The organism is Rhizobium sp. NLR8a (assembly GCF_019685235.1).
Lineage (GTDB): Bacteria > Pseudomonadota > Alphaproteobacteria > Rhizobiales > Rhizobiaceae > Rhizobium.
Genome location: NZ_JABDWI010000001.1, coordinates 230,016 through 345,358, shown reverse-complemented (window position 1 = coordinate 345,358; position 115,343 = coordinate 230,016). Strand labels below are relative to the sequence as shown.

Sequence of the window (115,343 nt, the reverse complement as noted above, 5' to 3'; positions counted from 1 at the left end):
AGGGACCCGTCGCGAGTCGCGGATGAGCTTGTCATAGATTCCTCCAATTTAGCGAGTTCTGCCGATGACAAATGTGACCGCCGAGGGCGCGCCGATTGCGGGACAAAATGCGAGCGGGCAGCTGTCTAACGCCGCTATCTTTGCCCGGTGCAGTCCTCCTTCGATACGGTGTCTTCCGATCTCGTCGGAGATATCTCGAACCTAGCGGCTTCCACGAAGGTCCACGGCGTCGCGCGTCGCGTCATAGATGGCCAATCATTTGGCCGATCGATTCGCAAAGCGCCCAACTGCCATTTCGTCCGCGTTGATGAAGTCCGCCATTGAAGAGCGAGAGGCGACGAACTGATCTCATTTTTGCGATTCCCGCCTGTCGGTTGAGTCAAGTGGGCCAGGGGTTCGGAGGGTGGTTAGCCTGAATGATGTTCGCGAAGTCGAAGATCACGTCGCGGGTTCCCCGGTATAATATTGTAAGCTTGTGCTGGCTGCCGAAGCGGTCGAACATGGGGAAACCCACCCGCATCAGCGGAACGCCGAGACGTCTGGCAGCTTCACGGCCGTGCGAGTGAGTGACGATAAGATCGGCCGTTGCGGCGAGACTTTCCAGATCACTGAGATCGCCGACTTTGACGGTCTTCGCCGGTACCATCTCGAGCGCCTTCGAAGTGCCGGTCGTGGTGACCGCGGCCGCAATTTCCGCACCCATGGCAGTAAAAAAATCGGAGAACTGGAAGAGTTGATCCGGCTCGGAGGCAATTGCGATCTTCTTGCCTGCCATATGGAAATGTCCGTCGAGCATGGCATCCTGCAACTGCATTCGGTTACGGCGGACATTGAGCGGTGTCTGTTTGCATGACACAGCGGCAAGCAGGCGAATAAAGCGATCGACGTTCTCTAGGCCCGTCAGCGATCTAAACAGCACGTACGGCACGCCGGTCAGTCTCTGCAGCGCTTCAGCCGGTCGCCGCATGTGCTCACCGATTGCGATACACTGCATCGTCGCACCGAGATCGCGGATCTCCTCCAATTTCGTGCCGCCATACGTTGTCGGCATCCAATCTTCGGGGATGGAGCCGTCGAGCGCTCCGGATACGTCGGGCAGAATAACCGGGTCGAGCCCGAAGCTTACGGCCGTCTCGCGCAGATGTTCTATGTCGGCAACTGTCAAGTTCCAGCCAGGCAAGATCGCGATCTTCCTCGGATTGCGATACTGCTTGTCAGGTCGCGCTAGTGCCTCGATCACGGCGGTAACAGCTTTGGACCAACCTTCCTCTATCGCGCCGTCAAAGTCCGGCGTGTTGGCGAGTACCACTTCGGTGCCCACAAGTTCTATCGCCCGCTTGCGTTTGATGTTTTCGACGTCACCGGCGACATCCTCGTCGCGGGCCTCTACCGATGCGGTCGTGCATATCCCGATCAGTCGTGGCCTTGTGCGGGCTTTGAGGCTGAGAATTGCCTCTTCGAGACGATCCGCGCCGCCGACGATTATCGCGGCTTCGTTCATCGCCGTCGTTTGAAGCGGGATCGCTTCATTGAAATGCCTCACGAGCAGTGCGAGCGCGAAGCTCGTACATCCCTGGCTGCCATGGAGCAGAGGTATTGCGCCGTCGACGCCCAGAAAGGCGAAGGCAGCACCGAGCGGCTGAGACGACTTCAGGGGGTTGACCGCCGCCGACTTCGTTTGAGATACGACGCGTGCCATAGTACGACCTCAACATTTTTTGCGAGTGATCTCGCGGTTTTGGTTCGACGCGCTTACGCTTCTCTTTTCGCTCGTTTTTAAACGACCAAGGCCTGCTCCCATGGCGCCGGCTCGCGCACCTGCGGCCACATCGGATTGTGGATTGCCAGGTCAATTTGTCGAGCAAGTTGCACCATTCCCTCATAGCCAGCGTAAGCATGATGACGCTCCTGGTTAATGTCGAGCCAGGGCAGTTTTGCCTTTAGCGCTATATACTGGGTGCGTCCGCCCGACAGCATGATGTCAGCCTTTCTCTCGAGCAGAAGCGAGAAAAGCTCGCGCGGCGACATCGACTCGAACACGAGGTTCTCCTCCTTCAGGGTCTGTTTCACTCGCTCCCTATCTTCGAGCGTCGATTTCTTGACTGATGTGCCGACGATCTCCATGCCGATCTCCATCAAGGCATGGACGACCGACCAGGATTTCACGCCGCCTGTATTTAGAAGCACGCGCTTGCCCTCAAGGCGAGGTCGGTAGGCTTCCAGCCTCTTCCACACCTTTTCCTCTTCTTCCGCTACAAGGATTTCTGTGCGATGCAAAAGCGAGGGGTCAGCACCCTTCTTTACAAGCAGATCGGCGATCCGCCGGAGTGCCTCCGAGGTGCCGGAGATGCCATAGAAGGAGCCCTCGAAAAATGGAATGTCCCAGCGTTCCTGCATCTTACGTGCCAACGCAACGAACGCTGTCGAACACACCGTCATCGCTGCGCGCGAGCGGTGGGCGGAGGCGACTTGCAGATATCGCGCGTCTCCGGGAATACAGGCGCGGACGCGGACGCCGAGCTTATCCAAGAGCGGCTTCACCTGCCAGAACTCACCCGAGAGGTTAAATTCGCCGAGTATGTTGATGTCGCAAAGGCCTGGTTCATCGGGCTCCACGGTACCTATGACATGCTTGAGCAGTGCCTCGCCCGCTAGCTTGTTGCCGAGGTTTTTAGACCCGACAAAGCCTGGCGCATTGACCGGCACCACCGGTAAGGCAAATTCGTCCGTCGCTCGCTTGCAAACAACGTCGATGTCGTCACCGATCATCGCCGTAACGCAGGTTGAATAGACGAAGATTGCTGCGGGCGCATACCCATCCTTGATTTCCCGGATCGCTTTAAAGAGCTTCCGTTCACTGTGTCCCATTACGATGTCGATTTCCGTAAGATCAGTCGTGAAGCTCGTGCGCCAAAGTGTTGGGCCTGACGAGGCAGCGCCACGGTTGTCCCAGGAATTTCCCTCGCAGGCGAGCGGCGCGTGAATAAGATGTGCGACATCCGTGATCGGCTGCAGTGCGACCTTGGCGCCGTCGAAAGCGCAACCGCCGACGGCCGTTCCCGGGGCCATTGGCCTCGCGCAATTCCTTAGGCGCGCCTTAGGACCCTTGCTGCCGCTCTTTTCACTCGCTAGCTCGTGGAAGGCATCTTTGTTTTTGGCGTTGAGCGAGGACATTCGTCTGCCTTCATATCTGGTTGAGAGATAGGCCGCCTGGCCGGCCGCCGCTTTTAGCGAGTGAGGTCATACGAATAATCTGTCACACCGGCGTGCATTGTTTCGCGATCGAGGTTGTCGAAGATCTTGTCGAGGATCGCCGTTAAAAGACGCAGTCCGCCTTGGTAGCCCATGAGGGGGAATCGATGATGATGGTGCCGGTCGAAAATTGGAAACATCAGCCGAACCAGTGGGGTACCGGTGTCCCGTTCGAGATACTTCCCATAAGAATTTCCGATCAGGAGATCCACCGGCTCGGTGAACAGTAGCGAGCGCAGTGCCCAGAGATCTTTGCCTGGCCAAACCTGTGCATTCTTCCCGAAGGGCGAGGATGCGAGGAGTTCCTTCATCTCGTCCTCCCAAGCTGAGGTGCCATTTGTGGCGAGGCAGTGGGTTGGCTCGCCGCCGGTCTCCATGATGAAGCGCGCCATCGCATAAACGAAATCTGGATCGCCGTAGATCGCGTATTTTTTTCCATACAGCCAAGCTTGGCTGTCCGCCATCGCATCGATGAGTCGGCCGCGCTCCAGACGGATCGCCTCGGGAATTTCTCTGCCGGAAATCTCCGATATCACCATCAGCAGTTCGTCGGTAGCTTCGACGCCGAGAGGGTAGTGGAAGGAGGTCGCCGCTTGTCCAACGTCTCTGCAGTAATCTAACGTCTTGCGAGTGTTGTAATATTGCAGGGACAATGTCCACTCCGCGTTCAACGCCGCCTTCACGTCATTGATGCTGGTCCCGCCGTCATACATCCGAAAATTGCCGTCGGAAGGCGTATCGAACTGATCTGATGCGTCCTGGATGAACATGTAATTCACTTGCATCAAGTCGAGCAGGCGTTTTAATTCGCGATTGTTCCCAACGCAGAAGCCATCAAATCCAGGAATGATGTTGATGGTAGCGGTGGCTTCAGTTCGCGCGGTGCCCTTCCAGAAATTCTCCAGCACACCTTTTACCATGCTGTCATAGCCATCGACATGGCTGCCGACAAAGGCAGGCGTGTGGGCGAAGGGGACATCGAAATCGCGCGGGACCGAACCTTCACTTTTGGCGTTTTCGATAAAGCCATGTAGGTCATCTCCGATGACCTCGGCCATACATGTGGTCGACACCGCGATCATCTTCGGGTTATAGAGCTTGTACGTGTTGGCGAGACCGTCGACCATATTCTTCAGGCCACCAAATACAGCGGCGTCTTCTGTCATCGATGACGAGACCACCGATGACGGTTCCTTGAAATGGCGTGATAGGTGCGATCTGTAGTAGGCAACGCAACCTTGGCTGCCATGAACGAACGACATCGTTCGCTCGAATCCCGCCGCTGCGAAGACCGCGCCGAGTGGCTGGCAGGCTTTGGCTGGATTAACGACAAGGGCTTGGCGGGCCAGGTTTTTCTCGCGATATTTCCAGCTCTTCGTGAATTCGCGTTGGTCTGACACGACCTGATCCGGGTGTGGGCATTCGAAGTTCAGCTTTTTCTCGGCCAACATTTGCCTATATTCCGGCTCGCAGAACAAAGGCGCATGGTCGAGAGCTTTCTCAGCTGATTGCGGCATAGGGTCACCTCTTTCGGTTGGCTGCGACATGGAGGCGGGACAGAGACTTTCGGCGCGAGGCCTCCCGCGTTTTTCTTCGAGAAATGCTAGGTGCTCATGCTACTGCCACCGCCGAAGCGCGGTCGTTCCAGGGCGCATCGTAAAGACCCCAAACCGGATTGTTGATGGCCATATCCATGTCTCGGGCGAAGATCGAGAAGCCGTCATAACCGTGATACGGACCAGAATAATCCCAGGAGTGCATCTGACGGAACGGAATGCCCATTTTCTGCACCGGGTATTTTTCCTTGATGCCGGACCCGACCAGATCAGGCCGAATTCGCTCGATGAATTTCTCTAGTTCGTAGCTAGTCACGTCGTCGTAGATCAACGTGCCTTCTTTTACGTAGTGGCCGGTGCGCTGATAGTCGTCGCCATGACCGAATTCGTAGCCGGTTCCTACGATTTCCATTCCGAGGTCCTCATAGGCGGTGATGACGTGACGAGGACGCAATCCGCCGATGTAGAGCATCACCCGTTTGCCAGAAAGACGCGGCCAATATTTGTCGACCACAGCCGAAACGAAGGGTCGGTATTTGGCGATGACTTTTTCCGTTCTATCTTCGATCTCCGGCCCGAAATGCTTGGCTATGTTGCGCAGCGAGGCTTCGATCTGGAATGGGCCAAAGAAATTATACTCCATCCATGGAATGCCATATTTTTCCTCCATGTGTCTGGAGATGTAATTCATCGACCGATAGCAGTGAATGAGGTTGAGCGTAGCTCTCGGGGCGCGCTCCACTTCGGCGAGTGTTGCATCTCCCGACCAGTTGCCGACCACGCGCAATCCGATCTCTTCGAGCAGGATGCGCGACGCCCATGCATCGCCGCCAATGTTATAGTCGCCTATGACATTTACGTCGTAAGGACCCGGCTCGAATTTTAAGTCTTTCTTGTCGAAGACCCAATCTCGAATTGCGTCGTTGGCGATGTGGTGGCCAAGTGATTGTGAGACACCACGGAAGCCTTCGCAGCGCACCGGCACGACGGTCGTCGTGTGTTCTTTGGCCTTTTTTCGCGCTACGGCCTCAATGTCATCGCCAATCAGACCGATCGGACATTCGGACTGCAGGCTGATGCCATTGCTTAGCGGGAAAAGTTCAGCAATCTCGTCAATGACCTTTTCCAGTTTCTTGTCACCGCCGAAAACGATGTCCTTCTCCTGGAAATCGGAGGTAAATTGCATCGTCACGAAAGTGTCGATGCCTGTCAGACCGACGTAATAGTTGCGACGTTGCGACCAGGAGTATTGACCGCAGCCGACCGGCCCGTGTGAAATGTGAACCATATCCTTGATCGGTCCCCAGACGACGCCCTTTGAACCGGCATACGCGCATCCGCGGATCGTCATCACGCCAGGAACAGACTTGATGTTCGACTTTACCTCGCATTCGCTAATCGTGTTTGGGTCCTCGCCGGCGTCCTTTTCGCTCGTTGCCACGCTAAGGTGTTTACTGCGGCGCTTCGCTGCTTTGCCCGGATATTGCGACAGCACGTCTGCTATAAGCTTCGCGTGGAAGTCACTGTCATTGTCGTATTTGAGGCTCATTGACCCTACCCCTTAGAAAATCCGGATGAAGCCTCATTGGCGAAACCTCCTTCACGGGATGGCGGGCGCTTTGCGTGTCGCTGCGCGCCCGTGTCAGTGTGATCACTGGGCAGCTATCACTTCGCATCCCTGGCTTGAAGTTCGGCAAGCATCTGCTCATCGGTTTTCATGATGCCGAAATCGAGAAGCATGTCCTCAAGTTCTTCCATGGTGATGGGGGTCGGGATGGTGCCTTTGCCAGAATTGTCATGTATTCTTTGGGCAAGTGTCCGGTACTCGGCCGCTTGCTGAGAGTCCGGCGCATATTGGATTACCGTCATCTTTCTAAGCTCGGCATGTTGGACAATGTTGTCGCGTGGCACGAAATGGATGAGCTTAGAATTGAGTTTGGCAGCCAGCGCTTCGGCGAGGTCGATTTCGCGGTCGGTCTGACGCTCGTTGCAAATGAGCCCACCCAGGCGGACGCTGCCGCCTGCAGCATATTTTAGAATGCCCCTCGCGATATTGTTGGCGGCATAGAGGGCCATCATTTCGCCGGACATGACGATGTAGATTTCCTGAGCTTTGTTTTCACGGATCGGCATCGCGAAGCCGCCGCACACAACGTCACCGAGCACGTCATAAGACACGTAGTCGACATCGTTGTAGGCGCCGTTCTCTTCGAGGAAGTTGATCGACGTGATAACGCCGCGTCCCGCGCAGCCGACGCCCGGCTCCGGGCCGCCAGACTCCACGCATTTGATACCTTTATAGCCGACCTTGAGCACGTCTTCGAGTTCAAGATCTTCAACCGAACCTCTCGTTGCTGCGAGATCAAGAACCGTATCCTGAGCCTTCGAGTTCAAGATCAGGCGCGTAGAATCAGCCTTAGGATCACAGCCGACGATGAGGATCTTCTGCCCATGGTCCACAAGGGCGGCTAACGTGTTTTGGGACGTAGTGGACTTGCCAATTCCGCCCTTTCCATAGAATGCGATCTGACGCAGAGCTGCCATGCTTGGCGTTCCTTCATGTGTTCGAAGCAATGCGGTTATCCCGCAACGCGGATGCGGAGGCCGTTCCGCTGCCTCGCAATAGCTCTCAAGATTCGTGCCAGGCAGGCCGATTGAGCTGACCAACAATAATTCGCTGCTATTTCAGCTACCTGGACGGAAAATACGCGATTGGGCGAGGAAGAATGCTTGTCGCGAAGCCGACAAAAGTGACGACGATGTCGTGAATTGGATGTCGAGAATTTCGGTTAATCGGGCCATCTGGAACTGCGACTTACGACCCATGCAGGAAGAAATTAAGCGGAGATCGCATTGTCCTCAATTTTGGTAGAGGGGGAGTCCGATCGCCGATGTCTGTCGGCGGCAACATGCCGGCATACTTCTTCCTCCAATTGAAGTAGGTCGCCTGACTGATGCCGCTTTGCGGCAGATCGCAGCAACAGACACCTTCATCACCTTGCTTCAGAATGAACGCCTTCTGCGCGTCCGAAAATTGCGATGCCTTCATCGTTGTTCCTTTCCACCGGAAAACTCTAGCTAAAACTGGTCCAGGTTGAGGGGCCAGATCAGGCGGACGAAAGGCCTGCTCCGATGGAGCCGGTAAGTTTGTTGGCGCGGCAAGTGCTTGTTGGCTGTTGAGAGTTGACTAGCCCAGGCAACTGGTTTAGTGCGTGACGGAATAACAACGCTATAAAGACAGTAAACCGTCACGAGGCAATTTATGCAGCATACGACCAGGTTCCAATTTCCAGACGACAGGACCTCGCGCTCGTTCTCCTTGGGCGAGGTTGCCGAGATTCTCGGCGTGTCGGGCAGTTATCTGCGGCTATTGTCAAACGATGGGCTGGGGCCAACACCGGATCTAGGGATCCCAGCAAGACGCTCCTATACGGTTCGACAGATCAACGAACTCCGTGCTTATCACGCTTCGGCCCGTCTGAAAGAGGCTTTGAAGTTTTGCCCGCAGAGGCGCGAGGGTGAATCGAACGCGATACGGGAAGCGTGGCTCAAAAACCGATCGTTGTATGAGCTGTCAGGGGGAGCGGTAGGCCGATCGGCGTACGAGCAAGCGATCGAATCGCTGACTTCCACCAATGCGGAGGTAATGGACATCGTATCCAAGGTTTGGGGCCGTCCCCCGATCTATATGTCACAGGCTTCGTGCTCCAGGACTGCAGGTAAGGCGAACTCCCAATCCAGGGGACTTAGCAAATGAGCCCACGCACGCAGCGCATACGCTTCATGTTGTACGGACCGGCCGAGCTCTTCAAGGCGGCCAACGCCATGGCGGCGGCTAGAAGCAGACACTTTACGAGCTTGCACTCTGGGGCTGTTGCCCTATGGCGAGCTCCGAAGACCCATATCTGCCGAATAGCGTTTGGAGAGAAACCTGATGCGAATGCTGCTTTTAGAGACCCAGGCCTTCCACCCCACTCCACTTTCAAAGGAACATCGTCTTGAGTGAATCCGATAGCTTTGTGTGGCAGCAACTTCGTCGCCATTTCAAGACCAATGATTTGGCAGTTCTCGTGAGCTCACGTCGGCAGTTTACCGCACATCTCCTGCCAGATCTTCAAACCATTATCGAGGACCTAGTCGCACCTTGGTCCCCTGAGCTCTTGGGGTTCCAACAAAAGTTCGAGATTTTCCCGATGAAGCTGTCAGACTTGACCATTTGTGAGGGAGAACACGTCGTGCGGCTGACGCCCGTGCAGAGTCAGGACATCGACATTGGCGAAGATGAGCCATATGCTTCGCTTAACAACGGTCTCTGGCTAATAACGATCGACGACGACATGCCTGCAGCAGTCATGCTGTCGAAGTTCCTTACTCAGTATGGTACAAAGGTCCAGGTCGAAATAGCTCATCTGCCCAATGAGGTGGGTCATGTCTTCGCCAAGGGCTTTCTGCGCACAATCCAGGCGCAGGGCAAGAGCTCCCGATATTATCGCAACAAGGCTGTCTCTTTCGAGTTCAATGACTTCGGGGGCACTCACGAAACAATGAGGGTGCACAAGCTTCCTGCGGTGAGCCGGAACGACGTCGTGCTTTCCAAGGCGACTATGACCCAGCTCGATACGCACATCTTCGATTTTGTTAAATACCGGGACGAGTTGAAGCGCCTCGGCCAATCGGGACGCAAGGGTATTCTGCTCCACGGACATCCTGGCACCGGCAAGACCCATGTCGTCCACTATATCGCTGCCAACCTGCCCGAGCACAGCACAATTCTGGTCACGGCTGAGCAGATGCTGAATATGGAGGAATACTTCGCGTTGGCTCGTGTCCTGCAGCCATGCATCATGGTGTTTGAGGATGCGGATCTAGTCGCCCGTTCGCGCGAAGATATTTCGAGCCAAAAGGCAGAAACCCGCCTGAACCGCTTGTTGAACGAGATGGACGGTCTCGGCACAGACGCGGACATCCTCATCCTCCTGACCACGAATCGGCTGAACTCCCTCGAGGGGGCACTCGCCTCGCGTTCGGGCCGTGTAGATGCGGCGCTTGAGATTCCTCACCCTGATGACGATTGCCGCGAGCGGCTGTTCAAGCAATATGGTCATGCCCTGAACTTTCAGGCGGGAGCTTTGGCCGAGGCCGTCGTCCGTTCAAAGGGCGGCAGCGCGGCTTATGTCAAGGAGATGGTGCGCCGTCTCGTTCAGCGAAGCGTTGCGCGAGGCGGCAGCCTCGTTATCTCACGCGAGGATGTGGAGGTGGTCTTCGCCGACGCTGAAGCAGTGCTCAACCTCCTCAAGAGGGATGAGGAAATCGTAAGAAGACACATCGTAGAGCAAGGCGATGAAGACGATTGCGGTTCCTGCTGACACTTGCAATACGTCCAGCGCGTCATGCCGGTACTTCCCCGCTATTCGTGCGGTGGAATATCTGGCGCCGACAATCGCCGCGTAGGACGTCTGCTACATGCCGCCTTAAGTCATTGGCTGCCGGCAGCGCTTGCCGGTCACCTTCCGCCCTTTCATCGCATAGAGAGTGAAGTGCCATCATGTCCGGACAATCCTTGCCGACGCTGCCGATGTGGCGCGTCAATCACATCGAGCCCTCGCCCGAGATGTTGGCGTTACGCGCCAACGGTCCGATCCACCGCGTGCGCTTCCCGTCCGGGCACGAAGGTTGGTGGGTAACAGGCTACGAGGAAGCTAAGGCGGTATTGTCCGACGCGGCGTTCCGGCCCTCGGGAATGCCGGCGGCGGCATTCACCCCGGCTACGGTGATTCTCGGTTCGCCGGGGTGGCTGGGCTCGCACGAGGGCAGCGAGCATGCCCGGTTACGCACGATCGTGGCGCCGGCCTTCAGCAACCGCAGGGTGAAGCTGCTCGCGCAGCAAATCGAGGCGATCGCCGCGCAGTTGTTCGAGACGCTGGCGGCCCAGCCCCAGCCCGCCGACCTGCGACACTACCTCTCCTTTCCGCTTCCGGCCATGGTCATCAGCGCGCTGATGGGCGTGCCCTACGAGGATCACGCCTTTTTCGCCGAGCTGTCCGACGAAGTGATGACGCACCAGCATGAAAGCGGCCCGCGTAGCGCGGCGCTCCTGGCCTGGGAAGAATTGCGCACCTACATTCGCGGCAAGATGCGAGGCAAGCGCCAGGATCCGGGCGACAACCTGCTGACGGATCTGCTCGCGGCGGTCGACCAGGGCAAGGCGACCGAGGAAGAGGCGATCGGCTTGGCCGCGGGCATACTAGTGGCGGGGCACGAGAGCACCGTCGCACAGATCGAATTCGGCCTGCTGGCCATGTTCCGCCATCCGCAACAGCGCGAACGCCTGGTCGGCGATCCATCCCTCGTGGACAAGGCGGTGGAGGAAATCCTGCGCATGTACCCGCCGGGCGCGGGCTGGGACGGCATCATGCGCTATCCGAGGACCGACGTGACCATCGCGGGCGTGCATATTCCCGCGGAGAGCAAGGTCCTGGTCGGCCTGCCGGCGACGTCGTTCGATCCACGCCATTTCGACGACCCGGAAATCTTCGACATCGGACGCGCCGAAAAACCGCACTTGGCGTTCTCCTACGGGCCGCACTACTGCCTCGGCGAGGCGCTTGCCAGGCTGGAACTCAAGGTGGTGTTCGGTTCGATCTTCCAGCGCTTCCCGAGGCTGCGCCTGGCCGTGGCGCCCGAAGAACTGAAGTTGCGCAAGGAGATCATCACTGGCGGGTTCGAGGAGTTTCCGGTGCTCTGGTGATGCGCGGACACCACCGGGAATCGCGATCTTTCCGCAATTTGCCGGCGCACCTACATGGAGGCGAGCGGCCAAGCTGCTTTCGCGTTCTGACCATGCGGTTTCGTTGCTCCCGTTGCGGGGAGGGGTGGCCCGACCATCCCGACACCCGCGTCCCTTGCCCCACATGCCATGTGAAGGCGGGAACATGGTGCAAGCGTCCGTCCGGTCATCGCGCCGCCGAGCTTCATATCGACCGCGAGCACGCCGCCTTGCGGCCGGCGCGGCGCAGCTATCCCTCGATCTGCAGGACATTCATCATGGGTGATAAGAGCGTAGAGGACTCCCATCGGCGGCACGGAACCGAAAACGAACCTGACCGCCCCGCCTTGAGCGCGGACGGTCAATGGCGTGCCGACTATCGGAAGGCGCAACATCAGCGACGGCTTGCCGGGATACAGCCCGACCTATTCGGCGGTCCCGCGATCGAGCATCGCTATCGGAACGCGCCGCACCCTTTGCAAGACGGCTGGATGCCCGACTACGAGATCGAGCGGTTTCAAGACCACCCGCGACCGCCTCACGCGCAAGCGCATCATGCGGCTCTTTTCGAAGGGCTCATAGGAGGATCGCCCATGCCGACATTGCGAAACGTTCGCATCGATCTTGACCCCGTGGACCGGGCCACCATTACCGCCGCGTTGATCTTCTGGCGCGATGCGGAAACCCGCCCGAACGACTTGGAATATCTGTCATGCGGGTTGGCGAATTCGCCGCCCTCGATGCGCAGGGTATCGACAAGCTAGCCGCCGCGATCAACCAACGGCGACCTTCCCGGTGATGACGCGGGGAATTGACGGGGATGATCGAGGATCAGGAGAGGAAGGCCGGAACCGGCCCTTCTCGAGAGGAACGGTTTGGCCGAAACACGCGCTCCTGGAGCCTGCATCGGGGCGTCGAACCCCGGCGCCGGCTTTGCTGCGCAAGACAGCCCATCGCTGTTGTTCTTGACAACAACGATGGGTGATGTTATTAAAAACAACAAGGAAGCCGTGCTGATCGAAAAATCCAGAACCGTCGTCAGCGATACGGCATTTTTCGAAACGGTTCTGTGGCATGTGCCGATACCCGTGCCCGGCAGCAACCACCATTTCAAATATCGTCTGGCGCTGATCGTCAACGGCGAGTGCGTCATGCGTTATGACAATGAGCGCGGCAAGGGCGATCATCGCCATCTCGGTTATATCGAGGAACCGATAGTCACAACGCTGGAAGCATTGTTCGATGCGTTTCAGGCGGACATGGAAAGGATACTCGCATGAGGACGCTCGTCATCAGACTAAGCTCGATTGCCGATGCCAAGGCCCGCTTCGTGAATGCGGGGCAGAAGGCATTGGAAGGCGTCGTCGTTCCCGCTACGCCGTCGGTGAATTTTCCAAGCTACGACGACATGCACAGGGTTCTTGCGCCGCCGCGGCTTGCGATCGTGAAGGCGATGGCAGGGCAGGGGCCGCTGGCGATACGGGAAGTCGCCCGACGTGTCGGCCGGGACGTGCAGGCCGTCCATAAGGACGTGACGACGCTTGTCAACGCGGGTGTCCTGGACCGGACTGACGCCGGCGTCGAATACCCCTATGACCAGCTTCATTTCGAGTTCGATGTGAAGTCGGCCGCCTGATCCGGTCGCCAATCAGGCCATCGTTTTCTGGGCGCACTGGGGTTTCGGTTTGTATCCGTGCGACCGCCTCTTCCTCCCGAGGGAAATGGTGGACTTCCCTCTTGCCACCGGAGCCGATGCGCCCCCAGCGCCGCGTCAAGCAGGCCTCCCCAAACAACGTCGGCTCGATTGACATGGCGTAAAATCGGGCCATGTTTTTCGAAGCTTTCGAAGCTTTCGAAGCTTTCGAAGCTTTCGAAGCGTCGAAGGTATGCATCCGGTGAAGCTTGCAATTACCCACATCTGAGTGTGGCCGCCATTTCGGTTCCGAGGCGAACGTCTGTCAGCCGGCTGAGGCCGCGCCAGACGACCGTATTTCCCGGTGGCGGATCTGATGTTCTTGCAAGGTAACCACCTAAACGAGCGAGTTTGGTGAGATAGAAGTTTAGCGATCCCGGCGTCGCTTGCCGGTTGCCTGCGTTGCTGACCATTTGATCGAGGATTTCAATTTCCCGTTCGGTGAGGGCCGCGGTTGGCGGTGTTTCGGGCGCTGTGCGCGCGAGCATTGTCAACCAGAGCACTCTCCAGCTCATGATGCAAAACACGGCGACGAGGTTTGCCAGTCGATCGGCCGTTCGTAGTCTTGCATCTTCAGCCCGGCAACCGGACTTGAGGATCTTATGGAAGACCTCAATCTTCCAGCGCATCGCGTACCATTTGATTTTTTCGACTGCCTCCTCGCAGCTATGCACCTCAAGATCCGTCAATATCTTCCACTCGATGCGCTTGCGGCCGGCCGGAGGGTTGGGCTCTACCGCGTGGATGACGGTAAGGTCCAAAGCAGGGTATCGCTTCTTCTTGCCGATGGGCGGCAGCACCCGGATCCGTTTGAATCGGATGTCCAGGTGGACTTTGGTGACCTCATCGGTGTCGGCGCGAACTTCGATGAGATGCCGGCCGACAGTTTCAACATCGCGCATTTCAGCCGATATCGTGTGATCCCCGTTGCCAGCCAGCCGGTCGACGACGGTGCGCACGACGAAGTGCGTGCCAAGCTCCTTGGTCAGGCAGTAGAGTTCGTAGATATCACTTTCGCGATCGCCTACATGAATGCATCGGTCTGGCTGACCGAGAAGCGCGACGGATTGGCACAGATTTTCAAGCCAACGGATGCTTTCCTTGGTTTCGATCGGAACACGTGTCGGATTGATCTTGCGTTTGAGCTGAGCCGTACCCTTGAACTTGTCGCGGCTCCAGAACTTGACGGCTGCCAACCCTAAGGGTAGCCCATCCAAGGTCACCGCAAGGCTCGAATGCATCAATATCCCGCAGACCGTATGGTGGCGCAGCCGCTCCTGTTTGTCACGGCCACTGTTGAGCGTAAAGCCAACGGCATGCGGATTACGGCGCTGATAGGTAAACTCGGTCGTGTCCTGCAGCACCAAGATCGGACCATTGGAAGCATCGTAGCGTTGAGCGGTCGCGGCGAAATGGCCGTGAAGGATATCGCCTTCCTCAACATTCGGGTTGGAGAAAAACCGATACGCGGCTTTTGTGTTGGCCCAGTCCTGGCAGGCGAAAGGAATGGAGCCGCCCATATGCTCTCCAAGCTGTCGTAAAAGTTCTGTGCAGCGTCGGCCAAGGCGAGCATCCTTGAAAGACCCCGCGTCTATTTCCTGCTTGCTCCAATGGCCGTCATTATCAGCCATCACATCGTCTCGAACCGACATAAAGCACCACCTTAAGAGAATCAGGTGCTCGACACAGAATCACAAGTGATTCTTTCGATTCAAGATTTCAGCGAAAGCTTTTCGTAGACGAGTCAGCTACTTATGGGTAATTGCAAGCCGGTCAGGGCCGTCTTGCGAGGTTGAGACGAACATCGGAAGTCCTAGTGCAAACACTAGGAGCCGCAGCGGAACGCCTGGAGCGCCGTCGCAAGCACAGTCTGCCGCTTGTCGGCGAACTGCACCGCTGGCTTCAAACCGAGCGGGCAAAACTGTCGCGCAGTTCTCCGGTCGCAGAGCCGATCGATGACATGCTGAAGCGCTGGAACGGCTTCGTGTCTTTCCTCGACGACGGCCGGATTTGTCTCACGAACAATGCCGCCGAGCGCGCGCTCAGGGGTTTTGCACTTGGAAGGAAGTCATGGCTCTTCGCCGGATCGGATCGCGGCGCTGATCGTGCTGCCTTGATAGTGACGCTGATAAGGAAGGAGACGCCAAGGATTTCGGCTGGCGCAAGGCTTTCGACAAGTGGAGGGACATTGCGAACAAGGAACTGATCAGCAACCTGCGCTCTAAGGATTTCCTCGCCGCGCAGCGCGATTTGCTGCGCGCCGCGCTGGACCTGCGCACCCGCCAGCAGCAAATGACCGACAGCGCCAAGCTGTTCGGCGTTCCGAGCCAGCGGGATTTCGACGAGCTGACGCGCCAGATCACGGAACTGAGGCGGGAGCTGCGCGCCTCAGGGCACAGCGCGATGCGGCCGAAGGTGCAGGCGGCGTCGCCACACAACCAGGAAAGGGATGAGCCATGACCGAACCCAGCGACACCGCACATGCAAGCAACGATAGCCTTACCGCACAAGCGTCTCGCAGATCGCACGAATACGACGTTCCGGACCGGCCTGATCGGCGTGGAGAGAGGTGTAGTGGTAGGTGGTTCGATCGAAGTTCAACGGCCCACACACGCCGGATCGAGACCATCTAATCCCGGCACATGTCCTTCACCCCTCCCGCTTCCGAGCAGGCCTTGGACGTGTCGGCGAATGGACCTCCCGCAACATATTGAGCTCCAGCGTCTGCTCTGCGACAATCCGTTTCAACCGGGCGTTTTCGTCTTCGAGCTGCTTCCGCTTCTTCATTTCCGGAATGGCATCACTCGCGTCCCGAGGCGTGCCCGTTTCTGGCGAAGACTTCCTGAGATCTTCGCGGATCCCCGCGATGGTGAGTCGTCTGTCTTTTCTGAGCGATGCGATACGCTTTAACCGCGTAACGTGGTCAGCGTCGTACCGCCGGTGGCCCTTTTCCGAGCGATCCGGTACGATGAGACCCTCCTTCTCCCAAAGCCGAAGTGTCGATGCAGAAACCCCCGCTAGACGTGCAGCCTCCGCAACGCGATAGATTTTCTTTTTGTGGTTCATCTCGGCACTTTCGTTCAGCCGCAATTTTGCCGGTTATAAGCACGCTCGATCCCAGGAAGCGTCTTGAACGCTGCATTGTTTGCAAAACGCGTTCGCAAAGGGAAAGACACGGGCACATTTGGAGAAAAATACCCGTGGCAGATCGAAATCAGTGTGGGATTTCATAGCCATGTGTTCGATTACTCGCAACAGCGACGCTGGCGAATTTATCAGTCAGGTCAGCGAGAAACGCCTTTCAAGGGCTGATCCTGCTCACCTGCGGCGTTGGGCCACATCATCCGCTTCCTCGCACCGATCACTACCGAGGAAACCGCTTTCGGCACATCGCTCGCACTGCTTGCAGAGCGCGCAGGCCTGTCGACTGGTGTCTTCATGTTCGTGCTTTCCGAGGATTCCCATTTATCGGCACGAAATTCACGGAGAACGAGAAGGTGCGCAAGCTCACCTTCACCGGCGCGACCAATGTCGGCAAGATCCTGATGCTCCAGGGCGCCAACGAGATCATGAAAGGCGGCGCCGAGCTTGGCGGCAACGCGCAGTTCATCGTTTTCGATGGCGCCTCGCGACGAGTGAGAGCGTAGCGGACCACCTCGGCTGTCTTGGACTTGCCGGAGACCACTAATTTTCCGATTTATGGACCCCGAGCACGGCGGGTGTGGCCGACTACAGCCACGACGACGGCAGCATCTGCTGGCTCGGCTTAAGGAAAAGGGAGGGCCCGCCCGCTCCTACTTGACCTCAAGAAATGCTCGAATTCGCTCTCCTGCCTGAGCAATGCTCAACACGCCATCCATGTGCCCTCGCGTGCCTTCCAATTCGACGAATTCGACTGGCGTACCGTCGGATTTGATAATCGTTCCTGTCTCTCGCACTGCATTTCCAGGAAAAATCAGGTCTTCATCGGTATAGATCAGCATCACGGGCACCTCGATATCCAGGAGCCCTTTGTACAGGCTGTCTTTGGGATGTCCAGCGACGAACAATTGATTGGCGCGCACCAGATAAAGGAAATGGTTCGCATCTAACTGGGCTACCCTTGCTGCGCCCGCCTCGTTCAGCTTCGTGACAACCTCATAGTCATTCGCCCAACTCTGCCCGGGATCCGCACCTTCTCTGGCCCAGTCACGCCCAAATGTGCCGTCGGTCCATTCTGCCGAATTTGCCTGCAGTGTTAAAGTCTTCATGGCTTGAGCCAGCCCCGCTTTTGGCGCCTGGCCGGTGTAATAATCTCCACCGTTCCAGTTTGGATCCAGTTTGATCGGCGACGCCCATACGTCCAGCCACGCGATAAGATTCGCGTCTGCCCAACCAGAGGAAATGACTGGAATCACCCGCTCCAACTTGTCGGGATAGCGTGCTGCCCATTCATAGCTTTGCAGCCCTCCCATGGAGGCGCCCATGACAGCATGCCATTTCCCAATCCCCAGTTGCTCCATCAGCCCTTTCTGCGTATCAACGAAATCGCCGATCGTCATGATCGGGAAATCCATACCCCAAGGCTTTCCTGTTTTGGGATTGGTCGTCGCCGGGCCGGTGGTGATGACGTTCGGATCGTTGGCACCGAGATTGACCGGTGTGTCGACCGACACGACAAAGTATTTGTCTGTATCGATGGGCTTGCCCGATCCGATGATTGCATCCCAATAGCCGGCGCTTACATCCTCCTCCTTATATTTCCCCGCCGCGTGACTGCTTCCGCTGAAAAAATGCGGAATCAGGATGGCATTATCTCTGGCTTTGTTCAGCGTGCCATAGGTTTCATATCCCAACCGCATTTCGGGAACCGTCTTGCCTCCACGTGTCACGAAGTTTTTCAGGGTAAATTCCCGCTTCTCAACCAATGGCTCGTACGCCAATGCATGGCCGGCCATCATGGCAATAGTGATGAGTATTTTCAGACGCATTTATTTCTCCCTCGTTGGGTTACCAATGAAGCAAAGTGGTCGCCTCAGCCTCGGTTTGCTTGTCACTGGAGCTCAAATAGATCCGGGTCCAAAACCCCATTCTTCCGCAAAAGACATCGCGAACACGCTGGGCTTTCGTAATTGCGCTGATATTCTCAGGTTCCAAAGAGGCGTATTCGCCCTCTATAGGATTATGACGCGGCTGTGGCCCGGCGGTTTCTCAAGAGTAATACTCTGGTGCCTTCTTGAAGCTCGACCACGCATCCGGGTCGTGACCGGTGACGACATTGGCCCCCGTCCTTTCCGCGATTGTGCGCAGCTTTTGTACAGAGCGAACGGTATCCACCGTTGATGCGAGGAAGCCAGGCAGGGCCTTTTCTTCCCAATGGTCGAGAGTGTAGGCCGCATCGATCGTCAGAAGCAGCGGCTCACTGTTGGGAAGGCGGACGAGAAAGGATTGATGGCCCATCGCATGGCCAGGACTGAAGATCGTCGTCAGCGTGCCGTCACCATAAACATCATAGAAATCGTCTTGAGTGCCGTTCAAAAACTGCCATTTCAGACCCGGGCGATCGAAATCCTTGCGGATATAGCCGCCACCGGCAAACCAGTCGGGGGTGAAAGCATATTCATACTCGGCCCGCTGCACGATATGCGTGGCATTCGGGAAACGGCCGATCGCGCCGGTATGGTCGAGATGCAGGTGGGACTGAACGACATATCTAACCTCGGCCGGATCGAAGCCGAGAGCTTTGACCTGATCGACGCAGCCTTTGTCCTTGTCAAGAACGGGCCAGTACACGTCGCAAATACCGCCCCAATGGCCGCGCGGGTCCGTTGCCACTTCAATGGCGTTACCACCGTCGATGATCGTGTGACCGTCGGGATGGGTGATGAGGTAAAAGGGAACCGGGATTTCGTAATCAGCGCCATTTCCCTGATTCATTTTGATGTTGTGCACCTTGCATTTCAGGGTGCCGGACTGAAGCATGTAAAGTCTGATATCCGTCATATTGGATCCTCCCGCGGTGATTTGAACGGTGAATTTCTGCGGAAAGCTTCAGAAGGCTTCCCGATAAAGGGCAAGCGCGTCTTCTTCCCGGACTTCGACCGGATTGTTGACGAGAAGGCGGGTTTGTTTCATTGCGTCAGCGGCGAGCATGGCGAGACTGTTGTCGGTTACACCGACATCGCGAAGCCGTCGCGGCGCGCCGCTTTCATCCATCAGCACCTGCATATGGGCAACAAAATATTCCGAACGGGCCGTGGCGTCGCCGCTTCCCGTGACGCCAAGCACATCGGCAAGCTCGGCGTAAAGCGGGGCAGCCTCCTGTGCATTGTAGCGAAGGACTGGGCCGAGCATCAGAGCGTTCGAAAGACCATGCGGAATGTGATAATGTCCACCCAGCGGATAGGCCAATGCGTGGACGGCAGCCACTGGGGAGTTAGAGAAGGCTTGGCCCGCAAGAGTTGCACCGAGAAGCATGCCTTCACGAGCATCCCGATTGGAAGGCTCCTTGCAGGCAGCGATAAGATTGCGGCCGAGCAGCCGCAGGGCTTCGCGTGCCAACGCATCCGAAAGCGGGTTTTTATTGTGCTTGCTGGTATAGGCTTCGATGGCGTGCACCATCGCATCGATACCAGTTGCGGCGGTGTGAACCTGCGGTAAACCGACGGTAAGTTCTGCATCCAGCAGCACGAAATCCGCGTATAGCTGCGGCGACACGATCCCCATCTTGGTCGTCTCGCCGGTGGTGATGATGGAAATATTGGTGACTTCGGAACCTGTGCCTGCCGTCGTCGGAACGAGAACGAGCGGGAAGCGCGCGCCCTGAACTTTGCCGACACCATACATATCGGCGAGTGATTGTTCTGTTGATAGCAGCACCGCCGCTAGCTTGGCTATGTCCAAGGACGAGCCACCACCGAGACCAATGACAATATCGGCTGCGACTTGCCGCGCCTCCTCGACACAACCATACAAAACGCTTTCCGGTGGATCGGCCACAACCTTGTCGAAAATCGCCACACTGAAACCAGCCGCCTCCAGACTGGCGGCAATGGGTGCAATCATCCCAGCCTTCACAAGGCCCGCGTCGGTGACCAAAAGCACCTTACGCGCAGCGAATCGCGCAGCGATGATTTCACCTATTCGCTTCGCTCCGCCCCAAGCCATCTCCATGGATGGGACAGTTCGAAATTCGAATGGATTGATCGTCATTAACTCCTCCCTCGTTGTCAGCCGTTTAAGCGATGGCCGAGCACAGATATTTGATTTCCAGATAGTCATCGATTCCGTAACGGGAGCCTTCCCGTCCGAGGCCGGACTGCTTGACGCCGCCAAATGGCGCCACTTCGTTCGAGATCTGACCGGTATTGTGACCCACCATGCCGTATTCCAGTGCTTCGGCCACTCGCCATGTCCGGCGGATGTTCTCAGTATAAAAATAGGCGGCCAATCCGAATTCCGTGTCGTTGGCCATAGCGAGCGCCTCTTCCTCTGTCTCAAAGCGGAAGAGAGGCGCGACTGGCCCGAAGGTTTCCTCGCGGGCGATCTTCATCGCCTGTGTCGCTCCTGTCAGGACAGTCGGTTCGAAGAATGTCCCGCCAAGGCTGTGTCGCTTGCCACCTGCGACCACTTTCGCGCCCTTCGCGATCGCATCGCTAATATGGTTCTCGATCCTGGCGATGGCCCCAGCATCAATCAGCGGTCCAATCGTTACATCCACCTGCGTGCCTTCACCGACTTTCAGTGCAGAAACCTTCGCCGCGAGCTTTTCAGCGAAGACATCGTAAACACCCGACTGCACGTAGATACGGTTTGTGCAGACACAGGTCTGACCAGCGTTGCGGTATTTTGAAGTGACGGCCCCATCGACGGCGGCATCGAGGTCCGCGTCGTCGAAAACAATGAAGGGTGCGTTGCCGCCGAGCTCCATGGACAGTTTCTTTATCGTCGGCGCCGACTGCGCCATGAGAATTCGCCCCACCTCGGTCGATCCGGTGAAAGACAGTTTTTTGACTATGTCGCTTTCCGTCAGCACCTTGCCGATCTCGCGTGCTTTTCCTGTCACGATCTGCAAAACGCCAGCAGGAATACCCGCCTGCTCGGCTAGAACGCCGAGAGCCAGCGCCGTGAGGGGTGTCTGCTCGGCCGGCTTCACAACCATGGTGCAACCGGCAGCCAGCGCAGGCGCCGCCTTACGTGTGATCATTGCTGCCGGGAAGTTCCACGGCGTGATTGCTGCGCAGACACCGATGGGCTGCTTGAAAACCAGGATGCGCTTGTCGGTGGTTGGTGGAGGTATGATGTCCCCATAGACCCTCTTTGCCTCCTCGGCAAACCATTCGATAAAGGAGGCGGCGTAGAGCATTTCCCCTTTGGCTTCGGACAGCGGCTTGCCCTGTTCAGCCGTTATCAGCGCGGCCAGATCGTCCGCGTTTTCTATTATCAGATAGAACCAGCGGAGCAGGACGGCCGCTCTTTCCTTCGCTGAAAGCGCGCTCCACGAACGGAACGCCATTTCGGCCGCTACGACCGCCTGCTCAATATCTGCCGCCTCCAGTGAAGGAACGGTGCCGACAATCTCCCCCGTCGCGGGGTTCTTAACGGCGATGTTGTTTTGAGAGCCGGCGACCCACTTGCCATCTATCAGGCATCGATCGCGCAGGAGTTCCGTTTTTTTTAGATTGACCATGACCTCTTCCGAACATATAGTTCAATTTGCTGAACTAATATCTTTATATTGAACTATCAGGGGGTGTTCGAAGTGTCAAGTACACGACGCGCCGCAGGGGAAGACACTGCGGTCGGAAAATCCGTCGATTCTGTTCCGGCGCTCAGGCGCGCGGTTTCGATCCTCGATCTTGTCACCAATTCTGGCGACGCAATGTCGGCCGCCGACATCACACGGGCGATGTCGCTGCCAAAGAGTACGGCGCACGGGCTACTTGGTGTCATGATTGAGCTTGGCCTGCTCGTTCGCAAACAGGACGGCACGTACCGCCTCGGCCCCCATCCTATGCGCTGGGCGCACGGCTTTCTGTCCGAGATGGACATTGTCTCGATTTTCCGAAATTACTTCGCTTCCGATACCACATTGTCGCCTTACACAGTCACATTGACAACTCTTGACCGTGACGAGGTCGTCTATATTGATTGCCGAAATTCCGACCAGCCCCTGGGCCATACTTTCCGGATTGGAATGCGTCTTCCTGCCACCTTTACCGCGACCGGCAAAATGCTGCTTTCCGAAATGCCGGAAGATAAACTCGAGGCGCTGTTCAGCGCAAACTTTCCTCCGCCCATCACCTCGAGAAGCGTCAAAAATCTTGGCTTGCTAAGGCAGGAGCTAGCTGACATCCGTACGCGCGGTTTTTCGATCGATAACGGTCAGGTTCGCGAAGGGATGATTTGCATCGGCACCGCTGTGCGGGATCACACGCGATGCGCGGTTGCCGGCATTGCCATCAGCCTTCTGGAAAGCGAAACAACTCCGGCGCTCATCGAGTCACTCGGAGAGACGATGCGCAGATCAGCCGCCATTCTTTCTGAGCAATTGGGGCATAACAGCTCATCACACTTCCGTGACGAATGATAGCGTAGCATTTGGCGAGGGCGGAAATTCATTGCCGACCGAGGGAGGCCAGGTGGGGTTGGCTCCGTTTGGCAGCGCGTCTGTTCCTTGACCCCAACGCAGTCCCAGCCTCGAACCGAAGGGCTGCAAAAATCGTTCATCTGGGCTCACTATCACTCCGATGCAATATTGACGTGTGAACCGTCGGGTGATCGATGTCGCGGTTTCCCCTTCAGTCGAGAATAGCTGCATAAGCAGGCTAACGAAAATCTTCTCCGTGTCGACTTGTTGATGAAAGCTTTGCCGAGCATCGAGCTCTCGGGGAGTTCACGAGAAGCCGTCCTCATATTCAGTGGTTCTTCGTGCGCCTTACGGTTCTTTTTCCCTTTCGGAACAGTTTGCGCCGCGGCTTGTACTCGCTTGTTGGCTGGACAGTTGTTCCAGCATCTTGACGCTGGTTGCAATTTTTAATATACACAGTAATGAACTGAGTTCATTATAATGAACTCAGTTGCACGACCGCAGCGTGAGAGGACGCTTCGGCCTGCAACGCAAGGGCATGTGTCATTGCATCAGATCCGGCAATTTGCCGTAGAGGAGGAAACCTATGAAAAAGTCGTGGTCTCTGACCATTGCAGCCATCTTTCTGTCCGCCACCGCCCCCGCTAGTCTCATGGCTCAGGAGTCGAAGCCCTTCACGATTGGTGTCGTGACGTTCCTTTCCGGCGCACCGGCCGGTCCCTTCGGCATCCCCGCAAAGATTGCCGCCGAAGTCTTCGCCGAGCAGGTCAATGCTGGTGGCAAGCTCCCGGCGCCGTATGACAAGGCCGGCTTCGGCGGCAGTCCAATCGAACTCGTCGTCATCGACGAGGCCGGTGGCACCACCAAGCAGGTTTCCGAACTACGCAACCTCGTAGAACAGCAGGGCGTAGACATGATCGTCGGCTACACATCCTCAGGCGATTGTCTTGCGGTCGCGCCTGTTGCCGAAGAACTGAAGACCATGACACTTCTCTTCGATTGCGGCACGCCGCGTATCTTCGAGGAAGCTGACTACGAATATGTATTCCGCCCCGTTGCAACCGCGACGATGGACAACGTCGGTGCCGCGCTCTACGTCAACGAGACAGTCAAGAAATTCAACACCTACGCCGGCATCAACCAGAACTACGCCTGGGGTCAGGACGCGTGGAACGACTTCGAGGGCACACTGAAGAGCCTTCGCCCCGAAGTGACGCTGACGACGTCGCAGATGCCGAAGCTCGGGGCCGGTCAATACAATACCGAAATCTCCGCAATCCTTGGCAGCAAACCCGATATCATTCATTCGAGCTTCTGGGGTGGCGACCTTGAAGGTCTCGTGCTTCAGGGAGCGCCGCGCGACCTGTTCAAGAACGCCAGTGTCGTTCTGACGGCAGGCGAAACGGCGATCCATCGACAGGCCAAACAAATCCCAGATGGCACCATCATCGGCGCCCGCGGTCCAAATGGTATCTTTGCACCGGAGAACGCCTATAACGGCTGGTTCAAGAACGCTTACAACGCAAAGTCCGCCACGCCCCCCAGCTATCCGTCCTACCACATGGTGCAGACGCTTTTTGCGGCGAAGTTCGCTTATGAGAAGGCACAGGGCGGCGATGCCGCCAAGACGCCGACTACGGAGGAGATCGCCGCTGCTCTCAAGGGCGCCACCTTCCAGGGTCCCTCGGGCGAAGTGAAGATGTCGCTGGGCAAGGGCAACCAGGCTGTGCAGGAAATGGTCTATGGCCGCACCAAAACCGTCGATGGCAAGCTGATCTTCGTCGATGTGATCCGCTACGCTCCAGAAAGGGTGAACCCACCGGAAGGCATGACCAGCCATGAGTGGATCAAGAATAAGCTGAAGTGATTCAGAAATGTTCATCGCGGCATCGCTTGCGCGGGTTTTCCCGGCGCGTTTGGCGCCGCAATCCCTTTGAAGCGGTTTTCACCCGTCGCGCGCCACTGTGCACCGAAAGATGAATCCCGCCCCTCGTTTCGAAATGGTGTGGCATGAACGCGTTTCTAGGCGCTATTATTGACGGCATTCTGTATTCCGCATGGCTCTTCATCATCGCAGTCGGCCTGACGCTGATCTACGGCGTTATGAAGATCCTCAACATGGCCCATGGCACGTTCTATGCCATCGGCGCCTACATGTCGGTGACTCTGCTGGGTTGGTGGTTCGCCCAGGGCCTGCCGCCCGCTGGAAGCATTCCGGTCATGATTGTCGCGGCGCTGATCGCCGGTACGGTTGTCGGCCTCGTCGTCGAACGGGGCGTCCTGCGCTTCTTCGCGGGGCGCGATCCCGTCGTGCTGCTGCTGGTAACCTACGCGCTCTTCCTCATTTTGGAAGACGTGGTGAAGCTCATCTGGGGTGTCGATCCATGGATAGCCTCCGACCCGGTGTGGGCTTTCGGCAACGTCTATCTCGGCCCCCTTGTCTACCCGACCTACAACCTCATTATCGTCGTCGTGGCGATCGTCAGTGGTGGTCTCCTCACGTGGTTTCTGCAATTCACTGCCAAGGGGAAGATGCTGCGCGCCGTCATTCATGATCCGGAAGTATCACAGGCGATGGGCATCAATGTCAGCCGCTGGAAAGTGTCGGCCTTTGTGGTCGGCTCGATCCTCGCCGCGCTCGGCGGCGCCTTCACAGCGCCGACCATCTCCGTGGCGCCAGGCATGGGCGTCGAAGTAGTCGTCATGATGTTCGCCGCGGTGGTGATCGGGGGGCTCGGATCGATTCCTGGCACTATCGTCGGTGCCCTGATCGTCGGCTTCGTCCGCTCGCTTGCGATCCACTACTGGCCCGAAGTCGAAGTGTTCAGCATCTATGCAGTGATGGCTATCGTTCTCGCCTTGCGTCCGCAGGGGCTGTTTTCCGGTGTGGAGTTGCGCAAGATATGATGAACAAAGCCCAAACCTTTGTGCCGGTCGCCGTCGGCGCGGCACTTTTCCTTATCGTCGCAGCCTGGGCGCTACCCACCTGGAACTTCGTCATCTCGATCGGCCTTGCCAAGGGGCTCGGTGTTCTTGGCCTTGTACTGATGATGCGCGGTGGGCTGGTCTCGTTCGGCCAGGGACTTTACTATGCTATCGGCGGCTATTCCGTCGGCCTGATGGTCAATCTCTGGAAAATCAACGAAGCGGTTCTCCTGCTCATCGCCCCGGTCGTCATCGCCGCGGCGACTGCAGCTGTCGCCGGTCTCCTTCTGTCGCGTTACCGCGACATCTTCTTCGCGATGCTGACGCTCGCCCTGTCGATGCTTCTCTACGGTCTTCTGGTGAAGTCGGTGGAACTTGGCGGCACGGACGGCTTCAACATCCGAGGCGTGACCTTGATCGGCCTGCCGCTGAGCGGTACTGCGCGTTTCAACGGCCTCGTTGTCCTCGTCCTGATCTGTTTCACAGCGCTGATAACCGTATGGTACTTCGGCAAGACGGCTCTCGGTCGCCTGCTGCCTGGCATCAAGGACAACGAGATCCGCGTCGAGTATCTCGGCGCGTCTGCAAACAAGACCATCTATCTTTTCTACATCCTTGCCGCAGTTTTGGCCGCCCTTGGTGGTGCCCTGAGCGGCATCCTCGTCGCGCATGTGGATCCGGAAATGGCCTTCTGGGCAACCTCGGGCGAATTCGTGGTGATTGCGGTCCTTGCCGGTACCGGGAACATCTTCACGCCCTTCATCGCCGCGCTCGCACTCGAATTTGTCAGGACGTTCGCCTATCAGCATGCGCCCAACACTTGGCAGCTGGTACTTGGAGTCATAATCCTCTCGATGATCCTGTTTCTGCCGACAGGCCTTGGCGGCGTCCGTTTTGGTAAGCGCAAGGCAACCGTCGAGGCAGGAGAAAAAGCATGAAACCGATTATTGAAGCAAAGAGCCTCGTCAAGCGGTTCGGCGCGGTAACTGCCGCAAACGACGTGAATGTCGACATCATGTCTGGAACGATTTCGGGGCTGATCGGCACAAACGGCGCCGGCAAGACGACGTTTATCAATATGATTACGGGGTATCTGGGCCCGGACTCCGGTTCGATCCTGCTCGAGGGACAGGAAATCGTCGGGCTTTCACCTCGTCAGATCACTCGGCGCGGCGTTGCCCGGTCCTTTCAGATTCCGCAATTGTTCAACTCGCTGACAGCGATTGAGAACCTGATGTTTGCCTACAGCGCAACGGGTAGCGTTGGCGCCAAGGGCTTTTCGATTCTTTCCGATGACGAGCTCGCGACCCATGCTGACGAGACGCTCGCGGTGTTCGGACTTGGAGCGTTCCGCAACTCGATTGCCGGCACGATGCCTGAAGGCATCCGCAAGCTTCTCGACATTGCGATTGCCATGGTTGGCAAGCCGAAGGTTCTTTTCCTGGACGAGCCGACGAGCGGCGTCGCCAGCGAAGAAAAGTTCTCGGTCATGGACCGCATTATTGACGCGACCCGTGTCGCAGGCGTCAGCGTGCTCTTCGTCGAGCACGACATGGAGATCGTTCGCCGCTACTCCGACCGCGTGCTCGCTTTCTTCGAAGGCCGGGTGCTGATTGATGGACCTCCGGAAACGGTCCTCAGTGACCGACAAGTGCGCGAACTCATCATTGGTGAAGAACATCGCGTTCCCAAGGAGGACAACTATGCTTGAGGTGAAGTCAATCAACGTCTCGATCGGCGGGGTTCCTATTCTGCGTGACGTTTCCATGAAGGTCGAAGCCCGCTCGATGGTCGGAATCATCGGTCGCAATGGTGCCGGCAAGACCACGTTGATGCGTGCGATAATGGGGCTCTTGCCACTCCGGGCAGGTTCGATCCATTATGAGAAGAAGGACATCTCCCATGAGGCGCCGCATCTGCGCGTGCACCACCAGATGGGCTTCGCGCCGGAAGACCGGCGCCTTATTCCCGAACTGACTGTTGAGGAAAACCTGCTTATTCCGGCGTGGGCAGCTGGCGTCACAGATGCGCAGAAGCGGCTCGACGATGTCTATGCGCTCATTCCCGAGGCAGCGGACTTCCGCCATCGCCGCGCCCTGCAGCTTTCAGGCGGCCAGCAGAAACTCGTGGCCATCGGTCGTGCACGCATGACGGGCACCCAGCTGTTGATGCTGGACGAGCCCTTCGAAGGCGTCGCCCCGGCGCTTTCCAAGCGCATTTCCGAGGTCGTCGCATCCCTGCGGCCGCTTGGTCTTTCCATCCTTCTTTCCGGCGCCGATCTTCGGCACGCCGGTAAGGGTCTCGATGTGGTTTATCGCATGGACCGTGGCCAGATCACTTCTATTTGACCGACATTGGCAGCGCCTGTGCATCTCTGCTGCGCATGCGCCGCCGACGCCACCGTCATCCGGCCGGCGATCACTTTCGAAAGAATCTCGATCCGTTGCAGGTCGCGCTCGCTCATCGCTATCAGTCCCATCCGCAATCTCCACCGTCCTCAAACCCGGGGAGAGTGACATTCCAACTTTGCAGAAACAGGACACTTCAACTTTGAACCCACCCCCCTACAGCCAATGTCAAAGCTGATTAGATGCGCGACGCTGTCAGCCTAGTTAGAAACGCGACACTGGCACCGACAATCAGCCCCCGGTCCGACCGGCTGCCGGGTTGAGAGGGAGGAGCGGGGGCGGGTGAGACGCCCCCTTTCGGCTTTAGATCCCATGAGGAGTGAACAGCGGCCGACGCTCTGGCAGAGTGAGGCTGCATCAAAACACTCGCTCAGGAGGAGCAGTTTATGGAACCTACATCCATTCATCCAACCGCTGTCCGCACTGATCTTGGCGCAATTTTTGTGTCATTGGAACTGAGCCGATCGACCTGGTTGGTCACTTCGTTGTCGCCGGGCAGCGGCGAGAAGATGTCGAAGCATGTAGTGGACGGTGGCAATGTGGCCGAGCTGCTGGATCGGTTTGAGCAGCTACAACAGAAGGCGCGGTTGCGAACAGGGAAGTCATTTCCCATTGTGACGATCCAAGAGGCAGGATTGGACGGCTTCTGGATACATCGCGTGCTGGAGGCTAACGGCGTCGAGAGTTACGTTGTTGACGCAGCTTCGATCGCTACCTCCCGTCGACGTCGGCGACCGAAGACCGACAAGATCGATGGAGCGGCACTAACGCGCACACTGCTCGCGTTTAAGCGCGGCGAGCCACGTGTATGTGCGATGGTCAGAGCGCCAGATCCGGAGGACGAAGATCGGCGTCGGATTTGCCGGGAACGCAAAGTGTTGATTGCTGAACGGGTCAGGCATGTCAATCGAGTCAAGGGTCTACTCTTCGCGCAAGGCATCAGCGGCTATCAACCGCTCCGTAAGGATCGCCGTAAGCGGCTGGAGGAGCTCCAGACCGGAGACGGGCGCGAGATACCGAGACACCTCAAAGCTCAAGTCAATCGGCTACAGCCATGTCAAAGCTGATTAGAGATGCGCCTGCGCCAGCCAGTTAGAGATGCGACACTTAGGTCGTCCTGGCTCTGACGGTCAGCCGCCGATCCGACCGGCTGGGCCGGGTTGAGAGGGAGGAGCGGGGGCGGGTGAGGGAGACCCCTTCGGCTTTAGCTTTGAGACTATGTCCGCACCATTCATTCCGCTGCCTCCATGCGCGCCAGCGCCTTTTGCCTTTTGGCAATGACTTCCGGGTCGTTCATGAAATCCGTCCGCCGGCCGGGTTTGCGACCGCGCTTCTGATAACCATTGCCCTGGCTGCCATCGGGAATACCGAACATATGATCCGTCTGGCCGGTGCGGCGAGGACCGCTCTTGCTGCGCTGCTGTTCCCGCCCAGCCTGCAGCTCAGCGACGACGGAAAGCATGTCGTTGAGACGCTTGTTCTCGACAACCTCTGCCCGATGCACCGACCGTAATGTATCGAATGTTCTGTAGGGGAGGGTGAAGCTCTCGTGCATGATCTCGAGGCGGCCGTCCGGGTAGTCGCAGACAACGACCTTCTTTCCCGCCAGCCCTTTGGCCCGCTCCCTCGGATCGAGAATGAACAAGACCTTGTCGTAGCGCAGCGTCAGGGCCTGTGACAGCGTGCGGACTTCCTTCCGGCACATGGCGCCGTCAAGGTTCTCATGATCGGCCAGTGGCCGATGCATATCCTTCGGATTGCGTGGCGATTTGCCAAAACGGGAATTGAAATCCGCAATGAATTCTGATGCATAAGCGTTGGCCGCCTCGATCGTATCGATGCCACGAAGCCGCAATTCCTTGACCAGCCGGTCCTGCAGCGTCTGGTTGGCGCGTTCTACGCGGCCTTTTGCTTGCGGGGTATTGGCGCAGATGATGTCGATGTTCAGCTCATAAAGCGCACGGCCAAACTGCGTCAGGCCGCTCGTGCGGTCTTTCTCCGACGCATGGGTCGAACGAAAGACACCATGCTTGTCGCTGTAGAAGGCCAGAGGTTTGCCCCATTGCTGCAGATAAGCCTTTGTCGCATGCAGATAGTCGAACGTGTTCTCTGACCCAGCGAACCGCAGATGCAGCAACTTGCCGGTGGCGTCATCGATATAGACAAGCAGAGCGCATTTGGGGCCGCGACTCTCGAACCACCAGTGATGCGAACCATCGATCTGCACGAGTTCCCCGAAACAGTCGCGCCGGCCGCGCGGCTGGAAAACCCGCTTCTTACGCTCGCGTCGCGAGACCCAGATGCCGGCCTCGGTCATCCATTGACGCAGCGTCTCCTTGGCGACCGAAATATGATGCAGTTCGATCAGCTTCTCGCGCGCCAGCGTCGGACCGAAATCCAGATACCGTTCGCGGATCAGATCCAGCGCCGCATTGCGAAACTCCTCGCTGTGGCGCCGATTGCTTGGTCTCGATCGCTTCTTCGAAACCAGGCCGGCCGCACCGGAATGGTCATAGGCCTGCAGCAGCCTGTGCATCTGACTTCGGCTGAGCCCAAGCAGCTCGGCGGGCTGGACGACGCTCAGGCGCTGATCACGGATCTTCTGAATAACTTCGAGGCGATGCAATTCTTTCTGCGACATGGTGATCATAAAGGACATGACGACTCCGACCGCTCATGGTCTCGACCAGGCTGAAGGTCGTCATCCTTGCTCCCAACGTTGGCATTGACCAGAACGTCGAGAGGCGAGACTGTCGCATCTCTAACTGGCCCAACTGTCGCATTACTAAATAGCCCTTGGAGAAGCTAACCCAAGTGCATCATGGCCGTTTTGCAGGGTAGGGGATCACGCCTCATCCTGCAAATGCGCCATGAACACCTCGGCTGGCGTCTTGTAGCCGAGGCACTTACGGGGTTGGTCGTTGAGATGACGTGCGAGTTGGATCAGGTCGTGTTGTGACACGGCTGCCAGATCCGTAGCGCCTGGCATGAAACGGCGAATGCGCTTGTTGGTGTTCTCGACTGTCCCTTTTTGCCACGGTGCACTCGGGTCGCAGAACCAGCTACGCGCGCCGATCCCTTCTTCCAAAGCCCTGAATCCGGCAAACTCGGTACCGCGATCAAATGTGAAGCTTTGACGCACGAACGCCGGTAAAGGAGAAAATGCTCTGATGATCTTGTCCATGATCGGGCGTGAGTGCCGGCTCGGATTCTTGATGAGAACGGTATAGCGGCTTCGGCGCTCCACGAGGGACGTGACATTGGCATGTCCGAGTGTACGTTCAAAGATGAGGAGGTCGCCCTCCCAATGCCCAAACTGCGATCTATCTCCAATAAAATCAGGACGTTGGGATATGCGGTGCGTGGCTGGAAACGCACCGTCGCGCGGCTTCCTGGAGCGCAGTGGGCGACGTTTGCGGCGCGATTCCGGTAGATACTGATAGAGGCCTAGCCCATAATCTTCCTTGCTGTAGATGAAGCGATAGATTGTCTCTTTGCAGACGCGAACAAGACTGAGCCCCTCCGACAACAGACGCCCGGCGATCTGCTCTGGAGACCAGCGTGCCTCCAACTGGTTGATGATCTCCGTGCGTAAATTCGGGTGGCGCCGCAGCTTTCTCAGCCGGCGTCGCCGCTCCTTGGAGATATCGTGAGCAACCGTGCTGTAGTAGCCGTCGTAGTCCGGCAGTTCGCGATCACGAAACGTATTGCGCTTGATCTCGCGGTAAATCGTCGAGCGGTGACGGCCAAGCTGACGGGCCATCTCGTTGACCGGAACTTTTGCCGCCACCAGTTGATGTAGGCGTCGCCGGTCGGCGAGGGTGATCTGCGTATAGCATCGAGACATGCCAAAATCTCCAAAGTGAAGCCATTGAAATTACTGGCATGTCGCACTTGGAAATAGAATGTACCCGGCCACACCCGAATCTGGCGTAATCGATCTTATGGAACACCTGAACGGTTTTGATCTTGTCGACTAATGCTCCCAACCGCCGCATACGAAATTGTGAACCACTTCGGTAAGCCGCGGTTTCGACGGCTGCTCTATCAAGGCTGCGTTGAGACATTCGCGCGGGCTTAGGAGCGCGGGACTAAATACTGGTCATTCTTTGTTCTTCATCATTGCCGCCTGAAGCTGATCATATCAACGAGGTCATTGCCCTGGCCCCAACTACGCTGGAACGGGACCAGCGATTTCCTTTCCGTAGTTAGTTCCTGCTATGGCGCGGCAACCTTTGCTGTAGTTTACATCACACTATAGCCGCCTTGCTCAAGTGTCGCATCGTGCGCGACGGCATATTTCGCGATCTTACCCGCATGATCCGTTCCATATAACTTGGCGAGCGCCGATGAAGTTGGTTGTGCCAAGGTTAATGTAATCAGAGAGTTTCTTGCCGGTAAACCAGCCTTCCTTCAAGCCCATGACAAGCACCTTCGCCGCAATTTCCGGTATCAGTGCTTTTGCTGGAAAGGACACGAGATCGATGCCGAGCTTGATGCTGACCGTGCGGTAGTTGTTCTCGTGCGTCAGTTGGGAATATCCTCTTCCAAACCAGCCTTGACGCCAATATGGGGAGGAGACCCAAGGCAGTTTGCCCTTTGCCCATGCGCTGTCAAGAACGGCAATCGCCTGATTGTCAGATGTCGCGAAAGTCTCCCGCACCGGCATCATAAGGCCTCCAGTCTCATGAAATGCTGTAGCCAACACGTAGGCGCATTGGGGGCGTAGTAATGCGTGCAACTTGCATTCCGAAATTAGAAGTCTGGTGTCCCCACGATCGAGGTTGCCGACGCCGCTTTTGGCGGCAAACGCCACGGCGACGCAAAGAGAAACAATCCGGCATGCTGCAACGAGTCTTCTGAGCATCGGCTCCGCTTCCCGTTCAGGTGTCGCATGAGTGCGCCCACCGATGCAGTCGGAGGCGTCTCGTCCGTGTTCTACGTCTGATGAGGGGCGGTACTCGCCATGGTAGTTAGACTATCTGCATCGCTTACTCCCGACATTGCTAAGGATGAAATCGAAAGACGGCCGCATAGGTGCACACCTCGAATTTAACCTCCTAAACAACAGGTTAGCTGTACATTGCGGACTGAGGAAAGCGGGCGGCTCTTGGCGGGTGCCGCTCTGTCAATTTACTCCTGAGGCGTTGTGGCCAAAGGGAAAGAGAACCAATTCGACACTCCACATAGAGAAAGAGAACGTTGGGAGCGATGAGCGCGCAGATCAACTCCCTGCCGGATCGCCTCATCCTGGACCATCCAAGCAACTTCCTGCTGGGTCGGCGTGCGCTTAGATGGCGCCGCGGGCGCGACAACGCCTCTCATGCCGTCGGCCGGGCAATCCCAGGTGCGCCGGAGCCCTGGCCTGGCGCTACGCTGTCCTTCGTGCCGCCCGAGGTGCCTTTCAGTTTCTGGGTATTGGACAGCTAGCCCGGGTACCAGTTCAATGTCGCCTGCTGGATTTTCTGGCGGTGTTATTCTGGCGGGTGTTATCAATAACAGACAACTTTGCTTGGCCCAGGCTTCTGACAAGAAATGCAGGGAGGCTAAAACGCCAGCCGTAGGTTTCTCAAGACGAATTGCGTCGCTCATCGAAAGTCACCCAAGAGAACCCAGGTCGGCCGTTCTCGGTTGGAGCCGCAATTCCGCAAAAAGGCTGGACGTAACCTCATCGACGGGCCTCAGCCCATTGACGGTGCGTAGGAGCCCGGCGGTGCGGTAGTAGTCCGCGAGCGGCTGCGTCTGCGTCCGGTAGGCCTCGAGCCTGACTTTCAGCGCTTCCGGATTGTCGTCTGCGCGCACCGGCAGGCCTGCGGCCTTGGCCTCGCGCGCCCGATAGATGATGCGGTCGAGCAGCACGGATTCCACAACCTTCAGTTCGAGCACCGCATCCAGACCGAGGTGTGCCTTTTCGAGCGCTTGGTCGAAGGCCCGCGCCTGTCCCAGCGTGCGGGGAAAGCCGTCGAGGATGAAGCCGGATGCAGCGCCCCGCTCGGCGATGCGTCCGAGGACGCAATTGACGACGATGTCGTCGCCAACCAATTCGCCCCGCGCTATGAGGTCGCGCGCAGCAAGGCCAACCGGCGAGCCCTTGGTGACCGCGGCGCGCAGCATATCTCCCGTCGACAGTTGTGGCACGCCCAGCCGCTCGGCGAGGCGCGCTGCCTGTGTTCCCTTGCCCGCCCCCGGCGGTCCAAGGATGATCAATCTCATCGTTCCCTCCCTCGTACGTCTGGCCACAAATTGTCCTTCCCTTGATCGTCCCGTCGGCTCCGGTGCGGTAACGCGCCGGAACCCACGTCTTCATCTTGTCGTGTCGTCAGGCAGCCTTCCGGTTCAGCCGGTTGTCTATCAGGTGATCGACCACGGTGGGGTTAGAGAGCGTCGAGGAGTCACCGAACTCGGTGCATTTGTCCTCCGCGATCTTGCGCAGGATGCGGCGGATGATTTTCCCCGAGGTTGTTTTCGGCAGGCCCAGCGCGAACTGGACCTTGTCGATCGTGAAGATCGGGCCTATCTCCTTGCGCACCCAGGAAACGAGTTCCTTGCGCAGCTCGTCAGCGGCAGCCTCGCCGTCGATAAGGGTTACGTAAGCGTAGATGCCCTGCCCCTTGATCTCGTGCGGATAGCCGACCACCGCGGCTTCCGAAACGCTAGCGTGGGCGACCAGGGCGGATTCGACTTCCGCCGTGCCGATGCGGTGGCCAGAGACGTTGATGACGTCGTCGACGCGACCCGTGATCGAGTAATAGCCGTCTGCATCCCGCCGGGCGCCGTCGCCGGTAAAATATTTGCCTGGATAGAGGGAGAAATATTCCTGCTCGAAGCGCTCGTGGTCGCGGTAAAGCGTGCGCATCTGGCCCGGCCAGCTGTCAGCGATAACCAGGTTTCCGTTTTCAACGCCATCGAGCACGTCGCCCGCCTCATCGACCAGCTCAGGCCTGACGCCGAAGAAAGGGGTGCCGACGGAGCCTGGCTTCAGCTTGGTGGCGCCGGGAAGCGGCGTAATCAGGATGCCGCCAGTCTCGGTCTGAAACCAGGTGTCGACGATCGGGCAGCGACCGCCGCCGACGACGCGGTGATACCATTCCCAGGTTTTCGGGTCGATCGGCTCGCCGACTGAACCGAGGAGGCGGAGCGAGGCGAGCGAATTCGATTTCACCGCGTCCTCGCCCGATCCCATCAAGGAGCGGATCGCGGTGGGGGCGGTATAGAACAGGCTGACCTTGTGCTTGTCGATGACGTCCCAGTAGCGCGACATGCTCGGATAGGTTGGGGTGCCCTCGAAGATGAGGGTCGTCGCACCGTTGGCGAGCGGCCCGTAGACAATGTAGCTGTGGCCGGTGATCCAGCCGAGTTCGGCAGTGCACCAGTGGATGTCGCCGACGTGATAGTCGAAGACATATTGATGCGTCATGGCGGCATAGACGAGATAGCCGCCGGTGGTGTGCACCACGCCCTTGGGCTTGCCGGTGGAACCCGACGTGTAGAGGAGGAACAACGGGTCCTCAGCGTTCATTTCCACGGGTGGGCATTCGTCGGGAACGGTCATGGCCAGCTCGTCGTAATAGTGGTCGCGGCCTTGCAGCATCTCGACCGGTGCGCCGGTCCGCTTGACAACGATGACGCTTGTCACCACCCCGGGAAGCTTATCCAGCGCCGCGTCGACATTGGCCTTCATCGGATTATTGCGCCCGCCGCGTGGGCCTTGGTCTGCGGTCACCACGACGGTGCTCGCGGCGTCGGCGATGCGGCTTCCCAGTTTGTCCGGCGAGAGGCCGGTGGAGACCGCCGAATGGACGGCGCCGATGCGCGCGCAGGCGAGCATGGCATAGGCCGCCTCAGGGATCGTCGGAAGGTAGAGGGTGACGTTGTCGCCCTTGCGGACGCCTTGCGACTGCAGGACGTTCGCCCATTTCATAACATGGGCGTGTAGTTCGCGATAGGTGATCCGGACGGCGTCATCTTTCGGGTCGTCCCGCACCCCGATGATGGCGATCTGATCGCCCCGCTCGGGCAGATGCCGGTCGACGCAATTATGGGAGACATTGGTGGTGCCGTCTTCGAACCATTTAATCGAAACCTTGCCCGGCTCGAACGAGGTGTTCTTGACGGTGCCGTAAGGCTTGAACCAGTGGATGCGCTTGCCATGCTCGCCCCAGAACCCCTTGGGGTCGGCGATCGAAGCCGCATACATCGCCGCGTAGCGCTCCGAGTCGATGTAAGCGCGCTCGGCCCATTCCTTCGGAACTGAATAGACGCCCGCCGCCTGCTTGTTTTCGTTCATTGTCGTTGTCCCTCCTAGGACGCTCTTCGCAGCTCCCCATCACGTCGACGGGTGGAGGATTGTCATGCACGAATTATGCTTTCCGTTCGGCAGGTCCGGCCTCACGTATCCTTTCCGATTGTCGCGGCCTTGCGGAACTGCTCGAAAATCTCGGTCATCCGCTTGCGGGTGATGGCGAAAGCGTTCTCGCTGGCCTTGACCGCCATGCTGGTGATCTCGCGCGAGCCGTTCAGCGCCACCTCGTAAGCCTGTTTCGCCAGTTCGCCGCGCTCCTTGGGGGCAAGGGCCGCATCCTCAAACATCATCAGGAGCTGTGAGGAAGCCGTGCGGAACAATTCCAGCTGCTTTTCGACGACGCCGTAGGCGCCTTTGTTGGCAACCTGCGTGGCCTGCGCGACGGCCTCGATATTCCTGGCCTGCTCCCTAACAAGTGCTGCCGGATCGACGCCCGGCATGTTGAACTTGGCGAGCATCTCGTTGATCTGGTTGGTCAACGTTTGGATATCCGGGGTCTGCGATGTAGGCATGGTGGGCTTCTCCTCAAACGATGGGGTTACAAGGTTGCGGGCGTCTAGCCCATAGCTGGCGGCCTCGTGCTGCGCTCTGCATCGAATTCTAAGCGCTCTGAAAGCAGGCGTTCGAGCAGCAGCTGGTCGAGATTCATCGGACCGTCGGTGAAGATCTCCGCCGCCATCTCGCGCGGTTCGCGGATGATCGGCGAGAAGTTCATATGGGCGACGATGTCGCGCTCGATATCGATACCCGGCGCGACTTCGATCAGTTCCAGCCCGTCGGGGGTTAGCGAGAAGACGCAGCGCTCGGTGACGATGAGCACGGTCTGGTGGGTCTCGCGGGCATATTCGCCCGAGAAGGTGATCTGCTCGACCTTTTCGATAAACTTCGCCTGCCCTTCCTGCAGGATGACGAGCTTGCCGTCCCGGATCTCGGTGCGCAGGTCCTTGGTAAAGGTGCCGCAGAAGACGAGCCGGCGGGTGTTCTGCGAAATGTTGATGAAGCCGCCGGCCCCGGCGAGGACATCACCGAACCGACTGACATTGACATTGGCTTGCGCATCGACCTGCGCGAAGCCGAGAACGGCGATGTCCAGCCCGCCGCCATCGATGAGATCGAACATCTGGTTCTGGTCGATGATCGATTCGGAGTTTTTGGCCGCGCCGAAGTCCAGCCCGCTCTGTGGGGTGCCGCCGATGGTGCCGGATTCGGTAGTGAGCGTGATCTTGTCGATGATCCCCTCTTCCGTCGCGACCGCCGCAACCCCTTCCGGCACGCCGATGCCGAGATTGACGACATCGCCCATCCGCAGTTCTAAGGCGCCGCGCCGCGCGATGATCTTGCGTTCGTTCAGTTCCATGGAGGCGGCGCTGTCCGGTGGCGCACGGAGTTCGCCGGAGAAGGCGCCGTTGTATGGGGTCGCATAGGTCTGCATGTGATGTTCCGGCTCGGCGACGACGACCCAGTCGACCAGGTGGCCGGGGATTTTAATGTCGCGAGGGTTCAGCGAGCCGGCGGCGGCGATCCGCTCGACCTGCGCGATGACAATACCCCCGCTGTTCTTGGCGGCGGTGGCGATGTTCAGGTTGTCGAGCGTCAGCGCCTCCTTCTCCATCGTGACATTGCCGGATGGATCGGCCGTCGTGCCGCGCAGGATGGCGACGTGGATGGGGAAGGTCTTGTAGAAGAGCCACTCCTTGCCGTTGATTTCCGTGAGCTTGACGAGGTTTTCTATCGTTTTGGAATTGATCTTGCCGCCGTCGATGCGCGGGTCGATGAAGGTCCGAAGTCCGACTTTCGAGATCAGCCCGGGCTTTCCCCCGGCGATCTCGCGGAAGAGATGGGAAATGATCCCGAGCGGCAGATTGTAGGCCTCGCACTTGCCGCTAACCGCCAGTTGCGCCAGCTTCGGCACCAGCTTGAAATGCCCGCCGATGAGGCGTTTCACGAGCCCGTCATGCGCCAGTCGGTTGAGGCCCTTGTCTTTGCCGTTGCCCGGGGCGGCGGCAAAGACGAGAGCGAGATTGCTCGGCTCGCCCGTTTCCAGGAAACGCTTCTCAAGGGCGCAGATCACCGCCTCCGGCGTGCCGATGCCGACGAAGCCGGAAAAAGCAACTGTATCGCCCGGACAGATGGTCGCGACGGCTTCGGCGGCGGAGACAATCTTGGTGGATTTGTCAATTCGACCCTTTCCATAGGATGCGATCTGATGCGGTGCTACCATGCTTGGCGTTCCTTCATGTGTTCGAAGCAATGGGGTTAACCCGCAATGTGGATGCGGCGGCCGTTCCGCTGCCTCCCAATAGCTCTCAAGATTCGTGCCAGGCCGGCGGATTGAGCTGACGAACAATTATTTGCTGCTATTTCAGCTACGTGGGCGGAGATACGGGATTAGGCGAAGAGGAATGGGTGTCGCGAAGCCGACAAAGGTCACGACGATGTCGTAAGTTGAATGTGGAGATTCCAGTTGGTCGTCCGAGCTTGGGGTCATGGCCGGCTCACTCCCGCAAGCGCTTTGGCATAGATCTCCCGAACCTGGTCGTAGTCGAGCTCGCGCGGATTGTTGACCAGTAGGCGCTCCTCGTGCTTCATCGCACCCTCCGCCAGCTTGGAAAGATCGCCTTTGCCGATTCCAACCGCCGAAAGCGAGCCGGGCACCCCGCAGTCTCGGCAGATCGCCTCGATCTCGGCGACGAAGGCCGCAGCGTCCACCGCATCGGACTGCTGGCGATAGCCGGGCTGGATAACGTTGGAGAGCTCGGCATAGAGCGCTTCGGCTGCCGGGCGGTTGAATTCCAACACGTAGGGCAGGACCAGCGCAACGGAGTGGCCGTGCCCGACATCGAAGGTCTCGCCGATCGGATAGGCGAGCGCATGCACCGCGGCAACCGGCGAGTTGGCAAACGCCATGCCGGCCAGCATGGAGCCGAACAGCATGTCCGAGCGCGCTTCGAGGTCCGAGCCGTCCGTGTACACTTTCCTGAGATTGGCCGACAGCAGCGCCAGCGCCTTCAGCGCGAACTGGTCGGAGATCGGGTTCTTCTTGATCTTACCGGTATAGGCCTCGATCGCGTGCGCCATGGCGTCAATGCCCGTCTGGGCGGTGAGGTGCGGCGGCAGGCCGAGCGTCAGTTGGGGATCGAGGATCGCCCAGTCCGGGAGGAGGCGCGGCGAGATCACCGCCTTCTTCTCGTTGTTCGGCGTCTTAACGATGGAGGTCAACGTCACTTCCGATCCGGTGCCCGCCGTGGTCGGCACCAGCAGCAGCGGCAGGCGGTCGCCGGTGGCACGGCCAACGCCATAGATAACATCAAGCTTGTCTGGGGTTTTGGCGAGATAGGCGACGAGCTTTGCCGTATCCAGTACGCTGCCGCCGCCGATCGCCGCGACAGCGTCGACGCCGCACTCGCGGCAGATTTCTGCCGCCGCTTCGATGACATGCGACGGTGCGTCGACGACCACGCCGTCGAACACGGTGAGCGCGATGCCGGCTTCGGCAATCGCCGCTTCCGCATTGCGCGTCAGCCCGGCCGCCCGCACCTTCTCGTCGGTGACGAGCAGCACATGGGCGGCCTTGTAGCCCTTGAGGAGCTCGCCGATCTTGCTGGACGCGCCTGCCCCGAAAAAGATGTTTGACGGGGTCTGGAAAGTAAAGGCTTTCATGTGTTTGGTCCCTTTGTTTGGCTCTCTCGGGAGGCAGGGCGGCCTGCCGCCTGCCCGCCCCTCTGAAAAGCCGATCCTTGCTGTCGACCGCCCCGGCACTCCCCGAGGCGGTTCATTCCGGGCCTGCTCAGGCGCTCGGCGGTTTCGCCTTGGGCGAGCGAAGTCCGCCGAGCAGTCGCTTGTACTTTGAATCATCGACCGGCACTGCGACCACACGCACCCCGCCGGCTTTGAGAGCGGCTTCAAGCGCAGGCATCAGATCGTCCAGCGTTTCAACCCGCGTGCCCTTGGCGCCACAGGCTTCGGCCAGTTTCACGAAATCCGGATTGCGGAAGTCGACGCCGAATTTCGGGAAACCTTTGGCGGATTGCTTCGCTTCGATCATGCCCCAGCCGCCGTTGTCCAAGATCAGGACGACGAGGTTGAGCTTTTGTTCGACGGCCGTCATCAGTTCCTGGCCGGTCATCTGAAAGCCGCCGTCGCCGCAGACCGCCATCACACAGAGCCCGGGATTCAGCATCGCCGCCACGATCGCTGAGGGCACGCCGGCGCCCATGGTCGCGAGCGTGTTGTCGAGCAGCAGCGTATTGGGGTGATTGGTCCGATAATTCCGGGCGAACGGGATCTTGTAAAGGCCATTGTCGAGCGTAACAATGCTGCCTTCAGGCATGACCTTGCGAACAACGTGCACTATGCGATCCAGCGTGACCGGCCAACTTTTATCATCGGCACCCTCGCCAATCAGGGCGAGGCTCCTCTCGCGCAGCGGCAGCAATCCGCCGGCATTGGGCAGCTTGCCGTCGAGGCGATCCGCCAGCGCCGCGACTGAAGCGCCGATCTCGCCGATGACCTCGAGCTGCGGCCAATAGGCCTGCGTGAAGGTCGCAGTCTGATGTGCGATGTGAATGACCTTCGGGCCGCCCTCAGACATGATGAACGGAGGCTTTTCGCACGTGTCGTGGCCGATCGGAATGATCAGGTCGGCCTCCTCGATGACCGCGTGGACATGGTCGCCTTTAGAAAGCGCCGCCGTGCCCATATAGAGGTCGGAGTCCTCCGCCACCACGCCCTTGCCCATTTGCGTGGCGAAGAAGGGAATGCGGGTGCGTTGCACGAAGTCACGGATTTGGGCGATCGAGTGCTGGTCGAGGCGGCTTGCCGCCCCGCCCACCATGATCAGCGGACACTGGGCCGCAAGGATCATTTCAACCGCGCGATCGAGGGTCTTCGTAGTCATAGTGCATCCTCCTCACCATCTTCGGCCGCAATGTCTTCCGGTATTACAACAGACACTGGGCCTTGCTTTTCCTCTTGAGCGATGCGGAACGCCTCAGTGAGGACTGGCCGGATCATTTGCACCGACCCGATCTGCACTGCGGACTTGGTGAGCCCCTCCATCACGGAGACGAGGGGGCTGACCTGAAAGTGCCCATGGAGGCTGCTGTTGATCGGCTTCTGGCCGGCGATCATCACCAGCGGAAATCCGCCGAGATGCGCATACTCAGCGCCGTTGGGGAAGTTAAGTGCGCCCGGGCCGCAGGTGGCGAGGCTGACGCCTGGGCGGCCGGTGAGCCGGCCCTCGGTGGCGGCCATGAGGGCCGCACCCCACTCGGTACGGGTCGGCACGAACTTGATCTTCTTCGACTTGCGCAGCGACTCCATGATGTCGAGGATTTCCTCGCCGGGGACGCCGTAAATGCGCTCGACGCCCACTTTCTCAAGGACCGCGACAACTCGGTCGGAACCCTTGACCTTGCGCTGTTCGCTCTTCGCGTAAGATGAATTACTAATGGACAAGATGGGGCCTCTCTGACGGAAATAATACCACATGACGTTATAAAAGCGTCTATAGCCAAGGCGGTTTTGTTGGTCAATGGCCAAACGCCGTTTTTCGCGCCGACAGACCCACCGGTCCATCGAGCAGGCCTTTCGCCAGCCGCATCGAGTTTTTTGTTGCTCATCTCAGTGGGGCGCATCGAAGCAAACTTCCTCGGCTCTGCGGGCAGGCGTGGACTAGCCTCCGACCGGGACGCCTTTCGGACTGCAAAAGGTTAGCAATGAAACGACTCAAACTGCGGCTGACGGAATCTGTGACAGCCCCATCAACTTGCTTGCCGCAAGTTAACCTGCTCCCGGCCTTGACCGGAGAGATCGACGACATAGCCGTCGCCTACACCATGAATAGCTGACGCGCCGCAGCCGATCACCGTTGCGCAGGAGTGTGCCGAATACCCGCAAAGAGTTACGCCGCAGCCGGCCGGCCTCCTGCGCCAACGCAAGCTCATCGTCCCGTAAAGCGAAATGATCGAGGCCGATCGGGAGTTAGCCTTTCCGCAATCAGCGCGTTGGCCACGGCCGCGAGCTGACAGGTCCGGCTGCGAAGCGCCTCCTCCTCGATCAGACGTTGGTTTATTCTAAGGCTGGAACATGTGCGTAGCCGAACACGGCAAATCGACTGGGGTGCATGGCGGCGGCAGCTCCCGCGGCGTTGACGCAGGACTGCACCGTCTGATTTGGAAGGCCGTTGATCAAGTCAAAATTGATGCGGTTTACCTCGTGGCGGCGCAGTGGATTGGCCACACTCGCCGTCAACTCCTCACCTTGGATTCGACTGGTTGCTTCTTGAACATCCGGTTCGAAGCTCTGTACGCCGATGCTCGGTTCACCCGGCCGCTAGTAGCGAGTTGAATTGTTGCCGCGGCATTATACGCAGACTGTTGACTGACCCAGGCGACCGGTTTGAGTTTCCGCGACGGATTTAAAGCGTCATTTGGCCAAAACTACGTCATGGAGATTTTATGCCGAAAATGAAAAAGCGCGCCCTGAAAGGAAGTCGGCGTCGGAGTGCATTCGTCGCCATGTTGCCGATCCAGGGAACGGCTTGTACGGCGGATCGGATTGGGCTGCCCGCCCAGTTGGAAGTGGCGCATCCCGACGATCCGTTTCGGACCCGCCCACACGCCGCAGCCGAAACGGCTGCGGGACGACCAATCACAGTTACGCATCGCTTGAGGGATCGCAGATCCCGTGGAGCCACGTTGATCAGTCACATTTCTTTTGACGTCTGGAATACTCTCGTAACAGCGAACCCAAGTCATGCGACGAGGAGGACCAAGTTTCTCGCCACCTGTTTTGATAAGGAAGAAGCAGCTGTGAGGAATGCATACGCGGAGGTCAAGAAGTGGGTTAACCAACACGCGATCGAAACGGGGTACGCCCCATCCCTGTCCGAAAATATTCGTCTGCTTATGATGCGTTGTAATGTTCAAAAAGATCCAGGTTTGATCGCAAAGGCGTTTGAGCACGTTTTTGAGAATTGCAAACCAGTTGTTTTGGACACCACGGTGAGGTTAATCCATTCGTTGGCAGACGACGGGTTTACGCTATCAATTGGTAGCAACTCGAGTTTTATTAGCGGCACTACGATGCACAACTTTCTTGAGAGCACCTTTGGATGCGTATTTCGGTTCGGAATCTATTCCGACCTGCTTGGATATGCAAAGCCAAACGAGGCATTTTTCAACAAAATCATCAAGTCGTGCGGCGTTGCGGCCGACAACATCCTGCATGTGGGCGATGACGCCACCTGCGATCTGCAAGGTGCGCGCAGCGCTGGAATGCGCGGTGCCCTGGTGGGAAGATCTGAGGACATTCAAGAGGCTGTTTATGACGCAGTTTGATGAGTTTGCGCTTTATGAATTTCAGTCAATCGAAGATGCACCCTTTCGACCGGAACAATATTCGCGTCTGAAGTTCGGTTGCGACGAGGCCGCTCGCGAGATGGGCCACCAGATGGCAGACGCGTTCTTCGAAAAAAACTGACCTGATGTGGTGGACGGCCTCCGCTCCCGGCATCGCAAATGTGCCAAAGTGTGGCTGTCGAAAGTCACATAAGGGAGAGCCGTCCATGGAGAAGATTACCACAATTGGCCTGGATATCGCCAAGCATGTATTTCAAAGAACCCGAGCCCAGTGGTGTCCAGTCGCGCATGCCTCGATTCCGATCAGGCATGGCGGCAATGCCTTGAAGAATTCAACGACATCGTCGCGGCGCAGCTTGCGGCGGCTCACCGTCGCGCCGGCACCATTGATCCCGTGAACCTTATGGCGCTGGGTCACGAGGTTCGGCTGATGCCGGCGTCTTACGTCAAGCCATACGTGAAGCGGCAGAAGAATGACGCGATGGATGCCGAGGCGATTTGCGAGGCGGTGACGCGGCCGACGATGCGCTTCGTTCCAGTGAAGAGCGAGGAGCAACAGAGTGTGCTGATGCTACATCGGGTCCGCGAGCTTTTGATCCGGCAACGGACAATGCTGGTGAACGCCTTGCGCGGCCACTTGGCGGAGTTCGGCATCGTAACGCGACAGGGGGTTGCCGGGGTCGGAACGCTGATCGCGTTGATCGAAGACGATGATCACGATCTCATCCCGCCGCTTGCGCGGTCCGCACTTCTTCCGCTGATCGAGCAGCTGCAGGAGGTGCACGAGAAGGTCAACGCGATGGATCGCCAGATTCATGCGTGGCATCGCTCGAACGAGCTGAGCCGGCGCCTTGAGACGATCCCTGGAATTGGCCCGATCACTGCCAGCGCAATTGCCGCGACGGTGACCGACGCGTCGCTCTTCAAATCCGGCCGACAATTGGCGGCATGGATAGGCCTAGTGCCGCGGCAGAACTCATCGGGTGGCAAGGACCGCCTCGGAAGGATCAGCAAACAAGGCGATCCCTATCTCCGCCGGCTTCTCGTTGTCGGGGCGCATGCGGTGCTTCGTTTCAGCCGCAAGGCCAAAGTGGCGCCGACGCGTTGGGCCGCCGGGCTTCTGGTGAAGAAGCCGTACAATGTCGTCGCTGTTGCCTTGGCGAACAAGATGGCGCGTATCGTCTGGGCGTTGATGACGACGGGCAGGCGCTTTGAGGCTACCGCCTCCCTTTGAAACTTTGAGAGCTCACAGAGGATGCAGAAATTGGTGAAGTGCTAATGGTGTGATGGCGAACGGTCGAGCCGGGATCGGACAAACCCGATCAGTGGGTGCCGCTTGAAAGCGCGTTGACCTGTCTGGGATCTGATCAGCGGACTACATCAGGGCCAGCGGCATGAACAGGCCGCGATCAAAGGCCGTATACATGCCTGCACCCGACCAATCGTCAGAAATGCCAAAAAGCCCTTGCCACGCGGAGGCCGTCCATACATGCCACTGAGAGTTTCCTCCAGAATGGATTAGAGTCCGGCCTATTAAGGGACGGACGAATGAAGAAGCAGAGATTTACGGAAGAGCAGATTATCGGTGTGCTGAAGGAGCAGGAGGCTGGCGCGAAGGCGGCCGACCTCTGCCGCAAGCACGGGATTTCAGAAGTGACGTTTTATAACTGGAAAGCCAAATATGGCGGCATGGAAGTCTCCGAGGCGAAGCGGCTGAAGGCGCTTGAGGACGAGAATACCAGGCTGAAGAAGCTGTTGGCCGAACAGATGCTTGATGCAGCCGCGCTCCGCGAGCTTCTTGCAAAAAAATGGTAGGGCCTGCCGCCAAGCGTGAAGCCGTCACGCATCTGAAGGCCGTCATGGTCTTTCGGAACGGCGGGCCTGCCAGATCGTATCCGCCGACCGCAAGACGATCCGTTATCGGTCCAGTCGACCGCCGGAGGTCGATCTGCGAGCGAAGCTGCGTGACCTCGCTAATGAGCGACGGCGTTTCGGCTACCGGCGGCTATTCATCCTGCTTCGGCGAGACGGAGAGCCCTCCGGGGTCAATCGCATATACCGTCTTTATCGCGAGGAAGGGCTTTCCGTTCGCAAGCGAAAGGCCCGTCGGCGTGCTGTCGGCACGCGTGCGCCGATCCTGGTCGAAGCGAAGGCCAATGCCCGCTGGTCGCTGGATTTCGTCCACGACCAGTTTGCCTGCGGTAGACGCTTCCGGGTGCTAAACGTTGTCGATGATGTGACGCGCGAATGCCTGGCGGCAATCCCCGACACGTCGATCTCCGGTCGCCGTGTTGCTCGGGAACTGACGACGCTGATCGAACGACGCGGCAGGCCTGACATGATTGTCTCCGACAACGGCACCGAATTCACCTCGAATGCCATTCTTGCCTGGTCGAAGGATCACAAGGTCGAGTGGCACTACATCGCGCCGGGAAAGCCAATGCAGAACGGCTATGTCGAGAGTTTCATGTATAGACGGCCCCGCGGGCGCAAGAGGCTTTCTGCAAGTTTAGTCATCACTCGGGTGCGTTCATGTATTCGGCCTTTGTCTGCGACCGAGACCATGGTCGCTGGCCCTGATGGAGTACGCGGATCGAGGCCTCATCAACGGGTCGCGCTTGAATGCGGCGCCTAAAACTCTTCGGGTTTGCTCGATCCCCAGCTCCGCTGGATGACCATCTGTTGCTTCTGCACCTTACGCCAGTTCGTTGGGCTTCCTGTCTACGCTGTCTTGACGCGCGCCTCCCTGAACATCTCTCCACTTGTCATCATCGCCCAGATAATTCGGGCAAGTTTGTTAGCCACAGCGACGGCCACGATCATAGGACGTCGTCGTTGTAATAAAGCGTCGATCCAAGCTCCCCCGACCTTTGCCCGAGCTTTGGGATACCGAACTATGTTCCTGGCACCGATGACGAGCAGATGACGCAGGTATGCATCTCCCTGTTTCGTAATCCCTCCCAATCGAGTGGCGCCGCCGCTGGAATTTTGACGCGGGGTCAGGCCCAGCCAGGCGGCAAACTCTCGGCCGGAGCGGAACATCCTCGCGTCCGGAATGGTTGCGGCGATGGCTGTAGATGTGATTGGGCCGACACCTGGAATCGACGACAGCAGATTTGAGACCGGATCTGAGCTCCCGATTTCCGCTAGCTTCGTCTCAATTCCGTCAATCTGCTTGTTGAGCTCTCCAACAGAGCTGATCAAACTGGTCAAAGCATACCGAGCATGTTCTGGCAACGAGGCCGCAACTTCCTCTATCATCGGCATCATGGTCTCTATGCGTTGTCGACCTTGGCCAAAAATAATTCCGAATTCGGCAAGATGAGCGCGGATTGCACATATCGTCATGGTCCGTTGCCGTACCAGCAGACCTCTCGCTCGATGTAGCATCAGAAAGCTCTGGTTAGCCTCGGATTTTATCGAAACGAAGCGCATGTCGGGTCGCCTGACAGCCTCACAAATAGCTGCAGCGTCCGCAGCATCATTCTTCGCGCCGCGCCGCACAAACGGCTTCACATACGAAGGCGGTATCAACCTAACCTCGTGACCGAGCTTCATCAGTTCCCGAGCCCAATAGTGCGCGGTGGCGCAAGCTTCCACGCCGACAAGGCAGGGCCTTGCACCCCGGAAGAATTTGATCATCTCGCTTCGGCGGAGCGCCGCGGTTTTGATCACTGAACCGTCGGCATCCACCGCATGGACGTGAAAATTATGTTTGGCCAGATCAAGGCCTATCGTGCTGGCGATCATATCAGTGGCTCCTGTTTGAGTTGGCGCATCATCATACGACCAACCGGTTCGGAGCGGGGCCGTCTTCCCCATCAACGGTCGCATGCGCGACGAGTTGCTCAACGAGAGCCTCTTCTTCGGCCTCGATCATGCCCGCAGCGCCATCGCTGAATGGGCTGAGGATTATAACCATTTCCGGCCGCACTCATCGCTCGGATATCAGACCCCGGCAGACTATGCCGGGAGCATCGCCGCAACCGGCTCCAACGCTACGCAAGATGAAAGCTTCGCGTTTCCGCCGGTTGCTCACACCGCGCCATTTGGCGTATTCAAAGCCGCCGAGGCTCTCTTATGTTCATTTGCAAGCTCCTTAATCATGACTCTTTCCTTTCCGGCCTTGCGGACGAAAGCGCGCATGCTTGAAGCTGTTGAACAAAGGAGGAGGCAGGGCATCTTGACGACGGCTGGCATACTCTTATGCGCGGGTTGGGTACCGCATTTCCGTGTGTTCGTCTGGGGCTGCCTCTGTCTAATCTCGGGCTTGGAATTATCCGCCACATAGAGCCTGCGAGGGTTCCCCACCGGAGCCCTGCCTCCATCTTTGTCCAACAGGAGATGATTTCAATGTTTGGGTTAAGCTTTTTGGTTCGAGCTGGGCATTCGCCTTTAGCCTTTTGCTGTGGGAGCGACCTCCTGCCCGATCGCCCATAGGAACGCTGCCATTTCTCGTGCAATGGCGGTGACCGCGACGACCTTCGGCTTGCCTGCCGCGATTAGTTTTCGATAACGCGTGCAAAGCCTTACCTGGGCTTTCCAAGCAATCTCGCGAACCGTTCTTGGCAGGTCATCCAGTCGCGCCTGGATCTTCGGGCTTACGCGAGCCGGAAAGCGATATGTCCAAGCGCCTTCAATGAGTACCCTTCGCGCTCTTGTGTTGCCCGCCTTGGTGATCCCGCCACGCTTGACCCGTTCCCCGGTTGAGCTTTCCGACGGCACGAGACCGAGATACGCCATCAGCTGACGAGGATTATCAAAGCGCCTAACATCGCCGATTTCGACGACAAAGGTGACCGCCGTCATGAACGCGACGCCCCGCATCGCCTGGTATGCGGCCACAACCGGGGCCATTGACCAGGATGCCGCGGTCTCGACGACCAGCTTGGTCAGCCGATCCAGGCGCACGCTGGCATCCGCGACAGCCTGGCTATATTCCGCCAGCAGGATTTGGTGAGCGGGATGATCGAAGGCCTGGCACGTTAGCCATCTTCGATGGGCACGCGTCCATGGTTCGCGGCCGGCATAGATCCGGCCATGACGCAACAAGAAGGACTGAAGTTGCTGACGGGCCTGCTTCAGCGCGTCGCTGGCCGCCTCGCGCGCCCGCACCAAATCGCGGATCGCCTCGTGGCCTTCATCTGGGACCCAGACCGCGGTCAGTTCTCCCGCCCGGTGCAGGCGCGCCAGACTCATGGCATCCCGGCGGTTTGTCTTCACCCGATCGCCCGCACGCTTGGGTACCAGTGACGGCGCCACGACCACGCAATCATGCCCCAGTTCGACAATCTGGCGGTAAAGACCGTAACCCGTGGGGCCGGCTTCATAGCAAAAGTGAAGCTTAGCTCCGCGCTTGGAAAGCTTGCTGACCATCGATGCTACTGATGTCGGCTCCGAGGAAATGTCGCCGAAAAACCGCACCTCGCCGTTGCGGCTTCCATCGGCTATCGCCACAGAAATCTTCAGCTTCGACGTATCCAGGCCGATGAAAATTACGCTATCTTCTTTCATGGTTCGCCCTCGCTAAGCATGGGGCAAGGCTCCGGCCTATCCAGAGCAACCCCCGATTTAGCTTACCGCGGGGGCGGGCCACCTTCACCCCGCGAACATACGGTCTAACCGCCGCTGGATGAAAGTTCAGTGGCAGGTCACAGAACCAGTAGCGTGGCGTGCCCCGCGAATTTCCAGCCGGACGAAGTGTGCACCGCCGAATTTTGAGCCACCTGTGGCGGACCATCGGCGGTGCCCGACCTTACAGCTGCAGAACAAATATCAGGCCGGCGGAGTTGAGATTGTCACGGGAGCGGTCGGGTTAGGCACAGTCGACCCGATCCACGCGATCGGGTATGTCGGAAACAACATTGGTTCGGCGGTAGGGGTGTTTGGGGCGGCCTTCCTATAAATGCTCAGGGCCATGCAAGTAGGCGTCGAGCTTTCTTGAGCATGTGAACGGGCGCGGTCATGTGTCAGGCCCCATCGTTGCGGCATCATATGCACTGCGGGCCTGTATGACGTTACGCGGATTAGGTCTAGATCGAATTTACGAGCTTTGAGCTCGTTGCACGCCCCTGATTATCCTAATCCCAATCATATCGATCATAGCCGGGCCGAGCGGCTCACGAAGGCTGTTTTCGACGATGGGACGCCTGGCGCCATTCTGGTCGGTGGATTCTGCGACCAGGGATCTCGATTTCCTTCGAGACAGGCGGCAATCACCAGACGCACGCGGCGTGGCCGGCATTGATGATACAACCATTAAGTCCTCTCGATTAGGAACTCGCCTTACCTGCAGTGCGCGAAGCCCTCATCACATACATCGGGGGACGGCCCCAAACCTCGGATATGATGTCCATTACCTCCGCATTCGTGGAATTCAGTGTTTCCATCGCTTGCTCGTACGCCGATCGGCCTACCGCCCCGGCTACCAACTCATACAACGATCGCTTTTTGACCCCCGCGTCTCGGATCGCGTCCGATTCCCAGACGGTCACAGTCAACAGATCATGCCCCAGGGAGTCCCGCAGTAGTGCGACTGCCTCCTGCTGCGAGACGTCACGCGGGCTGTGTCTTGTCACCAAGAATTTGGTGAAATCATGATTTACCGACCTTCCAGCCTCTTCGATCAAGGAGACGAAATGCGATAAAACGCTGAGGGACATGGTCATTGACGTGATCTCAGGCCATTCAGGGCGGACCGTCAACAGCACGCCGGTCGCTGCTTCATACGCACCTGCGGTCAGAAAGCTTCCACCTCCACAGCGGATAACGACGACGTCGTAATTCGCCTCGACTTCTTTGAGCGCAGACACCATTTTGATGCTAACGTCTGCGATTCTCAAGTCCTCACTATGGAAGCGCTTCGTACTTTCCCGTTCGAATATTTCGAGCTCGCAAGTACCCGGCACAAGATCAAGACCATCAAAATGGGTGGGTCGGATTACAGAGCTCATACTGGACCGATCGTCATCATAGCTTAAAGCGCCATACATGCTCACGTAGTGGTCGGGAAAACCGATATCTGGAAAATAATAACCGAACATTTTCGACAATGAGCCATTCGGATCGAGGTCTATGGCGAGAACGCGGTATCCTTGAAGTGCAAGGCCCTGAGCCAGATAGAGCGATGTGGTGGTGCTTGCGGAGCCGGCTACTGAGATGATCTGGAGTTTCTCACCCTCGCGCCTGCGCGGGCAAAACTTCAAAGCCTCTTTCTGACGGGCCGAAGCGAGATAGGCACGGAGTTCGTTGATCTGTCGAAGCGTATAGGAGCGCCGTCCTGCGGTCCCTAGTTCCGGTGTTGGCCCCAGCCCATCAATTGACAACTGGCGCAAATAACTGCCCGACACGCCGAGAATCTCGGCAACCTCGCCCAAGGAGAACGAGCGAAGGGTCCTGTCGTCGGGTTCTCCGAAATTAGGAACTGCCCCCCGCTTGGTTAGGCGAGCCGCAATTTCATTGGCATGGCGCGAAATGCGCTCCGACGCTTTCTCCGTCTGAAAGCTTGGATTCTCAGAATGCGGCATAAGTTTCCCGGTGGAGGTTTCTCTCGTATACGATGTGTTTAGACTGTCACGATTTAGCATATGTCCTGTGCCGTCAACAAGCACTTTGCCGCGCCAGGAAACTTACGGCTGCATACTTTCGTCAGGGAATTCTTGTTCTCAATTCCTCTTAGGGCGGAACAAGATTTTTTTGGGCGATCTGCTCCGGGGTCCGGCTTGGGCTCGTGTTCGGCGGGACGAACAATCCTCCATGCCGGCGGGGCCTCCGCACAGGGACCACTCGACCCAGCGTGCCACGACCTTCGATGTACCCCGTATGGCCCTTCTGGCCACGGATCGTGCGGCCCCGCTTGTCCCTAATTAGCCTAAGACGTGGACTCGCGAATTGAAACGATCCAGATTCTTGTCACAACATGACGATCGTTGCAGTGCGGCGGACGATCTCGAAGCGCACAACCCGTGCCTTCGACATCCGCGCCAGCCGGCTGAATTCAGAAAGAGGTCTGGCGCAGGACATTGCGCCGCTCGCGCGCAAGATCCAGGTCTCGTGCTCCGCGAAACCGGCGCGGCTAGGTCCGTGCCGCTGCCGGGACGATGCCGGACCGGGCGCCGATGGCGAACATAGCGGTCATGCCCAGATCTTCATCGCCGGCCAGCTTTCGTCGGTCGCTTTCTTGGGCAGCGTCATGACGGGGCCGGTGTTAGTCCCCGATTGCAAAGCGGGCAATTGACCAGATGAAATCCGTCTGCATGGCAACGGCTGCCTGGTCGAGCTTGCCGGGATTGGTCCAGAACCAATTCGGATCCGGGACCGGATGGACTGGGACAGAGCGCCGGGATCGGCGGGTCGACGAATCCTGCTGGCGTCGTCTTTATTCCCTTCGCGTTGACGGCGGCACGCGCATGGCAGGTGATGCAGGACGAAGTGTCCGCGAATCCGGCCTCCGTTACCGAATTGCCAAGTTGCGTAGGCACGCCGGTCGCCGAGACGAAGTCGGTCTGGCTGCCCTTCAGGCAGTAATGTTCCCACACGGGTGAAAGGCCTGCAGAGCCCAGCACCGCTTTCAGTGCGTCGTTCTTTGCACAGGCGCTGTAGGGCCGATCAAGGACCTCATTCGCGTCCACGTCGGCGACAACCGCACCATAGGCATCATGGCATCCGGTATAATCGCAACGGCCTGGATTGTTCTGGTGCTCGAACGTTGCCCAGGTCCAGTTGGGCAGCACCTCCAAGCAGTTTCATCAGTCTCCGAGCTTATTCGGAGGAGATTTTGTGTTCTATTGGAGACATCCCGCCTCCAAGCGGAAAAGGCGACTGTATCGCCCGAACGGATGATCGTGACCGCTTCGGCGGGGAGCAAATCTTGTTTGCTATCGCTATCCCCTACCCGTCCCGTGGCTGGAGCCATTCAACTATGCTTTTGGCGAGCTTGCCCTGCGACTTGCTCGAAACGAGCACGCCGACATGCCCCACGCCCTGGAACGGAACCTCCGTATAGTCTGTGCCGCCGATCTGACCGCCGAGCGCCTTGGAACAGGTCGCCGGAATGATATGGTCGTCCAGGCCGAAGATGTTGAGCACGGGCACGTCGATCGCGCGGAGGTCGACGATGCGGCCCAACAGCTCGAACCTGCCCTCGACCAGGCGGTTCTCGTGATAGAGCTCCTTCAGCCATTGCCGGCCGGCTGCGCCTGGGTGGTCCTGTCGATCGGCCAGCCATTTCTCCATGCGCAGGAAGTTCATCAGCCGGTCCTTGTCACCGGCGATGTCGAAGAGTTCGACATTGTACTTAGTCAGCGCTTGCATTGGCGTCATGAGCGAGAAGATCAAGCTCATAAGTTCGCCGGGGATGACGCCCAGCGCATCGACCATGCGGTCGATATCCTCGGGCGCAAGCGCGCGCGTCCAGATGTTGAGGAGGCCGTGACTGGGCTCCGGGTCGTCGATATCGGCGTGGAAGTCGATCGGCGTCATGGTCAGGACCAGGTTCTTGACCTTCTCCGGGTGGAGCGCCGCATAGCAGGTGGTGAAGACGCCACCCTGGCAGATGCCGAGCAGCGTTACCTTGTCATGGCCCGTCTCGCGGCAGATCCGGTGCACCGCCTCGTGGATATAGTCGTCGACATAGTCGTCCATAGTCAGCCAGCGCTCGGCGCGGCCGAGCTTGCCCCATTCGATCAGCCAAAGGTTGACGCCCTCGGCGAGCAGGCTACGCACCAGCGAGCGGTCGGGCTGGAGGTCCGCGATAGTGTAGCGGCCGACCAGGCTATAGACGATGAGGACCGGCGTCTCAACGGTGCGCTTGACCGTCGGCTCGTAGCGAAACAGCTTCACCTTGTCGCGGCGCATGACGAGCGTCTTCGGGGTTGTTCCGACATCGACATCCTCGTCGCGGATGCCGGCGAGCACGTCCGCGCCCTTGTAAAACTTGCCGACATTCTCGGCGAAATCCTTCAGGATGCTGTTGAAGGCGGTTTTGCGGGGTTCGGTCATCGCTTATCCTTTTCCTGGTTGTGTGGCGACGCCGCCTGCACCTTCGACTTCATCGCGCTGTGCCCTTATGCTGGCGCGCACCTCCCGCCTGAGTTCCGTGAACTGCCGCGTCAGCTCGTCGAAGTCGTGTTGGCTCGGAACGCCTAACAGCTTCGCGACGCTGTCGGTCATTTGCTGCTGGCAGGTGCGCAGGTCCAGCGCGGCGAGCAGCAATTCGCGCTGCGCGGCGAGGAAATCCTTAGAGCGCAGGTTGCTGATCAGTTCCTTGTTCGCAATGTCCCTCCACTTGTCGAAAGCCTTGCGCCAGCCGAAATCCTTGGCGTCTCCTTCCTTCGTGCCGGCGAGCGTTGCGCTGTAGCGTTCATAGGCCTTGCTCCACGGCACGGAGGCTATGGCGTGATAGGCCGCCATGCGCTGGCCCACGTCCATCCAGGCAGCCATCAGCGCGTAGACCTGCCGGTCCAGGTTGCACATGTCGGCAAGGTGCGGGCCTTCCACCATGCGCTTGATAGTTTTCAAGATCTCGCCGCCCTGTGCGGCGGCAAACAGGCTGCTGTCAGCCGCGCGCATGGTGAAAAAGGGCATCATCGAGTTGAACCACAATTTTCCAACCTCCTCTGACTGCTCCATGTTGCTGCGCCACATTTCCGACATGCGCAGCAGCATCTGCGAGAATTCCGGTTGGTCGTCCGAGCTCGGGGTCATGGCCGGCTCACTCCCGCAAGCGCGCTGGCATAGATCGCCCGGGCGTGATCGTAGTCGAGCTCGCGCGGATTGTTGATCAGGAGGCGCTCCTTTTGCTTCATCGCATCCTTCGCTAGCTTGGAAAGATCGCCTTCGCCGATTCCAACCGCCGATAGGGAGCCGGGCATATTCCGCGCCGTTCGGGAAGTTGAGCACGCCCGGACCGCAGGTGGCCATGCAGACGCCAGTGCGGCCGGTGAGCCGACTCCAGTTGGCGGCCATGAGGGCCGCGGCCCACTCGGTGTGGGTCGGCACGAGCTTGATCGTCGAGTTGCGCAGCGACTCGACGAGGTCGATGGTTTCCTCGCCGGGGATGTAGAAGATGACCGTGACCCCTCGTTTTCAAGCGCCCGGACAACGAGATCGGACGCCTTGACCTCGCGCTGTTCGCTCTCAGGGCTGGGGGTGATCTTTTTTCGCATTCCTGCCATGTCAGTCTCCCTTCGTGCCAATCAGGTCGGGGACCACGATCGGGCTTTAGCGACCCGACTTACTCTGAGCACTACTCGTGCCAATCAGGTTGCGCCGGTAAGCCTTCGAGATTGCACATGTTTCGTTGTCGCTATGCGAGGGGTTTTGTAGGGTTCCCGACATGTCGTGTCGCAATCCGCCTCGATCACCACCGCGAATGAAGGGGCGGTTCGATAGGCTTCAGGTGGGATAAGTCCATGATAGCTGCGCCACGAGTTGGAAGATTTCAACGCCGAATAATCCCCCGGGAGATGGCACGGGGACTGAAGTTCTGGTGCGGTGGACGTGTATCGAGCTCGGTCTGCCGTCGATAATCTGACTAGCGACACCAAAATCGAAATATCCCCCGGCGCCGTTGTCGATAAGGTAATTCTGATAGGTGCATGTCACCGCCCTGTAGTGTGGCGTCTTGCGGTTGGCGCTCCGTCAGCAAAGATGCCCCGTCGGAGAAGATGGCCTTTGCGATTGGCGAGAGGAAAGTGCCGGAGACGAATGTGCCGGCGGCAAAGTCATGGGAGAACCAAGAAGATGCACGCCGTTACCAGCTTATGCTTAGGGCTTCCGCTTGGATTTGCCGGCCCTTGCCGTGGCCCATCGCCGATACCCTTCTTGCCCGTTTGTCGAAGAGCGCCCTGCGCCGACTGCTGCGCTAGCGTTAAAAGGTCAGTTTTTTGGGTTAGCGAAAATGCCATCACGCATGTCCGTTACCTCCCTGATTCGCATGAAAGCCTGTCCGCGGTTGAAGCGGAGCGCTCTGGAATTCGGAAATGCACTAAGTGACGCGGCCCTTGGCGACTGCAGGTTTCCAACCAAAATTGCCAGATCTGAAGCGGAGAATGATCTCCCGGTAGCGCAGATTTTGTCCTCATCCAGAGCCGTCATGCTTTCCGCCCTTCACTTGGTTGAAGGGGAGCCGTTGTCTGGCGACGTCGGATGCAGCCGTCCTCCCACTGCGGTCGGCCACCGCCCGGCGAGCGGGCATTCGCCACACCTAGTGGGTAAAGATCTGCCGCGTGCCGCGCGCCTCCATAGCCTCCGAATGCCGCGACAGCGCATGAACTTGGGCTGCGCTGCGCAAGGTGCTGTCCTTGTCTTGGACATATGCGCAAATGGCGTCGGCTTCCTATTCCATCTTCTCAAGGTCCTTCACTGCGAGATCAATTACCCAGGATCGACCTTCTCGAACTTGCGGCCACAGGGAGCCCGCGCGAAAGCGCGACCATTTTCTCCAACCGCCTGATCCGTTCGTCCTTACGAACGACACCAGCCTGCCCCGCGCTCAGCCGCCGCCCACAAAGTAATCTTCTCCCATAGGTCGCCATGTCTCGAGCGCCGGTTGACGCGGAAAAGCCGCGCAATCGAGGAGGTAGCCTTTGTCGCTGATCTGACAAAGGTGAAGACAACGTCGCAAATTGTTGTCATGCGTCTGAAGGACCACAAACTGGCGCTGGCTCAATGCAGCAAGTCGCGTCAGATCATGTGGCTTCCGCTTGTTCATTTGGGGATACGGTAGCCCAACCGATCAGAACGGCGTTGATATGACGATTGAGGCGGTGAGGACTCAAGAGTTCGGCAGGCTGCAGCAGCGTTTATGGACGGCTTTCGATTGATATTTCCAGCAAGGGTTTCTCCACGCTTCTGGCAATGATCCTGCTCACGCCGCAACATCAGCTAAACCGCTTGTCCAACCTCACTAGGCGCCCGCAGCGTTATTTTCTCGATCGCTGTGCTTCTGATCGCGCATACGGTGTCGCTAGTCAGATTATCAACGGTAAACCGAAGCTCGATACACGCCCACGGCACCAGAACTTCAGTCCCCGTGCTATCTTCCGGCGCATTGTTTGGCGTTTAAATCTTCCGGCTAGTGGCGCAGCTATCATGGAGTTGCCGACCTGAAGCCCATCGAACCGCCCTCCGTTCGCGGTTGTGATCGGAGCGGATTGCGACACGACATGTCGGCAACCCTACAAAACCCCTCCGCATAGCGACAACGAAACATGTGCAATCTCGGAGGTTTACCGGCGCAACCTGATTGGCACGAGTAGTGCTCAGAGTAAGCCGGGTCCCTAAAGCCCAAATCCGATTGGGAGCTTAACGCCTATGCACATCGTGGTCTGTATCAAACAAGTGCCGGGCTTCAGACGCCTAGTATCGTCGTCGTCGGGAAGCAGACAATTGACTGCGACACGGCCCCGGTCTGACCGGCATCGGAAGGAGGCCGAACCTCCAGCAATCGACTTACATAGCGAGGAGCTCTGGAATGGCCTCCTGCTCCATCTGCTTTAGACCTCGGCACCTTCCCGTCACGACGGTGACTATCGTCACGCTCTCATAAGAAGGAATTTGCAATGGCGCGCACCCGCATAAGCCATTTCACAAGACGAGATCACAAACGTCTTTTGTCCAACCGATGGAACGTTCGCCGCGATGGCCTTTCAATATCAAAACAAATCGACCTGACACTTGGCAGGACAAGCTCATTCCTGGCGCGCGAAACGCCGGCTAAAACACTGTGGGGAACAAGACGTGACTTCTAGTTTAAATCTCGACTCTCCAGCCCCGTCTATCAAAGTGCAGAACTGGCTGCGCGGCGATCCGCTTTCCAACTTCCAGCTCGGCAAGATATACATTGTTGAGTTCTTTTCGACTACCTGCGGTTATTGCGAGCCGGAGCTATCCGACCTGGCGAAGTTGCACAAGAAATTCATCGACACGGGAGTTGAGTTCATCGGGATCGCAGCACGTGAGGAAGCTGCGACGGCTGACGACGCCCGAGCCCAGGTGGACGCGTCCATAACCAAATCGCTCCCGAATACGAACATGCGGATCGGACTCGACCACTCAGGCGAAATGGATGAGGATTGGCTCATAGACAGCCTGTCGTTCCACGTTCCAAAGACGTTCGTTGTCGACCGAGACGGTCGCATCGCCTTTATCGGTGATCTGGTTATGCTCGAGGACGTTCTGCCAAAAGTGATTGACGGCAGCTGGCGCGCCAGCGCGGAAGCAAAGAATGCCGAAGAGGAGCGGATTGCTGAAGGCGAGACTTATGCTGCGCAGATAGTTTCATGATCGAGTCTCGGCGGCGATAGAGATTAAGAATTGGAAGACGGCGCTCTCGGCCATTGAGGAGGGCATCAACCTGAGCCCGGACAGCATCTTCTTGCGGCGCAACTTTATTGGCACGAGCAGTGCTAAGAGTTAGCCGGGTCCCTAAAGGCCAAATCCGATTGGGAGCTTAAACGACTATGCACATCGTGGTCTGTATCAAACAAGTGCCGGACTCTGCGCAGATACGCGTCCACCCGGTGACAAATACGATCATGCGCCAAGGCGTACCGACCATCATTAACCCTTACGACCTGTTTGCTCTCGAAGAGGCACTCCAAGTTCGTAACCGCTATGGGGGCGAGGTGACTGTTCTCACGATGGGGCCGCCCATGGCTGAGCAAGCGCTACGCAAAGCCCTCACCCACGGCGCAGATCGCGCAGTGCTTCTCACCGACCGCCACTTTGCTGGATCTGACACGCTGGCGACCTCGTATGCTCTTTCTCAAGCAGTAGCGAAGATTGGCGAGAGCTATGGGGCGCCAGATATCGTCTTTACCGGAAAGCAGACAATTGACGGCGACACGGCCCAGGTCGGGCCCGGAATTGCAAAGAGGCTGAACCTCCAGCAACTCACTTACGTAACGAAGATTGTCTCCATTGATCCCACTTCGCGCGAGCTCATGGTTGAACGACACGCGGAGAGCGGCACGCAGATGCTGAAGAGCACGTTGCCATGTCTCATCACTGTGCTGGAAGGTGTCAATGCAATCCGCCGGGGCTCTCTCGATGACGCCTTCCGTGCCGCGCGAAGCCCGGTTCTTAAATGGGGGGCCGCTGACGCCGGCATTGGGGAGTTGACCAAATGCGGCCTAAGGGGATCGCCGACGGTCGTGAAGCGAGTATTCGCTCCTGGTCCTCGCGCCGAAAAAGCTATGCAAATGGACATTAACGACAAAACGTTGGCCGAGGTCGCCGCGGACACGGTCGCTGCAATTTTTGCCCGCGAGCCTGTTTTGGAACGCAAGCTCACGTCCCATGGCAATCGGTGAGCAGCGAGGAGTAGATTTTGGTCGCTAGAAAAAATGAAACGCCGGCAAACGCGGTCGGCCGCGCCAGCTCAGGGAAAAAGCTGCTTAAGTGTTTCGAAGATCACCGGCACGTCTGGGTCTTCATGGAACTTGAGCGCGGCAAGGTTCATCCCGTATCGATTGAACTCCTCGGCGAAGGCCGCAGGCTAGCTGACAAACTGGGTGTCCAACTTGCCGGGGTAATCCTCGGTTCGTCTGAAGGCGTGGGGACCAAGCCGGCCATTGAAGAGGCCTTCGCTTACGGAGCTGATATCGCCTATCTGGTAGAGTCGCCGCTCCTCGCCAACTATCGAAACGAACCCTTCACCAAGGCTTTGACGGATCTGGTCACTACTCACAAACCAGAAATTCTCCTTCTTGGCGCGACCACGCTCGGCCGCGACCTCGCCGGTGCTGTAGCAACGACCTTACAAACGGGGCTTACGGCTGATTGCACCGAGCTGGATGTTGATGGAGACGGTTCACTCGCAGCGACGCGGCCAACTTTCGGCGGGTCCTTGTTGTGCACGATCTACACGCTGAACAGCCGGCCGCAAATGGCAACGGTGCGGTCCAGGGTCATGGCGACGCCGCAACGTACGGATAAGCCAATTGGGCGCGTTATCCAGCACGAACTCACAATGGTCGAGGAAGCGATCGTCACCAAAGTCCTCGCATTCCTCTGCAACGATGGTTCTGAGCAATCCAATCTGGCCAACTCCGACATCGTGGTTGGGGGCGGACTCGGCCTCGGCGCTGCAGGAAACCTGCAGCACTTGAGAAACCTTGCAACGACGATCGGCGGGGGAGTCGGGTGCTCGCGCCCACTGGTCCAAAAAGGCTGGATGCCTGCTGATCGACAAATTGGTCAGTCCGGCCATACCATTAGACCTAAGCTCTACATCGCGGCGGGAATATCTGGCGCGGTCCAGCATCGCGTTGGCGTCGAAGGAGCCGATCTGATTGTCGCTATCAACCTCGACCAGAACGCTCCGATCTTTGACTTCGCCCACATCGGCGTTGTCGCTTGCGCGCTGGAGTTCTTGCCGGCGTTGACAGAAGCTTTCGCCAGGCGAATGCCACCGCACAACTCTATCAAGGGTATGGATCGAGGAAGGCTAGATGACCAAGAGTAAGTTCGACGCGATCGTCATTGGTGCCGGTATGTCCGGCAACGCCGCAGCGTATTCGATGGCTCGTCGCGGTCTAAAAGTGCTGCAACTGGAGCGCGGAGAACATTCGGGCTCTAAGAATGTTCAGGGGGCTATATTATATGCGAACATGTTGGAGGCGATTATCCCAAACTTCCGAGATGACGCTCCCCTGGAACGGCATCTGGTCGAGCAACGATTCTGGCTAATGGATGACTCGTCGCACACGGGCGTGCACTATCGCTCTGATGACTTTAATGAACTGAAGCCAAACCGGTATACGATCATCCGTGCCCAGTTTGACAAATGGTTCTCATCCAAGGTGCGCGAGGCGGGCGGCACAGTCCTTTGTGAAACGACAGCGACGAAACTTGCTCGAGATCGGAGCGGTAGTGTAATAGGCGTTTACACGGACCGAGAGGGCGGTGTGATCCTCGCGGACGTAGTCGTCCTCGCTGAGGGCGTGAACGGACTGCTTGGAACACGAGCCGGCTTGCGCGATATGCCGAAGCCAGAAAATGTGGCACTCGCTGTCAAGGAAATGCATTTTATGCCGGAAGAGGTCATCGCAGAGCGCTTCGGCCTCACCGGTGGCGAAGGCTGTGTGATCGAAGCCGGCGGCACGATTTCACGCGGAATGGCCGGACTGGGCTTCCTTTATACCAACAAGGAGTCGATCTCTGTGGGGATCGGCTGTCTCGTCTCCGGTTTAGCGGAAAGCATGGAAAATCCGTACCGCCTTCTTGACGCCTTCAAGCAACATCCATCCATCCGACCATTACTGGCGGGATCCGAGATCAAAGAATACGCCGCACATCTTATCCCTGAGGGAGGCTTCAAGGCAATCCCACAGCTCTTTGGCAACGGGTGGGTCGTCGTGGGCGACGCGGCGCAATTAAACAATGCCGTGCATAGGGAGGGATCAAACCTTGCGATGACATCAGGCCTCATGGCGGGTGAAGCGATCTTCCAGATAAAGAGCCGCGGCGGTCTCATGACGAAGCACAATCTCTCTCTCTATAAGGGTATGCTGGATAAGTCGTTCGTCATGAAAGACTTGATGAAACACAAAGATCTTCCAAGCCTCCTCCACACCGACAGTCACAATTTTTTCATGACGTATCCAACGCTTATATCTCAGGCGGCGCAAAATTTTGTGCGCGTCGACGGTGCACCTAAAATCAACAGGGAGAAGGCCACAGCTGCCTCCTTTATCAACGCACGATCCCGTTGGGGGTTGATTAGCGACGCGGTCCGCTCCGCCGTATCTTGGCGTTAAAAGGAAAATTCGATGAAGGCGACCACCATTGAGCGCATTGAGGATAAGCTGTACCAAAACCGATATCTCGTCGATACTGGACGCCCACACATTACGGTGCGGCCGCATCGGTCGCCAAGCCCAAGCCTGCTCGCCTTGACGCAAATCTGTCCGGCCAAATGCTACGAGGTGAACGATGTTGGTCAGGTGGCAATTGTTTCGGATGGCTGCTTGGAATGCGGCACATGCAGAGTGTTATGCGAAGCGAGTGGCGACATAAAGTGGAATTATCCCCGGGGAGGGTTCGGGGTCCTCTTCAAATTCGGATGAGGAGTCCCTACCTCCGCCGGGATAGCAGCGATCGATGCAGCTGCTGCAATAGCGGCGGCGATTGAATGTGCATCCACTCAACCTTTCGAAAGGCTAATTTTTGCGCCGTCGATAACACGTATTTTTAACTTAGGAATATGCGTTAGCATATTTCGCGTACCAGGGTAAAAAGCAGTGCACCCTCCCCTGTTTGTAGGCATGATTAAACCAGAGGCGCGGCTCCATATTCTCTACGACATCTCCAAAGAGCTTATCTCTTCTTTTCCTCTAGACAACTTGCTGAAGGCTGCCATGAACGCCCTCGTCGAGCATCTGCGATTGCGCGATGGCGGAATCGTGATTCACGGCTCGGGAGGAGAGCCTTGGATAAACGTACGGGCTCCCATTGGGGACGACGTTCGCTCACGTTCTCTGACGATTGAACAGGCGGACGCAATAGATCGTGTCATCGCTAGCGGTGAGAAGCACTTTGGGAAAAATTCTGTCGTTCTCCCCGTTAAAGTAAACCGGAAAGCAATCGGCGCATTGTGGATTGATTTCGCGCAGAAAAGCGGAGATCAGGACGAAACCCTTCTGGCAATGATTGCCGTCCTGATCGGCTTAACCTGCCAGCGCGATCGCGAATTGTGCAGCGATGGCGGCGCAGTCGCCGAGGAACAACAAGCAGGACAGATTCCGAAAATCAAACCGAAGCCTCATCCCACCCAACTCGATAAAATCGACTGGATCGTTGGGGAGAGCCCCGCGATCAAGAGGGTATTAGCTACCACCAATATCGTGGCCGCGACGAACTCCGCGGTGCTCTTGAGAGGAGAGAGCGGCACTGGCAAGGAATGCTTTGCTAGAGCAATACACGCATTATCGATACGGAAAAGCAAGGCGTTTATTAAGTTGAATTGCGCTGCGCTGTCGGAAACCGTTCTGGAATCCGAATTGTTTGGCCATGAGAAGGGCGCTTTCACTGGCGCTCTCCTTCAACGAGCTGGACGTTTCGAACTGGCCAATGGCGGAACGCTGTTGCTTGATGAAATTGGCGATGTATCACCACAATTCCAGGCGAAGTTATTGCGCGTGTTACAGGAAGGCGAATTCGAACGTCTCGGCGGAACGAAGACATTGAAAGTAGACGTTCGAGTTATATGCGCCACCAACAAAAACCTTGAAGTGGCCGTCCTTCGAGGGGAGTTCAGAGCCGACCTCTATTACCGGATCAATGTGGTGCCGATCATTTTGCCGCCACTTCGGCAGCGCGACGGAGACATTTCGCTTCTAGCGCAAGTGTTCCTCGAGCAATTCAACAAGGCAAATGATCGAAATTGCGACTTCGCCCCGTCGGCCATAGACATTTTGTCGAAATGCGCCTTCCCCGGCAATGTTCGCGAGCTGGACAACTGCGTTCAAAGGACCGCCACTCTCGCCAGTTCAAATACCATCACTTCATCGGATTTTGCCTGTCAGCAAGACCAGTGTTCTTCGGCGCTCCTCTGGAAAGACGCCCGCGACGGCACTGGCAACGGCCCGGTGCATAGTCTCAACCCGCGAGATACAATGTTAGGCGGACTGGGGGCCAACGTAGGTACTCCCAGCGGTGCCGCAGCCACAATCGAGGCAGCGGGTCTCACTGAGCGTGATCGGCTGATCAATGCAATGGTGAAGGCTGGCTGGGTACAGGCCAAAGCGGCTCGTATCCTGGGTAAGACGCCGCGGCAGGTCGGCTATGCGCTACGCCGGCATCGTATCGATGTGAAGAAAGACTAAGCGGAGAACGATATGAAGAATGTCGTAAGCTTTGGTTGAGTCGGCCTAACGACTTCGGGCGCGATCCTGTCTTGATTTCTACAAAACATCTCCGGCAGCAAGCGGGAAAAGAGGGCGGTAAAGGCGACATAAGCGCTGAAACAACAATGTCGCGTCGACCGGAATCTCTCTTGCTTTTGGAGCTGTAACCATTCCTCACCAGTGGAACAGTGCAATGTCGGAACCGGAGATAAAGGTCGGGACGACCACCAGTGCCCCCTTCGACCGGGCGCCGATGGCTCCCGCTATGCACGGCGGCCGCGCATCTTCGTCCTATGACCTTTCGGTGACGGATGACATAGATGCGCGGATCTGGGAGAGAATCAAAGATCATCCCTGCTTTTCAGAGCAAGCCCATCACTATTTCGCTCGCATGCATGTCGCGGTCGCACCTGCGTGCAACATCCAGTGCAACTACTGCAATCGCAAATATGATTGCACCAACGAAAGCCGTCCCGGGGTCGCATCAGTAAAGCTAACTCCCGACCAGGCACTACGCAAGGTGCTTGCCGTCGCCAGCAAAGTGCCGGAGCTTTCCGTAATCGGCGTTGCCGGACCGGGCGACGCTTGTTACGACTGGAGGAAGACCGTAGCGACGTTTGAAGGAGTTGCGAGAGAAATACCTGACATCAAACTATGCATCTCCACCAATGGATTGGCGCTTCCGGATCATGTCGATGAGCTAGCTGACATGAATATCGATCACGTGACGATCACCATCAACATGGTGGATCCGGTAGTCGGGGCGAAGATCTATCCGTGGATACTCCACGGGCATCGTCGATACACTGGCATAGAAGCTGCCAGGATCCTTCACGAGCGCCAAATGTTGGGTTTGGAATTGCTGACCAAGCGCGGCATCCTCACCAAAATCAATTCGGTTATGATTCCAGGCGTCAATGACACGCACCTCGTCGAAGTTAACCGATGGATCAGAGACCGCGGCGCATTCATGCACAATGTGGTGCCCCTGATTTCCAAGCCTTCGCATGGTACTTATTACGGTCTTACGGGTCAGCGTTGCCCGGAGCCGTTCGAACTGAAGGCACTTCAAGATTGTCTCGATGGCAACGTCAAGCTTATGCGTCACTGCCAACAATGCCGGGCCGACGCCATCGGTTTGTTGGGCGATGATCGCGAGCGAGAGTTTGCCCTCGACCAGATCTCCACCAAAGTTGAATTCGACACCAGCAAGCGCGAGGCCTATCGCAAGCTGGTCCAGCACGAGCGAGGGGATCAACTGGCAGCAAAATTGGACGCGAACAAAGCAGTCAAGTCACTGAGTTCTTCGGGAACCCTTGCTGTTGCCGTGGCGACTAAAGGTGGCGGCCGGATCAACGAACATTTCGGTCAGGCAAGAGAATTCCAAGTGTATGCAGTCTCACGAAAGGGGATCAACTTGGTGGGACACCGCAAGGTCGAGCAGTATTGCCTCGGTGGTTTAGGCGAGAAGGCCACTCTCGATCACACTATCGTTGCACTCGACGGCATCGACATTCTGCTTTCTTCCAAAATCGGCGATTGCCCAAAGAAGCGGCTGGCAGAAACTGGCGTGCGAGCCAGTGACGCATTTTCCTATGATTACATCGAGACTGCGATTGGCGCGCTATACGCCGCCGAGTTTGGCGGCAAACCGGCGATGCCGACGGCTTTAGGCCCCTCTAATTGAATCAGGAGCTAAAACATGGCCTTCAAGATCATTATATCCCAATGCACCCAGTGCGGCGCTTGCGAATTTGAATGTCCCTCAGATGCGATCAGTTTCAAAGGTGAGGGATATGTTGTGGATTCAAAAAAATGTACCGAGTGCAGGGGTGAGTTCGACACGCAACAATGCGCTTCGGTGTGTCCGATGCCGAAGACCTGCGTCCCTGCCTGATCGTCACCAGACTAAAGCGCAAAGAATGGGACGAGTGGCCAGTGGTCTCCTAGGCGAATATGAGGTTAAAAATTCACGTACCACCAATATCCCATCCAGTGAGCGATGCGCGCAACCTGAGTAGCCGACGTGGGCCCCGGAACGGATGCCGTCCAAGACAGAGCCATAACGGAGGTGTCGGCCTGGTCATATGTCGTACCAAAATAATAGGCTTTGATAACGCTCGACTTTCGATCTTCAAAGCCGCCGTAGCGAGAAGGGACATGCATGAGAGTGACAATCAGCAGAACTGACGTCGGCTTATCGGTCTATATTCACAAGAAAGACCTTGAGGAACCGATCATCTCGGTTGAGCACAAAAACCTATGGGGCGGCTTCATTTTGCTGAAAAATGGATGGCGGATAGCCCTCCCCGACCTATCGCAGAACAGGCGCCTGCCCGTTACTGTCGACGCGAGGAGGCTATCCAGTTAGCGTGTGCGCGGGTCGATAGATGAGCGTCGATTCCAAGTGCAAGCGGGCATACACCCCAAATAGAGGGCATCGAGTTCCCGATCCCTTGAAGGCGGCCATCGGCAAGAGGCCGCCCGTAAATAAGGAGGAGTCCGACATGACCCAACTCAACGACACAACGCTTGAGAAGCTCGTGGACCGCATCTTTGGCGACCTTGGCGGTGCATTCAGCGTGCCGCTGGTGCGGATCGGCGATGACCTCGGCCTCTACAAGACGCTGAAGGAGATCGGACCCGCGACGGCCGAGGAGGTTGCCGTGGCCGCTAGATGCGCGCCTCGCTATGTGCGCGAGTGGCTGGCAGCGCAGGCGGCTTCGGGCTATGTGCATTACGAGAATGGCCAGTTCTCGCTCACGCCGGAGCAGGCCTATGTGTTTGCTGAACCCGACAGCCCGTTCAACCTGATTGGCGCGTTCGATACCGCTGCCGCGATGGTCGGAAATCAGCCGAAGGTGCAGTCTGCCTTAAAGACCGGTGAAGGCGTTGCCTGGGGCGACCAGGCTGGCTGCATGTTCTGCGCTGTAGCGCGGCTGTTCCGCCCTGGTTACGTCAATGCGCTGGTCCAGGAGTGGCTGCCGGCGCTCGATGGCGTGATCGCCAAGTTAAAATCGGGTGCAACGGTGGCCGACGTCGGTTGCGGGCACGGGGTATCGACGGTGCTGATGGCGCAGGCCTTTCCCAATTCCTGGTTTGTGGGCTACGACTTCCATATGGGCTCGATCGCGGCTGCGAAAGCGCACGCTGAGGCGCACGGGTTGACGAACGTGCAGTTCGAGGTGGGCCGAGCGGAAGATTTCGACGGCCGGGATTTCGACTTGATCACCTGCTTCGACTGCCTGCACGACATGGGCGACCCGAAAGCCGCGGCGTCTCATATCAGAAAGGCGCTGAAGGACGGCGGCACGTGGATGGTCGTCGAGCCGATCGCGGGAGATACGTTGGAGGAGAACATCAATCCGGTCGGGCGCCTCTACTACTCGGCGTCGACGATGATCTGCGTTCCCACCTCGCTTGCGCAGGAGACAGGGCTGGCGCTAGGCGCGCAGGCAGGCGAACGGCGGCTGACCGAGGTGATCCGGTCCGGCGGCTTCACCCATATCAGGCGCGCGGCCCAGAGCTCGCTCAACATGGTGCTCGAAGCAACCTGATGGCAAGGAGTGGCGCGTCCGTGTCCGGCCAGCTGGGGCGGGCGCTCCGCGCAGACGTGACGTCGAAAGCGGGTAGCCTTTGAGATTCGGACTATCCTGGGGCTCGAGGGCAGATCCGGTCATCGCGCTCTAACTCCCTGCCGGACGAGAGAGAGCTGCGATACCCGCCTCATCGGCCACATGCAGAAGCGCTTACCGGAGTTGTTCCGGGGCAGTCTTACCGCTCAATGCGTCGACGCAAGCTTTGACGGCAGCCACATATTCCTCGCCGTCATAGCGTCGTTGATCAAGAGACGCGCCGCGTTGCCCAGCGTTCACACGATCTTGCGAGATGCCGGGCCTTGCAACGCAAACCCGCATTCTTTGTCCAGCGTGCCTTGGACCCAGCGTGCTTCGTCGTTGACTGTATCGCCTCTATCCTGCGCCATTTTAGCCGAGTGGCTTTCTGACGGGACCGTAACGGTATTCGAGAGGCAATTGAAAGTGAGGCGAGACACCGTCCGAAGATGGCTCGCTCAGTTGTTGGTAATGATTTACGAACGCCCGCTTACGATGGTTTTCATGTCTGGCTGCCAATGCCTCGATTTAATGCCGAAACATTGTGCAAGGGGGCTTTGGCCTCAGGCGTGATCGTTATTCCTCCCGCGCAACGGTTGTTGATCCTATGATCATAAACGCCGGTGATCGCTTATGTCTGGGAAGCGTCGTGGTCCGATTTATCGTCAGCTATAGCAACGATATCGAAAATCCCTGAACAATCTCAATGAAAGCCGTTCTGAAGTGTCGATAACCTACTGAGATTCTGTTCAGGGTCATCGCTTATCGGCTAGACTGGTAACACGACGACTGAAAAGATCATGGATTTCGACATTGCCAATCTGCTCGATTCAGACGAGGCAATGGAAGCCGGCGATTCAAAATTTATCGCCTCAGCCCTCGGCGTTCTTGCCGCGCGAGGCGCACCTGACAGCCGTTGTCGTATCCTTAGAAAGAACCCGTATGACGCGGAATTAGTTGTCGCCAAGGATTATGTCGAAATCGATGTCATCGATTAGATGAGCCACGCCAATTGTATCGTAACGCTGGCCGGGTAAGTTTCGAGAAGGCCATTTCGATCGACTTCCTATCGCGCTGCCATTTTCGAAACATGTGCTCGCGGACAGTCGGCAACGTCCCTGCTCTCCTGTCCCTTCCCGCACAGCCTGCCAGTCAATTGATAGCGTGGATGGATGCCATGCATAGAAATGATTTTACCAACCGTATAAAAATCCAATAAAAAAGTCGCGAGCCGATATGGAATGGACGAACAGGAGTATTTGTACCGGCACAATGTGATCGCCCCAGCGAATGAAACGGAGAAAAACATGTCGGATGCAAAATTGCAGAGCGTGCTTTCGGCTCTTGCGGAAGTGCCCAGACAGCTGAACGCTCTGCCTTCCAGTAAGGCGCCGGATGCTGGTTGCATCAAGCTAAACACGAATGAAAATCCATTTGCGTTGCCGGCAGTTGTCATGCAGAGCGCTATTGCTGCCCTCGAACGGCAGTATCTGTATCCGGAAAATGACAACATCAGTCTGAGGGAAGCAGCCGCCCTTACCTATGACCTCTCCAGAGATCAGGTGATCGCCGGGAACGGATCATCTGAACTTCTCGGGCTTATCTACAGGGCATTCCTTGCTCCGGGTGACACTGTCGCGATGGTGTCGCCGGGGTTTTCATTCAACCGCAAACTGGCCTTTTTGCAAGGAGCTGATTTTCTGGAAATTGGGTGGGGGGAAATTCACTCATTGCTGTCAAAGCAATTACTCCTCGGACCAGCAAAAGATGCCAAGTTCATTCTGTTGGCTAATCCGAACAACCCAACCGGAACATTTATTCCGATTGCTGACATCGAACTCCTTGTGGCACAATCGGATCGGTTGATTGTTTTGGATGAAGCCTATGTCGACTTTGCACCTGACGATGCTCTACGTCTGGTTAAGCGTCATGCGAACCTCCTGCTCTTAAGAACATTTTCGAAGAGCTATGCTGCTGCGGGCATTCGAGTTGGGCTCGGATTCGGTCATCCTGAGGTCATCGGCAGACTGCGAAACATACAGAACGTCTTCAACATGAACGTGATTGGCCATGCTGTTGGCGTCAGCATCCTTTCGAATCGGTCCGCCTACGACGAGAACCACAAGCAAATTAAGTATGAGAGACAGCGAGTGAGCGCAGCGCTCTCGCAATTTGGTTTCACCGTAACTCCCTCGCATGCAAACTTCCTGCTGGCCCGTGTGCCAGCAGGAAGAGATAGCGTCTGGTGGCAAGCCTCCCTCGAGCGGAAAAAGATACTCATTGCTGTCTTCCCCGATAGAGGACTGGAATATTCCATCCGCGTTAGCATCGGTACAAAAGCGCAGATGGATGCATTTCTTGCGGCGGTCAGCGATATTATGGGAGCTGAGGATCTCGAAGGCCGGCCTTAAAGCAACGCTGCCTCTGCTCTATGCGTTGCATAAACATGATATGGCGGGCAACGGGAGGCCGCTGCTCGATACTATCCGCCCGGTTTGGACCGGCCATCAAAGTCAAATCAGGAACCATCTTCACAAAAGGCGCGCGTCGGCACGACCTGCAAAGCGTCGACGAAGCCACCGGGTCGGCATTCTCTAGGTCTTGGTGATGTAGAGCGGGCCGACGCCTGACGGTGGACTTTCGGCAACAGCAAAATCACAGATGGCTGCGGGCAATTTCGAGATCTCAATGATCTGCCCTCGCAGACGCAAAGCTCAGAGGTAAGTTCGCCCTGAGCATGAGATCATGTCCGCTCAGCAATCCAAGTCTTAAATTTGGATCGGTGCCTGAAGGATGTGCATGAACGTTGGAGATACGGAATGAGAAACGCCTTTCCTGCAAAGCTAAGCTTCGGCATCTTTGATCATTTGGACGAGGATGGTCGCGACCTCGCACAACAATATGCAAATCGCCTTACGCTAGCAGAGACCTGCGATCGGCTCGGTTTTTATGCGTATCATCTCGCAGAGCACCATTGTACTCCGCATGGCAGAGGCCCATCGCCGAATTTGTTCTTATCGAGCGTGGCACAGCGCACTCGTCATCTTCGCGTCGGCCCCATGGTCATGCTGCTAAGCCTGTGTCATCCGCTACGCGCGTTTGAAGAGATCTGTATGCTTGACCAGTTGAGCGGTGGTAGGCTCGAGTTGGGCATAGGCCGCGGATCACTCCCAATCGAATTGGGTTACTTTGGAATTGATGCGGACGCGGTGCCGGAGCGTTACGTCGAAGCCAGTGAAATCCTTGTCAAGGCAATGAAGGGCGGTACGCTATCCTACCAAGGCGATCACTTTGAGCTAAACAACGTACCATTGACGCTGAAGCCTTATCAGCGTCCGCATCCGCCCATTTGGATCGCCACCAACCGGCCCGAGTCTGCAGCTTGGGCCGCCGCAAATGGCGCGAATATCGCGTGCCTAGGACCCGCGTCTGTTGTTCGCAAAATTACTGATGCCTTCCATTCCCATCGAGAGGACTACGATGGCACGGACGACCAAGCCTCATTTCTCGGATTGCTCCGAATGGTGGTGGTCGGACGTTCTGCCGCGCATGCCTATTCACTCGCGGCACCTGCTTACGAACGATGGGTTAAGAGCTTCAAATTTCTATACGATATCAATGCGATCCCAGTTCCGTCAAACCTGCCGCTGACCTTGGATGCCGCAATTGAGAGTGAATTGTGCGTAGTAGGAACGGCAGCCTCTGTGCGACGGTCTCTTCTTGATCAGTTGGAAGAGGCAGGCGCCAACTATCTTCTGTGTCAACTCGCGTTTGGAGATCTGCCATTGGACGCTTCAATATACACTGCTATGACCATTCAGTCCGACATTATGGATCGGGTTGGTTGACTTCGGCAACCACTTGGCGCGCCGCCTGACCTTTCCCCGTGGACTCCGCAACTAACACCAGTTATCCCATGCCGCCTCCACGACACCAATTGAATCAAGGAGTCGGCCCGAAGGAGCCCCGGCCGACCTTGCTCCAAAGTTTTTTTGGAGTTCCCTCCAACAGTTTTGTGACGATCAGATTAAGGCTGGCTTAGGGGAATTGCCAGGCTGTCTGTTGCTTTCTCTAGCCGAAAACGTGGCGGTTCCGGCCTAGTTTCTGTGGGTCATGCCATCGAGGATTGTGTCGTCCCTAGAAACCGCAAGATCGCGTACAGACCAACGGCTATCGCCGACCCTGATTGATCAGCTGACGGGGCTCGACAGCACGGTCGTCATCGGCGGCATCGCTGGGCTCACGCAGACCATGCTGGCCGAGGCCGGAAAAATGGACGTTTGACCTTGGCATTAGGCCGCGCAATCGTAGTGAGGTGCTGACGGTGGCAGCCGTAGCAAATTGGTGAGGCGGCATCACGCCGCTGGTGCCGGGGGTCGTCGCTGCCCCAATATGGTTAGCGATGATGGCCGCGGAGACGCGATGTGCCCTTTTACTTGTCAATCAGCACCGAACATTGGGTCTGACTCATATTTGATGATTTCGCGGTCGAAACTGGCGCGGTTATCAGAAAGGAATCAGCACCATGGCGACCAAGTTTCGTCTGTCGTCCCTGATCCCGGCCGGATTGATTGTTGAGCGTTCCGACGAGAGCGACGGGGTTATCATTGTTTCCGCGCGGGCTGCCGTCGATCGACGTTCCTGCCCTTTATGCAGCCGACTGGTGGATCGTGTTCATAGCCGCTACGTTCGGATAATTGCCGACCTGCCTTGTGCTGGCGTCAGGGTCCAACTGCGGTTGTCGGCACGGCGCTTTGTCTGTGAGGTGACATTCTGCCGTCGTCGGATTTTCGTCGAGAGGTTTGGCGAGCTTGTCGTTCCAGAACGCGGTCGTCGAACTGCTCGGCTTGATACCGTCGTGCATCATCTCGGGTTGGCTCTGGGAGGGCGGCCTGCAGCAGCCTTTGCCAAACGCTTGATGATCCCAGTCAGCAATGACACGCTGATCCGCGCGGTGAGAAGAAAATCGTCGGCGCCGGATGACGCGCTAAGCGTCGTCGGCGTCGACGATTGGGCTTTCCGCCGCAATCACCGCTATGGCACCGTTGTGTGTGACCTTGAGAAGCGAAGGATTATAAAGCTTCTGCCTGATCGGGAGATCGCAACAGTTTCGACCTTCCTTGCTCAACACCCCGAAATAGCGATTGTTTCCCGCGATCGAGGCGGCGGCTATCGAGAAGCTGCCGCAAAGGCTTTACCCCATGCCATTCAGGTCGCAGATCGTTGGCATTTGATGGAGAACGCCAGCGCGGCGTTCCTCGACGTCGTGCGAAAATCCATGCGATCAATCCGTGCCGCAATTGGTGCTACGACGATCAATCCTACGCTACTCACCTGCGCTGAACGACTGCAATATGACAGCTATCTGCGGCGGGAGGATGCGAATTCGACGATCAGTAAGCTGTCCTCCGATGGCGTTCCAATAAAGGAAATCGTTCGACGAACCGGCTATAGCCGCGGAACGGTTCGCCAGATCGTCCGCGGTCACAGAACCGATGTGTTTCGTGTCAGACAAAGTTCCCTTGAGGCCTATCTTCCCTTGCTGGATCAACTCTGGAGATCTGGGCAGCACAACGGCGCTGAACTCTGGCGGCAGCTAAAACGCAAAGGCTTCCGTGGATGTTCTCGTGTTGTCGGGGAGTGGGCGGCAAGACGACGGCGGTCTGAGCGGGTCTGCGATCAACAACTTCAAAAAGTGCCCTCCGCCAGAACGATTGCCCGATTGATGACAACTGCTCGCGATCAACTGAGTAAAGCTGAGACAATCACCATTGCTGCCATAGAAGCCGGCGTTCCCGCCCTGATCGAAGCCCGCAATCTAATTGATCGTTTCCAGACAATGATCCGAAGGAAAGCCAAGACAGAACTCGACCCGTGGATCGCTGATGCACGCGACAGTCTGTTCGCCCCCTTCGTCAACGGGATACTGAAAGACAAGGCAGCGGTGTCCGCCGCCATCACAGAACCTTGGTCGAACGGCCAGGTCGAAGGACAGATCAACAAGCTGAAGCTCGTTAAAAGGCAAATGTACGGGCGTGCCAAGCTGGATCTTCTTCAGGCACGGTTGATCGGCGCAATGTGAAAGAAGTCGTCATCAAAAATGCGTCAGACCCAACATTCCATGCTTAAACACATTTTACTTGCTAAGCAGCATTCTTCACCGCATCAGTCGCCGCCGAAGCAATGCGGTAGACAAGAAGAATGGTACGACTATGTAGATGCAGAGAACGCCGATGTGCAGGCAGACATTGGTGATTGATTGGCCCAGCATCGTCGGGCGGATAACATCTACCGCATGTGCCAAGGGCAAGAACGCCGCAAGCTGCTGGAATGCTACAGGCAATTGGTCGATGGGAAAGACTGCGCCTGATAAGAACAACATCGGTGTGATGACAAGCGTTTGATAAAATATGAAATAATCGTAGCTGGGCGCGAGGGCCGTGACCACCATACCAAGGCTCGCAAAGGCAAAGCCAGTAAGGGCAATGACCGGAAGAGCATAGAGAAGAGACAGCCAGTGAGTGTATCCCAACATGGCGGCGACGATACCAATGCCGGTGCCTGCGAGCGACGCCTTAGTTGCCGCCCACGCCATTTCCCCAACGACGATATCCCCTAGCCTGAGCTGTGTGTACAACATTGCTTCCCAGGTGCGCTGGCCCTGCATTCGGCCAAAGGCCGCATAGATAGTCTCGAAAGTTGCAGCAGTCATCGCGCTTGTCGCGATCATTCCAGCCGCCAAAAATGCGGTGTACGATACGCCGTCAACGTGCCCTACCATCACTCCCAATCCAGCGCCGAGCCCGAATAGGTATATTATGGGATCGGCTAGATTTCCGAGAATGGATGCCAGCGCCGCTTTTTTCCAAGCCAGATAGTTTCTGCGCCAAACTGCGAGCCAGTTCAAACCGCCAGCGGGTAATGTTGCTACGCTCATCGTCTACTTCTCCATCTCGCGTCCGGTTAACCGCAAGAAGACATCCTCTAGATTTGGTGGACGCTCCAGCAAGCGCAGGCCCGAATATCCACGCAGTTGCGCGCGCACCTGCTCTGGATCAGGCGTGTAGCAGAACAGGGTCTCTCCGCTGATTTCCAGTCGCCTAGCGTTTGGCCTGATCAAAAGACTAAGCTCCTGCGGATCGCCACCATAAATTTCGATCACGGGACAGCCAATCTGCTCCTCGATCAGGGCATGCGGTCGGCCTTCGGCGATCTTTCGCCCAGCTTCAAGCACGCACAGCCGGTCGCACAAGCGCTCCGCCTCTTCCATGATATGGGTGGTCAGAAGAATTGTCTTGCCTCGTGCCAACAGCGATCGAAGCCGCTCCCAGATCAAGTGTCGTGCGTGTGGGTCGAGACCAGTGGTCGGCTCGTCCAAAATGAGTAGCTGTGGGTCATTAATGAGCGCACGCGCCAAAGTGAGGCGCCGCTTCATTCCTCCAGATAGGTCTGCCACACGCGTATTCGTCTTGCTCTCAAGTCTCGCAAAATCAAGCAGAGACGGGATGACCGCTTCGATTTCTCGGGTGCTCATGCGGAAGTAGCGGCCGTATACCAAAAGGTTTTCGCGAACCGTGAATTCCAAGTCGAGATTATCGAACTGTGACACGATCCCGATTTTCGCGCGTGCCAAGCGAACCTGGCGCGGTTCCCGTGCTCCGAGTACAGTGATTGTGCCTGCACTTGGCGACGTCATCCCTAGGATCATACGGGTGATCGTACTTTTACCTGCGCCGTTCGGCCCTAAAAGACCAAAACATTCTCCGGCGGCGATAGTAAACGACAAGTCATTGACGACGACTTTACCACCATATGATTTCGAAACACCGGCCAGGTCGATTGCAACTGGGGACAATGCGCCAGAAGGCGAATCCACTGCCTTGCATTTCGAACCGCCCTGCCGCTCCGACGAGATGATATGATCCAGGTGCGGATCAGCGATCGTCGTCTTCAAATTCGCTAATTGCCCGTTCATTTCTTGTCCCAAATTTTGAGCTGCGGTGGCGCGATCATCACTCGCCACTATAGGCAATTTCAGATGTCGCCCGTCCTGGAATTTTGGCAGGGCCCTGCTGACCAACATTCGGCGCAACAGCTACTGATCCGCGCGACAGCCAGTCGCTATTGGATAGGGTACAAAGGGCATAGGCTTTCAAGGGAATTAAGAGAAAGATGTTCACGAGCGTGTGGAGAGCAAAACTCAGAAACCTAAGTTCGCGGGCGCGATAGGCAGCCACGCTACACCGTACAAGAGTCATGGATCCAATGACCAGGATCGTCCACCAGGGTACTGTGGCGGTCAGCGCAAACTGGCCAATTCCTGTCAATACCGACAGCGCAAGAAGTAACAGGCCGACATTTTGCCCGATTGCGTCCAGCGTGAGATACCGATCGAGGCCAGGCAGTACGGGAAGCGCAAGCAGAGTATCCCGAAAGGTGCTCCGTGCCCACCGTAGTTGTTGACGCAGATAAACACCCATCGTGTCTGGAACGACTGTCGCCGCGATGGCGCTCGGAACATATTCAGTTCGAAAGCCTGCGCTCAGCATGAGAATCGTCAAATGGCGATCTTCGCCGAAGTCACTCGGCTTGCCGCGATAAAGCTGCGTCTCGTACTGATCGAGCAGCGAAAGCATAGCAGACCGACGGTACATCGCACATGGGCCGCAGCAACACATAACTGCACCGAAGCGAGCTTGTGCCGCGCGCTCCTCGTTGCAGGCAATCCAGTACTCCATGTCAATCAAACGAGTTAGCCAGCTGTCCGCCTGGTTACTGGCTTTCATTTGGCCCATCGCCGCACCGACTGCTGGATCCCGCATTTTGTGGGCAAGCTTCGAGACTACGTCGGGGGCGATCGTGGTGTCTGAGTCCACATTCAAGATAAGATCCCCAGAGGACTGGGTTATAGCGGCGATTTGCGCTTTGCGCTTTCCAACATTTTTAGGGAGAATTGTGAAGTTGAATCTCTCATCGTCTGCATAGACAGCGCGCTGAGCCACCACCGCGTCGCGATTTTTGGAACCGTCGTCGACTACATAAATACGCAATTTTCCGGCATAATCTTGTTCCGCAAGCGACGCGAGGCATTCCGAAAGAACGATTGGGTCCTCGTTGAAGCACGGCACAATCACATCGACGCTTGGCACGGGGCTGGTTTCGATGTCTTGTGCAGGTGTTGTTGAGATCGTTGTCCGCCTAGCATGAAAAACCTGCGCGCTCTTGTAAACGGTGGAGAGCATTGCATAAAGCGAGACGGCGGCGATGCTGGTTGTTGCGAGCAGGGTCATGGTTTCTCGTTTGTCCAGTGTTTCAGGGAAGTGAACGAATTTCGAATCCGCGGCTATGCAGTGCCGGAATAATTCGAGAGAGTGCTAAAAGCGTTTGGTCACGCAATCCGGCAAGCGAGCTTTGCTCAACCTCATCGGGAGGACACCCGTCGTGCAAAAGCACGATTGCACCAGGCTGAGCAGCAGCAAGCACCTCATCAACGATCACGTCGACGCCCGGGCAAGACCAATCTCTAGGGTCGGCCGACCAGTGAACCGCTCCAAGTCCAGCCCTCATCGATGCTGAAAGCACGTCTTCAGTCCAAACCCCGTAAGGCGCTCGTAAGTGCCGGACCAAGGCTTGGGGACAGGCCGAGACAATAGCTTGATGCGCCTCGTCTATTTCACGTTTGACATTCTTGGGATCGCAGGTGGCGAGGTCGGGATGCGTCATGGTATGATTGGCGACATCATGACCTTCCGCCACAAGACGCCGAATGAGGTCGGGGTGATCCCTCACGTATGAACCGATAGCAAAAAATGTCGCCGGGACACGGTGCTCAGCTAGAACATCAAGGATTTGGGGCGTGCAGTATGGATTGGGACCATCATCGAACGTCAAATAAACGCATCGATCTTCCTGGCCGCTTGTACGATTGACCGGTACTTCGCTCATATAGGCAGGCCGCTTCATAGTTCTGACCCATTTCGTTCAATCAACGAGCCTGCGGGCCACTCCGTCATCGGACGGTCGACGGGAACTACCAATACGAGGACATCTTCAGTGCGCGTGGCTGGCAGGTCGGAATGCGCGTCTGGAAGCGTGGAGCGCACACGCAGCCCGGTCATAATATTGGCGGTACCATCTCGGCAGTATCTTTCCATGTGATTTCGCATGGCGTGGCGAACTGTTCCAAAAGCAAATGGAACGCTCAACTCGCGCAGAACCGGAAACATAGCGCGGACCGAGTGAGCGATGCCTAATCCTTCTAGATCCGGTCGCACTCCGTACAGCCCTAGCTCGGCCACAAGCAAATCAGTCGTACCGACCTTTATGAAACGGCGTAACAAGCCCATGTGGCTAGCGACGCCGCGCGAGTCATATGCGATTGCGCGGCGTTCGGGCCTCGCACCACCCCAGCTTCGGCCAGTCTCGAACGGCTTGGCATTGAAAGCTCCCGTCGGTCCATAGGTCTTGCAAAAGAAATCAGCGAGTTCCGCGTGGTCTGAAGCTTCCAGCTCATTTTCCCAGCATATTTTCCACCGCACTTCAGAAGACATCCAAAAGCTCCACGTTGTTTCTTCACCCAGCCACGATCAAAGCCGCGCAGATTGTTGCGCACGACTATGGGATTGCCGGTTAGACAATCGCGCGGTTAGGAGAAGTAAAGAATTGAAATCGGGCCCTTGCCCGGCATTTCGATTTTTCGTTCCCGGCCTTGATATTGATCAAGTTCCGGCTTTTCTATAAGCGGTCCGAAAGATTGGTAAAATTGATTGTTTGGATGGCAATCATCTATGGAATGGATATACACTCATGCGTTTTAAAGGCCTTGATCTCAACCTTCTTGTAGCGCTCGACGCTCTAATGACCGAGCGCAAGCTCACAGCAGCGGCACGCAGCATCAACCTTAGCCAACCGGCCATGAGCGCTGCCATCTCTAGGTTGCGCGCCTATTTCAACGACGAGCTTTTTATCATGCAGAGACGGGAGCTAATTCCGACCCCGCGTGCGGAGGCACTCGCCCCCGCTGTTCGCGATGCCCTCTTGCATATTCAGCTCTCCGTCATCGCATGGGATCCAATAAATCCTGCGGAGTCCGATCGCCGATTCAGAATTATCCTTTCAGACTTCATGGCGCTGGTCTTCTTCGACAAGATCATCTTGCGCTTAGCTCGAGAGGCGCCACGGGTCAGCTTCGAGTTGCTGCCACTTGACGACGATCCGGAGGAGCTTCTCCGCCGTGGGGATGTTGATTTTCTGATCCTTCCGGATTTATTCATGTCTGGCGCCCATCCGAAGGCAAGGCTTTTCGAAGAGGAACTGGTGTGTGTCGGCTGCTCTACGAACGAGCAACTGCCAGTGAAGCTCTCGCTGGAGCAATATATGTCCATGGGGCATGTTGCGGCTAAGTTCGGACGTGGTCTGAAGCCCTCTGTTGAGCAATGGTTATTGCTGGAGCACGGCTTCAAGAGGCGTATTGAACTCGTCGTGCCGGGGTTTAATTTGATCCCGCCGTTGCTGTCAGGCACTAACCGAATAGCAACCATCCCACTCCGGTTGGTCAAACATTACGAACAAACTATCCCCTTACGGATCATCGAGCATCCTTTGCCACTTCTTTCGTTCACTGAGGCTGTCCAATGGCCGGCTCTTCACAACACTGATCCTGGAAACATATGGATGCGCGAGATTATGATCAAAGAGGCTTCGCGCATGGAATCTGAGATGCAAAGTTGTACGTCCTAAGCGGCACAGCCGGGTTCATTCCACAGCCCCAGTAGTCAGATGAGCGCTGATTATTGGAACCTACGCATTCGGTGTGTTCCCAAACGAGGCATCACGTTACAGGCGGGACCCCGCTGCCGCAGCTTATCATTGTGCCGAGAGCGATCATTTCTACCTGAGAAGGTGGCCATTTGTATGCTTCCCTCGGCCTCGTGCAAAAGAGATTCAAAACTTTATTTCTGTCACTTATGTTCGGCTCAATGCTGAACACCAGCATCATGCCGCGGCGACTTCACCGACCTCCCGCACATGCTTCCTGCGCCGCACTGACAACGCGCCGGCCCGGGAAAGCGGCCAAAGTGGAGGATTTGCAACTGCGCCGGCGCATGAATTCAGCTGCGGCAATGCCCGAGCCACAATCCATAGCGTGGATGCTTTTGATCCACACAATCAATTTTACCAATCATTCCATATGATCCATAGCAGGGCGACCGCGCGGTGACGTTCCGGTAAGTTTATCGGTTTCTGTCGTCACTTCGCAGACGAGCCGGAACATCTTCCGATGTTAGCAGCAATTAAATCGAGTCTTCTCGCAAGGCCGTCGGCTTGTCAAAATTAGACATGATGGAAAGGAATACAAATGGCTGACCAACTCACACTGGAAATTATCAGTGCGATCAATAAGCTCGTCAAAGCTGAAAACGGCGAGAGAACGATCGTAGCGCTCGGCGAAATAACGACTGACACTGAGTTGACTTCACTTGGCATCGATTCGTTGGGTTTGGCCGATGTCCTTTGGGATCTGGAGCAACTCTACGGCATTAAGATCGAGATGAATACGGCCGATGCCTGGTCGAACCTCAACAACATCGGCGACGTGGTGGAAGCCGTCCGTGGCCTGCTCACCAAGGAGGTCTGAATGGATAGGCGCGTCGTTATCACCGGATTGGGCGGACTGTGCGGACTGGGCACCGATGCTTCCTCTATCTGGACGGAGATGCGCGAAGGCCGCTCCGCCATCGGCCCGATCTCAAACTCAGAGATTCATGAGCTGAAGGGGATGATCGGGACCGAGATCAAAGTGCTGCCTCAACACGACATTGATCGCAAGCAGCTCATCTCCATGGACCGCTTCAGCCTGCTTGCCGTGCTTGCAGCTAAAGAAGCCATGCTACAGGCCGGCCTTTCGTGCGATGAAGGAAATGCCCACCGTTTCGGCGCGACAGTGGGCGTTGGCTTTGGCGGCTGGGACGCTACCGAGAAGGCCTACCGCACCCTCCTATTGGGCGGCGCGACCCGCACTGAGCTATTCACTGGGGTAAAGGCAATGCCTAGCGCGGCTGCCTGTCAGGTAAGCATGAACCTCGGGCTGCGGGGGCCAGTCTTCGGTGCCACCTCTGCCTGCGCCTCGGCCAACCATGCGATCGCTTCAGCGGTAGATCAGATCAAGCTCGGTAGGGCGGACGTTATGCTAGCTGGAGGAAGCGACGCGCCACTCGTGTGGATCGTGCTTAAGGCATGGGAAGCAATGCGCGTACTCGCTCCAGATACTTGCCGGCCATTCTCCGCCGACAGGAAAGGACTAGTTTTGGGCGAGGGTGCGGGCATGGCCGTGTTGGAAAGCTATGAGCATGCCGCCGCCCGCGGTGCAACGATGCTTGCCGAGGTCGCCGGCATCGGCCTTTCCGCCGATGCCTATCACATCGCTGCACCAGCTGTGCATGGGCCGGAGGCGGCGATGCGCGCCTGCCTTGTTGATGCGGGTTTAAATGCCGAGGATGTAGACTACCTCAACGCCCATGGCACCGGCACCAAGGCCAACGATCAGATCGAAACGACGGCGATTAAGCGCGTCTTCGGTGACCATGCTCGATCGTTGTCCATCTCTTCTACCAAATCCACTCACGCGCACTGCCTCGGGGCAGCAAGTGCGCTCGAAATGATAGCCTGCGTGATGGCGATCCAAGAAGGTGTCGTGCCGCCCACCGCCAACTATCGCGAACCAGACCCCGATTGTGATCTGGACATCACGCCAAATGTGCCCCGGGAGCGCAGGGTGCGCGTGGCCATGAGCAACGCTTTCGCCATGGGCGGCATGAATGCTGTCCTTGCGTTCAAGCAGGTGCAATGAAGTGAAGCCCGTCACGACTAACCGTTGTAAGGCCAGCGGCACATGCTTGAAGCATGCACCGCCGATTCCCGTCAGCAAGGTCTCGTTCCAATACCTCGGATACTCTCGCATCTGAAATTTTTCTCTGCGCACATCATGCCACTCCGCCGTCTCGGGGCAAAGGCTGTGGGATGAGAGGGACGCAGCCCTTCGCCCGCTCTTTCCGGCATCAGCGAGCACACTCTTCTGACGAAGTTAGCTCGGCACCGATGCTTGTTGGCATTGATGAACCTTTACGGTGACTTTGCGGCCTTCGTGGTCATCGGAGAAAGCGATCACCACGCTGATATCAATTCGAGCGCCGTGGCTTTGGCGACAGCTTCACTGGTCGTGGCGACGGTCAGCTTTCGGCGTGCCGAGGCGAGATAGAGCTGCACCGCACTTACCGAAATGGACAAGCGGGCGCAGATCTGCTTTGCCAGAAGGCCGCTGGCCGTCATCTCAAGACATTGCAGTTCGCGGCGGGACAGTTGCGGAAAATCCGCAATTTTTCTCATCCCCGACAGAACCATCGCCCTGTCGTGGAGATGGTGGGCGAGAAACTGCAGGTCGCGCATGTTATCCATGCGGAACCGACGCCAGTAGGAGTCGGGCTGATTGGAGGTGATCGTAAACAGCGATCGCTCCCCGTGAGGCCCACGCACCGGCAGGGTCACGCCTTGCTGCCCGATACCGAAGGTCATCGCCTCCTTAAAGAAGCCCTGAGCCCGGCCTGAATCCCACTTTGACGCGGACCATTCCACGGGCAGAAAGCCGCGCTGTCCGAGCCGCACGACGGGATCGATGCTGAAATAATCCCGGGCAAGATATTGCTTCACCCACTCGGGCGGGTAGGTCAGCATGAGCAATGGATTGTTGGCTGCCCCGCCGGAGAAGCGGGTCACATGCAGAACCATGTGCGATATCGCATAGATGTGGCGGACTTCGTCCAGCGTCGTTTCCAGATCTCCCAATGTCGGCGACGCGGAGATCCGATCCAAACTGTAGAAAAAACGAGAACTGCTCAGCATGAGATGGACTCGCGGTTGTATGTTTTCCTGACTACCGGCAGTGGTACCATTTCGCGGTCTGCGAGAACAGCATATTTTATAGCAACCCTGGCGCGATGTGAAAAACAGGTTAAGGAACTGGCGAGACTGTTGGGCGGTGGTACGGCGACACTGGCCTTACTGCCTGCCACCATCGACAAGGGCTCCGCCAGGACAGGAAGAGGTATGATTGAGGTGTCGGGCTAGGTTGGTCCGAAGTGTCCGACAGTTGTCCGCGGTCACATCCCATAGGCCGACATATAGTTTGCCGATCTCGGGCAGTGATCGGGCAAGAGGCGTCGGCCTCCAGCCGATCCGGCGATACACCCCGGCCATCGCCCCATCATAGACGCCGACGATGTTTTCGATACCGGCGTCTAGAGCGAGATCGCAAAGCCCTGAGAGCAGTTCGGTGGCGACTGCGCGCGATTGCGCAATGTGTCCGGCAGATGGGTGAACGCAAAAGCGAGTACATTCCCACGTCGTCGGGCTGTCGACGTCGATAGGCTGATCGAAGAAATGCCGAAACTCGCTTTTGAGCATTGTTGCCCCCGTCGTCGGCAGCAGGCGCAGCGAACCCGTCAGCGTGCCGCAAGGTCGTTGCGTGACGAGATATACGGGATCTTCGGCTTCGTCATATCGGTCCCTTTCCGACTGGTCCCGGACGTCGACCTGCCATCCCAGCCGATCGCGAAAAACGGCGGCGCGCGCCCGAAACATTTCATCGAAAGCATGCCGATCGGTCTCAAGCATGTCTCTGGTGAGTATCCGCAACATATCTGGCCCTCCTGGTGCCTTGACGTTTCACAACGGGAGGTCGATGCGAAGCAATCTGGATATTTCCCCAGATTGACCGGTGTTTCGCTTTGCCATTCATTTTCAGACGAAATTTCTGATCTTTGACCGATCAAAGCTCGCTGTGGCTGCCAATTTAACGCAACCAAAGGAAGAACGCTCATGACCCACGATCAGGCGCGCGGCAAACGTATTCGGGAAGCGATATCTCGAGGCAAGATCCGGAAAGTGCACGCTCTTGCGGCCGAACTGAATGTCTCCGTCGCTGCTGTCTCACGCTGGCAGAATGGCGGCCATACGTCCCTGGAAAGCGCCTGCGCTCTCGCGCGCTTGTTGGATGTCTCCCTCGACTGGCTGCTCTTGGGGCGAGGGACCATGGACGGGCATAGGAACAGCGCGATCTCCACCACGGAATTGTTATGGGTAATGGCGCTGCGCGGCCGATCTGCGGCGGCTCAGTCCAATCTTATTGGGCTGCTCGAATCCATCCCTCCGGAACGCGCGTTACGCTAAGCACAATTTCGCACGCTTTTTTACCTTGCGATTGACAGCGTTAGGTTGCTAAAATGAGCTACGCCAACGATCTTTCTAGTTAGGGTTTCAATGACGGCGCCGGCAGGAAGCTTAGCCACCCTGCCCTCGCCGCAGCGAAGACCCTTGTTTCAATATCAACGCAGAAGGGTTGCCGACATGTCTACAATGCTGACCATCAACGTGAAAAACTACGAATCCCAGACGCAAAACTTCTACTTCTTTCAGCAGCCGGCAATTTATACCGGCGGCGGGCAAGTCTATTCGAACAGCCTTTTCTCGCAATCGCTCGGCAACTACGACAACACCGGCGCGATCCTGACCTTCCAAGTCAACCTGCAATATTATGCCGGCATCCAGCAGGCGAACACGCCGCCGCAAATCGGGGCCTCTTCCGGCTACTCGTCAGCCAGCCGCGCCATCGATCTTGCTCCGAGTTCGGGGGGCGGCGGTAAATCGAACGACTGGACGACTGCGACGGTCAATCCACTCGGACTTTCCTCGCCGATCTACGGGGAAGGTGTGCAGCCTGGCGCCTTCCGCATCACCACGCCGGTCTTCAACTCGCCGCCCTATTTCAATGTCGGCTCGGCGGTTGCCGTCAATGGCGGCATCGTTCTCTCCAACTTCGTGCAGGCAAACCCGGCCAGCAATACCGATTGCCAGCCGATCCTGAAATATTATGTCCAGACCGGCGCCTACACGCCAGGTGTCGTCATGAACTTCACGCAATCCAGCGTGAACGCGGCGCTTTCCGATTTCACCGGCGGCTATTCCGTCTGCAACGTCAGCCTGAAATCTGACGGCACCTGGACCACGCAGCTCCAGTAGGCCTCGACAGGCATGCAGGTGAAGACCCGTCCCCTCTTCACCTGCATGCGCACCATCCGCGCGGTTGCCGCCGCGTGCACGGGCGACGGACAGGCTTGATCTCAGAGGGGATTGTCACACGCCATGACCAGTTCGTCTTACCAGATTATCGTTCGGAACTTTTCGCAGACGACGCAATATTTCTATGTCTTCCAAAAGCAGGCCGCATTTCCGTTGCTGCCGAGCCATGGTCCCGTCCTCAGCGGCAGTCTCGGCTGCCAAAGCGTCGGCAATTACGCACGTTCGGGAGCGCAGATAAATTTCGGTTTGGACAGTCAGGTCTATGCAGGTGCCCTCAGCACCAAACAGGCGGCGTCGCCCTCGCAGCTTATCGCGCTTCTCTCGCTCAATGCCGCCACGCTATCCGTGGTCGGCAGCACGTCAGCATTCCGACCGGTTGCGCTCACGACGGTCGACGGTTCGCCGGACAATTGCACGACCTTGACGCTCGATCCGCTCGGACTTTCCGCGCCCGCCAATCAATCCGGAATTGCGATCGGAGGGTTTGGCATGAACGTGCCTTCCTATACGCCGTTGCCGCATCCGGAACTCTATTGTGGCGTCGTCGCACTGAACGGCAATCAAGCGATCATACTCTCGAGCTTCGTCGCTCCTGTTCCCAACGCCGTCATGAACTGCATACCGAAGCAGATCTTTTTCGTGAAGATGGGCTACCAGCCGGTTGGAAGCACCGTCGCTTATGACGAAAGCAACTCGGCATGCTGCGATTTCACCATCGGCTACGCGACCTACACGGTGACTTACCAAGCTGACGGAACCTTTTCGGCGACAGGAGGACCATAGACCCAGAGATCCGGATCATCACTGACGCTTGAGCAAGCCAACCAACCCCTGAAACAAAGGAATATAGTAATGTTAGGGATCACGTCGAAATTCTCTGGCCAAAGAGCACGTCGCGCTAAAATCGCTGCCGGGCTTGCCATTGCCACCGTCTCTATCCTCGCAACAGCGCTGCCCGCCGCCGCACAACTCGTTTTTTCGTCCGATTGCCGGAACTACCAGCCCATTGCGGTCGCACCGCCGAACGATGCGATCCTCTTCACCAAGCAGCCGGTGCCCCATCCGAATGGAATGGCCTCCGTCTTTGCGATCGTCGGAGCGGACACCTATGTCATTCCGGCTGGGGCCAACTCCTGCATCGTCGCCGCTCCCCCCGCCAATGACAATTACTGCTTCATTGCTCGCGACGACAACACGATCGACGGCGTCGGTTTTGCCGCCATTCGAAATCCGGGCGGCCTGACCGTCTGCCAGTAAGGGGGTGAATTTCCTACATTCAACAATTCTCTTCCGGTCTTGCGCGAAGGTTGAGGCGGAAAGTGGAATATCCACCTCCGCCCGCTGTCGCGCTTGTCGCCCCAATTCCGCACGCTAAGATCGGTGGATGAAAAAACTACAGCAAATGAGCGGTTCATAGGCAGTAGCCAGCGTGCGGTAACCTTGGCGGCTCCGGATTCTATTGACGGCGGCCGCGATAGCGGCCTCCGTCGATGAAGCAGCCCTTCGTCGTGCCGCGCCCCGCCAAGACCCTGACGATTTGCATTCCCGCCGGCATCGAGCAAGGCGGACGGCCCATAGCGCTTGGAATAGAATAAAACCTTCGGGAAGCTGGGCAGTGATTTGAGTAAAACTTCTCATGGAAACATTGTGAGGATCTCTTAGACAGCCTTGGTCGGCCTATGCGCTTGCCGCTGTGTTCGGAATCTGCCAAGCTAAATTATTGTGCCCTCCCCCAGCCGGTGAATCGAAGGTCGCTGCCGGTCTGCCTATCTGCAGGATTTGCCGCGCTTAAGCAGATGATTTCGAACAAGCCGCGAAAAGGCGAAAGATTGCTGTTAACTCCTCTGTGAGCTCTGCCGGTACATTGCCGAATCCGAGCGGTAACGACCAACCACTCCCACGAACAAGATCTGAGAAGAGACGATGACACGCAGCCAAAAAGAAAAGATGCTTGCTGGCGAAATGTACAACGCAGCGGACCCCGAGATCCAAGCCGAGCTGCTCCTCACCGGGGCTTGGCTGAAGCGCTATAATGACACGCTGGGCGACCCCGCCGAGCGGTGGCATGCGCTGCTGTTAGAACGATTGGGCACGGTCGGGCTTGGAGCTGCTATTCGTCCTCCGTTCCACTGCGATTATGGGTTCAATATCCGGATCGGAGCTTGGGTGTACATCAATTTCAACTGCGTCATTCTTGACGTGGCAGCAGTGACTATCGGTGACGGAACCGCAATAGGGCCTGCTGTGCAGATTTATACTGCGGACCATCCACATGATCCAGAGCAGCGCCAGGCTGGGCTACAGTTGGGACGACCTGTCAGCATTGGCAGCCACGTCTGGATTGGCGGTGGAGCAATCATTCTCCCGGGTGTGACGATCGGCGATCATGCTGTCATTGGCGCTGGTAGCGTGGTCACACGAGATGTTGCTGCAGGAAGCACGGCCATGGGAAATCCAGCTCGGGTCAGGGTTGGTGGACGCTTGCCGCAATCATAAAAGTAGGCGAAGTAGTGTTTTGGCTTGTGCGAACGGAACGCCTGGGCCGCCATGGCCCATGCGGTTCCAACTGTCGGCACTTTCAATCTGACACAAACCTCTTTGCAAATGCGGCTGGGCAGTCCTGCTGACCGACCCGTGATCACGTTTGCATGCAAAGGGGCAATTACGACTTAGGGTCAACCCACAGACACATACCGCTTCACCTGCAGAAAAACGAATTGCCTTTCAGTCCGTGCGCATGATGAGAGCCAATTGGTCGTGTCGAACGTCATGCCGTCAGCAAATACCAATTCCTGTTGGCTCGAACATTTTCAGAGGCAGGCGCCCAACACCCGGGCGTAGCTTATCAGTCGACACTTTGCAGAAGGCACCATTCGCTGCGTACGCGTTTATCGACCCTGCTGAGGGAGCCGCATCCATATCGTGGATGATAGCTATCGCAACAACCAATTTTACTAATCTGTTGGGATTTAATAGCACCCGCTGGAGGACACGCACGGAGCGGCGTCCGCCTTCCTGATTACCGGTCGGGGGCTCTTGGGACATGGGTGACGAGCATGTGTGGGATTGTTGGCATAGTGGGACATAAGCCCGTGTCGGAGCGGCTGATCGAAGCCTTGGAGCGGCTGGAATATCGCGGCTATGATTCATCCGGCGTTGCTACGATCTTCGAGGGAGAATTGCACCGACGCCGTGCAGAAGGCAAGCTCGGGAACCTTAAAACGAGATTGAAAGAAGCGCCCCTGAGCGGCACTGTCGGCATTGCCCACACACGATGGGCTACCCATGGCGCGCCGACAGAATGCAACGCTCACCCGCACTTTGCCGATGGTGTAGCCGTTGTTCATAACGGTATCATCGAAAATTTCTCCGAGCTAAAGGAAGCATTGGCGGAGGTAGGGGTCAAGTTTGAGACCGATACGGACACCGAGGTGATTGCGCATCTCCTGACAAAATTCCGCCGGGATGGCATGGGATGCCTTGAGGCAATGCATGCCATGTTGAAGTGCGTCAAGGGCGCCTTCGCTCTTGCCATCCTGTTTGAGGATGATCCCGCCACCATCATGGTGGCGCGCTATGGACCACCGTTAGTGATAGGCCACGGCGATGGTGAGATGTTTCTAGGCTCCGACGCGATCGCTCTTGCTCCGTTCACCAATGACATCACATATCTGAACGATGGCGATTGGGCTGCTGTAGGCAAAACCAGTGTCCAAGTTTTCGACACGGAAGGCAAAGTCGTTACGCGCCCACGGCACATGTCGCTTGCTACCGCAGACCTGGTCGGCAAGGGCAATCACCGGCATTTTATGGAGAAGGAAATCTACGAGCAACCCGAGGTCATCGCCCGTGCTCTTGGTCACTATATCAATGTCAACGATAATCATGTCATAGCCACTTCAACCGACATCGGTTTTGGCAGGGTTGAGAGCCTCGCAATTTCTGCCTGCGGCACTGCATATCTAGCGGGGCTGGTTGGCAAATATTGGTTCGAACGCTACGCACGGTTAATGGTTGAAATTGATGTCGCCTCTGAATTCCGCTATCGCGAAATCCCGTTGTCGCTGCGGTCGGCAGCGCTCTTCATCTCTCAATCTGGTGAGACGGCTGACACGCTTGCATCGCTACGCTATTGCAAAGCACAAGGTCTGAGAATAGGCGCTGTCGTCAATACCGCAGAATCAACTATTGCCCGCGAGGCAGATGCCATCTTTCCGATCCTCGCCGGGCCAGAGATCGGCGTTGCTTCTACCAAGGCATTCACCTGCCAGCTTGCTGTTCTCGCTGCACTAGCCATCGGCGCAGGCAAGGCGCGGGGCACAATCACGGACGACGAGGAGCAGGCGCTGGTCCAAAGTCTGGCGACGTTGCCGGGCGTTATGCGACGAGTGCTGAACGACATCAAGCCGCAGATCGAGCTCTTGTCACGGGAATTGTCGCATTACCGCGACGTGCTCTATCTCGGCCGTGGCACAAATTTCCCATTGGCCATGGAAGGTGCGCTGAAGCTCAAGGAGGTTTCCTATATTCATGCTGAAGGTTATGCGGCAGGAGAATTAAAACACGGTCCGATCGCCCTGATCGATGAAAATATGCCAGTCATCGTCATCGCGCCACATGATCGGTTCTTCGATAAGACTGTCTCCAATATGCAGGAAGTGGCCGCCCGCGGCGGCCGTATCATTCTGATCACCGACGAGACGGGTGCGTCGATGTCGAAACTCCCCACCATGCACACCATCGTGTTGCCTAATGTTGAGGAGATTATCGCGCCGATGATCTTTTCTCTGCCGCTGCAGCTTCTTGCCTATCACACGGCCGTCGTCATGGGGGCAGATGTGGACCAGCCGCGGAATCTGGCTAAATCAGTCACGGTCGAATGATTGTGACGATTTAATTCGCAACTCGCCTCCGAGAAAATCCAAGACTTGACCAGACATCAAATAAGTGAGGTCGTATGCACGAACTTTCGCTCGCCGACGTGCCGTCGCGAATTGGCCAGGAACTCGGTAAATCCGAATGGATCACCGTCGATCAAACCACAATCGATCTCTTCGCCGATGCGACACACGATCATCAATTCATCCACGTGCACCCGGAACGCGCAGCAGTCGAAAGCCCGTTTGGTGGCACTATCGCTCATGGCTTCTTGACGCTCTCGCTTCTGTCGGCGATGAACTTCAGCGGCATGCCAAGGATCCGCGAGCAGACCATGGGCCTTAACTACGGCTTAGACCGGGTGCGTTTCATGTCACCGGTTAAGACCGGTAGCCGCGTGCGCGGTCGCTTCGTTCTCTCTGAATGTCAATTTCGCGGCGCAAGCATGCTGGTGACCACTTACGAGGTGACGGTCGAGATCGAGAACGAGAGCCGACCGGCACTCACTGCCAATTGGATCACGATCATTCAGTTTGACCCAAACGACAGGCCTAAAGGAATTTGACGCCAGCCCGCGCCAGTTGCCTGGTCTACGGATAGTACCGCCATGGACCTAGGCGCTTTTTTGCATTGAGCGTCTGTTTTCCCTTACGAACGCCTATTGCTTTCAGCCGGTTGACTAGACTTGCGCCGCAAGCAAGGCGGCAGACTGGCATCATGCGCGACATACCGTTATCAGCGAGATCACCAGGCTCGTTCAACGTAAATGATTGTTGAAGTAATGGCGGTTACTCATTTCCGGCCGAGCAGATCACCGAAGCCTGTCGCCAACGCCAGTATGTTGACGACAGCACTGTTAACCTTCCTCGAGGGAAGACGCACCGCTACCAAAAGGATGTGACCGCGTGGCCCCTCGCCATGCAGCCATGAAACGGGACGTAATCCTGCTAAGGCCCTCAACGCGGACTTTCACTAAGATGGAATTGCTTCGCGGGCCTGTACAGAAGAGGACGCTACGCAGGCGTCGCTCCTGATACCACGCTGGTCTTCGGCAGCAGGGCAACTTCGCCAGCATCTCACCATCCTCTCGACCAGGGTCGCGTCTTTTCGGTTGAACAACGCCGACATTGGACGCACGCGACCGGCCATTGGACCTTGTTCACGGGCCGGTGCATTCGATCACAAAATTACGTCGTTTCTATTTCCGTACTGCGCCACGTTGGAAAAGAGAAGCGCCCCAAGGGTGGAACGCTCCTCGGGTCTTCGAATTAAATGAAGCCGAAATTTTCCCCCGTAAACGAGGTAAGATCTGACATGTCGTGCAGATTGTCGACATGAGCGAAGGCATGCGCGTGGTTCGCGGAATCGACATAGGCTAGTGTCGCACCGTGAGTTTTGTCATCATGACCGAGAGTTTTTTCATCATAGTAGACAATGATGTCACCGCGGGCTTCCCCGTGAATAGCGGTCGCGGCGGCAGAGCTAGACGTGAACCCACGATCTGTGATTACCACAACGTGCTCACCGTGCGCGTTCGCGGCCTTGCCATTGTAGAAAGTGTCCACAAATTGGCCTGGGAAACCCTTCGAGTGGTTGATGAAATTTGCGCCAAACAGATCCCCTTTACCGAAGTGATCGGCGTCCATGACAAAACGGTCTTGCTTCGGGTCGAAATCTTTCACAGTCGTATAGCAGTGCGTTGTTCCAACCATAGGATCGTGGAACCGAAACACGAAGGCGTCAGCGTCTTCGCCGCCAGCCAAAACATCTGCGCCGTCACCAGCCACCAGAGTATCCTTCCCGTCATCGCCGTGGAGCCAGTCGTCGCTCTCGCCGCTATGTGGTATTACGCGGTGCACTTCGAAGGGGTTGAAGGCGGCGAATGAGCCGTCGCTATACAGGAGGTCGTCACCATCACCAGCATGGATAGCGTCTGAGCCATCCCCGGCCCAGATGATGTCATGGCCGGGACCGGCCTCGATCCTGTCGTGTCCGCGTTCAGCCCAAATCAGATCATCGCCGCCGCCGGCTTTGATCCAGTCATTGCGATTGAGTCCATAGATTGTGTCGTCGTCATCGGATCCATTAATAATAAAGGGGCTTTTATCAGTGCCTTTGATCATCATCACATATACTCCTTATGAGGCAGCCGAAGCTGCCAGCACCCCTTATGTTTTCTAAGAGCCTATTAGTGAAATCCATTGATTTGATCTGAAGGATTTGAATGATGGATGCCGAAGTGTTTATCTCCGGACGACTGTGCGCCCTTCGTAGATGGCCGGCAGAATATGAAAAAGACTTAGGGCTATGACAATCGGCGGCCAAGCAGTGGCAACAATGTCCGCGACACCTCGTTGACGAAGGTGAAAGCTTCCTCCCGCGTATACGTTGCAGACAAATCTGCAGAGCACCTGATCTCAGGGTGCTTTGCAGATCGAAAACCTCAGCTCCAGGCATGGAGCGGTGGCTTCTCGCCATTCAGGAAATACTTACCCAAAATGGCGTACTTCCAGCGGACCGGGTCATGCAGAGTATGGGTGCGGGCGTTGCGCCAGTGGCGATCAAGCCCGTGCTCTGCAAGGGTTGAACGCGTTCCTGCCAATTCGAACAACTTGTTGGTCGCCGCAATCGCGATTTCAGTGGAAAGGATCTTCGCTTCGGCGGTAACGATCTGGGCTTCCGCAACGGTTCCCGCGTTCGGATCGAGGATCGCCCGGTCAATGGCATAACCTGCCTTCTCAAGCAGCGCCTGCGCCGCGTGCAGCCGTAGCGTCAAGTCCCCGATCGCCTGGATCGTGTAGGGATCGTCCCAGGCGTTGTCGACGCCAGAATCCACCCAGGCACGGCTCTTGGTACGCACGAAATTGACCGTTTCGTCGATCGCCGCCTGCGCGATGCCGGTATCGACAGCCACTTGGATAATCTGGAAGATCGCTCCGTCCGCGGTCGGCACTTCATACCCCTTGTAGCCAGGCACGAGACGAGTCTTCGGCACTTTGACATTGTCAAGCAGGACCGTGCCCGACAGCGTGGTACGCTGGCCAAAGGAGGACCAGTCGTCGATGACGGTGAGACCAGGCGCACCGCGCTCGGCAATTGCGTACCAGGCCCTGCCCTCGTCATCCAGTGCCACGATTGGCACCAGATGCGCGAGCAGCGCCCCTGACGAATAGAATTTCTTGCCGTTGACGACGACATGATCGCCGGCATCGACAAATTTGGTCTCGAAATCCGCAGCGCGCTTGGATCCAAATTCGGAGAAGGCATTGCCGAAGCGGGTTCCTTTCAACACTTCCGCGAACAACAGTTTTTGCTGGGCTGGGTTCGAAACCGTGCGGATCGCTGCCACGACGCCAAGATGGTTCTGCGCAATCTGCCCGATCGACGAATCGGCCGCCGAGATGATCTCGATCACCCTTGCAAGCGTCGCATAGGAGACTTCGGGACCGCCGAAGGCCTTCGGCACGTTGATCGACCAGAGACCGCTTTGCGAAAACGCGTCCAGTTCCTTGACCGGCCAGATGCGGTCGCGGTCGCGCACAGCCGAATCCTTGATGAACTCTGCGGCAAGTGTCTTGGCAACGGCAATCGCTTCGGCATCAGTCTTGATAATGTGGGCTGGCTCCGAAGGGCGTGGAACAGGGGGCACGGCCTTTGCGGCATTCTCGGTATTGATAGTGGAAAGGGTCATGGTGGTGTCTCCTCTTGAATTGTGGTTAGCCGACAACGGCCGGGATGGAGGGAGCCACGGCTCTCTTGCCGAGGTAGAAAGACTTGATGTCGTCGCGCCTGCGGAGATCCTGTGCGTCACCGGTCAGCACCGTTGCGCCGTTTTCGAGAATGATGGCGCGATCGGCATATTTTAGAGCGATGGCGGAGTTCTGCTCCGCCACAAGGATGGAAAGACCCTCATCGCGATTGAGTTGACGCAGCGTCCGGAAAATGTCCTGGACGATTAGCGGCGCCAATCCCATGGATGGCTCGTCGAGAACCAGGAGGCGCGGCCGCGACATCAGCGCCCGGCCGATCGCCGTCATCTGCTGCTCGCCACCCGAGGTCAGGCCGGAGAGTGCACGGCGCTTTTCTTTCAACCTCGGAAAATGCGCATAGACTTTCTCGATATCTTCGGCGATCTGCGCGCGCGTGCTGCCGCGGCCAAGCCCTCCGAAGACAAGGTTTTCCTCGACTGTCAGGCTGCGAAAGCAATGGCGACCTTCAAGCACCTGCACGAGGCCGGCGCGTACCAGAGGAGCAGGGCCTATGCGCAGGACATCGAGCCTGTCGAAGCGGATGCTGCCGGAAACGACCTGCCCCCGTTCGGCCGGAAGCAGATTGGATAGCGCCTTGAGTGTCGTCGTCTTGCCGGCGCCGTTGGCGCCAAGGAGCGCCAGGATTTCACCACGCGCCAGATGGAAACTGACGCCGTCGAGCGCCGTGATGGCGTGATTGTACGTTGCCTTCAGATCATCCACCGCAAGCAGTGTGGTTTCCAGAGCCATGATCGTGTTCCTCTTGCTCAAAAGGTCGGATTGGGAGAAGGCGCGGGGTTGGAGAGGGAGGCACCACGCTCGCGCCCGGTTCTTCAGGTCGCGCCTTGTCAGGCGCGGCCTGAATGGATCAGTTGGTAGCCGTCTCGGCGTCTGCCGCCGTACGAAGCTTGATACCCTTCTCGGCCGCGTAGGCTTCGGAGGACTTCTCGATGATGGGCCGCAGCAGTGCCCAGTCCGGCGCGATCCAGTCAGAAACGACGTTCCACTTCTTCCCGTCCCACTGTTGGAACGTCACGTAACCGTTGCCTTCGTGATTGTCCCAGGTGACATTGATGGAGTGGAACAGGCCCTTGGCGCCGAGCGCCTCGACACGCGCCGCGTCGAGCTGCAGGTGTTCAAAGCCCCAGCGGACCTCGTCGCCGGTCAGTGTCCGCTTGCCGAACTTCTCCTGTGCGATACGGATCGCCTCGACATTGAGGATGCCGTTGACGATACCCAGGTTATGGTAGACCGAGCCGATGCGCTTCTTGTCTTCGAGGTTTCCCTTGCCGGCGTCGTAAATCGTTTTGACGATCTCCTGAACGACCGGATATTCGGCTCCCGATGCCTGCGTGGTGATTGCCGTATAGCCCTTGGCGGCCTCGCCGGCGGGGATGGCGTCCTCTTCTGAATTGGACCAGACGTTTCCAATAATGTGATCTGCTGGGAAGCCAACCTTCGCCGCGGTCTTGAGCGCAACCGGGTTCATAACGCCCCAACCGCGCAGCACGACGAAGTCTGGTTTGGCGCGGCGGACCGTGAGCCATTGCGATTGCTGTTCGTTGCCGGGATGCGGCACCTCTATCTGCTGCAGCTCGAATCCGTATTTCTTCGCCAAAAGTTCGTAGATCGGGATCGTTTCCTTGCCATAGGGCGACCCATGATAAAGGACGGCGATCTTCTTCCCCTTGAGCTTTTCGATACCGCCTTCCTTGCCGGCGATGTAGTTCACGATCCCTGAGGTCTCACTGTAGGGATTGAGTAGCAGCGGGAAGACATAAGGGAAAACGCGACCATCGGTCGAATCCGTGCGGCCATGATTGATGGTGATCAACGGCACCTTGTCTGCGGTGATGCGATCGATCATCGCATAGGCAATGCCGACAGAGAGCGGGTTCCAGGCGGCGACGTTCGGGTTGCTCTTCAGACGCTCGTACGCTTCGACGCCACGCTCGACCTCATACTGGATTTCAGCTTCCGACCATGTCAGCTTAACGCCGTTGACGCCGCCGTCGCGCGTGTTGATCAGGTTCAAATAATCGATGAAGCCACCGAAGAAGCCGGTGCCGCCGGCAGCATAAGGGCCGACGCGATAGCTCTGGAGCGGAAAATATTGTTCGTCAGCATGGGCCATAGGCATGGCCACCGAAAAGGCGAGACCGGCGGCAAGAGCCGCGATCTTGAATTTGGAAAGGATCGTCATTTTTGGACATACTCCGGGTATTGACCGGCGCAAGGCGCCGGTCCGGGTTGATCTGATGAAGGCTGTTGGCATTCGAGAGCCTTGATGGCTCCGTTTCGATCAGGACCGCACGATGGCGGCGCCGATTCGTTTTCGGCCCCGATCCCAAAGAGCGACGAGCCCATCCGGTTCGAGGATCAGAAAGAGGATGATGAGCGCGCCGAGAACAATGCGCTGGCTCATATCGAGCACGCCCGAATTGAAGATATCGCCGAGCAGGAAGGAGCCAAGCCGGGACAGGAGCAGTGGGAACACGACGATCAGTGCTGCTCCGAAAAAGGCACCGCGGATCGAGGCAAGCCCACCGATAATGACGATGAAGAGGATCTGGAACGACCGGTCGAGATTGAAACCGGCGGGCTCGACCGTGCGCAAATAGGCGAAAGCCCACAGGACGCCGGCGATGCCGATGATGAAGGAGGAGATTGCGAAGGCCACAAGCTTGGTTTTCAGCACCGGCACGCCGATGATCCGCGCCGCTGTCTCGTTGTCGCGCAGGGCCATGAAATTGCGGCCGGTCTGCGAATTCACCAAACGATAGGCCAGCCAAGTGAGAACGGCGACCACCGTCAGCGCGAAATAGTATCGTCCGACCGGCCCATCGAAAACAAGACCGAAAACCGAAAGCTGAGGCGCATCGATGACGCCGGATGCGGAATCATTGGAGAACCAGCTGAATTTGGTCAGCGCCCACTGCACAAAAAACTGCGCGGCAAGCGTCGATACCGCAAGGTAAAAGCCCTTGAGGCGCAAGCTGGGAAGGCCGAATACCAGGCCGATGCCGGCGGCTGCGAGACCAGCAAGAACCATGCTGACGATCAAGGGCAGACCGTCGAAGCGAAGATTGAAGTTGAACGCGGCGAAGGCACCCATGGCCATGAAGGCAGCACTTCCCAACGACACCTGCCCCGCATAGCCAGTCAGGATATTGAGGCCGAGGCCGGCGAGGCTGAGCGCCAGAAACGGCAGCAGGATAGCCTCCAAAAGATAGTCGGACCCGATAAGCGGCACAACGACATAGGAGGTGGCAAGCCAGGCCAATGGCATCGCCCAGCGCGCGGGGAGGCGATATACCGGAAGATCGCAGGTGATCGTGGACATCGGTCAGACCCTTTCCACAAGCTTCTGGCCGAACAGGCCGGAAGGGCGCACGAGGAGGAAGGCGAGCGCGATGACATAGGCAAACCAGCCTTCGATACCGCCGCCGAAATACTCCCCGATATAGACCTCCGCCAGCTTCTCGGACGCGCCCATCAACAATCCGCCGACGATCGCGCCTAGGATCGAATCGAACCCGCCGAGGACGAGAACCGGCAAGGCCTTTAGAACGATCAGCGACAGGGAGAATTGCACTCCGACGCGGGCTCCCCACAACAGACCGGCGACCAGCGCCACCAGGCCTGCAGCGGCCCAGACCGTCGCCCAGATCCATGGCAGCCTCAACCCGACGGCCAGTGCGGCGAACTGGTCGTCGGCGACGGCGCGAAAACCAAGCCCGATGCGGGTGTAACGGAAGAAGACAGAGAGCAGCAGGACCATCGAGGCGGCAACGATCGCTGCGAAAATGTCGAACTGACTGATGTAGACACCACCGACATCGAACGGCACGTCCTCGATACCGAGGTCAAGGCCGTGCACCTGCGTACCCCAGATCAGTTGGGCAGCGCCCTCGATGACATAGGAGAGGCCGAGGGTTGCCATGAAGAGCGTGATCGGCGGTTTGTTGGTCAGCGGCCGCAACACCGTGCGCTCGACGGCAATTCCGATAACGACCATGATCGCGAAGGTGATCGCGAATGCTAGCGGGAAGGAAATGCCGCGTTCCGTCAGGCTGACGAAGGTCAGCGCCGCAAACAGGAGCATTGCCCCTTGCGCAAAATTGAGGACGCCGGATGTCTTGTAGATCAACACGAAACCGATCGCGACCAGCGAATACATGATGCCGGAGAGAAGGCCACCGACGAGGACCTCGGTGAAGAACAGCCAGTCGAAATCGGACATCAGATGCCCTCCCCGTTTTCGTTCTCAGGGGCGACACCGAGATAGGCATCGATCACGCGCTGGTCGCGCTGGACCTCGGCGGGCGTTCCATCGGCGATCTTGCGACCGTAGTCGAGCACGGCGACCCGATGGGAGAGGTCCATGACGATCCCGATATCGTGTTCGATCAGCACGACTGTCGTACCGAAACGATCGCGTGCAGCGCGCACGAAATCGGCCATCTCGTTCTTTTCGGTCGCCGTCATGCCGGCCATCGGCTCGTCGAGCAGCAGGATATCGGGCTCGGCCACCAGAGCGCGCGCCAATTCCACCCGTTTTTGCAGACCATAAGGCAGTGTACCGACCAGACGATCGCCAACATGCGAAAGGTGGAGGAACTCAAGCACCTCGAAAGCCCGACTGCGGGCATCCCTCTGTTCCGTGCGGGCTCGACCGAGGCCGACGATCTGTTCGACGAAGCTAGACCGCGTCTTGTGCGCTCGTCCAACCACGACATTGTCGAGAACGCTCAAACCCCTGAACAACGCCAGGTTTTGGAACGTGCGAGCAATGCCGAGACGGGCAAGTTTCTGCGTCGGGACCTGTGCATGGCGGCGCCCGGAGAGCCACACAAAACCGCGATCGGGTCGGTATACGCCGCTGATCACATTTATGATCGAGCTCTTGCCAGCACCGTTGGGCCCGATAATGGCGAGGATTTCGCCGCGCCGTACGGACAGATCGATATCCTTCAGGGCGACGACGCCACCGAAGGACAGATCAATGCCGGCCAGCTTCAGAACGATGCCGTCCTTTGCGCCGGCTTCAATGGGCGAGGTCCAGGCGCCGCCTGTTCCTCTGTCCAAGCCGGCCAAGTGCTCCTGAACGTCCGGCGGAAACGGCGCCGCTCCCAAGCCTCCGAAGGCAAATGTCATAGTGTGCACGCCCCTGCTTTCGCGGCGCGCCACGAGCCCACGGACTCATAGGCGCACGCTATCCCTCCACGAACCACCGGGTTCTTGGCCTGTCATTGTTTCAGGCCGCCAGCTTTCCAGTCGGCCGACAACGTATTGCGATTACTCTGCGGCGACTGCAGTCGCCGTTTCGGCTTCTTCCAACTCGCGGATCAACGGGATGACGTGCTTGCCGAAATACTCGACCTCTTCCTGGAAATGCAGGAAACCGAGAAGGATGAGGTCGGCGCCAGCGCGCTTCAGATTGATAACCCGCTCCGCGACCTGACGAGGTGTGCCGATGAGATTGGAACGGAAGCCATCATTATACTGAACAAGATCCTCGAAAGAGGATTTCGCCCAGTTTCCCTCACCTTCCGGCGAGGATTTTCCGGCATTCTTCACCTCATGGCCGAAGGCGTTGACGGCCTCGGGATTGGCCTTTTCAATGATCTCGGCCAGAACGGCGCGGGCCTCCTCTTCGGTCTCGCGCACGATTGCGAAGGCATTGACCCCGACGCGCACCGAGTGGCCGCTGGCCTTTGCCTTACCCTGAATATCGGCGACCTGCTTTCTGATTTCCTCTGGCGTGTTGCCGTTGGTAAAATACCAGTCGGAAACACGCGACGCCATGTCGCGCGCCGCGCGCGAGGAGCCGCCCTGGAAGATTTCCGGCTGTGGATCGGTCGGCTTTGGCTTCAGCGAATAATTGTTGAAGCGATAGAAATCGCCGTGGAAGGTGAAATTGTCTTCGGTCCAGATGCCCCGCAGCGCGCGGATGAATTCCTCCGAGCGGCGGTAACGCTCGTCATGATCCAGCCAGTGTTCTCCGATCGCGTGGAACTCGCCGCGGAACCAGCCACTGACGATGTTGACGGCGACACGACCATTGGTGAGGTGATTGATCGTCGCAATCTGCTTGGCTGCCAGTGTCGGATTCCATGGTCCCGGCAGAATGGCGGCGATCACCTTCAGTGTCGTCGTCGATTCCAGCAGCGCATGGCTGAAGGAGACCGATTCATGCTGAAACTCGGCGCCGTAACCGGCGGTGAAGCGAACCTGGCTCAGTGCGTAATCGAAGCCGCTGGCCTCGGCGATCTGCGCCAGCTTTCTGTTGTACTCGATCGTCCAGCTGGTCCGTTGCTCGATGTTGGAAATGACGAGGCCGCCCGAAACATTGGGCACCCAGTACGCAAATTTGACCGGCTCTCTGCTGGCGTAGGACATGGTACTCTCCCTAGAAATGGCTAAGCTGACGCGGCGACGAGCGCTGGTCGGTTTCCATGGGCGCGGTCGGCAGCGGCGTTATCTGAGACCGGCAGCACCTGCGCGAGTTCTGAAACGGCGCGCTCAATGCGCTCGCGAACCGCAGGGCTGGTGATCTCATAATCCACGAAATCGCATTCAGTCGCGTAGATCGAAGTCGGCAGCGTCAGGGCGTTGAAGAAGCCGAACAGTGGGCGCAACTGATGTTCAATCATCAAACCGTGCAGCGGTGTGCCGCCTGTCGCAGCTAAAATGACCCGCTTGCCGGCTAGTGCGCGGTAGTCAACAAGATCGAAAAGATGTTTGAGAGCGCCGGCATACGATGCCCGGTAGACCGGCGACCCGACAACCAGGACATCAGCCGCCTCGACGGCGTCGATAATTGAACGCCCCGCGGCATCCAGCTGGTCGGATCGAAGCGCCTTGAATAGAACGGGAGCAGCGTCGACCAGCTCTATGGTTCGCCGTTCGAGGCCCAGCTTCGATGCCGCTGCTGCGACGACGGCCTCCACAACAGAGGCAGTTCGGGATGGTTGCTTGACATTGCCTGATAGACCTAGAATTTTCATTTCGTTGCGCCTCAATTGTTGGCGTAGTTTATATAATTAATAGACTAATGACAACGACTGAATTCTAATGTTCGTTCAAAGTGTGGAATTCTGATCCTGGAATTCCATGTCGGCCGAAATAATAACTTAGCAGCAGTGCACGGTGCCCTCGATGTGGCGTTCGACGCGCCATTTGGCTACCGTTGTGTTGAAGATAATCGCACTATAGGAATTCGAACCATCCCAAAAATCTAAGCGGTCGATTTCCCTTAGATGCCTCCGTTCCGCTGCTGTGCGTGACCTTTTGCCGACCGCCGTCGTCAGGACTGAACCAGCCGCCTGACTACCGCCAGCTGCGTGCGACATTCCTCACCAACCGCCGCAAGCTTGACTAGGTACTGAGCGACATCAAGGTGTGGTGAAATGGTAAGTGAGCAAAAATTATGTATTTGGCGGTATCAGTAGTCGAGTAGAACGAATCCGATCGACTGCCACGAGAGATTGCCTTGCCTGTCACCTTGAACCTCTACCTCGACGATTCCGGTACTAGACATCCCACCCACAAGGTCGGGAAGAAAGCGGCGCACGGGTACGACTGGTTCGCACTCGGTGGAATCCTGGTTCGAAGTGACGCAGAGGAAAATGCCCGAGACCTTCACGCAGAGTTCTGTGCGAAATGGGAAATCACCGCGCCCTTGCACTCCTCGGAAATCAGATCGCAGAACGAGAACTTCGATTTGCTACGGGGTTGGGAGAAGGACAAACTGAGAGCATTCTACGAGGAACTTTACATTCTGATGCGAGAGGCGCCCGTGGTCGGTATCGCGTGCACTGTCGACCGCCCCGGATACTGTGGACGATACCTCGACCAGTACAAGAAGAATCCTTGGATGCTCTGCAAAACCGCATTTACTGTCGTCGTTGAACGCGCCGCGAAATGCGCTATCGCCCAAGGCATGAAGCTGCGCGTGCATCCTGAGCGCTGCAACAAGGCTGAGGATGCGAACCTGGAGGGCTACTACAAGGCTCTAAAGGCGGAGGGAATGCCGTTCGCTAAGGAAAATTCCGATAAGTACGGCCCCTTGACCCCCGAGCAGTTGAACCAGACGCTCTACGAGTTCAAGACCAAGCAGAAGACTTCGCCGATGGCGCAACTGGCGGACCTGTATCTATGGCCGATCTGCATGGGCGGCTATCATGCCAGCAATCGTCCTTACCAGCGCCTGACCGACGACGGAAAGCTGATTGACTGCCATATCAAGGAAGACGAGCGGCCGATGCTCGGATCCAAATATAGCTGCTTTGAGAATGTCGAACGGAAGGCCTAAAAACTCAAAAAGCCTCCGACGTTTCCATCGAGGCTTTTGGGCGACCGCAAAGGCGATCTCATGGGCCAGGCCCGACTGAACAACTATCGTACCCCATGATTTGTTGCAAGGAATTTTTCGCTAAACTGAATTGACCTGACGGCGGTACGAACGCAACATTCGTCGAAATTGTACGAACTGGGATCGCTCGTTCCCTCGTAACCTATGACCAAGCCGCTGTTGTTGTCGACATCCCACCGCGCCATGACGCCCACCGTCACCGTCCGCGCGGCTGCCGCCTCCGTCGATGAGAAACTCGATCCCGACAACCTTGCCCGTAGGATAGCTTCTTGGAACACGATGTGTACGATCCGGCACAAAATGCTGCGATGTTGATGGTTTGGGGGCATTCGCTCTCGTGTCTCAAGCCAACTACGGATGACGAGCCAGCTAACTTATTGCTGCATTCCTAGGCCGATTTCCGCAATCTCACTCCCCAATTGCTCGCCTCAGCCGAAGATCATGTCAGAAACGATCTGATCGGTAGGGCTGCCGCTATCGCCAAGTCCCTGTTTCACCCCATTGCGATCGGCCGCAGGACGATTTTGGCTCATTTTGCACTTTCCCTGCAGCGACACGACCGGCGGGCGAATACCATTAATGCCACGAATTTGAGGATGAATGTAGGCTTCGGGAGCGTCAGTGACTGACCAAGGTAGCGAGCGTGACACCTCGTGGATTCTCGTGAGGCGCGACACAATCTCAAATAGTCGTTCGGCTTCTTCGAAAAACTCGACCGGCCCGCAGGCGTGAACCGCTGTGTAATTCCACGTTGGGACAACCTTCCCATGCTCTGCTTTCGAAGCGTACAAGGACGGCCTCACATAGGCGTCCTGCCCCATAAAGACTGCAGTCTATGGCCGATGACAGAAGCCTGCCACTGCGGGTTCGGTCGCGCCAGATGTGCATAGAGGACGTCCCTTTCTCCCTCGGCCTCATCGAGGAATATAGGTAAGGGAGTGGCCATAGCCCCGTTGGGTGTAGCCGTCACGAAATTGGCGAGGCGACAAGTGCAAATATGCGTTCTGGACTCGTCAATGGTGTCATAGCCAGCGTCCTTCCTCAAAGCGCCGAGACTTTAGGCTTCCTGTCGGAGTCTGGCCGGCTTTCTGGCGACTTATTACAAATGTAGTCAAATGGGGGAGGACAACGGTTGTAGACTTGTTGCTTTGGCTGCACGCGATTTCGTAGTCTCACGCTCGAATTTTTCGCCTCGATCGACTGCGTCGGCAATTGTGCGCTTGCATCATTCTTCGGGCAGGCGAAACGGGTTTGACTTGAATTGTGCTGTAATCGAGGTTGATTGAAATGCATTCGCTCCCTCTAACCGCTGCGGTGTTGCCGCTGCTTTTGTCATCTTGCATGCTCGGGCCCGACTATGCATCGCCGGAAACGCCTTTACCGTCGAAGTTTTCCGAGGGTGCAAAACAGAGCGTCGGCGATGTTGCGGTGTCGGCATGGTGGAATTCCTTTTCAGATCGTACGCTCAACCAGTACGTTGCCACCGGCCTGGATGAGAACCTCAGTGTTCAGCAGGCGCTCGAAAGGATTAATGCCGCCGCCGCGGACGTCACCATCACTGGCGCCGGGGGCTTTCCCAACCTTGATTTTGGAGCATCACACACGATCTGCAAAGCGCGAGATGTCACGAGCACCCAGAATATCTCCGGGGGGCAACTATCGTTGACCTGGCTGCTGGACGTATTCGGCCAGTACCGGCGCAGCACCGAAAGCGCACTTGCTTCTCTTGATTCTGCGCATGCGGCTGTCGACGTCGCAAAGCTGGCTCTAATCAAAGATCTTGTTTCCTCCTACATCGACGCCCGGTACTACCAGCAGCGCGTCTCCATTTCTCGAGCGAACCTGAAGTCGCGCCAGGAGACCTACGATCTCACGAATTTTCAACTCGAAGCGGGAGCAGCTTCCCGGCTGGATGTCTCGCAGGCCGAAGCGCTTGTCCAGTCGACGATTGCCGAATTACCAAGTCTGGAACTGAACTTCCGCGTGTCGGCTCATCACATTGCTACCCTCATCGCCTTGCCGTCGGAAATGGTGGTCAAGCAACTGCAGAAAAACGAAGGGCAGCCGGTCTATCGCGAAAAGATCAATGCCGGAATTCCCGCCGATCTTATTCGCAATCGACCCGATATTCGCGAAGCTGAGCGGAATCTCGCTGCGGCGACTGCAAAGATCGGCGTGGCGGAAGCACGGCTTTATCCCGCGATAACGCTCTCCGGCTCGATCACACCTTCCTATATCAATCAGCGTGGCCGTCGCGGCGATATCTCGAAATGGTCCTTCGGGCCGAGCCTTGACCTCCCGATTCTGGACGGCGGCCGTTTGCGGGCAAACGTGGAGACTTCTAAATCGGCCGCGGCAGCAGCCTACATAAGCTGGAAATCAACCGTGCTGACAGCTGTGCAGGAAGTCCAGGACGCTTTGACAGCCGCCCGACGCGACGTTCGCACAGTAAACTCACGTCACAGGCAAGTGGAAACGACCGAAGAAACACTGAAGCTTTCGGTGGACTCGTACAAGGATGGCGCCTCGTCTCTGCTCGATGTTCTCGACGCGCAAAGGCAGGTGTCCAGCGCTCAGGCAGGCCTCGCTACGGCAATCCAAAAATTGGCCAAGGATCACGTGCAGTTGAATGTCGCAATCGGCGGTGTTTTTGCGGCTCCCATGGTCGCGTCGCCCTGGGTGGAGGCTTCGCGGGTGTCGCAGCAAATGCAAACGTCCGGTCGCACTCGCAGTAGTCGAGCATTGCATTGTGAGATGTTTTAACCTGATCACGTCATTGGCGCGCCAGCGCCCGAGTTGCATTGGCGCCGGCGGGGAGGCCGGCGCCGTATTAAAACTTAGGATGCAGCCGAAGCGGAGTCGGAGGGGATTTCTCCGAGATGGTCTTCAGAATCTGCGAAGCGAACTTGTAGGGCGCGCCTGGGAGTTCGGGCGGCGATCTTCGAGATAGCCCTTGTAGTGCTTCCTGAGAAGGAGTGTGGCACGCGAATCGAAGCACCTCGGTCGGCAACGCCGTAGGAGAACTTGTTCCACGAAGCCGTGTTATGCTTGCCGGTCAGGCGCTTGTCGTTGTCAGGACCGTAGACGCTGATGTGGTCCATATGCCCACGTCAGCGTCGAAAAAATAGCCTGCGCCCCGGGCTGTTTTAATTAGACGGGGGTTGGCCGGATCTGCTTCAAGCTTTCGGCGCACGCGCAAAATGAGGACATCAACGCTTCGGTCATACACCTCTTCTCCCCGGACACGGCTCGCAAGTAGAAGCTGTTCTCTCGTCATAACGTCACGTGGCCTTTCCAAAAAGGCTACTAAAAGATTGAATTCACCGGCCGTCAACTTGACCTCATCGCTTTCTTCAGAGGTTAACTGACGCTGCCTAAGGTTCAAAGTCCATCCGGAAAAATGAAAGGAACGTCGATCTTTTGCCCGTGGGCTGATAGGCCGCCGGCGCAATGCTACGCGGATACGGGCTAAGAATTCGCGCATTCCAAAAGGCTTCGAAATGAAATCAGTTGCCCCGAGCTCCAGTGCAACAACTCGATCTGCCTCCTCAAGGCGGTCGCCACTAATGGCAATGATGGGGATATCCCATTTCACCGTCAGATTACGCACGATGTCCGATCCATCTTCACGACCCAGATTAAAATCAAGAACCACAAGGTCAACCGGTTCACATGCGAGCACACGTTTCAGCTGCCCACTATCGCTGACTGCGGTTACCTTAAAGGCATGCAATGTCAGATACTCGACAATAAGATTGCGCATGGCGAGGTCGTCATCGGCGACAAGAACGTGTTTCAATCGCGTACCTTTCAAACTTATCTACGCTGGCAACTCCAGGCTACTGGTTTGTATTCGCTCGTTTCCAATGAAGTCACCAGTTCCGTGCACGCTTGAGAAGCGACCCAAAGTTCGCGATTTGGTGAAAGACACAATTGGTCGCAAATATTCTGCCAGCGGCGCATCCGTTAGAAACAAACTTCTTGGTCCGCCAACTCACGCGCGGCCGTTCGTCGAGGAATGCGCAACGATGACAACGAGGCCCGACAGGCCGGGTGTTGGCCTTAAAGCGTGATGTTAGCGACGTGCTTTCGATGCGATCTATCGGTTCCACTTCGTTTGACGCGGTTGATAGGATGCGAGAGTTGTAGCCGATTGAGCGGGACGACTATTTTTGCGGCCCGAATTCGATCATCTAATGCTCTTCCGATGAAAGCGTCGCGTTTCCCGGTGGTAGCGAATCTCAGTGCTTTTAGCGTGGTGTATGACATTGAGTTGGCATTCCAGCCCATTGCAGCGAGCTTCTTCCTGCTGTTCATCCAAGCACGCTTGAGCAGGGTTGGCCGGGCAACGTGACACGATGTTGTCGCGTTATAAATGGAGGAGCACTGTGGGCGATACTAACCAATCCGGGCCATCCTGCACTCCTTGACTCGTCCTTTGCCGCCTTCGAATTTGTCGACGTCAGTCTTCCTAAGTGATTCAATGATATTGGTGAAATTGATAGTTTGAATGAAATCCATCCACGGAACGGATGCTTAAATGACGCAACGCCTAAATGCCTGGAGCCGTTTGATGTGAACCGTGCCTGATTGCCGGACGCTCCAACTTTTGAGAAAGTGGAGCCGGTATGAGCAAGACAACGAACAAGTTTTCACCGGAAGTCCGCGCCCCCGCCAAGATCGGCTGCACTGCGCAGACGTTCAGTGGGAGGGGTGAAGAAGGCCGGGTGGACAATGGTCCCCGACTTGGGCTCCCAAGCGACGTCGCCGAAAGGATGAAGGCGCTGGAGCGGAGAACCGTGAGCTTCGGCTGGCCAACGAGATTTTGTGCAGAGCGTCAGCATTTTTCGCGATGGCGGAGCTCGACCGCCCATTGAAGCGATGATCTCGTTCATCGACGAACACCGCGCAGTGTTCGGGTCGAGCCGATCTTCATCGGTTTTGAAGCTTGTCGTTCTGGTGGAAGGTCAGGGCGGCGTTGCGTTGGCATGATCCGCTTAACACGTGCGAACGGAAGGTCGCATCAACTGCTTTGCCTTTTTGCAAAGATCCGCTCATTCGTCAGGCGAGCAAATCTGCTATGAGGCAATACCAGCAATCGCCTCCAGGAACGCATCAATCTCTTCCTCGGTATTGTAATAATGTGGCGACGCTCGCACCACGGGCGGGAGTTGTCGCGTATAGGCGTCGACGGGTGTGCTGGAAGGAGGGGAAACTGAGACGTTGATTCCCTTGCCAGTCAGATAAGCCATGACGGATGACGAGTCCCAGTCGTTGACAGTGAATGAGATGATGGAAGCAAGGGGCGTCCCGAGATCATGCACGGACACGGCTCGTATCCCCCGCAGGCCTTCGCGAAGCTTTGACGAAAGGTGATTGCAGCGCTTTTCGATATTTTTGAGCCCAATATCGAGCGCGTAGTCCACTGCTGCCCGCAGGCCGAGACGAACCGAATAATTCTTCTCCCATGTTTCAAAACGCCTCGCATCAGGTCGCAATTCGTATCGATCCGGACCAGTCCAGGGCGCGCCATAGAGGTCGATCATCACTGGCTCGATCTTATCCAGGAGTGATTTGCGCATGTACATGAATCCCGTTCCCCGTGGCGCTCGGAGAAACTTCCTGCCGGTAGCAGTCAGGATGTCGCACCCGAGCGCGTTGACATCGATCGGGATTTGACCCGCAGCTTGGCATGCGTCGAGAAGATAGAGGATGCCGTTTTTTCGCGCAATTCGACCGATCGCTGCTGCTGGATTGATAAGCCCGCCGTTGGTCGGGATCCAGGTAACTGCTATCAACCGAACGCGATCATCGATCATTTTCGCCAGTGCGTCCGGATCGAGGACCCCAGAAGCGTCATTCGGAATGACCTCGATCGATACGCCGGTGCGCTTGGCAACCTGCAGAAAGGCGATGTAGTTGGCTGCAAATTCGGCACTTGCCGTCAGGATCCGGTCTCCAGGTCCGAAAGAGAGGGAGTAGAAGGCGCGTTGCCAGGCGATCGTCGCATTTTCAGCTATCGCAATCTCGTCGCGGCCACAGTTTACTAATGTAGCCAAGCTGTCATATGTCCCCTCCAGTAGAGAATTGGACTCAGCTGCGGCTTCGTATCCGCCGATCTCCCCTTCCCGGCTTAGGTATTCAACCACCGCTTCAATAACAGGGCTCGGCATCAGCGCAGCACCAGCATTATTGAGGTGGTTTCTGTTTTTTGTGCCGGGGGTATCAGCACGCAAGCGAAGAAGGTCCAAAGTCTTGCGAGCGTCGCGGCTGATTTGCGACATGAGGGATCCTTCCTTTGATCGAGCGTCAATCTTGTTGACGCAATCGGCGTTGTCACGGAAGCTGACAACTTCGCAATCCGATGTGCAGAATTGAGCGACGGGGCGTAAGCGTCCGCCAATTCAGCCGGCCAGAGCGCTCCGCGCAGTCCGATCTGTGAAACTTCACGAAGACCAAGGTGAGTTTCTCAGAAGGCGTTGTTCGTCTCGACGAACCAGCTCTTTCACGAATTGCTTTACGGCTCTCACTCTTGGAAGATAAGCTAGATCTTGGTGTGCTGACATCCAGATCTCGCGCTCGCCGCTCAGTTCGTCGAGCACTGGAACGAGACCCAGGTTTAGACTAAGTGCGAATTCGGGAAGCGCTACGATTCCTGCGCCCGCAGACGCCGCGAACATCTGCGACATCATGCTATTTGAGCTGAACGCAATTTTTGGGGTGGGTACAAGTTCCTCTAGCCAGAGCACGCTTTCTAGCTGAATCAGCTCCTCGATATAGCCAACAAAGCGGTGCTCGCTAAGGTCCGCCGCCTGAGAGGGAACGCCATTTCGCTCAAGATAAGCCTGCGAAGCGAACAACCCAGTCTTGAAACGTCCGATCAGCTGACTGTCGAGAGAAGTTCCATGGGGCTTGAAGAAGCTTAGGAATAAATCAGCTTCCCGGCGAGCGACCCGAACCGTTTGCGGCGATGTTACAAGCTCGAGGTCTAGATCAGGGTACCGGCTACTGAGTTCAACGAGGCGCTCGGAGAGATAAAGCGTTGCGATGCCTTCCATGGTGGCCAATCTGACTGTGCCGCGTATTTCGTCACGATTGCTTACGTCGCTGCGAAGAGCATTCACGCCGTTCTCGATTTCCTCCGCTCGCCGCATTGTAACTAGGCCGGCCGGTGTCAGCAGAAGTCCGTCCTTGGTCCGTTCGACGAGTGCGCCGCCAACCGTATATTCCAGACGAGCAAGTCGACGAGATACGGTGGAGTGGCTGACTTTTAGTTCGCGAGCGGCGCCGGTCATGCTCTTGCACCGGACGACGATTAGGAAGAGTTTGAGATCGTCCCAATCAAGATGATCGATTGCAGTCGCCATGCTCCCTCCGTCTATTTTTGCACAGGGTAGTGCATCCTATTCGGGTTGGCTCGCAAATTCGTTTTGATAGTTTCAAACGTGCTGTGCCGCTGTATGTGTGGTGCGCAGTGAAGCAAAATATCTTGCGGAAACGCTGATCGCCAGCAGGTCGCACTACTTGAACCTACCTTGGGAGAACGCATGTCCAGACGAACTGTGAATGCTTCAAACGCTGCGGCAGTGGGGCCGTATTCGCACGCGACATGGGCCGGCGATCTTCTGTTCTGCTCCGGCCAGACACCGCTAGACCCCGGCACCGGCAAACTTGTCGACGGAAATGTAGCCGACCAGACACGCCAGTGTTTCGATAATCTGTTTCAAGTCCTTGAGGCAGCGGGCCTGGGGTCGGATGATGTCGTATCCGTCAATGTCTATCTCACCGACATGGGTGACTTTGGCCAGATGAATGAGATTTACGCGACGCGTTTTTCATCGCCCTACCCGGCCCGCACCACAATCGGCTGCGCCAGCTTGCCGCTTGGTGCACGCATTGAAATCGGTCTAACAGCAAAGCGGCTATCTTGAGCCTGCCTTTGCCGAGCTAGTCGAGATGGCTGATGGCGAGCCTGGATCTGTAGAGGAATGTTGATGGGAAACATGAAATTCTGGGCCGCGGCTGCTCATATTGCCCCCGTCTATCTCGATCCTGGAGCGAGCGCTGAAAAAGCTTGCTCAGTGATAGCAGAGGCTGTCCGAAACGGCGCATCGCTCGTGGTATTTTCGGAGAGCTTTCTTCCCGGTTTCCCCGTCTGGGCAGCACTTTACCCGCCCATTCAATCGCACCAACATTTCAAACGCTTCTTGAGAGCTTCGGTGTACATAGACGGCCCGGAAATTGAGCGTGTGCGAAAGGCAGCCTCCGATAACGGTGTTTTCGTTTCAATCGGTTTTTCCGAGCGCAACCCGGCAAGTGTCGGAGGGTTGTGGAATAGTAATATCTTGATTTCCGATACCGGACAAATTCTGATCCACCATCGAAAACTGGTCGCGACCTTCTTTGAAAAACTGGTCTGGGATCCAGGCGATGGCGCAGGATTGGTCGTTGCAAGCACGAGGATTGGTCGTATTGGCGGTCTGATTTGCGGAGAGAATACCAATCCGCTCGCGCGCTACAGTCTGATGACGCAGGGCGAGCAAGTCCACATCAGCAGCTATCCGCCGATCTGGCCCACTCGCGTCCCGACAGAAAGCGACAACTACGACAACCGAGCGGCCAACCGCATTCGTGCCTCGGCGCATTGCTTCGAGGCCAAGTGCTTCGGGATCATCGTGGCGGGGCACCTGGACGAAGTCGCACGCAAATCCATTGCTTTGGATGATCCTGCGATCGAAGCGATCATAGATGCCAGTCCGCGGGCCACTAGCTTTTTCCTAGGGCCGACTGGAGCGGCAACTGGTGACGAAATGACCGACGAAGGTATCGGCTATGCCCAAATCGATCTCGACGACTGTGTTGAGCCGAAACGATTTCACGACGTCGTTGCTGGTTACAACCGATTCGATATTTTCGACGTCACCGTGAATCGGATGCGTCGAAACCCAATCAGATTTTTGGAAGGCCGCGCTGAGGACGCTCTAACGAGCCCTGAGGCCGTGGCCATGCCGGAGTAGAGGTGATGGCGCGGACGGGTATGCACATGACCAAGAAGGGGTTCTCCTTCCAGGGCCCTGCCGACGGCGTTCATGCCCTTAAATCGTGGATCACCCCTGAAGATGATCTTTTTCTGGTCACGCATATGGGGTTCCTGGAGATCGACCCCGAGCATTGGCATTTGGATGTCGATGGCCTCGTGGGTAACCCGACGAGATTGCATCTGTCTGACCTTCGAGCAATGCCACAGCGCGAGTACATGTCGTTTCACGAATGCGCTGGAAGTCCGCTTGCTCCGACAGTGGCTAAACGCAGAATCGGAAATGTAGTTTGGAAAGGTGTGCCACTGTCGATTGTTCTGGAACGCGCAAAGATCAGCAGCCATGCGTCTTACATCTGGACTTCCGGCCTCGAGTGGGGCGAATACGCAGATGTTGAAGAAGCCTATCAAAAAGACCTGCCGATAGCCAAAGCACTTGCAGAAGAAGTTATCCTCGCGCTTGAGATCAACGGTCGGCCACTCACTCCAGAGCGCGGAGGACCGGTTCGATTGGTCGTGCCAGGTTGGTATGGCACAAACTCCGTAAAATGGGTTGGTTCGATCACGGCTGCGGATCGGCGCGCAAGCGGCGCCTATACGACGCGCTTTTATAATGACCCCACCGCGTCGGGAACGAAGCCGGTTTGGGGCGTGGCCCCGGAGTCCGTTATCGTATCGCCGTCCCCAAATGATCTGCTGTCAGCGGACATGCCAACGAAAATATGGGGCTGGGCTTGGGGAAATCGCCAGATCTCTAGCGTCGAGGTCAGCGTGGACGGTGGAGGCTCATGGCGGACTGCCTCAGTAGGGCCGCGCGAGGGAAGAAGTTGGCAGCGGTTCGAGTTGCCGTGGACCCCTACATCAGGCCAGAATATCTTGCTATGTCGGTGCACAGATGAATTTGGGGAGGGACAGCCGCTGACTGACGCGAGAAATGCGGTGCACACGGTTCAAGTTGACGTTGATCCTTGACCCGGAGCCCACTGCGACATTGGGATGGGCATTCACGGACGCACGAAAAAATCGAGATTTCTCGATGAGCCAGCAGCACTACGGTCTGCCACATCGACAGGACAAGAGCTTTCCAGCGAAAGTTACGATCGGGTGGAACCGAAACGGTAGCCCGCCGTCACACCAGCCCACGCACGACAAACACCGCCCGTTGAACGGCCAGGCGATGATCGCGATCATGCGCTGTAGATCAGCAGTTGTCGCAGCACCTGTCCGCGCTTGTCATCCGATCATTGGCGACACCAGGGCGCTTGTTTTGGAATGCGGACTGGTATCGTCATCATGGCCATCCGTCTTTCCCCTAGTCATCACGGGGTGCATTTCGTTTGTGACTCGATTGAGAAAACCATGCGCAAGAGCCCTCACTCCTGCCAAATCTGGGAGGCTCGCTGCCACGACCTCTTCGCCGATGTCCCCGGACTACCTACAATCTGGATACCTCATTCGTACGCCAATTGTGGGCAATATGGGCCCGACGAACACGCCTCGCTTTCTGTCACTCGCAAAGAAATTATGAAAATGACCGGTATTTTTCTCGACATCGGCGAATGTGCGTCGGCTCGTAGCTGCCATGGGGAGTAGGACATTAATCGGATGTACCTTTGCTGAATCTGCTGCGCTGTTCACCTCTGTAGGTACGCAACCGCCGGCGCGATAGTCTAGCGTGGCGCGCCCAACGATTCTCGCGGCGACAATTGCGTTCGTCGAATGTGCACGAATAGTAGCTGACCCTGCTACCTCATCCTCGGGAAAACCTTTCGCCTCCCAAGGCAGCCACGTGTTGTGGCTATGAGACCGCCTGTGTCGCGGGGATAAAAGTATCAATGGTCCGGGAGCGAGCGCCGGTGACTGGCGCGATAAGAATGCCGTTCGTTTTTGCTTTGCGGTGTGTCGCTCGCCCAGCGAAACTAGTCGGATCCACCGCAAGGGAGCCAGGATGTCATCGTTTCCGACCTGCCGAGAACACTTTTTGGTGCCGGCCGAATATAATGGTGGCCCGAGTAAACCGACTTCGGCGTAACCGGTGTTCTTCCCACGCGTTCTCCTGTCAACGATCTGTCCGACTTTCAATACAAGAGCGAAGGAAGTGTCTCCTTCGAGACTCCGATTCTGCCAATAAATTCAACTCACTGGCGATCGGCGCGATGGTGACGAAATACTCAATCCGACCAACATTTCGGAGTTGTCAGATAGAGGGGAACTTTTCGTGCTGCTTGAGGGAGTCATAGCCGTACATGACCACTTCGAGCTTTGGCCATCACCAGCGGAGATTGTCAGCTCGAACATTCGCGGACTCAAGCAAACCTTCAACGCGGTTGCGTAATACTATATCGGTTCGAGTTTTGTATTCGATCACTAAAGTATAAACCTACGCTATGGCGATTGGCCAAATATATCAAAAAATATATTATTGTTAAATATTGATCTATGGCGGAGCGCCGTCTAGACCTGCTCAACACGTGCTAGGGGGACTACCCTGGTCAGCGACGGGAGGCTTAGATGAACCGACGTGACAAAATGCATCCAAACAAAGCCAGGCGTGATAGCCCGGAAATGAGGCTCGCCTTCCTCGATTGCGTACGTGTGGTTGCTCCACGGGGTGCTATACGCCGGCCGGCCGCACGGAACGACCATCTGAATGCACTTCGCGAAGTCGCAGATAGCGGAAGATATTATCGGGTTAACCGTCCCGTGGTGACCGGCATGGAGCCGAGCCTTGAAAAATTGTCGACATTGCAACAACCATCTGCCGAACACGAGGCAAGCATAGGTCTGGGCCAAACCAAAGCACTTCTCGCCACCAAACACGAACCGGAACGAATGCATCAGATCACATGGTCTCTTTCAAAATCTGAACGTGTCTTTGATTGCGCTGGAGGTGATTCAGACAACGGCGAAACCATCGCTACTGATGGACAAGTCGAGGCTCTCGCGAACCGCGGATACATCAAATCCGCCGATGCCTGTAATCGGCTGATTGATAGGAATAACCGATCGGCAAAATTACTCATTGACGGTGAGGCCGACACACGTCCACCGAAGAGCTATCATGAACATGTTGATTTTGAAAACTGCCACTACATTGATGGCACTTGCAGGCCTTGGAGACACGGTTCGCTTAAAGCCGGCCGCTTACGCGAAATACGACAGGCGGTAGACATTGGACCAGCGCGCCATCCCGACGCAGCCTTGTGCCTATGGCATTGAAATGAGTGGCAGAATGCGATAGCTGCCAATTACGGCCGCGGCTGTAATACAGGTGGTTGATGCCGAATCCCGTTCGGGCGCGAAACGCGGTGCCGGTATTGGAAGGGCCGACTAATTCGACCTTCAATTCGAAGCGACCGTCCGGTCTCAATGCAAGAAGCTCCTGTAGGGTCCTTGAAGGATATCGACAGAGGAAAACTATCAAATGCGGTGTTGCAAGAACGCGCCCCAAGGTCGTGGGGGTGACCCAAATTTTTCTACTGAACCAGAACCTGCAAAGGCCGATATTGCCTACGATGCTATTCGACAAATTCTCCACAGTAACGGTCGTGTGCCGGGGCAACATCTCAGGGAACAGGATCTAGCGTCTAAGCTCGATCTTGGTCGAACGCCAGTTCGCGAAGCGCTTCAGCGGCTCGCGGCTGAAGGGAAGATCCAATACATCCCTCAAAGAGGCTTTTTCACGAGGCCGATGTCGGAAAGAACTCTGTTAGATTTTTATGTTGTCGGACGTGAGACCCTGATCTCGGCGTTAAATCGAATGCGGCCGCAGGTCCCAGAAAGCTGGACCGTGACGGATAAATTGTCCCCTGACGAACTTGCCTTAGGGGCAGAAGCGATATTCACTAAAATCGCCCAAGAAGCATCGAATTGCGAGGCTTGCAAAATCGTCCACCGATTCTGTTTTTGCACTCACCCTTTACGAATGGAAATAACTGCGTCGGAACTTCGGCCCGCGTTTGTCGAAAGCCTCGAGAAGCTAATTGCCGCAATGTCTGAACTCGGCACGGCAACGACCCTGGTGGAGTCCGCGTTGATGAACCACCTTGATCTAGAACAGGGTGCCGTCTCAAGAATTGTACAAGAGGTGAACGAACGTGGGTTAACAGGTTTTCCGGGGCCTGCGAAAAGTTTGTGACATCGCAACGGTCATCTCGACGAATGATCCTAATCAACGAACCTGAAGGATTTTGTCGAGTGCCGCGCATATCTGCGGCTGCTGCGGGCAATCCAAAAGCCGACGTCGGCATCACCTGCCAGCATTTTAATCATGTTGCCAAATCAAAGAGGTTGCCGCCATCCCTTCAGCATTCCAGAATATAGCGCTGGCAAAGCGAAAGGTGCTTGTGTCCTATCGGGCAACGCCCTGCGCAGGTTGCCGCGGCTTGCCCAGGCCAGTTATGATGATCGAGCGACGTTTTCAGCCGAAGTCTCAAAAGACATTGTGCCAAACATCATAACAGCCAGCGGGATCGACGCTGCGACCTTGCGGACAGAGGTTACGCCCGGCGGGTATCTCCTCAAAACCAATGCATCGCTTCAGATCGACTTGCCGGCTCCCTAGGCTACGTCTTCCGCCAATATCGCGTGCTTACCTCTCGCCTCAACGACACCACAGGTAATACAGACTTTGTTGTCGTGCGGTTTCCGCAGGGCAGCCTTAACGCCACCGTCGCGCAGAGATTCGCGGGGCTTTGCCGGGCCCAGCCTTCTGGCGATGATCCTGTTTGAGAAGTTTGCGCAGCATCAATCGCTGAAACCGAACCTCCCAATTGGCGGGATCGAGCGAGCCCGTTGCATCCAGCCCGCAGAATCCTTCAACTTGAACGACGGAGCAAAGATCTTCCAATCCTGGGCGACGAAGCCGTCGACAT

General features: G+C 57.0%; 90 protein-coding genes, 18 pseudogenes and 1 other annotated feature (1 of these 109 only partly in view). Of the genes and pseudogenes, 54 read left to right on the top strand and 54 right to left on the bottom strand.

Annotated elements, in window-relative coordinates; all coding sequences use genetic code 11:
* The 7 genes and pseudogenes from fdxB to HJC04_RS01540 all read right to left on the bottom strand — a co-directional run.
* Positions 1–35, bottom strand: the 5' end (the start) of a protein-coding gene (gene fdxB / locus HJC04_RS01570) for a ferredoxin III, nif-specific (protein WP_207246283.1). Its footprint begins 289 nt before the window's first position; only the first 35 of its 324 coding nucleotides appear in the window; the start codon lies at positions 33–35; its stop codon lies beyond the left edge, outside the window.
* 344 nt (positions 36–379) lie between these two features.
* Positions 380–1,699: a nitrogenase iron-molybdenum cofactor biosynthesis protein NifN gene (gene nifN, locus HJC04_RS01565; protein ID WP_207246282.1), complete on the bottom strand. Its 1,320-nt coding sequence runs from the start codon at positions 1,697–1,699 to the stop codon at positions 380–382.
* A 77-nt stretch (positions 1,700–1,776) separates the two neighbouring features.
* Entirely contained in the window at positions 1,777–3,174 is a 1,398-nt protein-coding gene (gene nifE, locus HJC04_RS01560; protein WP_207246281.1) for a nitrogenase iron-molybdenum cofactor biosynthesis protein NifE, read from the bottom strand.
* Between the two features lie 53 nt (positions 3,175–3,227).
* Positions 3,228–4,769 (bottom strand): nitrogenase molybdenum-iron protein subunit beta, encoded by a 1,542-nt coding sequence (gene nifK, locus HJC04_RS01555; protein ID WP_207246280.1) that lies wholly within the window; start codon positions 4,767–4,769, stop codon positions 3,228–3,230.
* A gap of 94 nt (positions 4,770–4,863) precedes the next feature.
* Positions 4,864–6,357: a nitrogenase molybdenum-iron protein alpha chain gene (gene nifD, locus HJC04_RS01550; RefSeq protein ID WP_207246279.1), complete on the bottom strand. Its 1,494-nt coding sequence runs from the start codon at positions 6,355–6,357 to the stop codon at positions 4,864–4,866.
* Positions 6,358–6,473: 116 nt separating this feature from the next.
* Positions 6,474–7,352, bottom strand: a complete 879-nt coding sequence (nifH, locus tag HJC04_RS01545) for a nitrogenase iron protein (RefSeq protein ID WP_028756151.1) — start codon at positions 7,350–7,352, stop codon at positions 6,474–6,476.
* A 355-nt stretch (positions 7,353–7,707) separates the two neighbouring features.
* Positions 7,708–7,857 (bottom strand): annotated as a pseudogene (locus HJC04_RS01540) (transposase); the annotation flags it as partial.
* 949 nt (positions 7,858–8,806) lie between these two features.
* Between HJC04_RS01540 and HJC04_RS31530 the strand changes: the two are divergent.
* The 5 genes from HJC04_RS31530 to HJC04_RS01515 all read left to right on the top strand — a co-directional run bounded on the left by HJC04_RS31530 (position 8,807) and on the right by HJC04_RS01515 (position 13,210).
* A complete protein-coding gene (locus HJC04_RS31530; protein WP_246590481.1) occupies positions 8,807–10,174 on the top strand; it encodes an ATP-binding protein in 1,368 nt (455 codons plus the stop codon).
* 179 nt (positions 10,175–10,353) lie between these two features.
* Positions 10,354–11,556: a cytochrome P450 gene (locus HJC04_RS01530; RefSeq protein WP_207246278.1), complete on the top strand. Its 1,203-nt coding sequence runs from the start codon at positions 10,354–10,356 to the stop codon at positions 11,554–11,556.
* A 296-nt stretch (positions 11,557–11,852) separates the two neighbouring features.
* Positions 11,853–12,338, top strand: a complete 486-nt coding sequence (locus HJC04_RS01525) for a hypothetical protein (protein ID WP_207246277.1) — start codon at positions 11,853–11,855, stop codon at positions 12,336–12,338.
* A gap of 213 nt (positions 12,339–12,551) precedes the next feature.
* The gene (locus HJC04_RS01520; protein ID WP_207246328.1) at positions 12,552–12,854 is read left to right on the top strand and encodes a DUF6516 family protein; all 303 of its coding nucleotides are present in this window, start codon (positions 12,552–12,554) and stop codon (positions 12,852–12,854) included.
* On the top strand, positions 12,851–13,210 hold the full coding sequence (locus HJC04_RS01515) for a transcriptional regulator (RefSeq protein ID WP_207246276.1): 360 nt from the start codon (positions 12,851–12,853) through the stop codon (positions 13,208–13,210). Before HJC04_RS01520 ends, HJC04_RS01515 begins: the two co-directional genes overlap by 4 nt.
* A gap of 61 nt (positions 13,211–13,271) precedes the next feature.
* Here HJC04_RS01515 and HJC04_RS31525 read toward each other — a convergent pair.
* Positions 13,272–13,466 (bottom strand): annotated as a pseudogene (locus tag HJC04_RS31525) (WGR domain-containing protein); the annotation flags it as partial.
* Positions 13,467–13,482: 16 nt separating this feature from the next.
* A complete protein-coding gene (locus HJC04_RS01505) occupies positions 13,483–14,898 on the bottom strand; it encodes an IS4 family transposase (protein WP_207246274.1) in 1,416 nt (471 codons plus the stop codon).
* A gap of 200 nt (positions 14,899–15,098) precedes the next feature.
* Between HJC04_RS01505 and HJC04_RS01500 the strand changes: the two are divergent.
* Both HJC04_RS01500 and HJC04_RS01495 read left to right on the top strand, forming a co-directional pair.
* A pseudogene (locus HJC04_RS01500) lies at positions 15,099–15,398 on the top strand (transposase); the annotation flags it as partial.
* 56 nt (positions 15,399–15,454) lie between these two features.
* Positions 15,455–15,727, top strand: a complete 273-nt coding sequence (locus tag HJC04_RS01495; RefSeq protein ID WP_207246327.1) for a poly(R)-hydroxyalkanoic acid synthase subunit PhaE — start codon at positions 15,455–15,457, stop codon at positions 15,725–15,727.
* Between the two features lie 42 nt (positions 15,728–15,769).
* Here HJC04_RS01495 and HJC04_RS31520 read toward each other — a convergent pair.
* Positions 15,770–16,060 (bottom strand): annotated as a pseudogene (locus HJC04_RS31520) (IS3 family transposase); the annotation flags it as partial.
* Positions 16,061–16,063: 3 nt separating this feature from the next.
* Positions 16,064–16,333, bottom strand: a pseudogene (locus HJC04_RS01490) (MerR family transcriptional regulator); the annotation flags it as partial.
* Positions 16,334–16,396: 63 nt separating this feature from the next.
* Here HJC04_RS01490 and HJC04_RS01485 point away from each other — a divergent pair.
* Together HJC04_RS01485 and HJC04_RS01480 are read left to right on the top strand one after the other, a co-directional pair.
* The gene (locus tag HJC04_RS01485) at positions 16,397–16,579 is read left to right on the top strand and encodes a hypothetical protein (protein ID WP_207246273.1); all 183 of its coding nucleotides are present in this window, start codon (positions 16,397–16,399) and stop codon (positions 16,577–16,579) included.
* A gap of 78 nt (positions 16,580–16,657) precedes the next feature.
* A pseudogene (locus HJC04_RS01480) lies at positions 16,658–16,893 on the top strand (aldehyde dehydrogenase family protein); the annotation flags it as partial.
* A 168-nt stretch (positions 16,894–17,061) separates the two neighbouring features.
* On the opposite strand, the gene HJC04_RS01475 reads toward HJC04_RS01480, so the two are convergent.
* The 4 genes from HJC04_RS01475 to HJC04_RS01460 form a co-directional block, all read right to left on the bottom strand.
* Positions 17,062–18,237 carry a homoserine O-acetyltransferase gene (locus HJC04_RS01475; protein WP_207246272.1) on the bottom strand — a complete coding sequence of 392 codons (1,176 nt, stop codon included), beginning with the start codon at positions 18,235–18,237 and terminating at the stop codon, positions 17,062–17,064.
* A 220-nt stretch (positions 18,238–18,457) separates the two neighbouring features.
* Positions 18,458–19,249, bottom strand: a complete 792-nt coding sequence (attM, locus tag HJC04_RS01470) for an N-acyl homoserine lactonase AttM (RefSeq protein WP_207246271.1) — start codon at positions 19,247–19,249, stop codon at positions 18,458–18,460.
* A gap of 48 nt (positions 19,250–19,297) precedes the next feature.
* Positions 19,298–20,458 carry an iron-containing alcohol dehydrogenase gene (locus HJC04_RS01465; RefSeq protein WP_207246270.1) on the bottom strand — a complete coding sequence of 387 codons (1,161 nt, stop codon included), beginning with the start codon at positions 20,456–20,458 and terminating at the stop codon, positions 19,298–19,300.
* A 25-nt stretch (positions 20,459–20,483) separates the two neighbouring features.
* Positions 20,484–21,935, bottom strand: a complete 1,452-nt coding sequence (locus HJC04_RS01460) for an NAD-dependent succinate-semialdehyde dehydrogenase (protein WP_221123332.1) — start codon at positions 21,933–21,935, stop codon at positions 20,484–20,486.
* A gap of 72 nt (positions 21,936–22,007) precedes the next feature.
* On the opposite strand from HJC04_RS01460, the gene HJC04_RS01455 reads away from it, so the two are divergent.
* The 7 genes and pseudogenes from HJC04_RS01455 to HJC04_RS01425 all read left to right on the top strand — a co-directional run.
* Complete coding sequence (locus HJC04_RS01455) at positions 22,008–22,835, top strand: IclR family transcriptional regulator (protein ID WP_207246268.1); 828 nt, start codon at positions 22,008–22,010, stop codon at positions 22,833–22,835.
* Positions 22,836–23,421: 586 nt separating this feature from the next.
* Positions 23,422–24,702: an ABC transporter substrate-binding protein gene (locus tag HJC04_RS01450; protein ID WP_221144620.1), complete on the top strand. Its 1,281-nt coding sequence runs from the start codon at positions 23,422–23,424 to the stop codon at positions 24,700–24,702.
* Positions 24,703–24,845: 143 nt separating this feature from the next.
* The gene (locus HJC04_RS01445) at positions 24,846–25,742 is read left to right on the top strand and encodes a branched-chain amino acid ABC transporter permease (RefSeq protein WP_207246266.1); all 897 of its coding nucleotides are present in this window, start codon (positions 24,846–24,848) and stop codon (positions 25,740–25,742) included.
* Complete coding sequence (locus HJC04_RS01440) at positions 25,739–26,698, top strand: branched-chain amino acid ABC transporter permease (protein ID WP_221123333.1); 960 nt, start codon at positions 25,739–25,741, stop codon at positions 26,696–26,698. The genes HJC04_RS01445 and HJC04_RS01440 overlap by 4 nt, the downstream gene beginning before the upstream one ends.
* 62 nt (positions 26,699–26,760) lie before the next feature.
* Complete coding sequence (locus HJC04_RS01435; RefSeq protein WP_311043581.1) at positions 26,761–27,471, top strand: ATP-binding cassette domain-containing protein; 711 nt, start codon at positions 26,761–26,763, stop codon at positions 27,469–27,471.
* Positions 27,464–28,108, top strand: a complete 645-nt coding sequence (locus tag HJC04_RS01430) for an ATP-binding cassette domain-containing protein (protein ID WP_207246326.1) — start codon at positions 27,464–27,466, stop codon at positions 28,106–28,108. Before HJC04_RS01435 ends, HJC04_RS01430 begins: the two co-directional genes overlap by 8 nt.
* Before the next feature lie 446 nt (positions 28,109–28,554).
* Positions 28,555–29,214 (top strand): annotated as a pseudogene (locus tag HJC04_RS01425) (transposase); the annotation flags it as partial.
* A 185-nt stretch (positions 29,215–29,399) separates the two neighbouring features.
* Here the strand turns inward: HJC04_RS01425 and HJC04_RS01420 are convergent.
* From HJC04_RS01420 to HJC04_RS31515, 10 genes and pseudogenes are all read right to left on the bottom strand, one after another.
* Positions 29,400–30,827 (bottom strand): ISNCY family transposase, encoded by a 1,428-nt coding sequence (locus HJC04_RS01420; RefSeq protein WP_221144618.1) that lies wholly within the window; start codon positions 30,825–30,827, stop codon positions 29,400–29,402.
* Between the two features lie 186 nt (positions 30,828–31,013).
* Complete coding sequence (locus HJC04_RS01415) at positions 31,014–32,015, bottom strand: IS30 family transposase (RefSeq protein WP_221123335.1); 1,002 nt, start codon at positions 32,013–32,015, stop codon at positions 31,014–31,016.
* Positions 32,016–32,477: 462 nt separating this feature from the next.
* Positions 32,478–33,035 carry a hypothetical protein gene (locus tag HJC04_RS01410; protein ID WP_221123336.1) on the bottom strand — a complete coding sequence of 186 codons (558 nt, stop codon included), beginning with the start codon at positions 33,033–33,035 and terminating at the stop codon, positions 32,478–32,480.
* A 731-nt stretch (positions 33,036–33,766) separates the two neighbouring features.
* On the bottom strand, positions 33,767–34,381 hold the full coding sequence (locus HJC04_RS01405; RefSeq protein ID WP_221123337.1) for an adenylate kinase: 615 nt from the start codon (positions 34,379–34,381) through the stop codon (positions 33,767–33,769).
* Positions 34,382–34,487: 106 nt separating this feature from the next.
* Positions 34,488–36,455 (bottom strand): acetate--CoA ligase, encoded by a 1,968-nt coding sequence (gene acs / locus HJC04_RS01400; protein WP_207246262.1) that lies wholly within the window; start codon positions 36,453–36,455, stop codon positions 34,488–34,490.
* 101 nt (positions 36,456–36,556) lie between these two features.
* Positions 36,557–36,982 carry a hypothetical protein gene (locus HJC04_RS01395; protein WP_065283007.1) on the bottom strand — a complete coding sequence of 142 codons (426 nt, stop codon included), beginning with the start codon at positions 36,980–36,982 and terminating at the stop codon, positions 36,557–36,559.
* 65 nt (positions 36,983–37,047) lie between these two features.
* A pseudogene (locus tag HJC04_RS01390) lies at positions 37,048–38,691 on the bottom strand (acyl CoA:acetate/3-ketoacid CoA transferase); the annotation flags it as partial.
* 263 nt (positions 38,692–38,954) lie between these two features.
* Positions 38,955–40,130 (bottom strand): iron-containing alcohol dehydrogenase, encoded by a 1,176-nt coding sequence (locus HJC04_RS01385; protein ID WP_221144616.1) that lies wholly within the window; start codon positions 40,128–40,130, stop codon positions 38,955–38,957.
* Positions 40,131–40,257: 127 nt separating this feature from the next.
* Positions 40,258–41,960: pseudogene (locus tag HJC04_RS01380) on the bottom strand (acetolactate synthase large subunit).
* Between the two features lie 326 nt (positions 41,961–42,286).
* Positions 42,287–42,788, bottom strand: a pseudogene (locus HJC04_RS31515) (coproporphyrinogen III oxidase); the annotation flags it as partial.
* Between the two features lie 140 nt (positions 42,789–42,928).
* Between HJC04_RS31515 and HJC04_RS01370 the strand changes: the two are divergent.
* From HJC04_RS01370 to HJC04_RS01350, 4 genes and pseudogenes are all read left to right on the top strand, one after another.
* Positions 42,929–43,810: an HAD family hydrolase gene (locus HJC04_RS01370; RefSeq protein ID WP_259668776.1), complete on the top strand. Its 882-nt coding sequence runs from the start codon at positions 42,929–42,931 to the stop codon at positions 43,808–43,810.
* Positions 43,797–43,952: a phosphoribosyltransferase family protein gene (locus HJC04_RS01365; protein WP_221123340.1), complete on the top strand. Its 156-nt coding sequence runs from the start codon at positions 43,797–43,799 to the stop codon at positions 43,950–43,952. Before HJC04_RS01370 ends, HJC04_RS01365 begins: the two co-directional genes overlap by 14 nt.
* Before the next feature lie 85 nt (positions 43,953–44,037).
* Positions 44,038–45,065, top strand: a pseudogene (locus HJC04_RS01355) (IS110 family transposase).
* Between the two features lie 314 nt (positions 45,066–45,379).
* Positions 45,380–46,298 (top strand): annotated as a pseudogene (locus HJC04_RS01350) (IS3 family transposase); the annotation flags it as partial.
* Between the two features lie 254 nt (positions 46,299–46,552).
* On the opposite strand, the gene HJC04_RS01345 reads toward HJC04_RS01350, so the two are convergent.
* On the bottom strand, positions 46,553–47,581 hold the full coding sequence (locus tag HJC04_RS01345) for an IS110 family transposase (RefSeq protein ID WP_221123341.1): 1,029 nt from the start codon (positions 47,579–47,581) through the stop codon (positions 46,553–46,555).
* A gap of 61 nt (positions 47,582–47,642) precedes the next feature.
* On the opposite strand from HJC04_RS01345, the pseudogene HJC04_RS01340 reads away from it, so the two are divergent.
* A pseudogene (locus HJC04_RS01340) lies at positions 47,643–47,918 on the top strand (transposase); the annotation flags it as partial.
* Between the two features lie 308 nt (positions 47,919–48,226).
* Here the strand turns inward: HJC04_RS01340 and HJC04_RS01335 are convergent.
* Complete coding sequence (locus tag HJC04_RS01335; RefSeq protein ID WP_037191831.1) at positions 48,227–49,345, bottom strand: IS110 family transposase; 1,119 nt, start codon at positions 49,343–49,345, stop codon at positions 48,227–48,229.
* Between the two features lie 758 nt (positions 49,346–50,103).
* Positions 50,104–51,357, bottom strand: coding sequence for a plasmid partitioning protein RepA (repA, locus tag HJC04_RS01330; RefSeq protein ID WP_221123342.1), 1,254 nt, complete (start codon positions 51,355–51,357; stop codon positions 50,104–50,106).
* A gap of 392 nt (positions 51,358–51,749) precedes the next feature.
* On the opposite strand from repA, the gene HJC04_RS01325 reads away from it, so the two are divergent.
* Positions 51,750–52,067, top strand: coding sequence for a hypothetical protein (locus tag HJC04_RS01325; protein WP_207246257.1), 318 nt, complete (start codon positions 51,750–51,752; stop codon positions 52,065–52,067).
* 653 nt (positions 52,068–52,720) lie between these two features.
* Here the strand turns inward: HJC04_RS01325 and phaC are convergent.
* From phaC to HJC04_RS31500, 4 genes and pseudogenes are all read right to left on the bottom strand, one after another.
* A complete protein-coding gene (gene phaC, locus HJC04_RS01320) occupies positions 52,721–53,830 on the bottom strand; it encodes a class III poly(R)-hydroxyalkanoic acid synthase subunit PhaC (protein WP_207246256.1) in 1,110 nt (369 codons plus the stop codon).
* 3 nt (positions 53,831–53,833) lie between these two features.
* Entirely contained in the window at positions 53,834–54,496 is a 663-nt protein-coding gene (locus HJC04_RS31510; RefSeq protein ID WP_259666072.1) for a poly(R)-hydroxyalkanoic acid synthase subunit PhaE, read from the bottom strand.
* 35 nt (positions 54,497–54,531) lie between these two features.
* Positions 54,532–54,702, bottom strand: a complete 171-nt coding sequence (locus tag HJC04_RS31505) for a hypothetical protein (protein ID WP_375337011.1) — start codon at positions 54,700–54,702, stop codon at positions 54,532–54,534.
* Positions 54,692–54,996 (bottom strand): annotated as a pseudogene (locus HJC04_RS31500) (thiamine pyrophosphate-binding protein); the annotation flags it as partial. The pseudogene HJC04_RS31500 and the gene HJC04_RS31505, both read right to left, overlap by 11 nt.
* A 2,575-nt stretch (positions 54,997–57,571) precedes the next feature.
* Here HJC04_RS31500 and HJC04_RS01310 point away from each other — a divergent pair.
* From HJC04_RS01310 to HJC04_RS01265, 10 genes are all read left to right on the top strand, one after another.
* Complete coding sequence (locus HJC04_RS01310; protein ID WP_221109222.1) at positions 57,572–58,117, top strand: TlpA disulfide reductase family protein; 546 nt, start codon at positions 57,572–57,574, stop codon at positions 58,115–58,117.
* Between the two features lie 176 nt (positions 58,118–58,293).
* Entirely contained in the window at positions 58,294–59,145 is an 852-nt protein-coding gene (locus HJC04_RS01305) for an electron transfer flavoprotein subunit beta/FixA family protein (protein WP_018484294.1), read from the top strand.
* Positions 59,146–59,162: 17 nt separating this feature from the next.
* The gene (locus tag HJC04_RS01300) at positions 59,163–60,299 is read left to right on the top strand and encodes an electron transfer flavoprotein subunit alpha/FixB family protein (RefSeq protein WP_221123935.1); all 1,137 of its coding nucleotides are present in this window, start codon (positions 59,163–59,165) and stop codon (positions 60,297–60,299) included.
* Positions 60,286–61,593 carry an FAD-dependent oxidoreductase gene (locus tag HJC04_RS01295; RefSeq protein WP_027667868.1) on the top strand — a complete coding sequence of 436 codons (1,308 nt, stop codon included), beginning with the start codon at positions 60,286–60,288 and terminating at the stop codon, positions 61,591–61,593. The genes HJC04_RS01300 and HJC04_RS01295 overlap by 14 nt, the downstream gene beginning before the upstream one ends.
* 12 nt (positions 61,594–61,605) lie before the next feature.
* A complete protein-coding gene (locus HJC04_RS01290; protein WP_027667869.1) occupies positions 61,606–61,902 on the top strand; it encodes a ferredoxin family protein in 297 nt (98 codons plus the stop codon).
* Between the two features lie 198 nt (positions 61,903–62,100).
* Positions 62,101–63,660, top strand: coding sequence for a nif-specific transcriptional activator NifA (nifA, locus tag HJC04_RS01285; protein WP_168325745.1), 1,560 nt, complete (start codon positions 62,101–62,103; stop codon positions 63,658–63,660).
* A gap of 214 nt (positions 63,661–63,874) precedes the next feature.
* Complete coding sequence (gene nifB, locus HJC04_RS01280; protein WP_207246253.1) at positions 63,875–65,368, top strand: nitrogenase cofactor biosynthesis protein NifB; 1,494 nt, start codon at positions 63,875–63,877, stop codon at positions 65,366–65,368.
* Between the two features lie 15 nt (positions 65,369–65,383).
* On the top strand, positions 65,384–65,578 hold the full coding sequence (locus HJC04_RS01275) for a 4Fe-4S dicluster domain-containing protein (protein ID WP_018484288.1): 195 nt from the start codon (positions 65,384–65,386) through the stop codon (positions 65,576–65,578).
* 267 nt (positions 65,579–65,845) lie between these two features.
* Entirely contained in the window at positions 65,846–66,052 is a 207-nt protein-coding gene (nifT, locus tag HJC04_RS01270; protein WP_017958633.1) for a putative nitrogen fixation protein NifT, read from the top strand.
* A 136-nt stretch (positions 66,053–66,188) separates the two neighbouring features.
* Positions 66,189–67,238, top strand: a complete 1,050-nt coding sequence (locus HJC04_RS01265; protein ID WP_221123344.1) for a class I SAM-dependent methyltransferase — start codon at positions 66,189–66,191, stop codon at positions 67,236–67,238.
* A 119-nt stretch (positions 67,239–67,357) separates the two neighbouring features.
* On the opposite strand, the pseudogene HJC04_RS31495 reads toward HJC04_RS01265, so the two are convergent.
* A pseudogene (locus HJC04_RS31495) lies at positions 67,358–67,609 on the bottom strand (DUF982 domain-containing protein).
* Between the two features lie 486 nt (positions 67,610–68,095).
* Here HJC04_RS31495 and HJC04_RS31490 point away from each other — a divergent pair.
* The 4 genes from HJC04_RS31490 to HJC04_RS01245 all read left to right on the top strand — a co-directional run bounded on the left by HJC04_RS31490 (position 68,096) and on the right by HJC04_RS01245 (position 73,377).
* The gene (locus tag HJC04_RS31490; RefSeq protein ID WP_077988149.1) at positions 68,096–68,293 is read left to right on the top strand and encodes a hypothetical protein; all 198 of its coding nucleotides are present in this window, start codon (positions 68,096–68,098) and stop codon (positions 68,291–68,293) included.
* Positions 68,294–68,602: 309 nt separating this feature from the next.
* On the top strand, positions 68,603–69,706 hold the full coding sequence (locus HJC04_RS01255) for a histidinol-phosphate transaminase (RefSeq protein WP_138396826.1): 1,104 nt from the start codon (positions 68,603–68,605) through the stop codon (positions 69,704–69,706).
* Between the two features lie 408 nt (positions 69,707–70,114).
* Positions 70,115–71,143 (top strand): LLM class flavin-dependent oxidoreductase, encoded by a 1,029-nt coding sequence (locus HJC04_RS01250; RefSeq protein ID WP_105009920.1) that lies wholly within the window; start codon positions 70,115–70,117, stop codon positions 71,141–71,143.
* A 677-nt stretch (positions 71,144–71,820) separates the two neighbouring features.
* A complete protein-coding gene (locus HJC04_RS01245) occupies positions 71,821–73,377 on the top strand; it encodes an ISL3 family transposase (protein ID WP_221123345.1) in 1,557 nt (518 codons plus the stop codon).
* Between the two features lie 75 nt (positions 73,378–73,452).
* Here HJC04_RS01245 and HJC04_RS01240 read toward each other — a convergent pair whose 3' ends face one another.
* From HJC04_RS01240 to HJC04_RS01220, 5 genes are read right to left on the bottom strand one after another with little or no spacing between them, the layout of a single operon-like run.
* Positions 73,453–74,232, bottom strand: a complete 780-nt coding sequence (locus HJC04_RS01240; protein WP_138396797.1) for an ABC transporter permease — start codon at positions 74,230–74,232, stop codon at positions 73,453–73,455.
* A gap of 3 nt (positions 74,233–74,235) precedes the next feature.
* A complete protein-coding gene (gene nodI, locus HJC04_RS01235) occupies positions 74,236–75,270 on the bottom strand; it encodes a nodulation factor ABC transporter ATP-binding protein NodI (protein ID WP_221123365.1) in 1,035 nt (344 codons plus the stop codon).
* Positions 75,271–75,307: 37 nt separating this feature from the next.
* Positions 75,308–76,585 carry a chitooligosaccharide synthase NodC gene (nodC, locus tag HJC04_RS01230; RefSeq protein ID WP_221096999.1) on the bottom strand — a complete coding sequence of 426 codons (1,278 nt, stop codon included), beginning with the start codon at positions 76,583–76,585 and terminating at the stop codon, positions 75,308–75,310.
* A gap of 22 nt (positions 76,586–76,607) precedes the next feature.
* A complete protein-coding gene (gene nodB, locus HJC04_RS01225; RefSeq protein WP_207609451.1) occupies positions 76,608–77,258 on the bottom strand; it encodes a chitooligosaccharide deacetylase NodB in 651 nt (216 codons plus the stop codon).
* Positions 77,255–77,845 (bottom strand): NodA family N-acyltransferase, encoded by a 591-nt coding sequence (locus HJC04_RS01220; protein ID WP_065284387.1) that lies wholly within the window; start codon positions 77,843–77,845, stop codon positions 77,255–77,257. Before HJC04_RS01220 ends, nodB begins: the two co-directional genes overlap by 4 nt.
* A gap of 256 nt (positions 77,846–78,101) precedes the next feature.
* On the opposite strand from HJC04_RS01220, the gene nodD1 reads away from it, so the two are divergent.
* From nodD1 to HJC04_RS01205, 3 genes are all read left to right on the top strand, one after another.
* Positions 78,102–79,034 carry a LysR family transcriptional regulator gene (gene nodD1, locus HJC04_RS01215; protein ID WP_221096998.1) on the top strand — a complete coding sequence of 311 codons (933 nt, stop codon included), beginning with the start codon at positions 78,102–78,104 and terminating at the stop codon, positions 79,032–79,034.
* Positions 79,035–79,653: 619 nt separating this feature from the next.
* Positions 79,654–79,932, top strand: coding sequence for an acyl carrier protein (locus HJC04_RS01210; protein WP_017958624.1), 279 nt, complete (start codon positions 79,654–79,656; stop codon positions 79,930–79,932).
* The gene (locus HJC04_RS01205) at positions 79,933–81,144 is read left to right on the top strand and encodes a beta-ketoacyl synthase (RefSeq protein WP_207601010.1); all 1,212 of its coding nucleotides are present in this window, start codon (positions 79,933–79,935) and stop codon (positions 81,142–81,144) included.
* Between the two features lie 314 nt (positions 81,145–81,458).
* Here the strand turns inward: HJC04_RS01205 and HJC04_RS01200 are convergent, their stop codons facing one another.
* Entirely contained in the window at positions 81,459–82,193 is a 735-nt protein-coding gene (locus HJC04_RS01200; RefSeq protein ID WP_168298877.1) for a LuxR family transcriptional regulator, read from the bottom strand.
* A gap of 156 nt (positions 82,194–82,349) precedes the next feature.
* Positions 82,350–82,988, bottom strand: a complete 639-nt coding sequence (locus HJC04_RS01195; RefSeq protein ID WP_168298869.1) for an acyl-homoserine-lactone synthase — start codon at positions 82,986–82,988, stop codon at positions 82,350–82,352.
* A 180-nt stretch (positions 82,989–83,168) separates the two neighbouring features.
* On the opposite strand from HJC04_RS01195, the gene HJC04_RS01190 reads away from it, so the two are divergent.
* The 7 genes from HJC04_RS01190 (at position 83,169) to HJC04_RS01160 (ending at position 89,871) form a co-directional block, all read left to right on the top strand.
* The gene (locus tag HJC04_RS01190; protein WP_168298858.1) at positions 83,169–83,519 is read left to right on the top strand and encodes a helix-turn-helix domain-containing protein; all 351 of its coding nucleotides are present in this window, start codon (positions 83,169–83,171) and stop codon (positions 83,517–83,519) included.
* A gap of 177 nt (positions 83,520–83,696) precedes the next feature.
* A complete protein-coding gene (locus HJC04_RS01185; protein WP_168298856.1) occupies positions 83,697–84,368 on the top strand; it encodes a hypothetical protein in 672 nt (223 codons plus the stop codon).
* Positions 84,369–84,491: 123 nt separating this feature from the next.
* Complete coding sequence (locus HJC04_RS01180; RefSeq protein WP_168298835.1) at positions 84,492–85,211, top strand: hypothetical protein; 720 nt, start codon at positions 84,492–84,494, stop codon at positions 85,209–85,211.
* 69 nt (positions 85,212–85,280) lie between these two features.
* Complete coding sequence (locus HJC04_RS01175; RefSeq protein ID WP_168298508.1) at positions 85,281–85,685, top strand: hypothetical protein; 405 nt, start codon at positions 85,281–85,283, stop codon at positions 85,683–85,685.
* A 666-nt stretch (positions 85,686–86,351) separates the two neighbouring features.
* On the top strand, positions 86,352–86,924 hold the full coding sequence (gene nodL, locus HJC04_RS01170; protein WP_168298808.1) for a nodulation O-acetyltransferase NodL: 573 nt from the start codon (positions 86,352–86,354) through the stop codon (positions 86,922–86,924).
* A 560-nt stretch (positions 86,925–87,484) separates the two neighbouring features.
* A complete protein-coding gene (gene glmS, locus HJC04_RS01165; protein WP_168298760.1) occupies positions 87,485–89,311 on the top strand; it encodes a glutamine--fructose-6-phosphate transaminase (isomerizing) in 1,827 nt (608 codons plus the stop codon).
* A gap of 74 nt (positions 89,312–89,385) precedes the next feature.
* Positions 89,386–89,871 carry a MaoC family dehydratase gene (locus HJC04_RS01160; RefSeq protein ID WP_138333862.1) on the top strand — a complete coding sequence of 162 codons (486 nt, stop codon included), beginning with the start codon at positions 89,386–89,388 and terminating at the stop codon, positions 89,869–89,871.
* Positions 89,872–90,574: 703 nt separating this feature from the next.
* Here the strand turns inward: HJC04_RS01160 and HJC04_RS01155 are convergent.
* From HJC04_RS01155 to msuE, 9 genes are all read right to left on the bottom strand, one after another.
* Entirely contained in the window at positions 90,575–91,432 is an 858-nt protein-coding gene (locus HJC04_RS01155; RefSeq protein ID WP_207609456.1) for a calcium-binding protein, read from the bottom strand.
* Positions 91,433–91,749: 317 nt separating this feature from the next.
* The gene (locus HJC04_RS01150; protein WP_168298737.1) at positions 91,750–92,997 is read right to left on the bottom strand and encodes an SfnB family sulfur acquisition oxidoreductase; all 1,248 of its coding nucleotides are present in this window, start codon (positions 92,995–92,997) and stop codon (positions 91,750–91,752) included.
* Between the two features lie 25 nt (positions 92,998–93,022).
* Positions 93,023–93,805 carry an ABC transporter ATP-binding protein gene (locus tag HJC04_RS01145; protein WP_168298717.1) on the bottom strand — a complete coding sequence of 261 codons (783 nt, stop codon included), beginning with the start codon at positions 93,803–93,805 and terminating at the stop codon, positions 93,023–93,025.
* 118 nt (positions 93,806–93,923) lie between these two features.
* The gene (locus HJC04_RS01140) at positions 93,924–95,258 is read right to left on the bottom strand and encodes an ABC transporter substrate-binding protein (protein WP_168298699.1); all 1,335 of its coding nucleotides are present in this window, start codon (positions 95,256–95,258) and stop codon (positions 93,924–93,926) included.
* Positions 95,259–95,357: 99 nt separating this feature from the next.
* The gene (locus HJC04_RS01135; RefSeq protein ID WP_168298692.1) at positions 95,358–96,398 is read right to left on the bottom strand and encodes a branched-chain amino acid ABC transporter permease; all 1,041 of its coding nucleotides are present in this window, start codon (positions 96,396–96,398) and stop codon (positions 95,358–95,360) included.
* Positions 96,399–96,401: 3 nt separating this feature from the next.
* Positions 96,402–97,298 (bottom strand): branched-chain amino acid ABC transporter permease, encoded by an 897-nt coding sequence (locus HJC04_RS01130; RefSeq protein WP_207603964.1) that lies wholly within the window; start codon positions 97,296–97,298, stop codon positions 96,402–96,404.
* Positions 97,298–98,191, bottom strand: coding sequence for an ABC transporter ATP-binding protein (locus HJC04_RS01125; RefSeq protein ID WP_375337173.1), 894 nt, complete (start codon positions 98,189–98,191; stop codon positions 97,298–97,300). Before HJC04_RS01125 ends, HJC04_RS01130 begins: the two co-directional genes overlap by 1 nt.
* Positions 98,192–98,353: 162 nt before the next feature.
* Positions 98,354–99,457 (bottom strand): dimethylsulfone monooxygenase SfnG, encoded by a 1,104-nt coding sequence (gene sfnG, locus HJC04_RS01120; RefSeq protein ID WP_168298687.1) that lies wholly within the window; start codon positions 99,455–99,457, stop codon positions 98,354–98,356.
* A 20-nt stretch (positions 99,458–99,477) separates the two neighbouring features.
* Positions 99,478–100,065, bottom strand: coding sequence for an FMN reductase (gene msuE, locus HJC04_RS01115; protein WP_168298648.1), 588 nt, complete (start codon positions 100,063–100,065; stop codon positions 99,478–99,480).
* A 485-nt stretch (positions 100,066–100,550) separates the two neighbouring features.
* Between msuE and HJC04_RS01110 the strand changes: the two genes are divergently transcribed.
* On the top strand, positions 100,551–101,372 hold the full coding sequence (locus tag HJC04_RS01110; protein ID WP_221096996.1) for a DUF3800 domain-containing protein: 822 nt from the start codon (positions 100,551–100,553) through the stop codon (positions 101,370–101,372).
* A 488-nt stretch (positions 101,373–101,860) separates the two neighbouring features.
* Here the strand turns inward: HJC04_RS01110 and HJC04_RS01105 are convergent.
* Positions 101,861–102,477, bottom strand: a pseudogene (locus tag HJC04_RS01105) (FMN-binding negative transcriptional regulator).
* 242 nt (positions 102,478–102,719) lie between these two features.
* Between HJC04_RS01105 and HJC04_RS01100 the strand changes: the two are divergent.
* Positions 102,720–104,195: an efflux transporter outer membrane subunit gene (locus HJC04_RS01100; RefSeq protein ID WP_168298627.1), complete on the top strand. Its 1,476-nt coding sequence runs from the start codon at positions 102,720–102,722 to the stop codon at positions 104,193–104,195.
* A 74-nt stretch (positions 104,196–104,269) separates the two neighbouring features.
* Here HJC04_RS01100 and HJC04_RS01095 read toward each other — a convergent pair.
* Together HJC04_RS01095 and HJC04_RS01090 are read right to left on the bottom strand one after the other, a co-directional pair.
* Positions 104,270–104,533: pseudogene (locus HJC04_RS01095) on the bottom strand (glutamine synthetase); the annotation flags it as partial.
* Positions 104,488–105,231 carry a response regulator gene (locus HJC04_RS01090; protein ID WP_205919050.1) on the bottom strand — a complete coding sequence of 248 codons (744 nt, stop codon included), beginning with the start codon at positions 105,229–105,231 and terminating at the stop codon, positions 104,488–104,490. The pseudogene HJC04_RS01095 and the gene HJC04_RS01090, both read right to left, overlap by 46 nt.
* A gap of 829 nt (positions 105,232–106,060) precedes the next feature.
* Here HJC04_RS01090 and HJC04_RS01085 point away from each other — a divergent pair.
* Positions 106,061–106,352 (top strand): annotated as a pseudogene (locus HJC04_RS01085) (IS3 family transposase); the annotation flags it as partial.
* Positions 106,272–106,386 (top strand) — a sequence feature (AL1L pseudoknot). It overlaps the preceding pseudogene by 81 nt.
* 124 nt (positions 106,387–106,510) lie before the next feature.
* On the opposite strand, the gene HJC04_RS01080 reads toward HJC04_RS01085, so the two are convergent.
* Positions 106,511–107,716: an aminotransferase class V-fold PLP-dependent enzyme gene (locus tag HJC04_RS01080; RefSeq protein WP_168298622.1), complete on the bottom strand. Its 1,206-nt coding sequence runs from the start codon at positions 107,714–107,716 to the stop codon at positions 106,511–106,513.
* Between the two features lie 162 nt (positions 107,717–107,878).
* Positions 107,879–108,799, bottom strand: a complete 921-nt coding sequence (locus HJC04_RS01075; RefSeq protein WP_168298619.1) for a LysR family transcriptional regulator — start codon at positions 108,797–108,799, stop codon at positions 107,879–107,881.
* Between the two features lie 180 nt (positions 108,800–108,979).
* Between HJC04_RS01075 and HJC04_RS01070 the strand changes: the two genes are divergently transcribed.
* The 5 genes from HJC04_RS01070 (at position 108,980) to HJC04_RS01050 (ending at position 114,607) form a co-directional block, all read left to right on the top strand.
* Positions 108,980–109,363 (top strand): RidA family protein, encoded by a 384-nt coding sequence (locus HJC04_RS01070; RefSeq protein ID WP_168298615.1) that lies wholly within the window; start codon positions 108,980–108,982, stop codon positions 109,361–109,363.
* Positions 109,364–109,426: 63 nt separating this feature from the next.
* A complete protein-coding gene (locus HJC04_RS01065) occupies positions 109,427–110,449 on the top strand; it encodes a carbon-nitrogen hydrolase family protein (RefSeq protein ID WP_168298613.1) in 1,023 nt (340 codons plus the stop codon).
* A 5-nt stretch (positions 110,450–110,454) separates the two neighbouring features.
* Positions 110,455–111,441, top strand: coding sequence for a molybdopterin-dependent oxidoreductase (locus tag HJC04_RS01060; protein ID WP_221144614.1), 987 nt, complete (start codon positions 110,455–110,457; stop codon positions 111,439–111,441).
* A 1,539-nt stretch (positions 111,442–112,980) separates the two neighbouring features.
* Complete coding sequence (locus HJC04_RS01055) at positions 112,981–113,688, top strand: hypothetical protein (RefSeq protein WP_221096994.1); 708 nt, start codon at positions 112,981–112,983, stop codon at positions 113,686–113,688.
* Positions 113,689–113,893: 205 nt separating this feature from the next.
* A complete protein-coding gene (locus tag HJC04_RS01050) occupies positions 113,894–114,607 on the top strand; it encodes a GntR family transcriptional regulator (protein ID WP_221096993.1) in 714 nt (237 codons plus the stop codon).
* The last annotated feature ends 736 nt before the right edge of the window (positions 114,608–115,343 follow it).

What these genes read in the sequence shown, in the direction of transcription:
- nifN (WP_207246282.1), bottom strand. Translation starts at nt 1,699, where the DNA reads ATGGCACGCGTCGTATCTCAAACGAAGTCGGCGGCGGTCAACCCCCTG.
- nifE (WP_207246281.1), bottom strand. Translation starts at nt 3,174, where the DNA reads ATGTCCTCGCTCAACGCCAAAAACAAAGATGCCTTCCACGAGCTAGCG.
- nifK (WP_207246280.1), bottom strand. Translation starts at nt 4,769, where the DNA reads ATGCCGCAATCAGCTGAGAAAGCTCTCGACCATGCGCCTTTGTTCTGC.
- nifD (WP_207246279.1), bottom strand. Translation starts at nt 6,357, where the DNA reads ATGAGCCTCAAATACGACAATGACAGTGACTTCCACGCGAAGCTTATA.
- nifH (WP_028756151.1), bottom strand. Translation starts at nt 7,352, where the DNA reads ATGGCAGCTCTGCGTCAGATCGCATTCTATGGAAAGGGCGGAATTGGC.
- HJC04_RS01530 (WP_207246278.1), top strand. Translation starts at nt 10,354, where the DNA reads ATGTCCGGACAATCCTTGCCGACGCTGCCGATGTGGCGCGTCAATCAC.
- HJC04_RS01525 (WP_207246277.1), top strand. Translation starts at nt 11,853, where the DNA reads ATGGGTGATAAGAGCGTAGAGGACTCCCATCGGCGGCACGGAACCGAA.
- HJC04_RS01520 (WP_207246328.1), top strand. Translation starts at nt 12,552, where the DNA reads ATGGGTGATGTTATTAAAAACAACAAGGAAGCCGTGCTGATCGAAAAA.
- HJC04_RS01515 (WP_207246276.1), top strand. Translation starts at nt 12,851, where the DNA reads ATGAGGACGCTCGTCATCAGACTAAGCTCGATTGCCGATGCCAAGGCC.
- HJC04_RS01505 (WP_207246274.1), bottom strand. Translation starts at nt 14,898, where the DNA reads ATGGCTGATAATGACGGCCATTGGAGCAAGCAGGAAATAGACGCGGGG.
- HJC04_RS01475 (WP_207246272.1), bottom strand. Translation starts at nt 18,237, where the DNA reads ATGCGTCTGAAAATACTCATCACTATTGCCATGATGGCCGGCCATGCA.
- attM (WP_207246271.1), bottom strand. Translation starts at nt 19,249, where the DNA reads ATGACGGATATCAGACTTTACATGCTTCAGTCCGGCACCCTGAAATGC.
- HJC04_RS01465 (WP_207246270.1), bottom strand. Translation starts at nt 20,458, where the DNA reads ATGACGATCAATCCATTCGAATTTCGAACTGTCCCATCCATGGAGATG.
- HJC04_RS01460 (WP_221123332.1), bottom strand. Translation starts at nt 21,935, where the DNA reads ATGGTCAATCTAAAAAAAACGGAACTCCTGCGCGATCGATGCCTGATA.
- HJC04_RS01450 (WP_221144620.1), top strand. Translation starts at nt 23,422, where the DNA reads ATGAAAAAGTCGTGGTCTCTGACCATTGCAGCCATCTTTCTGTCCGCC.
- HJC04_RS01445 (WP_207246266.1), top strand. Translation starts at nt 24,846, where the DNA reads ATGAACGCGTTTCTAGGCGCTATTATTGACGGCATTCTGTATTCCGCA.
- HJC04_RS01440 (WP_221123333.1), top strand. Translation starts at nt 25,739, where the DNA reads ATGATGAACAAAGCCCAAACCTTTGTGCCGGTCGCCGTCGGCGCGGCA.
- HJC04_RS01430 (WP_207246326.1), top strand. Translation starts at nt 27,464, where the DNA reads ATGCTTGAGGTGAAGTCAATCAACGTCTCGATCGGCGGGGTTCCTATT.
- HJC04_RS01420 (WP_221144618.1), bottom strand. Translation starts at nt 30,827, where the DNA reads ATGTCCTTTATGATCACCATGTCGCAGAAAGAATTGCATCGCCTCGAA.
- HJC04_RS01415 (WP_221123335.1), bottom strand. Translation starts at nt 32,015, where the DNA reads ATGTCTCGATGCTATACGCAGATCACCCTCGCCGACCGGCGACGCCTA.
- HJC04_RS01410 (WP_221123336.1), bottom strand. Translation starts at nt 33,035, where the DNA reads ATGCTCAGAAGACTCGTTGCAGCATGCCGGATTGTTTCTCTTTGCGTC.
- HJC04_RS01405 (WP_221123337.1), bottom strand. Translation starts at nt 34,381, where the DNA reads ATGAGATTGATCATCCTTGGACCGCCGGGGGCGGGCAAGGGAACACAG.
- acs (WP_207246262.1), bottom strand. Translation starts at nt 36,455, where the DNA reads ATGAACGAAAACAAGCAGGCGGCGGGCGTCTATTCAGTTCCGAAGGAA.
- HJC04_RS01395 (WP_065283007.1), bottom strand. Translation starts at nt 36,982, where the DNA reads ATGCCTACATCGCAGACCCCGGATATCCAAACGTTGACCAACCAGATC.
- HJC04_RS01385 (WP_221144616.1), bottom strand. Translation starts at nt 40,130, where the DNA reads ATGAAAGCCTTTACTTTCCAGACCCCGTCAAACATCTTTTTCGGGGCA.
- HJC04_RS01370 (WP_259668776.1), top strand. Translation starts at nt 42,929, where the DNA reads ATGCCGAAAATGAAAAAGCGCGCCCTGAAAGGAAGTCGGCGTCGGAGT.
- HJC04_RS01365 (WP_221123340.1), top strand. Translation starts at nt 43,797, where the DNA reads ATGACGCAGTTTGATGAGTTTGCGCTTTATGAATTTCAGTCAATCGAA.
- HJC04_RS01345 (WP_221123341.1), bottom strand. Translation starts at nt 47,581, where the DNA reads ATGATCGCCAGCACGATAGGCCTTGATCTGGCCAAACATAATTTTCAC.
- HJC04_RS01335 (WP_037191831.1), bottom strand. Translation starts at nt 49,345, where the DNA reads ATGAAAGAAGATAGCGTAATTTTCATCGGCCTGGATACGTCGAAGCTG.
- repA (WP_221123342.1), bottom strand. Translation starts at nt 51,357, where the DNA reads ATGCCGCATTCTGAGAATCCAAGCTTTCAGACGGAGAAAGCGTCGGAG.
- HJC04_RS01325 (WP_207246257.1), top strand. Translation starts at nt 51,750, where the DNA reads ATGACGATCGTTGCAGTGCGGCGGACGATCTCGAAGCGCACAACCCGT.
- phaC (WP_207246256.1), bottom strand. Translation starts at nt 53,830, where the DNA reads ATGACCGAACCCCGCAAAACCGCCTTCAACAGCATCCTGAAGGATTTC.
- HJC04_RS31510 (WP_259666072.1), bottom strand. Translation starts at nt 54,496, where the DNA reads ATGCTGCTGCGCATGTCGGAAATGTGGCGCAGCAACATGGAGCAGTCA.
- HJC04_RS31505 (WP_375337011.1), bottom strand. Translation starts at nt 54,702, where the DNA reads ATGCCCGGCTCCCTATCGGCGGTTGGAATCGGCGAAGGCGATCTTTCC.
- HJC04_RS01305 (WP_018484294.1), top strand. Translation starts at nt 58,294, where the DNA reads ATGCACATCGTGGTCTGTATCAAACAAGTGCCGGACTCTGCGCAGATA.
- HJC04_RS01295 (WP_027667868.1), top strand. Translation starts at nt 60,286, where the DNA reads ATGACCAAGAGTAAGTTCGACGCGATCGTCATTGGTGCCGGTATGTCC.
- HJC04_RS01290 (WP_027667869.1), top strand. Translation starts at nt 61,606, where the DNA reads ATGAAGGCGACCACCATTGAGCGCATTGAGGATAAGCTGTACCAAAAC.
- nifA (WP_168325745.1), top strand. Translation starts at nt 62,101, where the DNA reads ATGATTAAACCAGAGGCGCGGCTCCATATTCTCTACGACATCTCCAAA.
- nifB (WP_207246253.1), top strand. Translation starts at nt 63,875, where the DNA reads ATGTCGGAACCGGAGATAAAGGTCGGGACGACCACCAGTGCCCCCTTC.
- HJC04_RS01275 (WP_018484288.1), top strand. Translation starts at nt 65,384, where the DNA reads ATGGCCTTCAAGATCATTATATCCCAATGCACCCAGTGCGGCGCTTGC.
- nifT (WP_017958633.1), top strand. Translation starts at nt 65,846, where the DNA reads ATGAGAGTGACAATCAGCAGAACTGACGTCGGCTTATCGGTCTATATT.
- HJC04_RS01265 (WP_221123344.1), top strand. Translation starts at nt 66,189, where the DNA reads ATGACCCAACTCAACGACACAACGCTTGAGAAGCTCGTGGACCGCATC.
- HJC04_RS31490 (WP_077988149.1), top strand. Translation starts at nt 68,096, where the DNA reads ATGGATTTCGACATTGCCAATCTGCTCGATTCAGACGAGGCAATGGAA.
- HJC04_RS01255 (WP_138396826.1), top strand. Translation starts at nt 68,603, where the DNA reads ATGTCGGATGCAAAATTGCAGAGCGTGCTTTCGGCTCTTGCGGAAGTG.
- HJC04_RS01250 (WP_105009920.1), top strand. Translation starts at nt 70,115, where the DNA reads ATGAGAAACGCCTTTCCTGCAAAGCTAAGCTTCGGCATCTTTGATCAT.
- HJC04_RS01245 (WP_221123345.1), top strand. Translation starts at nt 71,821, where the DNA reads ATGGCGACCAAGTTTCGTCTGTCGTCCCTGATCCCGGCCGGATTGATT.
- HJC04_RS01240 (WP_138396797.1), bottom strand. Translation starts at nt 74,232, where the DNA reads ATGAGCGTAGCAACATTACCCGCTGGCGGTTTGAACTGGCTCGCAGTT.
- nodI (WP_221123365.1), bottom strand. Translation starts at nt 75,270, where the DNA reads ATGAACGGGCAATTAGCGAATTTGAAGACGACGATCGCTGATCCGCAC.
- nodC (WP_221096999.1), bottom strand. Translation starts at nt 76,585, where the DNA reads ATGACCCTGCTCGCAACAACCAGCATCGCCGCCGTCTCGCTTTATGCA.
- nodB (WP_207609451.1), bottom strand. Translation starts at nt 77,258, where the DNA reads ATGAAGCGGCCTGCCTATATGAGCGAAGTACCGGTCAATCGTACAAGC.
- HJC04_RS01220 (WP_065284387.1), bottom strand. Translation starts at nt 77,845, where the DNA reads ATGTCTTCTGAAGTGCGGTGGAAAATATGCTGGGAAAATGAGCTGGAA.
- nodD1 (WP_221096998.1), top strand. Translation starts at nt 78,102, where the DNA reads ATGCGTTTTAAAGGCCTTGATCTCAACCTTCTTGTAGCGCTCGACGCT.
- HJC04_RS01210 (WP_017958624.1), top strand. Translation starts at nt 79,654, where the DNA reads ATGGCTGACCAACTCACACTGGAAATTATCAGTGCGATCAATAAGCTC.
- HJC04_RS01205 (WP_207601010.1), top strand. Translation starts at nt 79,933, where the DNA reads ATGGATAGGCGCGTCGTTATCACCGGATTGGGCGGACTGTGCGGACTG.
- HJC04_RS01200 (WP_168298877.1), bottom strand. Translation starts at nt 82,193, where the DNA reads ATGCTGAGCAGTTCTCGTTTTTTCTACAGTTTGGATCGGATCTCCGCG.
- HJC04_RS01195 (WP_168298869.1), bottom strand. Translation starts at nt 82,988, where the DNA reads ATGTTGCGGATACTCACCAGAGACATGCTTGAGACCGATCGGCATGCT.
- HJC04_RS01190 (WP_168298858.1), top strand. Translation starts at nt 83,169, where the DNA reads ATGACCCACGATCAGGCGCGCGGCAAACGTATTCGGGAAGCGATATCT.
- HJC04_RS01185 (WP_168298856.1), top strand. Translation starts at nt 83,697, where the DNA reads ATGTCTACAATGCTGACCATCAACGTGAAAAACTACGAATCCCAGACG.
- HJC04_RS01180 (WP_168298835.1), top strand. Translation starts at nt 84,492, where the DNA reads ATGACCAGTTCGTCTTACCAGATTATCGTTCGGAACTTTTCGCAGACG.
- HJC04_RS01175 (WP_168298508.1), top strand. Translation starts at nt 85,281, where the DNA reads ATGTTAGGGATCACGTCGAAATTCTCTGGCCAAAGAGCACGTCGCGCT.
- nodL (WP_168298808.1), top strand. Translation starts at nt 86,352, where the DNA reads ATGACACGCAGCCAAAAAGAAAAGATGCTTGCTGGCGAAATGTACAAC.
- glmS (WP_168298760.1), top strand. Translation starts at nt 87,485, where the DNA reads ATGTGTGGGATTGTTGGCATAGTGGGACATAAGCCCGTGTCGGAGCGG.
- HJC04_RS01160 (WP_138333862.1), top strand. Translation starts at nt 89,386, where the DNA reads ATGCACGAACTTTCGCTCGCCGACGTGCCGTCGCGAATTGGCCAGGAA.
- HJC04_RS01155 (WP_207609456.1), bottom strand. Translation starts at nt 91,432, where the DNA reads ATGATGATCAAAGGCACTGATAAAAGCCCCTTTATTATTAATGGATCC.
- HJC04_RS01150 (WP_168298737.1), bottom strand. Translation starts at nt 92,997, where the DNA reads ATGACCCTTTCCACTATCAATACCGAGAATGCCGCAAAGGCCGTGCCC.
- HJC04_RS01145 (WP_168298717.1), bottom strand. Translation starts at nt 93,805, where the DNA reads ATGGCTCTGGAAACCACACTGCTTGCGGTGGATGATCTGAAGGCAACG.
- HJC04_RS01140 (WP_168298699.1), bottom strand. Translation starts at nt 95,258, where the DNA reads ATGACGATCCTTTCCAAATTCAAGATCGCGGCTCTTGCCGCCGGTCTC.
- HJC04_RS01135 (WP_168298692.1), bottom strand. Translation starts at nt 96,398, where the DNA reads ATGTCCACGATCACCTGCGATCTTCCGGTATATCGCCTCCCCGCGCGC.
- HJC04_RS01130 (WP_207603964.1), bottom strand. Translation starts at nt 97,298, where the DNA reads ATGTCCGATTTCGACTGGCTGTTCTTCACCGAGGTCCTCGTCGGTGGC.
- sfnG (WP_168298687.1), bottom strand. Translation starts at nt 99,457, where the DNA reads ATGTCCTACGCCAGCAGAGAGCCGGTCAAATTTGCGTACTGGGTGCCC.
- msuE (WP_168298648.1), bottom strand. Translation starts at nt 100,065, where the DNA reads ATGAAAATTCTAGGTCTATCAGGCAATGTCAAGCAACCATCCCGAACT.
- HJC04_RS01100 (WP_168298627.1), top strand. Translation starts at nt 102,720, where the DNA reads ATGCATTCGCTCCCTCTAACCGCTGCGGTGTTGCCGCTGCTTTTGTCA.
- HJC04_RS01080 (WP_168298622.1), bottom strand. Translation starts at nt 107,716, where the DNA reads ATGTCGCAAATCAGCCGCGACGCTCGCAAGACTTTGGACCTTCTTCGC.
- HJC04_RS01075 (WP_168298619.1), bottom strand. Translation starts at nt 108,799, where the DNA reads ATGGCGACTGCAATCGATCATCTTGATTGGGACGATCTCAAACTCTTC.
- HJC04_RS01070 (WP_168298615.1), top strand. Translation starts at nt 108,980, where the DNA reads ATGTCCAGACGAACTGTGAATGCTTCAAACGCTGCGGCAGTGGGGCCG.
- HJC04_RS01065 (WP_168298613.1), top strand. Translation starts at nt 109,427, where the DNA reads ATGGGAAACATGAAATTCTGGGCCGCGGCTGCTCATATTGCCCCCGTC.
- HJC04_RS01060 (WP_221144614.1), top strand. Translation starts at nt 110,455, where the DNA reads ATGGCGCGGACGGGTATGCACATGACCAAGAAGGGGTTCTCCTTCCAG.
- HJC04_RS01055 (WP_221096994.1), top strand. Translation starts at nt 112,981, where the DNA reads ATGAACCGACGTGACAAAATGCATCCAAACAAAGCCAGGCGTGATAGC.
- HJC04_RS01050 (WP_221096993.1), top strand. Translation starts at nt 113,894, where the DNA reads ATGCGGTGTTGCAAGAACGCGCCCCAAGGTCGTGGGGGTGACCCAAAT.